Origin of the sequence: Hongsoonwoonella zoysiae (genome assembly GCF_013266695.1) — a bacterium.
Classification (GTDB): Bacteria; Pseudomonadota; Alphaproteobacteria; order Rhizobiales; family Stappiaceae; genus Hongsoonwoonella; species Hongsoonwoonella zoysiae.
In genome coordinates this window covers 1,591,505-1,705,778 of the sequence record NZ_JABRXF010000001.1, presented here as the reverse complement: position 1 = coordinate 1,705,778, position 114,274 = coordinate 1,591,505, and the positions used below count along the sequence as shown (strand labels likewise).

Annotated in this window: 106 protein-coding genes and 1 tRNA gene (2 of these 107 cut by a window edge); 56 read left to right on the top strand and 51 right to left on the bottom strand. The window is 60.8% G+C overall.

The genetic code is table 11. The features are described from left to right. Positions 1-142: the beginning of a CoA pyrophosphatase gene (locus HPQ64_RS07900; RefSeq protein ID WP_343035945.1), read on the bottom strand. It extends 527 nt beyond the left edge of the window; 142 of the gene's 669 nt are visible here — the first part of the coding sequence; it begins with the start codon at positions 140-142; the stop codon falls past the left edge of the window. Beyond that, complete coding sequence (locus HPQ64_RS07895) at positions 139-759, bottom strand: DUF1285 domain-containing protein (protein WP_172887811.1); 621 nt, start codon at positions 757-759, stop codon at positions 139-141. Before HPQ64_RS07895 ends, HPQ64_RS07900 begins: the two co-directional genes overlap by 4 nt. Positions 760-995: 236 nt before the next feature. Here HPQ64_RS07895 and HPQ64_RS07890 point away from each other — a divergent pair, with 236 nt between their 5' ends. Genes HPQ64_RS07890 through HPQ64_RS07875 form a run of 4 tightly spaced genes read left to right on the top strand, consistent with a single transcriptional unit; the run spans position 996 to position 7,872 of the window. Beyond that, positions 996-2,003, top strand: a complete 1,008-nt coding sequence (locus HPQ64_RS07890) for an AAA family ATPase (protein ID WP_172887810.1) — start codon at positions 996-998, stop codon at positions 2,001-2,003. Between the two features lie 20 nt (positions 2,004-2,023). Next, positions 2,024-2,962 (top strand): DUF58 domain-containing protein, encoded by a 939-nt coding sequence (locus HPQ64_RS07885; protein WP_172887809.1) that lies wholly within the window; start codon positions 2,024-2,026, stop codon positions 2,960-2,962. Then, positions 2,962-5,781, top strand: coding sequence for a DUF4159 domain-containing protein (locus HPQ64_RS07880; RefSeq protein ID WP_172887808.1), 2,820 nt, complete (start codon positions 2,962-2,964; stop codon positions 5,779-5,781). The genes HPQ64_RS07885 and HPQ64_RS07880 overlap by 1 nt, the downstream gene beginning before the upstream one ends. Before the next feature lie 12 nt (positions 5,782-5,793). Further along, entirely contained in the window at positions 5,794-7,872 is a 2,079-nt protein-coding gene (locus HPQ64_RS07875; protein ID WP_172887807.1) for a hypothetical protein, read from the top strand. A gap of 19 nt (positions 7,873-7,891) precedes the next feature. On the opposite strand, the gene HPQ64_RS07870 is transcribed toward HPQ64_RS07875, so the two are convergent. Continuing rightward, a complete protein-coding gene (locus tag HPQ64_RS07870) occupies positions 7,892-8,416 on the bottom strand; it encodes a GNAT family N-acetyltransferase (RefSeq protein WP_343035944.1) in 525 nt (174 codons plus the stop codon). Positions 8,417-8,794: 378 nt separating this feature from the next. Between HPQ64_RS07870 and HPQ64_RS07865 the strand changes: the two genes are divergently transcribed. Next, on the top strand, positions 8,795-9,763 hold the full coding sequence (locus tag HPQ64_RS07865; RefSeq protein WP_172887806.1) for a glutathione S-transferase family protein: 969 nt from the start codon (positions 8,795-8,797) through the stop codon (positions 9,761-9,763). Between the two features lie 22 nt (positions 9,764-9,785). Here HPQ64_RS07865 and HPQ64_RS07860 read toward each other — a convergent pair whose 3' ends face one another. Then, a complete protein-coding gene (locus HPQ64_RS07860; protein ID WP_172887805.1) occupies positions 9,786-10,271 on the bottom strand; it encodes an NUDIX domain-containing protein in 486 nt (161 codons plus the stop codon). Positions 10,272-10,718: 447 nt separating this feature from the next. Between HPQ64_RS07860 and HPQ64_RS07855 the strand changes: the two genes are divergently transcribed. Further along, positions 10,719-11,645 carry a metallophosphoesterase family protein gene (locus HPQ64_RS07855; protein WP_172887804.1) on the top strand — a complete coding sequence of 309 codons (927 nt, stop codon included), beginning with the start codon at positions 10,719-10,721 and terminating at the stop codon, positions 11,643-11,645. Here HPQ64_RS07855 and HPQ64_RS07850 read toward each other — a convergent pair. Continuing rightward, positions 11,638-12,243: a hypothetical protein gene (locus tag HPQ64_RS07850; protein WP_172887803.1), complete on the bottom strand. Its 606-nt coding sequence runs from the start codon at positions 12,241-12,243 to the stop codon at positions 11,638-11,640. The two genes, HPQ64_RS07855 and HPQ64_RS07850, sit on opposite strands and share 8 nt — an antisense overlap. Positions 12,244-12,636: 393 nt before the next feature. Here HPQ64_RS07850 and mtnA point away from each other — a divergent pair, with 393 nt between their 5' ends. Then, positions 12,637-13,743 carry an S-methyl-5-thioribose-1-phosphate isomerase gene (mtnA, locus tag HPQ64_RS07845; RefSeq protein WP_172887802.1) on the top strand — a complete coding sequence of 369 codons (1,107 nt, stop codon included), beginning with the start codon at positions 12,637-12,639 and terminating at the stop codon, positions 13,741-13,743. 6 nt (positions 13,744-13,749) lie between these two features. On the opposite strand, the gene HPQ64_RS07840 is transcribed toward mtnA, so the two are convergent. From HPQ64_RS07840 to HPQ64_RS07795, 10 genes are all read right to left on the bottom strand, one after another. Then, entirely contained in the window at positions 13,750-14,373 is a 624-nt protein-coding gene (locus tag HPQ64_RS07840) for a GNAT family N-acetyltransferase (RefSeq protein ID WP_172887801.1), read from the bottom strand. Between the two features lie 119 nt (positions 14,374-14,492). Next, complete coding sequence (gene flhA, locus HPQ64_RS07835) at positions 14,493-16,664, bottom strand: flagellar biosynthesis protein FlhA (protein WP_172887800.1); 2,172 nt, start codon at positions 16,662-16,664, stop codon at positions 14,493-14,495. 54 nt (positions 16,665-16,718) lie between these two features. Beyond that, the gene (gene flbD, locus HPQ64_RS07830; protein WP_172887799.1) at positions 16,719-18,080 is read right to left on the bottom strand and encodes a sigma-54-dependent transcriptional regulator FlbD; all 1,362 of its coding nucleotides are present in this window, start codon (positions 18,078-18,080) and stop codon (positions 16,719-16,721) included. Positions 18,081-18,101: 21 nt separating this feature from the next. Further along, the gene (gene fliN / locus HPQ64_RS07825; RefSeq protein ID WP_172887798.1) at positions 18,102-18,449 is read right to left on the bottom strand and encodes a flagellar motor switch protein FliN; all 348 of its coding nucleotides are present in this window, start codon (positions 18,447-18,449) and stop codon (positions 18,102-18,104) included. 7 nt (positions 18,450-18,456) lie between these two features. After that, positions 18,457-19,158, bottom strand: coding sequence for a FliH/SctL family protein (locus HPQ64_RS07820; RefSeq protein ID WP_210260128.1), 702 nt, complete (start codon positions 19,156-19,158; stop codon positions 18,457-18,459). A gap of 21 nt (positions 19,159-19,179) precedes the next feature. Beyond that, the gene (fliG, locus tag HPQ64_RS07815) at positions 19,180-20,229 is read right to left on the bottom strand and encodes a flagellar motor switch protein FliG (protein ID WP_172887797.1); all 1,050 of its coding nucleotides are present in this window, start codon (positions 20,227-20,229) and stop codon (positions 19,180-19,182) included. A 2-nt stretch (positions 20,230-20,231) separates the two neighbouring features. Beyond that, positions 20,232-21,863 carry a flagellar basal-body MS-ring/collar protein FliF gene (gene fliF, locus HPQ64_RS07810; RefSeq protein WP_172887796.1) on the bottom strand — a complete coding sequence of 544 codons (1,632 nt, stop codon included), beginning with the start codon at positions 21,861-21,863 and terminating at the stop codon, positions 20,232-20,234. 526 nt (positions 21,864-22,389) lie between these two features. Next, complete coding sequence (gene sciP, locus HPQ64_RS07805; RefSeq protein WP_160773556.1) at positions 22,390-22,665, bottom strand: CtrA inhibitor SciP; 276 nt, start codon at positions 22,663-22,665, stop codon at positions 22,390-22,392. Positions 22,666-22,927: 262 nt separating this feature from the next. After that, positions 22,928-23,602 (bottom strand): flagellar hook assembly protein FlgD, encoded by a 675-nt coding sequence (locus HPQ64_RS07800; protein ID WP_172887795.1) that lies wholly within the window; start codon positions 23,600-23,602, stop codon positions 22,928-22,930. Between the two features lie 47 nt (positions 23,603-23,649). Then, the gene (locus tag HPQ64_RS07795) at positions 23,650-25,545 is read right to left on the bottom strand and encodes a flagellar hook-length control protein FliK (protein WP_172887794.1); all 1,896 of its coding nucleotides are present in this window, start codon (positions 25,543-25,545) and stop codon (positions 23,650-23,652) included. Positions 25,546-26,046: 501 nt separating this feature from the next. Here HPQ64_RS07795 and mnmA point away from each other — a divergent pair. The 3 genes from mnmA to HPQ64_RS07780 all read left to right on the top strand — a co-directional run bounded on the left by mnmA (position 26,047) and on the right by HPQ64_RS07780 (position 28,139). Further along, positions 26,047-27,231 (top strand): tRNA 2-thiouridine(34) synthase MnmA, encoded by a 1,185-nt coding sequence (gene mnmA, locus HPQ64_RS07790; RefSeq protein WP_172887793.1) that lies wholly within the window; start codon positions 26,047-26,049, stop codon positions 27,229-27,231. Further along, positions 27,228-27,893 (top strand): class I SAM-dependent methyltransferase, encoded by a 666-nt coding sequence (locus tag HPQ64_RS07785; protein ID WP_172887792.1) that lies wholly within the window; start codon positions 27,228-27,230, stop codon positions 27,891-27,893. The genes mnmA and HPQ64_RS07785 overlap by 4 nt, the downstream gene beginning before the upstream one ends. A 169-nt stretch (positions 27,894-28,062) precedes the next feature. Next, positions 28,063-28,139 (top strand) — tRNA-Met (locus HPQ64_RS07780). 211 nt (positions 28,140-28,350) lie between these two features. Here the strand turns inward: HPQ64_RS07780 and HPQ64_RS07775 are convergent. From HPQ64_RS07775 to HPQ64_RS07765, 3 genes are all read right to left on the bottom strand, one after another. Further along, a protein-coding gene (locus HPQ64_RS07775; RefSeq protein ID WP_425483797.1) for an IS5 family transposase occupies positions 28,351-29,114 on the bottom strand; the annotation gives its coding sequence in 2 pieces (ribosomal slippage) (positions 28,351-28,790 and positions 28,790-29,114; 765 coding nt in all). A 132-nt stretch (positions 29,115-29,246) separates the two neighbouring features. Continuing rightward, positions 29,247-30,122 (bottom strand): hypothetical protein, encoded by an 876-nt coding sequence (locus HPQ64_RS07770; RefSeq protein ID WP_172887791.1) that lies wholly within the window; start codon positions 30,120-30,122, stop codon positions 29,247-29,249. 53 nt (positions 30,123-30,175) lie between these two features. Further along, entirely contained in the window at positions 30,176-31,279 is a 1,104-nt protein-coding gene (locus HPQ64_RS07765; protein ID WP_281358286.1) for a DNA cytosine methyltransferase, read from the bottom strand. A gap of 116 nt (positions 31,280-31,395) precedes the next feature. Between HPQ64_RS07765 and HPQ64_RS07760 the strand changes: the two genes are divergently transcribed. Continuing rightward, complete coding sequence (locus HPQ64_RS07760; protein WP_172887789.1) at positions 31,396-31,809, top strand: very short patch repair endonuclease; 414 nt, start codon at positions 31,396-31,398, stop codon at positions 31,807-31,809. 173 nt (positions 31,810-31,982) lie between these two features. Here the strand turns inward: HPQ64_RS07760 and HPQ64_RS07755 are convergent, their stop codons facing one another. Together HPQ64_RS07755 and HPQ64_RS07750 are read right to left on the bottom strand one after the other, a co-directional pair. Next, positions 31,983-32,186 (bottom strand): hypothetical protein, encoded by a 204-nt coding sequence (locus HPQ64_RS07755; RefSeq protein ID WP_172887788.1) that lies wholly within the window; start codon positions 32,184-32,186, stop codon positions 31,983-31,985. Positions 32,187-32,260: 74 nt separating this feature from the next. Further along, on the bottom strand, positions 32,261-32,590 hold the full coding sequence (locus tag HPQ64_RS07750) for a helix-turn-helix transcriptional regulator (protein ID WP_172887787.1): 330 nt from the start codon (positions 32,588-32,590) through the stop codon (positions 32,261-32,263). A gap of 104 nt (positions 32,591-32,694) precedes the next feature. Here HPQ64_RS07750 and HPQ64_RS07745 point away from each other — a divergent pair, with 104 nt between their 5' ends. Further along, on the top strand, positions 32,695-32,973 hold the full coding sequence (locus HPQ64_RS07745) for a hypothetical protein (RefSeq protein WP_172887786.1): 279 nt from the start codon (positions 32,695-32,697) through the stop codon (positions 32,971-32,973). Between the two features lie 394 nt (positions 32,974-33,367). Here the strand turns inward: HPQ64_RS07745 and HPQ64_RS07740 are convergent, their stop codons facing one another. From HPQ64_RS07740 to HPQ64_RS07705, 8 genes are all read right to left on the bottom strand, one after another. Continuing rightward, entirely contained in the window at positions 33,368-34,225 is an 858-nt protein-coding gene (locus HPQ64_RS07740; RefSeq protein ID WP_172887785.1) for a hypothetical protein, read from the bottom strand. Between the two features lie 12 nt (positions 34,226-34,237). Then, positions 34,238-34,552, bottom strand: coding sequence for a HigA family addiction module antitoxin (locus HPQ64_RS07735; protein WP_160773545.1), 315 nt, complete (start codon positions 34,550-34,552; stop codon positions 34,238-34,240). After that, positions 34,524-34,808, bottom strand: a complete 285-nt coding sequence (locus HPQ64_RS07730) for a type II toxin-antitoxin system RelE/ParE family toxin (RefSeq protein WP_160773544.1) — start codon at positions 34,806-34,808, stop codon at positions 34,524-34,526. Before HPQ64_RS07730 ends, HPQ64_RS07735 begins: the two co-directional genes overlap by 29 nt. A gap of 345 nt (positions 34,809-35,153) precedes the next feature. After that, the gene (locus tag HPQ64_RS07725) at positions 35,154-36,152 is read right to left on the bottom strand and encodes an AAA family ATPase (protein WP_172887784.1); all 999 of its coding nucleotides are present in this window, start codon (positions 36,150-36,152) and stop codon (positions 35,154-35,156) included. Further along, a complete protein-coding gene (locus tag HPQ64_RS07720; protein WP_172887783.1) occupies positions 36,149-37,126 on the bottom strand; it encodes a DNA-primase RepB domain-containing protein in 978 nt (325 codons plus the stop codon). Before HPQ64_RS07720 ends, HPQ64_RS07725 begins: the two co-directional genes overlap by 4 nt. 116 nt (positions 37,127-37,242) lie before the next feature. Then, positions 37,243-37,488, bottom strand: a complete 246-nt coding sequence (locus HPQ64_RS07715; RefSeq protein WP_210260125.1) for a helix-turn-helix transcriptional regulator — start codon at positions 37,486-37,488, stop codon at positions 37,243-37,245. Between the two features lie 133 nt (positions 37,489-37,621). Beyond that, entirely contained in the window at positions 37,622-38,137 is a 516-nt protein-coding gene (locus tag HPQ64_RS07710) for a hypothetical protein (RefSeq protein ID WP_172887782.1), read from the bottom strand. Between the two features lie 146 nt (positions 38,138-38,283). After that, positions 38,284-39,534, bottom strand: a complete 1,251-nt coding sequence (locus HPQ64_RS07705; RefSeq protein ID WP_172887781.1) for a tyrosine-type recombinase/integrase — start codon at positions 39,532-39,534, stop codon at positions 38,284-38,286. Positions 39,535-39,610: 76 nt separating this feature from the next. On the opposite strand from HPQ64_RS07705, the gene HPQ64_RS07700 reads away from it, so the two are divergent. Both HPQ64_RS07700 and HPQ64_RS07695 read left to right on the top strand, forming a co-directional pair. Next, positions 39,611-40,441 (top strand): AbiJ-NTD4 domain-containing protein, encoded by an 831-nt coding sequence (locus HPQ64_RS07700; protein ID WP_172887780.1) that lies wholly within the window; start codon positions 39,611-39,613, stop codon positions 40,439-40,441. Positions 40,442-40,765: 324 nt separating this feature from the next. Beyond that, positions 40,766-41,395 (top strand): hypothetical protein, encoded by a 630-nt coding sequence (locus tag HPQ64_RS07695; RefSeq protein WP_172887779.1) that lies wholly within the window; start codon positions 40,766-40,768, stop codon positions 41,393-41,395. Between the two features lie 859 nt (positions 41,396-42,254). On the opposite strand, the gene HPQ64_RS07690 is transcribed toward HPQ64_RS07695, so the two are convergent. From HPQ64_RS07690 to HPQ64_RS20700, 4 genes are all read right to left on the bottom strand, one after another. Further along, positions 42,255-43,358 carry a glycoside hydrolase 5 family protein gene (locus HPQ64_RS07690; RefSeq protein WP_172887778.1) on the bottom strand — a complete coding sequence of 368 codons (1,104 nt, stop codon included), beginning with the start codon at positions 43,356-43,358 and terminating at the stop codon, positions 42,255-42,257. A 65-nt stretch (positions 43,359-43,423) separates the two neighbouring features. After that, positions 43,424-44,698 (bottom strand): extracellular solute-binding protein, encoded by a 1,275-nt coding sequence (locus HPQ64_RS07685; RefSeq protein ID WP_172887777.1) that lies wholly within the window; start codon positions 44,696-44,698, stop codon positions 43,424-43,426. A 24-nt stretch (positions 44,699-44,722) separates the two neighbouring features. Then, positions 44,723-45,556, bottom strand: coding sequence for a carbohydrate ABC transporter permease (locus HPQ64_RS07680; protein ID WP_172887776.1), 834 nt, complete (start codon positions 45,554-45,556; stop codon positions 44,723-44,725). After that, positions 45,556-46,644, bottom strand: coding sequence for a carbohydrate ABC transporter permease (locus tag HPQ64_RS20700; protein WP_210260124.1), 1,089 nt, complete (start codon positions 46,642-46,644; stop codon positions 45,556-45,558). Before HPQ64_RS20700 ends, HPQ64_RS07680 begins: the two co-directional genes overlap by 1 nt. A 128-nt stretch (positions 46,645-46,772) precedes the next feature. Here HPQ64_RS20700 and HPQ64_RS07670 point away from each other — a divergent pair, with 128 nt between their 5' ends. The 9 genes from HPQ64_RS07670 to HPQ64_RS07630 all read left to right on the top strand — a co-directional run bounded on the left by HPQ64_RS07670 (position 46,773) and on the right by HPQ64_RS07630 (position 57,964). After that, complete coding sequence (locus HPQ64_RS07670) at positions 46,773-47,762, top strand: LacI family DNA-binding transcriptional regulator (protein ID WP_172887775.1); 990 nt, start codon at positions 46,773-46,775, stop codon at positions 47,760-47,762. Between the two features lie 542 nt (positions 47,763-48,304). Beyond that, a complete protein-coding gene (locus HPQ64_RS07665) occupies positions 48,305-49,513 on the top strand; it encodes a mandelate racemase/muconate lactonizing enzyme family protein (RefSeq protein WP_172887774.1) in 1,209 nt (402 codons plus the stop codon). Between the two features lie 437 nt (positions 49,514-49,950). Beyond that, positions 49,951-50,628 carry a FadR/GntR family transcriptional regulator gene (locus HPQ64_RS07660; RefSeq protein WP_246270366.1) on the top strand — a complete coding sequence of 226 codons (678 nt, stop codon included), beginning with the start codon at positions 49,951-49,953 and terminating at the stop codon, positions 50,626-50,628. Further along, positions 50,618-51,631: an ABC transporter ATP-binding protein gene (locus HPQ64_RS07655; RefSeq protein WP_172887772.1), complete on the top strand. Its 1,014-nt coding sequence runs from the start codon at positions 50,618-50,620 to the stop codon at positions 51,629-51,631. The genes HPQ64_RS07660 and HPQ64_RS07655 overlap by 11 nt, the downstream gene beginning before the upstream one ends. Continuing rightward, entirely contained in the window at positions 51,628-52,728 is a 1,101-nt protein-coding gene (locus HPQ64_RS07650; protein WP_172887771.1) for a dipeptide ABC transporter ATP-binding protein, read from the top strand. The genes HPQ64_RS07655 and HPQ64_RS07650 overlap by 4 nt, the downstream gene beginning before the upstream one ends. Positions 52,729-52,757: 29 nt before the next feature. Continuing rightward, positions 52,758-54,263, top strand: coding sequence for an ABC transporter substrate-binding protein (locus tag HPQ64_RS07645; RefSeq protein WP_172887770.1), 1,506 nt, complete (start codon positions 52,758-52,760; stop codon positions 54,261-54,263). Between the two features lie 61 nt (positions 54,264-54,324). Next, positions 54,325-55,272, top strand: a complete 948-nt coding sequence (locus HPQ64_RS07640; RefSeq protein ID WP_172887769.1) for an ABC transporter permease — start codon at positions 54,325-54,327, stop codon at positions 55,270-55,272. After that, a complete protein-coding gene (locus HPQ64_RS07635) occupies positions 55,269-56,147 on the top strand; it encodes an ABC transporter permease subunit (protein WP_172887768.1) in 879 nt (292 codons plus the stop codon). The genes HPQ64_RS07640 and HPQ64_RS07635 overlap by 4 nt, the downstream gene beginning before the upstream one ends. 29 nt (positions 56,148-56,176) lie before the next feature. Next, complete coding sequence (locus HPQ64_RS07630) at positions 56,177-57,964, top strand: gamma-glutamyltransferase family protein (RefSeq protein WP_172887767.1); 1,788 nt, start codon at positions 56,177-56,179, stop codon at positions 57,962-57,964. Positions 57,965-58,048: 84 nt separating this feature from the next. Here HPQ64_RS07630 and HPQ64_RS07625 read toward each other — a convergent pair whose 3' ends face one another. Beyond that, positions 58,049-58,624 carry a tautomerase family protein gene (locus tag HPQ64_RS07625; RefSeq protein ID WP_172887766.1) on the bottom strand — a complete coding sequence of 192 codons (576 nt, stop codon included), beginning with the start codon at positions 58,622-58,624 and terminating at the stop codon, positions 58,049-58,051. A 99-nt stretch (positions 58,625-58,723) separates the two neighbouring features. Between HPQ64_RS07625 and HPQ64_RS07620 the strand changes: the two genes are divergently transcribed. The 13 genes from HPQ64_RS07620 (at position 58,724) to HPQ64_RS07560 (ending at position 72,721) form a co-directional block, all read left to right on the top strand. Then, positions 58,724-59,575 (top strand): UTRA domain-containing protein, encoded by an 852-nt coding sequence (locus HPQ64_RS07620; RefSeq protein WP_172887765.1) that lies wholly within the window; start codon positions 58,724-58,726, stop codon positions 59,573-59,575. A gap of 55 nt (positions 59,576-59,630) precedes the next feature. Continuing rightward, a complete protein-coding gene (locus HPQ64_RS07615) occupies positions 59,631-60,863 on the top strand; it encodes an ABC transporter substrate-binding protein (protein WP_172887764.1) in 1,233 nt (410 codons plus the stop codon). Positions 60,864-60,952: 89 nt separating this feature from the next. Next, positions 60,953-61,825, top strand: a complete 873-nt coding sequence (locus HPQ64_RS07610; RefSeq protein WP_172887763.1) for a branched-chain amino acid ABC transporter permease — start codon at positions 60,953-60,955, stop codon at positions 61,823-61,825. 4 nt (positions 61,826-61,829) lie between these two features. Beyond that, complete coding sequence (locus tag HPQ64_RS07605; RefSeq protein ID WP_172887762.1) at positions 61,830-62,813, top strand: branched-chain amino acid ABC transporter permease; 984 nt, start codon at positions 61,830-61,832, stop codon at positions 62,811-62,813. Then, positions 62,806-63,552 (top strand): ABC transporter ATP-binding protein, encoded by a 747-nt coding sequence (locus tag HPQ64_RS07600; RefSeq protein ID WP_172887761.1) that lies wholly within the window; start codon positions 62,806-62,808, stop codon positions 63,550-63,552. Before HPQ64_RS07605 ends, HPQ64_RS07600 begins: the two co-directional genes overlap by 8 nt. After that, positions 63,545-64,249, top strand: a complete 705-nt coding sequence (locus HPQ64_RS07595; RefSeq protein ID WP_172887760.1) for an ABC transporter ATP-binding protein — start codon at positions 63,545-63,547, stop codon at positions 64,247-64,249. The genes HPQ64_RS07600 and HPQ64_RS07595 overlap by 8 nt, the downstream gene beginning before the upstream one ends. After that, on the top strand, positions 64,249-65,541 hold the full coding sequence (locus tag HPQ64_RS07590; protein WP_172887759.1) for a 3-isopropylmalate dehydratase large subunit: 1,293 nt from the start codon (positions 64,249-64,251) through the stop codon (positions 65,539-65,541). The genes HPQ64_RS07595 and HPQ64_RS07590 overlap by 1 nt, the downstream gene beginning before the upstream one ends. After that, positions 65,538-66,044, top strand: coding sequence for a LeuD/DmdB family oxidoreductase small subunit (locus tag HPQ64_RS07585; RefSeq protein ID WP_172887758.1), 507 nt, complete (start codon positions 65,538-65,540; stop codon positions 66,042-66,044). The genes HPQ64_RS07590 and HPQ64_RS07585 overlap by 4 nt, the downstream gene beginning before the upstream one ends. After that, a complete protein-coding gene (locus HPQ64_RS07580) occupies positions 66,041-66,907 on the top strand; it encodes an isocitrate lyase/PEP mutase family protein (RefSeq protein WP_172887757.1) in 867 nt (288 codons plus the stop codon). Before HPQ64_RS07585 ends, HPQ64_RS07580 begins: the two co-directional genes overlap by 4 nt. Further along, the gene (locus HPQ64_RS07575; RefSeq protein ID WP_210260221.1) at positions 66,904-68,643 is read left to right on the top strand and encodes a hydantoinase B/oxoprolinase family protein; all 1,740 of its coding nucleotides are present in this window, start codon (positions 66,904-66,906) and stop codon (positions 68,641-68,643) included. The genes HPQ64_RS07580 and HPQ64_RS07575 overlap by 4 nt, the downstream gene beginning before the upstream one ends. After that, positions 68,640-70,703: a hydantoinase/oxoprolinase family protein gene (locus tag HPQ64_RS07570; RefSeq protein ID WP_172887755.1), complete on the top strand. Its 2,064-nt coding sequence runs from the start codon at positions 68,640-68,642 to the stop codon at positions 70,701-70,703. Before HPQ64_RS07575 ends, HPQ64_RS07570 begins: the two co-directional genes overlap by 4 nt. After that, complete coding sequence (locus HPQ64_RS07565; RefSeq protein ID WP_172887754.1) at positions 70,696-71,310, top strand: cysteine hydrolase family protein; 615 nt, start codon at positions 70,696-70,698, stop codon at positions 71,308-71,310. Before HPQ64_RS07570 ends, HPQ64_RS07565 begins: the two co-directional genes overlap by 8 nt. 1 nt (position 71,311) lies before the next feature. Then, entirely contained in the window at positions 71,312-72,721 is a 1,410-nt protein-coding gene (locus HPQ64_RS07560) for an FAD-dependent oxidoreductase (RefSeq protein ID WP_172887753.1), read from the top strand. A gap of 1 nt (position 72,722) precedes the next feature. Here the strand turns inward: HPQ64_RS07560 and HPQ64_RS07555 are convergent, their stop codons facing one another. Then, positions 72,723-74,477, bottom strand: a complete 1,755-nt coding sequence (locus HPQ64_RS07555; protein WP_172887752.1) for a B12-binding domain-containing radical SAM protein — start codon at positions 74,475-74,477, stop codon at positions 72,723-72,725. A 403-nt stretch (positions 74,478-74,880) separates the two neighbouring features. Between HPQ64_RS07555 and minC the strand changes: the two genes are divergently transcribed. From minC to HPQ64_RS07530, 5 genes are all read left to right on the top strand, one after another. Then, positions 74,881-75,624, top strand: coding sequence for a septum site-determining protein MinC (minC, locus tag HPQ64_RS07550; protein ID WP_172887751.1), 744 nt, complete (start codon positions 74,881-74,883; stop codon positions 75,622-75,624). 22 nt (positions 75,625-75,646) lie between these two features. After that, the gene (gene minD / locus HPQ64_RS07545; protein ID WP_172887750.1) at positions 75,647-76,468 is read left to right on the top strand and encodes a septum site-determining protein MinD; all 822 of its coding nucleotides are present in this window, start codon (positions 75,647-75,649) and stop codon (positions 76,466-76,468) included. Beyond that, positions 76,465-76,731, top strand: coding sequence for a cell division topological specificity factor MinE (minE, locus tag HPQ64_RS07540; protein ID WP_172887749.1), 267 nt, complete (start codon positions 76,465-76,467; stop codon positions 76,729-76,731). The genes minD and minE overlap by 4 nt, the downstream gene beginning before the upstream one ends. A gap of 317 nt (positions 76,732-77,048) precedes the next feature. Beyond that, positions 77,049-78,473: an NfeD family protein gene (locus tag HPQ64_RS07535; protein WP_172887748.1), complete on the top strand. Its 1,425-nt coding sequence runs from the start codon at positions 77,049-77,051 to the stop codon at positions 78,471-78,473. Between the two features lie 3 nt (positions 78,474-78,476). Further along, a complete protein-coding gene (locus HPQ64_RS07530; protein WP_172887747.1) occupies positions 78,477-79,262 on the top strand; it encodes a slipin family protein in 786 nt (261 codons plus the stop codon). 207 nt (positions 79,263-79,469) lie between these two features. Here HPQ64_RS07530 and HPQ64_RS07525 read toward each other — a convergent pair whose 3' ends face one another. Both HPQ64_RS07525 and HPQ64_RS07520 read right to left on the bottom strand, forming a co-directional pair. Next, positions 79,470-80,192 (bottom strand): flavodoxin family protein, encoded by a 723-nt coding sequence (locus tag HPQ64_RS07525; protein ID WP_172887746.1) that lies wholly within the window; start codon positions 80,190-80,192, stop codon positions 79,470-79,472. A gap of 62 nt (positions 80,193-80,254) precedes the next feature. Continuing rightward, entirely contained in the window at positions 80,255-81,295 is a 1,041-nt protein-coding gene (locus tag HPQ64_RS07520) for a LacI family DNA-binding transcriptional regulator (protein ID WP_172887745.1), read from the bottom strand. A gap of 533 nt (positions 81,296-81,828) precedes the next feature. On the opposite strand from HPQ64_RS07520, the gene HPQ64_RS07515 reads away from it, so the two are divergent. The 10 genes from HPQ64_RS07515 (at position 81,829) to HPQ64_RS07475 (ending at position 93,873) form a co-directional block, all read left to right on the top strand. After that, the gene (locus tag HPQ64_RS07515) at positions 81,829-82,887 is read left to right on the top strand and encodes a sugar phosphate isomerase/epimerase family protein (protein WP_172887744.1); all 1,059 of its coding nucleotides are present in this window, start codon (positions 81,829-81,831) and stop codon (positions 82,885-82,887) included. Positions 82,888-82,891: 4 nt separating this feature from the next. Then, complete coding sequence (locus HPQ64_RS07510) at positions 82,892-84,061, top strand: Gfo/Idh/MocA family protein (protein ID WP_172887743.1); 1,170 nt, start codon at positions 82,892-82,894, stop codon at positions 84,059-84,061. A 10-nt stretch (positions 84,062-84,071) separates the two neighbouring features. Next, positions 84,072-85,625: a sugar ABC transporter ATP-binding protein gene (locus HPQ64_RS07505; protein WP_172887742.1), complete on the top strand. Its 1,554-nt coding sequence runs from the start codon at positions 84,072-84,074 to the stop codon at positions 85,623-85,625. After that, on the top strand, positions 85,618-86,628 hold the full coding sequence (locus HPQ64_RS07500) for an ABC transporter permease (RefSeq protein ID WP_172887741.1): 1,011 nt from the start codon (positions 85,618-85,620) through the stop codon (positions 86,626-86,628). The genes HPQ64_RS07505 and HPQ64_RS07500 overlap by 8 nt, the downstream gene beginning before the upstream one ends. A 71-nt stretch (positions 86,629-86,699) precedes the next feature. Then, entirely contained in the window at positions 86,700-87,653 is a 954-nt protein-coding gene (locus HPQ64_RS07495) for an ABC transporter substrate-binding protein (protein ID WP_172887740.1), read from the top strand. 154 nt (positions 87,654-87,807) lie between these two features. Next, on the top strand, positions 87,808-89,301 hold the full coding sequence (locus tag HPQ64_RS07490) for a BCCT family transporter (RefSeq protein ID WP_172887739.1): 1,494 nt from the start codon (positions 87,808-87,810) through the stop codon (positions 89,299-89,301). Next, on the top strand, positions 89,298-89,429 hold the full coding sequence (locus tag HPQ64_RS20580; RefSeq protein WP_281358253.1) for a hypothetical protein: 132 nt from the start codon (positions 89,298-89,300) through the stop codon (positions 89,427-89,429). Before HPQ64_RS07490 ends, HPQ64_RS20580 begins: the two co-directional genes overlap by 4 nt. A 119-nt stretch (positions 89,430-89,548) precedes the next feature. Next, positions 89,549-90,277 (top strand): ABC transporter ATP-binding protein, encoded by a 729-nt coding sequence (locus HPQ64_RS07485; RefSeq protein ID WP_172887738.1) that lies wholly within the window; start codon positions 89,549-89,551, stop codon positions 90,275-90,277. 2 nt (positions 90,278-90,279) lie between these two features. Next, positions 90,280-92,643, top strand: coding sequence for an ABC transporter permease (locus HPQ64_RS07480; protein WP_172887737.1), 2,364 nt, complete (start codon positions 90,280-90,282; stop codon positions 92,641-92,643). 18 nt (positions 92,644-92,661) lie between these two features. Then, positions 92,662-93,873: an efflux RND transporter periplasmic adaptor subunit gene (locus HPQ64_RS07475; protein WP_172887736.1), complete on the top strand. Its 1,212-nt coding sequence runs from the start codon at positions 92,662-92,664 to the stop codon at positions 93,871-93,873. Between the two features lie 266 nt (positions 93,874-94,139). On the opposite strand, the gene HPQ64_RS07470 is transcribed toward HPQ64_RS07475, so the two are convergent. From HPQ64_RS07470 to HPQ64_RS07425, 10 genes are all read right to left on the bottom strand, one after another. Beyond that, entirely contained in the window at positions 94,140-95,510 is a 1,371-nt protein-coding gene (locus HPQ64_RS07470; protein ID WP_172887735.1) for an aspartate aminotransferase family protein, read from the bottom strand. A 143-nt stretch (positions 95,511-95,653) separates the two neighbouring features. Then, on the bottom strand, positions 95,654-97,129 hold the full coding sequence (locus tag HPQ64_RS07465; RefSeq protein ID WP_172887734.1) for an NAD-dependent succinate-semialdehyde dehydrogenase: 1,476 nt from the start codon (positions 97,127-97,129) through the stop codon (positions 95,654-95,656). 130 nt (positions 97,130-97,259) lie between these two features. Further along, a complete protein-coding gene (locus HPQ64_RS07460; protein ID WP_172887733.1) occupies positions 97,260-97,754 on the bottom strand; it encodes an Lrp/AsnC family transcriptional regulator in 495 nt (164 codons plus the stop codon). Positions 97,755-97,784: 30 nt separating this feature from the next. After that, positions 97,785-98,999 carry a M24 family metallopeptidase gene (locus HPQ64_RS07455; RefSeq protein ID WP_172887732.1) on the bottom strand — a complete coding sequence of 405 codons (1,215 nt, stop codon included), beginning with the start codon at positions 98,997-98,999 and terminating at the stop codon, positions 97,785-97,787. Between the two features lie 32 nt (positions 99,000-99,031). After that, complete coding sequence (locus HPQ64_RS07450; RefSeq protein ID WP_172887731.1) at positions 99,032-100,024, bottom strand: cyclodeaminase; 993 nt, start codon at positions 100,022-100,024, stop codon at positions 99,032-99,034. Beyond that, positions 100,014-101,018 (bottom strand): hydroxyectoine utilization dehydratase EutB, encoded by a 1,005-nt coding sequence (eutB, locus tag HPQ64_RS07445; protein ID WP_172887730.1) that lies wholly within the window; start codon positions 101,016-101,018, stop codon positions 100,014-100,016. The genes HPQ64_RS07450 and eutB overlap by 11 nt, the downstream gene beginning before the upstream one ends. After that, positions 101,018-101,839 (bottom strand): ectoine/hydroxyectoine ABC transporter ATP-binding protein EhuA, encoded by an 822-nt coding sequence (ehuA, locus tag HPQ64_RS07440; protein ID WP_246270364.1) that lies wholly within the window; start codon positions 101,837-101,839, stop codon positions 101,018-101,020. Before ehuA ends, eutB begins: the two co-directional genes overlap by 1 nt. Further along, positions 101,839-102,507 (bottom strand): ectoine/hydroxyectoine ABC transporter permease subunit EhuD, encoded by a 669-nt coding sequence (gene ehuD, locus HPQ64_RS07435; RefSeq protein WP_172887729.1) that lies wholly within the window; start codon positions 102,505-102,507, stop codon positions 101,839-101,841. The genes ehuA and ehuD overlap by 1 nt, the downstream gene beginning before the upstream one ends. A gap of 3 nt (positions 102,508-102,510) precedes the next feature. Beyond that, positions 102,511-103,176 carry an ectoine/hydroxyectoine ABC transporter permease subunit EhuC gene (gene ehuC / locus HPQ64_RS07430; RefSeq protein WP_172887728.1) on the bottom strand — a complete coding sequence of 222 codons (666 nt, stop codon included), beginning with the start codon at positions 103,174-103,176 and terminating at the stop codon, positions 102,511-102,513. Between the two features lie 79 nt (positions 103,177-103,255). Next, entirely contained in the window at positions 103,256-104,104 is an 849-nt protein-coding gene (locus HPQ64_RS07425; RefSeq protein ID WP_172887727.1) for a transporter substrate-binding domain-containing protein, read from the bottom strand. A gap of 274 nt (positions 104,105-104,378) precedes the next feature. On the opposite strand from HPQ64_RS07425, the gene doeA reads away from it, so the two are divergent. The 3 genes from doeA to HPQ64_RS07410 are packed head-to-tail and all read left to right on the top strand — an operon-like array spanning position 104,379 to position 107,420. Next, the gene (gene doeA / locus HPQ64_RS07420; protein WP_172887726.1) at positions 104,379-105,563 is read left to right on the top strand and encodes an ectoine hydrolase DoeA; all 1,185 of its coding nucleotides are present in this window, start codon (positions 104,379-104,381) and stop codon (positions 105,561-105,563) included. A 9-nt stretch (positions 105,564-105,572) separates the two neighbouring features. Continuing rightward, positions 105,573-106,727: an acetylornithine deacetylase gene (gene argE / locus HPQ64_RS07415; protein ID WP_172887725.1), complete on the top strand. Its 1,155-nt coding sequence runs from the start codon at positions 105,573-105,575 to the stop codon at positions 106,725-106,727. Positions 106,728-106,763: 36 nt separating this feature from the next. Next, the gene (locus HPQ64_RS07410) at positions 106,764-107,420 is read left to right on the top strand and encodes a GntR family transcriptional regulator (RefSeq protein ID WP_343035942.1); all 657 of its coding nucleotides are present in this window, start codon (positions 106,764-106,766) and stop codon (positions 107,418-107,420) included. A 42-nt stretch (positions 107,421-107,462) separates the two neighbouring features. Here HPQ64_RS07410 and HPQ64_RS07405 read toward each other — a convergent pair whose 3' ends face one another. Further along, positions 107,463-107,984: a TlpA disulfide reductase family protein gene (locus HPQ64_RS07405; protein WP_172887723.1), complete on the bottom strand. Its 522-nt coding sequence runs from the start codon at positions 107,982-107,984 to the stop codon at positions 107,463-107,465. Between the two features lie 291 nt (positions 107,985-108,275). Between HPQ64_RS07405 and HPQ64_RS07400 the strand changes: the two genes are divergently transcribed. Both HPQ64_RS07400 and HPQ64_RS07395 read left to right on the top strand, forming a co-directional pair. After that, positions 108,276-108,953, top strand: coding sequence for an NnrU family protein (locus tag HPQ64_RS07400; RefSeq protein WP_172887722.1), 678 nt, complete (start codon positions 108,276-108,278; stop codon positions 108,951-108,953). 46 nt (positions 108,954-108,999) lie between these two features. Further along, positions 109,000-109,602: a DUF4202 domain-containing protein gene (locus HPQ64_RS07395; protein ID WP_172887721.1), complete on the top strand. Its 603-nt coding sequence runs from the start codon at positions 109,000-109,002 to the stop codon at positions 109,600-109,602. A 32-nt stretch (positions 109,603-109,634) separates the two neighbouring features. Here the strand turns inward: HPQ64_RS07395 and hemA are convergent, their stop codons facing one another. The 4 genes from hemA to HPQ64_RS07375 form a co-directional block, all read right to left on the bottom strand. Further along, positions 109,635-110,855: a 5-aminolevulinate synthase gene (gene hemA, locus HPQ64_RS07390; RefSeq protein ID WP_172888557.1), complete on the bottom strand. Its 1,221-nt coding sequence runs from the start codon at positions 110,853-110,855 to the stop codon at positions 109,635-109,637. 146 nt (positions 110,856-111,001) lie between these two features. Next, on the bottom strand, positions 111,002-111,934 hold the full coding sequence (locus HPQ64_RS07385; protein WP_172887720.1) for a homocysteine S-methyltransferase family protein: 933 nt from the start codon (positions 111,932-111,934) through the stop codon (positions 111,002-111,004). Positions 111,935-112,058: 124 nt separating this feature from the next. Continuing rightward, entirely contained in the window at positions 112,059-114,014 is a 1,956-nt protein-coding gene (locus HPQ64_RS07380; RefSeq protein ID WP_172887719.1) for a CHASE2 domain-containing protein, read from the bottom strand. Continuing rightward, positions 114,005-114,274, bottom strand: partial view of a FecR domain-containing protein gene (locus HPQ64_RS07375; RefSeq protein ID WP_172887718.1) — the 3' portion only. 372 nt of this gene lie beyond the right edge of the window; only the last 270 of its 642 coding nucleotides appear in the window; the start codon falls outside the window, past its right edge; it ends in the stop codon at positions 114,005-114,007. The genes HPQ64_RS07380 and HPQ64_RS07375 overlap by 10 nt, the downstream gene beginning before the upstream one ends.

Sequence of the window (114,274 nt, the reverse complement as noted above, 5' to 3'; positions counted from 1 at the left end):
GGTTGAGGATATGATCGCCCGCGTCGGCAACGGAAAGCGCGGACAACCGCTCGCGTGCGCGCGCCCGGAAAGCCTGGGCCGTCAGCTTCTTGCCGAGCCTCCCGCTCCCGTCGCCATGCCTGTCCATACCCTCGACGATCACGCCGTTTCCTCACTGGCAGAGAGTTCATCCACAGCGGCTGCGGGAAAGAAAAGGCCGCCGCTCCACACGCCGACCATCTTGCGGCCCCCTACGGTTTCTTCCTCGAAATGTTCGACAAGCTGATGGAGAAGGGGGCGAGAGAACAACGCCTCAAGTCGCCCGCGCACCAGCACGTAGGGCTTGAGCCCGCCCGTGCCGTCTTCCACCGCGAAGCGGAGCGGATTGTCCGGCCCCGCCTCAACGATATCACCAACATTTGTGCGCAACGTCATGCGTTGGGCTCTGCCCCTACCCTCCACATGCATCTCCACCGCGACGAAGGGCGCGTCCTCGACAGTGATCCCGACCTTTTCGACAGGCGTGACGAGATAATGGCGGCCATCTTCATCCTTGCGCAGAACGGAGGCGAAAAGACGCACCAGCGGCTCGCGCCCGATCGGCGAACCAAGGTAATACCAGCGCCCGTCGGAAGCGATGCGAATATCGAGATCGCCGCAAAAAGGCGGGTTCCATTTCTCGACAGGCGGCAAGCCGCGCCCCGGTTTTCCAGCCCTCCCGACAAGGGCCGAGAGCCCCGTAGGAAGTTTGCCGTCGCGCTTCATTTCGACATCCGACATCGCGATTTTCGCCCCGCCTCCATTGTTCTTGCCATGTTTTGGCCCATACCCTGTCATGAGATCGGGTTTTGCCGCAAAGATGCAAGACGCCATCTTTCGTGAGCGGCGGCTTATGCGCCGCCGCAGATGGTGTCAAACTGTGGGGTCGGCGGTATGAGTCGCCCGGACTGAAGAAACGGAACGGCGCGGGCGCCAGGCCGAACGGCCGGCCCCGGATAACAGGGGACGTAGAAACGATGAGCGCTGTAACCGGAACTGGCGAGAGCGACACCGAGACAATCGTGCAGGAAGCCGAAAGCGCGGTCGAGCGCATCATCGCCGCTCGCGAGGAAATCGGCCGCGTCATCTTCGGCCAGGAAAGCGTGGTCGAGCGAACGCTGGTCACGATCCTTTCCGGCGGACATGGCCTTCTCGTCGGCGTGCCGGGACTTGCCAAGACGAAGCTCGTCGAAACGCTGGGAACCGTGCTCGGCCTTGGCGAAAGCCGAATCCAGTTCACCCCCGACCTGATGCCCTCGGACATCCTGGGCGCGGAGGTGATGGACCAGGCGGCGGACGGCACGCGCTCCTTCCGTTTCATCAAGGGACCGATCTTTTCCCAACTTCTGATGGCCGACGAGATCAACCGCGCGAGCCCGCGCACCCAGTCGGCCCTGCTGCAGGCCATGCAGGAATATCATGTGACCATTGCCGGCCAGCGCCACGACCTGCCGCGCCCGTTCCACGTGCTTGCGACCCAGAACCCGCTGGAGCAGGAAGGCACCTATCCGCTTCCCGAAGCCCAGCTCGACCGCTTCCTGATGCAGATAGACGTCCACTATCCCGACCGCGAGGCGGAACGGCGCATTCTCGTTGAGACGACCGGTGCGCAGGACACGCGGGCAAGCCGGGTGATCGGCGCGGAGGAACTGGAGAAATACCAGCAACTGGTGCGCCGCATGCCCGTTGGCGAAAGCGTGGTGGAGGCGATCCTGGAACTCGTGCGGGCAGCGCGGCCGGAAATCGAGGACGACGAGGTGTCGAGACTGCTTGCATGGGGTGCCGGACCACGCGCGAGCCAGGCGCTGATGCTGACGGTTCGCGCCCGCGCCCTCGTCGACGGGCGCCTCGCCCCGTCGGTGGATGACGTGATCGCCCTTGCCGAGCCCGTGCTCCAGCATCGCATGGCCCTTTCCTTCGCCGCGCGCGCGGACGGCCACACGATCCGCGACCTCATCGGCCGCCTGAAAGGGCGGATCGGCTAACGCATTCGGGGAATTCGCGGATGGCAGCCAACGCCCAATCCGGTTTCGTCAATCAAGGGATCGACCAGCAGCAATGGCCGCAGGTGCTGGCGGATTCGCGCGAGCTTGCGGACGCGCTGCCCGACCTTCTGGTGGAAGCCAGGCAGGTGGCGAATTCGGTCGTCGTCGGCTGGCACGGGCGCAGGCGCGCCGGGCCCGGCGAAAGCTTCTGGCAGTTTCGCCCGTTCATCGCCGGGGAACCCATGAAGCGGATCGACTGGCGCCGCTCGGCACGCGACGACCACCTTTACGTCCGCGAACGGGAGTGGGAAGCGGCCCATACGGTGTGGCTATGGGCGGATCTTTCGCCCTCCATGGCCTTCCGCTCGCGGCTTTCGCCGGTTTCCAAGCGCGACCGGGCACTCGTGCTGCTTCTGGGCCTTGCGGACCTGCTGGCAGAGACGGGAGAGCGTATCGGTCTGCCCGGAATACGCCGCCCCACCTCCGACCGGCATGCGGCGGAGCGTATCGCAACCGCGCTCACGCACATCAGCCACCCCGTCTCCCTGCCTGAAACGGTCGATATCCGCCGGTTTTCGGAAGTCGTGCTGATCGGTGACCTTCTAGACCCGGTCGACAAGGTGAGCGACTGGATCCGCAATGTCGCGGCGACCGGCGCGCGCGGGCACCTCGTCATGGTGCTCGACCCTATCGAAGAAACCTTCCCCTTTACCGGGCGCACGGAATTCCGCGATCCGGAAAGCGGCACGCGGCTGACGACGGGGCGGGCGGAAGACTGGAAGCGCGAATATCACGAACGCCTTGAGGCGCACCGCGCCGCGATTTCCGATCTGGCGCGGCGCGCCGGCTGGACGTTCACCCTTCACCACACCGACCGTCCCGCATCGGAGCCGCTCCTTGCCCTCCACAGCAGCCTGAGCGGCAATCTGGAGACGCTCGGCGCCGGGAGGCCTGGATAATGCCGCTCGGATTCACAGCGCCCTTCGTCCTTTCCGCCCTGATCCTGCTGCCGGTGATCTGGTGGCTCCTGCGCCTCACCCCGCCGCGCCCAAGGCAGGTCGCCTTTCCGCCGACCCGACTTCTCCTGGAGATCGAAAAACGCGAGGAGACGCCGGAAAAAAGCCCCTGGTGGCTGACGCTTTTGCGGCTTCTGTTGGCAGCGGCTCTCATTTTCGCGCTTGCCGGGCCGGTGTGGAAACCCGCCGCCGACGTGGTACCCAAGGACGGCCCGTTGTGGTTGATCATGGACAACGGCTGGAGTTCGGCAAAAAGCTGGGAAGCGCAGAGCGAGCTTGCCGCGCGCCTGATCGAGACCGCCGGAACGCAAGGAACCGCAGTACTCCTCGCCGCGACCGCGGACGGGGCGAACCAGCCGCTCGTTCCCGATGCCGCCGGCGTGGCGGGAGAAAGGTTGAGGGCGTTTGAGCCTCGTGCATGGCCCACGGACCGCGCGTCCCTTTCCACCACATTGCGCGCGGCAGCAACGCAACAGCCGCCAGGCGCCGTTATCTGGCTGACCGACGATCTTTCGGACCAAAGCAGCGAAGCCTTCGTGCGCGATCTTGGCACCATGTCGGGCGATGCGCCGATAACCGTCTACGGCGGCCTGGATCTGCCGACCGCGCTCGCCGGGGCCCGCAACGATGCGGATGCGCTCACCACCACGGTCTTGCTCCGGGATGCCGCCGTGGGAAGCGAAATCGTGGATATTCGCGCGCTGGACCTGAAAGGGCGCGTGCTTTCCCAAACGCAAGCGCTCTTCGACCCGGGCACGACGGAGAGCGAGGCACGCTTCGAACTGCCGGTCGAGCTCAGGAACGATGTCGCCCGGATCGAGATCGCCAGCGAACAAAGTGCTGCCGGGACCCAGCTTCTGGACGACCGCTGGCGGCGGCGCACGGTCGGCCTGATCGCCGGCACCTCGTCGGACCTCGCCCAGCCGCTGCTTTCGCCGCTCTACTATCTTCGCAGGGCGCTCGAACCTTTCGCGGAACTGCGCATTCCGCGCGAAGGCGACCTGGCAAAGGCCATACCGGAACTGATCGACGCAGGCGTTTCGGTGCTGGTGCTGGCCGATGTGGGCCGCCTGCCGGCAACGGCGGAAGAAACGCTGGCAGACTGGACCGAAAACGGCGGCACGCTTTTGCGCTTCGCCGGGCCCAGAATGGCCGGCGGCACGGACGAACTCATCCCTACCAGGCTGAGGACCGGGGACAGGACGCTTGGAGGAAGCCTTTCCTGGGAAGAGCCGCAAACGCTGGCCGCATTCGGCGCAGGTTCACCGCTCGCGGGCCTGGACGTTCCCTCCGACGTGACGGTGAACCGACAGGTTCTGGCCGAACCCAGCCCGGATCTTTCCGAAAGAACCTGGGCGGTCCTTGCCGACGGAACGCCTCTTGTCACCGCCGCCGGACGCGGCAACGGCAGGGTGGTGCTGTTTCACGTGACGGCGGACACCAACTGGTCCAATCTTCCCCTGTCGGGATCATTCGTCGAAATGCTTCGGCGGATCATCGCGACATCGGACGTGGCGCGCGCGGGAAATACGGCGCAGGGCGCGGCTGCGGAAACCGCATCCACAAGCCCCATGCTTCCCCCCCTCAGGCTGCTTGACGGATACGGGCGCCTGACGCAACCGGGCAACGACGCACTTCCCATAGCGGCCGATGAGATTGGCGATGCCGCGCCGAGCAAGAAGCATCCGCCAGGTCTTTATGGCGCCGACGATGCATTTCGTGCTCTCAATCTGCTCGACAATGGGGATAAGCTTGAACCACTGGATCTGTCGCCGCTAGAGGCCCGCATGGAACGCCTTGCCTATCCGACCGCCGGACCGACCGACCTGATGCCCCTTTTCCTGCTGGTCGCGCTCGCGCTTCTTCTGGCCGACGCCATCGCTATGCTGGCATTGCGCGGGGAATACGACCGCATCAGGCAGGTGATGTCCGGCAGAACGGCCGCTTTGCTGATTGCCGGGGCTGTCGCGTTATCCGCATCGACCGACCTCAGGGCGCAGGAAAGCTCCGATGATCTCTTCGCCCTCGACGCCTCGCTCGATACGCGCCTTGCCTACGTCGTTACCGGCGACGTGGAAGTCGACGCCGCGAGCCAGGCCGGTCTCTACGGGCTTTCGCGCTATCTGACCCAGCGCACCGCGCTTGAGCCCGAAGCACCGATAGGCATCGACATCACCCGGGACGAGCTTGCGTTCTTCCCGTTGCTCTACTGGCCCGTCACCACCGCCATGCAAGCTCCTTCGAGCGAGACAATGGCCCGCATAGACGCCTATATGCGCAATGGCGGAACAATCCTTTTCGACACGCGTGACCAGCTTAACGCCGGTTTGCAGACCTTCGGTACGACCGAGAACGGCGCGCACCTGCGCCGCATGCTGGAGGATCTCGACCTGCCCCCGCTTGAGCCCGTCCCGCCGGATCACGTCCTCACGAAGGCTTTTTACCTGCTGGATTTCTTCCCCGGACGGTATGCGGGCAGCCCGCTCTGGGTCGAGGCGATAGAGCAGGGCGACCAGACCGGCGGGAGGCCCGTGGTCGCAGGCGACGGCGTATCGCCGATCATGATCACCGGCAATGATTTCGCCGGCGCCTGGGCGACCGACGAAACCGGCTCGTATCTTTATCCGACGGTTCCCGCCGACCCGCTGCAGCGCGAATATGCGTACCGGACGGGAGTGAACATCGTCATGTATGCGCTGACCGGAAACTACAAGGCCGATCAGGTACATATCCCGGCTCTTCTCGAACGCCTGGGACAATAGGAAAACGAACGCGTGCTCTGGTCCGTCTCCTTCGATCCTCTCATTCCGCTCGCGGCCCTGATTACGGCCAGCGCCGTCGCGCTCGTCGTGGCTGGGATATCAGCGCTCCTCGGCCTCAGGGCATGGTGGCTCAGGGCAATTGCGCTTGCGCTTCTTATCTTCGCGCTGGCCGGCCCGGCGATCGAACGGGAAGACCGGGAGCCTTTATCGAGCGTGGTCGCGCTGGTTGTCGACAACAGCCAGAGCCAGGATCTGGCCGAACGCAAGACAACCTCCGAGGAGGTCCGTGCGGCGTTGGAAAGCCGTCTCGAGCAGCTTTCAGGTTTCGAAATCAGGACGATCCGCGCCGGGCGGGGCGAAAGTTCGGCAACCGACGGCACCGCGCTATTCGGCGCGCTTTCCGAGGCGTTTGCCGATGTTCCCCCCGAACGCGTCGGCGGAGCGATCTTCATCACCGACGGCCAGGTCCACGATGTCCCCGAAAAGGCGGAATCTCTGGGCTTCGATGCCCCCGTTCACGGCCTGATCACAGGCAGGACCGACGAGATCGACCGCCGGCTCGCGCTTGGCAAGGCGCCGCGTTTCGGCCTTGTCGGGTCCGAGCAGGTCGTCACCCTTCAATTGCTCGATCGCGGTGTGGGCGTACCCCAAGGGCGCGCGCGCCTGACCGTGCGCCGCAACGGCGAAGTGGTGAGCGAGGAGCGGGTCGACCCGGGGCAGACGATCGACATCCCCGTGGAAATTTCGAGCGGCGGCGACAACATCTTCGAATTCGAGGCGGAGCCGCTGGCAGGCGAGCTTACCGAAGTCAACAACCGTGTCGTGGTGACGGTGGAGGGAATTCGCGAGAATTTGCGCGTCCTGCTCGTTTCCGGCAGCCCGCATGCGGGCGAACGCACATGGCGCAACCTTCTGAAATCCGACGCCTCCGTCGACCTTGTGCATTTCACGATCCTGCGCCCGCCGAGTAAGCAGGACGGCACGCCGATCAACCAGCTTTCGCTGATCGCCTTTCCCACGCGCGAGCTATTTTCGGTAAAGATCGACGAATTCGACCTGATCATCTTCGACCGATACGTGCGGCGCGGGGTACTGCCCCTGCTCTATTTCGACAATATCGCGCGCTACGTGAAGGAGGGCGGTGCGATCCTGATCGCGAGCGGACCGGATTATGCCGACAGTGGCAGCATCTATCGCACCCCGCTTTCCACCGTTCTGCCAGCGGAGCCCACGGGGCGGCTTTGGGAAGAACCCTACAAGGCGGCCATTTCGGGAATTGGCGAACGCCACCCTGTGACGCGCGGGCTGCCGGGCTCGGAAGCCGAGCCCGCCGCCTGGAGCCGGTGGTTCCGTCTTGTCGAAAGTTCCATCAAGGACGGCGAAACGCTGATGACGGGTCCGGGGGACCGGCCGCTCCTCGTTCTCGACCGGCAGGACGAAGGCCGCGTCGCAGTTCTTCTATCCGACCATGTATGGCTATGGGCGCGCGGCTATGAAGGCGGAGGCCCGCATGTGCCCCTTTTGCGCCGGCTTGCCCACTGGCTGATGAAGGAACCGGATCTGGAGGAAGAGGCGCTCAGGCTTTCCACACGGGGGGCGGAAGTTATCGTCGAAAGGCAGACGGTGGGCGAAACCGTGGGCGATATAGTTCTGACGCTCCCCAACGGCGAGACGCGCGTTCTGACACCCACGCAAGCGGAGCCCGGGCTTTGGCGCGCATCTTCCCCCGCCCCCGACCTTGGGCTTTATTCGGCTGACGACGGCACACACAAGGCGCTCGTGAATGTCGGCCCGCCGAACCCGCGCGAGTTTACCGACGTTCTTTCAACGACCGGCAAGCTTTCCGGTCTGGCAGAAGAAACAGGCGGCGGAGCGACGCGCCTTCGCGATGAAAACGGCAACCTCGTGATCCCGCGGATCGTCCCTCTCAGCAGGGCGAGCGATTTTGCCGGCAACGGCTGGATCGGACTCAAATCGACCGACGCCAGCGTCCTGAAAGGGATCGACCGCTACCGGCTCTTCAGCGGCTTCCTGGGGCTGGCGATCCTTCTCGGCGCTGTCTCCTTCCTGTGGTACCGCGAGGGCCGCTGAGAAGAACCGGCTCTGCCGATCAGCTTCGCGGACGCGCCCTTCCTTGCGGGATCGGGCCGCCGGCGAGCGGGGCGACGAGCACGCGTGCCGGATCGACGGGACCTGGAAAGGCGATCGAGCCGAATTCTACCTGCTTGAAGCCGAGAGGAGCATAATAAGGCGCATCCCCCACAAGGAGCGCATAGGCTTCACCGAGGTCTTTTGCCGCGAGAAGTGCAGCCTTCACCAGTGCGCGACCGATACCCTTGTTCTTGTAGCGTGGCGAAACCGCGAGAGGACCGAGCAAGAGAGCATCCGCCGCTCCGATCGCGATCGGTGTCAAGCGCACCGAACCGGCCACATCCCCACCGACCATGCCGACGAAACTGAGCCTCGGATCATGGGCAATACCCTCGCGAAGCCGAAATGCCGTCCGTGCGAAACGGCCGGGGCCGAAAGCCTCTTCATGAAGGGTGTCTATAATGGAAACGTCTTCCGGCTCTTCCAGCCGGATAAGGAAGGGTATCGGCTTCATGTCTTTCACGTCCAGTAGGTCGGATTTCATCGGGGAGACGCACCCGTCAAGACCGCCGGCAGTGAAAGGGAATCACAAAGGATCAGGCGATCGGATCAGGCAACGACAAAAGATGCGCTCGAGGAAATTCCTCGTCGCAGGCTTCGTCGTCGCTGTTCGAACGCTGAGGCCATCTTTGGCTCAATCCGTATCTTTGTGATTTACCAAGCCGAATTTCCCGGCTCCGGAAAGTCCGATAACACGGGTTGCCGAGACCGTAAAGTGACTTCGATCACGCCTCGCCGCCTGCCCGTGCGTTTCAGAACGGCGATTGTTCAACAATCCTGAACGGCGCTTTCACCCGGTTGATCGCGCCGACCACGCCCTTAGCTGATAAGGGTTAGTATGATTGCGCAACAGGAGACGGCTATGGGTTACCTGGCAAACGGCGAATGGTTCACCGACAAAGCGATGCCGAGTTCGTCGAGCGGCCGCTTCGTGCGCAAGGCTTCCGCCTTTCGCAACTGGGTAAGCGATGATGGTCAGCCGGGTCCGACAGGCCGCGGCGGCTTCAGGGCCGAGCCTGGCCGTTACCATCTCATCGTTTCCTACGCCTGCCCCTGGGCGCACCGGACAATCATCTTCCGCAAACTCAAGAAACTGGAAGACATCGTCTCTCTTAACGCGGTCGAGCCGCTCATGCTTGAAAACGGCTGGACCTTCGCCGAGCCGGACCCGGTGACAGGCGCCGAAACCGCATGGCAGGTATATGTCAAGGCCGATCCGGCCTATTCCGGCCGCGCGACGGTGCCCATCCTCTGGGACCGCGAGACCGGAACCATCGTTTCCAATGAATCCGCGGAAATCATCCGCATGTTCAATTCCGCATTCAATGCCTGGGGCGATGCCTCGCTCGATTTCTACCCCAAAAACCTTCGCCCGGAGATCGACGAGATCAACACGCTGATCTACGACACCGTCAATAACGGCGTCTACAAATCCGGCTTCGCAAAGTCGCAGGAAGCCTATGAAGAAGCCGCCACGGCGCTCTTCAACACCCTTGATTTCCTGGAAGATCGGCTATCGCAAAATCGCTACCTGATGGGGGACCGGCTGACGGAGGCGGATTGGCGCTTGTTCACCACCCTCGTGCGCTTCGACCCCGTCTATCACGGCCACTTCAAGTGCAACATCCGCAGGATCATCGACTACCCGAATCTTTACGGCTACCTGCGAGACCTCTATCAGGTTCCAGGCATTGCCGAGACGGTCGATTTCGATGTCATCAAGAGGCATTACTACGGTTCGCATGAAAGCGTGAATCCGAGCGGTGTCGTGCCCATCGGCCCCGACATCGACCTGACGGTCCCCCACCGGCGCCAGAAGCTGGCGGCGTAAACCCGCGATCTGGGGACGGCATTCACCAGATATCGGAAATCGGCGATTTGCCGGACAATTCATCCAGCCTTCGCAAGGTGGAGGGTGTGACGTTTTCCGGCAGGTCCGAAATATCGAAAAAAGCCGCTTCCGCGATCTCCAGATTGGGCCGGAAGGCGGATTGCGTTTCCTTGAATGCCGAAACGGTGAAGAGCGCCACGTGATCTCGCCGGCCGCTTATCCGGTTGTGATAAAGCGCGAATAGATCGAGCGGGGCCGTGGCTTCAAGGCCCGCTTCCTCGAAAAGCTCTCGCTTGCCGGCATCCGCCGCAGTTTCTCCAAGGTCCACGCCGCCGCCCGGCATATACCAGCCCGGCAGATAGGTATGGCGCACGAGAAGGACCCGCCCACGATCATCCCGGACCGCCAGACGAACGCCAAGCGTCACCGCCCGGCGCATCAGGCTTGCGGTCAGAAGGACCCTGCGCAGCAGCCGGCTTGAAAGCGACGTTACATCATCACCCTGCATTCACCATTTCTCCCGATCCAATTTCGAGACTACACCTCCCGGATAATGCAATCATTAGCTCACCATGCGGCTCACGCATGGGAGCCCCGCGAAAATAGCGCTGGTTGGCAAAAGAAAAATCCTTATCTAGAAGCACAGAAATTGAGCAATGAATGCTCAAACAGCGCGCAAACGCTGCATCCGATCCCAGAACACTGTAAAATCAAAGGAGGCTGCCATGTTCTCCAGCCTGTTCAACTCGCGCCGCAAGCGCCGCTTCAACTGGAAGCCCTCGATCGATCTTTCGAACCCGCGCGTCGCCGCAGCGCTCAATACCTTCGCGGCCAACTGAACCGCCGATTTCGGCAATTCGGAAGACTGTGACGAAAAGCACCGTTTCCCGCCCAGGGACGGTGCTTTTGTTTTTTTACTTGACGGTTGGTGCCTCGGCACAATGATGGGCTCGCGATGTTTACCCTTGCCCATCTCTCAGACCCTCACCTCGGGCCCATGCCCGACCCGCGCATCCGCGAGCTTTTGTCGAAGCGCGTGATCGGCTACGTAAACTGGCAGCGCAACCGCGGGCGCTCCATGCGCAGCACCTATCTGGAACAGTTGATCGACGATGTGCACCGGCACACCCCCGACCATATCGCCGTGACCGGCGATCTGGTGAATATCGCGCTCGACCGGGAGATAACAGCGGCGCGCGACTGGCTGGAACGCGTCGGCCCCAGCGAGGATGTCACCGTGGTTCCGGGCAATCACGATGCCTATGTGCCGGGCGCGATCCGCAAGGCCACCGATGCATGGGCAAGCTATATGACCGGCGACGGAGAAACCGATGTGGGCTTTCCGTTTGTCAGGCGAAGAGGCCCCGTCGCGCTGATCGGCGTTTCCACGGCGCGGGCGAGCGGGCCCTGGTTCGCCACGGGGCGCATCGGCACAATGCAGACCCGCAGGCTTCATGCGGTGCTCAAACGGCTTGGCGAAGAAGGCCTTTTCCGCATCCTGCTGATCCATCATCCGCCGGGTGTTAAAGCGACGGCTTGGGTGAAACGGCTTACCGACGCTTCACGCGTGCGGGCCGTCATCAAGGCCGGCGGCTGCGAGCTTGTGCTGCACGGCCACACTCATATGGCGACGCAAGCGGCGATCGAGGGCCCTCACGGCGATGTCCCGGTGATCTGCGTGCCTTCCGCCTCCAACGTGCCGGGAGGAAGGCGCCCGCCGTCGCGCTACAATCTTTTCAGGATTTCCGGCAAAGCCGATAGCTGGCGCTGCGAAATGGTCGAGCGCGGCTTTACCGAAAGGGACGGCACCATCGAAACGCTCGACGAAATAACGATCGGCGTGCCATCGGTGAATCTGTCGCGCGCCGAAAGCGTCAATTGATCGGATTTGCGTACCACGCGAACCCGACCAGCCCCACGATCCCGACCAGCAAGCCGATGGCGAAGGCGACGAACGGCCCCCAAACGCCGCGTACGTTCGGAACGGGCGACGGCATCGTTTCAGCCTGGGCGGAAGCGCCTACCGCCTCCGGCTTCGCCCGCAGGCGCTTGGCAAGCCAATCTCCTTCGACCACCTTTTCGCGTTCAAGCACCCGCTCGGCGATATACTCGGTTATGCAGTCGGCCATGTCGTCGAGGTCTTCCGTTTCCAGAATGACCGTACGCCCGATGCGCGTGTCCTTGATAAAGCGGTAGGTGCGCTTGTCCCGGCCCATGACCACATGGCCGGTCATGTCGATCCAAAGCCTCGGGGGCGTGCCGGGGACGATCTGAAAGGAGAACTGGTCATCATCCTCAGGCACTTCCTGGAAGACGTCCTGAAGTTCCTCGGCCAGAAGCTCAAGCCGCGCCTTTTCCGATTCCTGAAGTTCCACGACGACATCCGTGCGCTCGACTTCCGCCATTCTAACCTTACGGATCGCTTCTCGCAGGCTGCGCACCTTCGCATGCGGAACGACGTTGTCGCGGGAATTGGTCATGTCGGTCTCTGGCTCCAGCGCCCGAATCGATTCAGGTAAATAGACTCTTAATTATCAGGATTACCATAGTGCCTGCTCCTGTTAAGGCGGGGGAATCCATCACGAAGAGTCATCCACGAACAAAGCTCGATTCATGGTTAACAGAAATTAACGTTTTCCGGTGGGATTTTCATCATCATCGCGTTGAGTCGCACCCAATATTCCTCGATTGAGAAAACCGCTGCACTATCGGCACGATCACGGTTAAAGCATATTCCGTCAAAACGCAGCGGTTTCGACGGCAAAAATGGTCCAACGTATTGATCCCGGGGCGAATTCTTGTCACGAAAACGATCCTGTTTTCGTCAAAAGCACACTACGATCCATGATCGAAGACACGAGGGAGAGCGAGAGATGAAAGTCGACGGCAAGGCCTATCGCACCATCTGGCTCAACCCGGACGGCTGGTCGGTGGAGATCATCGACCAGACGAAATTTCCCTATGCGTTCGAAACCGCAACGCTGCGGACCCTTGAGGATGCGGCCCAGGCGATCAGGTCGATGCAGGTGCGAGGCGCGCCATTGATCGGCGCCACGGCCGCCTACGGTCTCTGTCTTGCGCTTCGCGATGACGCATCCGACCAGCGCCTCGCCGAGGCCTATGAAGTTCTGCACGCAACACGCCCAACGGCGATCAACCTGCGTTGGGCGCTTGAGCGCATGCGAAAGCTTCTCCTGTCGCTTCCTGAAGGTGACAGACTATCCGCCGGATATATCGAGGCGGCTGCGATCTGCGATGAGGATGTCGAGATCAACCGCGCGATCGGGACGCACGGGCTGGCGCTGATCGGGGAAATCGCAGCAAAGAAAAAGCCGGGCGAACCGGTCAATATCCTGACCCATTGCAATGCCGGCTGGCTGGCGACCGTCGACTGGGGGACGGCGACAGCACCTGTCTATATGGCGCACGCCAAGGGGATCGACGTTCATGTCTGGGTGGACGAGACGAGGCCGCGCAACCAGGGCGGCTTTCTTACGGCGTGGGAGCTTTTCCACCACGGGGTGCCTCATACGGTGGTCGTCGATAATGCGGGCGGCCACCTGATGCAGCGTGGACAGGTGGACCTCGTCATCACCGGTACGGACCGCACCACATTGCGCGGCGACGTCTGCAACAAGATCGGCACTTATCTGAAAGCGCTTTCGGCCAGCGACAACGGCGTGCCCTTCTACGTCGCCCTGCCCTCACCCACGATCGACTTTTCGATCGAGGACGGACTTTCGGAAATTCCCATCGAGGAGCGATCCGAACGCGAGGTCACGCATATTACCGGGCGAGGCGAGGATGGAGAAATCCGCACCATCGAGGTCGTATCCGGCGGTTCGCACGCCGCGAACCCCGCATTCGACGTTACGCCGGCACGCCTCGTGTCCGGACTGATTACCGAGCGCGGCGTGCTGCAGGCAAGCCGCGATGCGATCCTTTCGGCCTTTCCCGAGCGCATGAGCCCGGCCGCTTGAAATCGGTCAGTCCCGCGAGCGTTCCTCGATCAAGGGCAGATGCGGCGCCGATGCTTCGGGCAGCAAGCCTTTCAGGCGTGGATCATCGGCGATCTCTATCGCGCGCTTGTACGGCTTGAAGCCGACGCTGCGATAAAAACCGAGCGCTTGCTGACTGTCCGCCGTGCAGGTGTGAAGCCAGAAGCGCTCGGTTTCAGGCCGTGCCCATACAATGTCGAGCGCCTTTTTCATCAGCCATCTGCCGGCACCACCACCGATCGCCTCCGGCACCAGACCGAAATAGGCAAGCTCGGCGTTTTTCGGATCGGCGAAATTCAGTTCGAGAACGCCTATGGTATCGCGTCCCGACATCGGGAAATAAAGCTCGCGCGCAGGTTCGGCAAAAAGAGCCGAAAGCTCCGCGTCATCCATCACCAGGCGGCCGAACCAAAGCCAATCTTCACCGATGCGACGGAAAAGCTCGCGATATTCCGTCAGATCCGGCGAAACGACCTTTTTCAGGCGTAGGTCCGGACGGTCTTCCGCCCGCAGCAGCGGACGCGCCCGCATATCGAGATAGGTCACGATGCTCGCGACCTTGCCCTCGGGCAGGTCCGTATATCCATTGAGGTTGAAAAGCTGCGTTTCCATTCCTGACCCGTTTGAATACCCACCCGACGGAATTGCGCCCGGCTGCTACTGCCATGCCGCTTGATAGCCGACAAATTGCGAAAGAAAAAGACGGCCGGGGAATGCCCGGCCGACATCCGTTATACGGAGGCTATCGTTTTCAGACGAATTCGTGGGTGAACCTCGTTCTGGCTCATCACCGTGGTATGCGCCCTGAAACGCTCTACGATGGAGCGCACGAAACGGCGTGTTTGCGGCGAGGTCAGAAGTACCGGCACTTCGCCCTGCCTGGCCCCTTCTTCGAAAGCCTCGCGCACAGCCTGCACGAACTCCTGAAGCTTGGACGGCGCCATTGCGAGCGAGCGGTTGTCGCCTTCGCCGACAATTGATTCGAGGAACGCCTGCTCCCACTGCGGCGACATGGCAACGAGGGGCAGATATCCGGCAGGAGACATGTTTGCCGCGCAGATCTGACGGGCAAGACGGGTGCGCACTTGCTCGGCAATCGAAACCGGATCGCGCGTGTAACCGGTTGCCTCCGCGATACCTTCCAGAATCGTCGGCAAGTCGCGGATCGAAATGCGCTCGGCAAGCAGCGTCTGCAGCACGCGCTGGATGCCGGAAACGGTGATCTGCGAGGGCACGATATCTTCGATCAGCTTGGCCTGCTCGCCTTCGATCTCGTTCAGGAGCCTCTGGACGTCCGCATAGCTCAGGAGGTCGGCGACATTGGAGCGTATGGTCTCCGTCAGATGGGTAGCGAGCACCGTGGCGGGATCGACGACCGTATAGCCGCGCAGCGCCGCATCCTCGCGATACTGGCTTTCCACCCAGGTTGCCGGCAGCCCGAAAGTGGGCTCCGTCGTGTGAGTGCCCGGCAGCTTCACCTGCCCGCCCTGCGGGTCCATGACCATGTAGTGCTTGGCGAAGAGCTGACCCTTGCCCGATTCCACTTCCTTGACCTTGATGACGTAGTCGTTGGCGCCGAGCTGGATATTGTCGAGGATACGCACCGGCGGCATGACGAAGCCCATCTCGCTTGCGATCTGCCGGCGCAGCGCCTTGATCTGCTCGGTCAGCTGATCACCCTCCGGCCCCTCGCCCTTGATGAGCGGCAGAAGCGCGTAGCCAAGTTCCACCCTCAGTTCGTCCATCTTCAGCGTTTCGGAAATCGGCGGCTCGGCCGGCTTTTCGGGCGCGCCGGAGGCGGCGGCGATGCGCTGGGTCATCGCCTCTTCCTTCGCCGTTTCCTGCATCTGTCTGGTTGAACGGAAGGCAAGCCAGCCGGTGAGGCCTGCAAGACCCAGAAAGGGAATCATGGGAATTCCGGGCAGCACCGATAGGATGATCATGACGAAGGAGGACATGCCAAGCGCCTTCGGATAACCCGAAAGCTGGCTCGACAGGGCCTTGTCGGCCGCACCGCGCACGCCGGCCTTGGAAACCAGGAGGCCTGCGGCGGTGGAGACGATGAGCGCCGGGATCTGGGAGACGAGGCCGTCACCGATGGTCAACAGGGTGTATGTGTGCGCGGCGTCGGAGAACGAAAGCTCCTTTTGCACCACACCGATGATGATGCCTGCCACGATGTTGATGAAAGTGATCAAAAGGCCGGCGATGGCATCGCCGCGAACAAACTTCGAAGCACCGTCCATCGCGCCGAAGAACGAGCTTTCATCCTCCAGGTTCTTGCGCCGGGTACGCGCTTCCCCCTCGTCGATCAGGCCGGCGGAAAGATCGGCGTCGATCGCCATCTGCTTGCCTGGCATCGCATCCAGCGTAAAGCGGGCCGCAACCTCGGCGATACGGCCGGAACCCTTGGTGATCACGATAAAATTGACGATCACCAGAATGGCGAAGACGATGATGCCGATGACGAAATTGCCGCCCATGACGAAGCTGCCGAACGCTTCGATGACGTGGCCGGCAGCACCCGTTCCCTCATGGCCGTTGGCAAGGATAAGCCGCGTTGAGGCAAGGTTCAGCGCCAGGCGCAACATGGTCGCGATCAGGAGCACCGTGGGAAACGACGAAAATTCCAGCGGCTGCTGGATAAACAGGCCCGTCATCAGGACGAGAACGGAAAATACGATCGAAATCGCAAGGAAAATATCCAGCATCACCGGCGGCATCGGCAGGATCAGCAGGATGATGATCGTCATGACGCCGAGCGCGAGCGCGATGTCGCCATTGCGGACCGTGTGCCAGAGTTCCGTAAAACCCGGTATGGCCTGCAGCCCGCCGCCTGCCGGCTGAACCGCATTCGTCTGTCGCGGCACAGGTGCCGTTTCGCCCGCTGTCACGTCGCTCATTTCGTGGTCCTGTCAAAACGCCTTTGGAAATTTTTCTTGTCGTTGGGCAGCCGGTCAGTATCCCGCCATACGCGCCTCGCCAGGTGCCGGAATGGCCAGGCCCTCACCGGAATACTGGTTGAGCTTGTTGCGTAGCGTGCGGATGGAGATGCCGAGGATTTTTGCCGCATGCGTGCGATTGCCGAGGCAATGGTCGAGCGTGTCGAGGATCAGTTCGCGCTCGACCTCGGCCACGGTGCGCCCCACCATGGAACGGGCGACCGCTTCCGCCGTCTGCGCGGCCTGCGCAGCCGGGCCGGCGCTTGCGGCCATCGGCGCACCATCCGGAGTGATGATCGCTCCCACCCCGATCTCATCGCCGCTCGCCAGAAGCACGGCGCGATGCATGGTATTTTCCAGCTCGCGCACGTTCCCCGGCCACGGGTTCGTCAGGAGGGCGCGCCGCGCATCTTCGCTGATGCGGCGCATGGGCAATCCATTGACCTCGGAGTAATGAGCGGCGAAGTGGCTTGCGAGTTCCATGATGTCGGCATGACGCTCACGCAGGGGCGGGAGCTTGAGATTGACCACATTCAGGCGAAACAGCAGATCTTCGCGGAAGGTTCCGCTGCGGACCGCTTCTCCAAGATCGCGGTTGGACGTGGCCAGGATGCGAATATCGACCGGGACCGGGCGCGTGCCGCCAACGCGATCGATAACGCGCTCCTGGATTGCGCGCAGAAGCTTCGCCTGCAGGCGGACGTCCATCTCCGAGATCTCGTCGAGGAGCAGCGTACCGCCGTTCGCTTCTTCGAATTTGCCGATACGGCGGGCAACCGCCCCAGTGAAGGCACCTTTTTCGTGGCCGAAAAGCTCCGATTCCAGAAGTTGTTCAGGAATTGCGGCACAGTTGATGGACACGAACGGCTTTTCGGAGCGCGAGGAACGGCTGTGGACGTGGCGTGCGATGACCTCCTTGCCGGTTCCCGATTCGCCCGTGATCAGGACGGATGCGTCCGACGGGGCGATCTGCTCGGCAAGGCGGACAACGGCCGCCATGGCGTCGTCGCGGTAGATGATCGAGTTGCGTTCCTGCGCGACCGCGGCAAGAACCGCCGCGATCAATTCAGGGTCGGGCGGAAGGGGGATGTATTCCTTCGCGCCCGCGCGGATGGCGTTGACGGCGGCATTGGCATCCGTCTGGGTGCCGCAGGCAACTATGGGCAGGTGAATGCGCTCGCGCTGGAGGTGATCGACGAGTCGGGCGACGTCGAGCATGACATCGATCATCAGGAGATCGGCTCCGCGCCCGGCACGAAGGATCGTCAATGCCTCATCGACCGTCTGCGCATGGGTGACGCTCGCCCCCCGGTCCATCGCGATTTTCGATGCGGCCGTCAGCTGACCGCCAAGCGTTCCGACGATAAGCAGTCGCATGATCTTTCTCCAGCTTCCCGATCAGCGATCGGATTTGATGATTTCCGTCATGGTCACGCCGAGTTTGTCCTCGACCAGAACCACTTCACCACGCGCCACGAGCCGGTCGTTGACATAGATGTCGATCGCCTCGCCGACCTTTCTATCAAGCTCCAGCACCGTGCCGGAAGAAAGCTTCAAAAGGTCGGAAACATGCATGCGCGAGTGGCCCAGAACGGCCGAGATCTGCACCGGCACGTCGAAAACGGCCTCAAGGTCGGCTGCGCCCTTCGCCTGGGACTGCTCGTCCTCGCCGGTACCGGCCGGCATGGACGCGCCTTCGAACTCGTCGAGCGGGAAACCACTTTCCAAATTGTCGGTTTCGGCCATGGCCGGTTCACTCCTCGGTGTTGCGTTCGGTTGATCCGGCGGGATCGCCCGCCACTGTCATTCGCGCGGCGAAGTAGCGCTTCGCCGCCTGATCGATCTGCCGCTCGACGGCCTTGCGGTCACGCACGATACCGCCGTCCGCCCATTCGATGCGGCAATCTCCGCGCTCGATCTCGGGATCCCCCAGAATGACGAGGCGACCTTCGAAGCCCTTTTCATGGATGATCGGGTCGACCCAGGTCCTGAGATCGTCGACATCGCTGTCGCGCACCCGGATCACCAGGTGAGGCGCCTCGCGCAAGGGGCCCAGACACTCCGACACCAGCGCGATCACTTCCCCCAGCGGCTCACGAGCGATCAGATGTGCCGCCAGGCGGCGCGCGACCAGAAACGAAAGGGCGATCGCATCTTTCTCCTGCTCGCTCTTGATTCCGTCGATTCCGCCAAGGAGCTCCATGACCTGACTGGTAAGGTTCGTGACTTCCGCGCTCAGGCGGCTTTCGGTCGTGTCCGCCGCTTCCTTACGGCCTTCCTGGCGTCCTCGCTCGAAAGCCCTCTTCTCAGCCTTCGCCAGAAGCGCCTCGTGCTCGGGCACGGTGATCGTCGGGATTTCCGGCTCGACCGGCTCGACCGGTTCCGCCGGCGCCGCAGGCACGGCGAAATCATGGTCGAACAGGAAACGATTGGCTTTCATCTTCAGGTTCGTCACTCGACGTTTTCCTCAGCGGCGTCAGTAGATGAGCTCGTCATCGCCCTTGTTCTTGGAAAGCATGATGTCGCCTTTCGCGGCGAGGTCCTTCGCGGTGGAGACCATCATGGACTGCGCCTCGTCCACGTCACGCAACCGGGTCGGCCCCAACGCGTCCATATCGTCCTTCAGAAGGTTCGCCGCGCGAGACGACATGTTGGAGAAGAAGAACTCCCGCACCGCGTCGTTCGCACCTTTCAGCGCGATCGCCAGCCGATCCTTCTCAACGTTGCGAAGCAGCGTCTGGCATGAGGCGGCGTCAAGCTTCATCAGATCGTCGAAGGTGAACATCAGCGTCTTGATACGCTCCGCCGACTCCCTGTTCTCCTCCTCAAGCGAGGCGATGAACCTGGCTTCCGTCTGACGGTCGAAATTGTTGAAGATGTCCGCCATCATTTCGTGGCTGTCGCGGCGGCTGGTGTTGGTCAGGTTCGACATGAACTCCACGCGCAGCGTCTGCTCCACCTTTTCCAGAACCTCCTTCTGGATCGCCTCCATCTTCAGCATCCGGTTGACCACTTCGAGGGCCAGTTCCTCTGGCAGGATGGAAAGAACACGAGCGGCGTGGTCGGGATTGATCTTCGACAGCACAACGGCGACCGTCTGCGGGTATTCGTTCTTCAGGTAGTTGGCGAGGACGTTTTCCTGAACGTTGGAGAGCTTTTCCCACATGTTGCGGCCGGCAGGCCCGCGGATTTCCTCCATGATGTGGGCAACGCGATCGCCGGGCAGGAAAGTCGACAACAACCGTTCGGTTGCATCGACATTGCCGGTCAGCGCCCCGTTGCTCGAAAGCTTCTTCACGAAGTCGACGAAGAGCTTTTCAAGCATATTCGGCGTGACAGGACCGAGACGCGCCATGGCGGCGGAGATATCCCGAACCTCGATCTCATCCAGTTGTTCCCAGATGCGCCGCCCGTGCCTTTCGCCAAGCGCAAGCAGAAGAACCGCTGCACGTTCGGCGCCCGCAAGGCTGCGGTCCTTTTCCGTATCACTAACCGTAAGCTGATTGAGCTGGTTGCCATCCGCCATGATCAAGCCGCCTCGTTCAGCCAGCCGCGGATGATCGTCACGGCCTCACTTGGATATTCCTCGATCATGTCACCGACCTTCGAGATCGTCGCGACCTGGATGGCGCCTTCGGCCTGCGCCTGCTCAAGCCATTTGATCTGGGGTTCCTGATCCTGCGGCTCTTCTTCTTTTGCGACGTCGGATTGGGGCAGTGCGGTGGTTCCAAGTGGGCTGCCGTCCGCACCGAGCAGAGCGGGCGCGGGAGCAGGTTCTTCCTTGGTGAGGATGCGCTTGATCAGCGGCCTTACCGCAAAAAGCGTGAGAAGCAGCGCGACGACAAAGAGAACGCCGAGTTCGATGAAGCGCATGATATCGGCGCGCGTGAAGTCGAAGAGACCTTCCTCCGCAGCAGAAGCGATCTGGTTGGGCGCTTCGGCAAAACGCAAGTTCACAACCTCGATCGTGTCACCGCGCGTCTCATCATACCCCACTGCGGAGCGAACGAGAGCCGCGATCCTGTCGAGTTCTTCCTGAGTGCGGGGTTCATAGACCAGATCCCCCTGCTCATCCGGCGCATAGACGCCGTCTACGAGAACGGCGACAGAAAGCCGCTTGACGCTGCCGGCCTCGATGATCTCGGTCTTCGTCGACTTCGAAATCTCGTAGTTTACGATTTCTTCCGTGATATTGGCCGTGTCGCGATTGCCGGGGCCACCTTCCTCGCCGTTCGACTGCGGAAGCTGGTTCCCAGCCGTAACGCCGCCAAGCTGCGCCTGGGAAGATGAATTCTCTTCCTTGATCTGGGTGGAACGGACAACCTGGCTTTCCGGATCGTAGAGTTCCTGCGTTTCGGTGATGCGATTGAAATCAAGATCGACCGCAACCTGTACCCGCGAGCGGCCCGCACCGACGACGCTGTTCAGAATTTCCTCGACCTGCGCACGCAAGCGCCGCTCCTCGAGCTGGGTTCGCTCGTAAAGCGTGTTGGCCATGGCGCTTTGCGCGTCATCGCCGCTGCCGCTCGCAAGCAGCCGGCCCGTTTCGTCGACAATCGAAACATACTGCGGCGACAGACCCTCCACCGCTGTCGCGACCAGATGCTGGATCGCGCGCACCTGACCGTTGTCCAGCGAGCCGCGCACTTTGAGCACGATAGAGGCCGACGGCGGCTGCTGGTCGCGGCGGAAGAGCTGACGCTCCGGCATGACAAGGTGAACGCGAGCCGCCGCGATCCGGTCGATAGAGCGGATGGTTCGCGTCAACTCGCCTTCAAGCGCGCGCAGATGATTGATGTTCTGCACAAAGCTCGTCGCGCCGAGCGTATCCGTCTTGTCGAAGATCTCATAGCCGACGTTGCCTCCGGTCGGCAGACCTTCCTCAGCCAGCCTTATACGCAGGCGGAAAACCTGGTCGCGGGGCACCAGCACTGTTGCGCCTTCGTTGCGCAACTCATGCTGGACCCCCTGGCTTTCAAGGCGCGAGATAACCGCGGAAGAATCTTCCAGCGTCAGATCCGTATAAAGCGGCACCATCTGCGGCGCCGTGATACGAAAAATAATCAAGGCGAATACGCCGACCAGGATCGCGGCGACCGCGCCCATCGACGCTATTCGCGTGGGTCCAAGCGTCTTAATAAGTTCCGTGATACCGTTCACGATCAAACCCGCTCGTCATGCCTCAAACAAATGACCGGGCCGTTCGGGGACCAAGGGGATGAGGGGATGGTGATGGCCCCCGAACAGCCGGTAGGCAAAACTTGCCCGGGATATGGTAAACAAGGTGTTAACGCTTATTTACGTTTCACATCTCCATCCGCCGGAACTCGCGGAATTCCTCACTTTTCGAATTTCAAACCAGGAAATTTTTGCCGCCGACCCACGGCCCTAAGGATCGCAATGTGCGAGCAGGTCGAATGTGAGTCGCAAAGCGCCGCAACGGCATGAGATAACCGGTCGACATGACTCCGGCGCGGCCGCGTCGATGCACGAGCGGCAAAGCGGCGATGAAGCGTTATATCGTCGACGACCGACAATCCCGCGCTAAGCAGATTTACCCATCAGGCAGGCATGCGATCCCCGGCAAGAAATGCAATCCCGCCGCGACATCGCCTCCTCAACAGCGAGAAGCCGCCGGAAATTAAATTCCGGCGGCGCATAAATCTCGTCTGAATACTGGAAACGGTCAGTTGCGATACTGCTGAACGCGTGTCGCCCTTAGGCCGGCAAGGCCGTGCCGATCGATGGATTTCTGCCATGACAGAAATTCTTCCACCGTCAGCGTGTAACGTTGGCAGGCTTCATCGAGGGATAACAGGCCACCGCGCACAGCTGCGACCACTTCGGCTTTCCTGCGAATTACCCAACGACGCGTGTTCGTTGGCGGCAGATCCGATATGGTCAGGGGACTTCCGTCCGGCCCGATGACATATTTCACGCGAGAACTTGTCGGTTCGGTCATTATACTCTCACACTCACCATGACCAGGTCGAGAATGAGAATAGCGTGACGGTTTTAAGAATTGCCTAAACCGACGGCAACAATTCGGTAAGAATTTGAGCGACTCAGAAACGGCAGAGTTCCGCGAAAATCAGACTGCCAGAGCACATCCCTCGAAATCCGGATCGGATATCGCCACCAGGATATGCTCAAGATATCGAACCCAAAGCGATTTCTTATCACGAAAGCCGCCCCGCTTCCGTGGAAAGCGCTCTGGCAGCCGGTCAGCCACCGTTTCTCGTGACGGAAATGACCTGGGAGACGGGTATATTCGAACCATCCACCTGGAGAACGGCGCCTCCTGTCGAGAAGTCCACACCATCGACAACGCCGCGAACGCGGATGGGGACGGTGCGCAGAGGTTCGCCTTGCTCGTTTGTTTCGAAAATCGCGGCATGAAACGTGCCCGAAGTGTAAGGCGCTCCCGAATCGGTCTCGCCATTCCATTCAATGGTCTGTTCGCTTCCCGTAAGAGCCGCTTCCGTTTCGAATACAAGCTCGCCGTCATCGTTGAAGATCTGCACCAACCCCTGCGCCTCCCGTTGAGACGTGAACGTCCATGTCGCAGAGCCTTCTTCCAACCTGGCGCTGGAGCCCAGCGCTTCGATCTCCGTGCCGATATAGCTGACGAAACTCGATGCGCCGGCCGCCTCGATCGAGGCGAGCACCGCCTCCAGCTGATCGTTCGTCTTGATCTGCTGTTCCACGGAAGAATACTGAACGAGCTGTTCGGTAAACTGTGAAGCGTCCTGCGGGTCGAGCGGATCCTGGTTCTTGATCTGTGTCGTCAATATTGACAGGAAAAGTTCGTAATTGTTGTCGAGCGCGGCCTGACTGGCGGCGGATTCAGCGCTTCTTAGCCCGCCCACGCTGCTCAGGCTGGAAATCTGGTCAACCATTTCTGCTCCTCAGGGGCACTGCTTGCCCTGGATATAACGAGTTGGTCTCACACGCGTATGTCGAGAGAGCCGGTGCTGACGCCGACATACGCCCTCTTGATGTCCACGCTGTCGGAAGGTTCATGCTCCCCGTCAGCACCAGCCTGCCGCCCGCCACGGGCGTCGTCCCCCGCGCCTCCGTTACCCGAAGGGTCATGCCCGGCGAATCCCGGCGAACCTCCCTGGTCTTTCAGGGAGAACTGAACGGAACCGTTTTCAATTTTCAGGCCCGCGGCATCGAGCGCGCGCTCAAGGCCGCGCTGATCACGCATAAAGAGATCGAGCGTTTCGCTTCGTTCAACCGTCAGATGGGCCTGGACCGACCCGTCCGACTGGATCTTGAGCCGCACATCGACGCGTCCGAGTTCCGGCGGGTCGAGCCTGATCTGGAATCGATTCGTGCCCTGGGATGCGTGACGAGCCACCTCAACCGCCACCTGAGTCGCGAGATGCGCCGACTGGGCCGGGCTCTGCGCGATCTGGGCAGCGGCGCGCGCCGCACCCGCCCCGGTATCGCCTACCGCGAATTCCAGGGGCGCGGAGCCGTGTTGCTGCAACCCGGACAGGCTGAATTCCGGCTCATCCGTCCCTCCCTCACCCTTCAATGCCGCCGCAAAGGTAAGAGCGGCGGCGGATACGCCGGAGCGTAGCCCACGGTCGGTAACGGCCTTGGCCACCGCAGCCTCGCCTGGCGCGGAACTCTTGCCTTCAGCATTTTCAGTATCCGATGACGGTCGATCATAGCGGCTTTGGCCTTCCAAAGCTTCATCAACGACTGCCGGATCGACCAGCGAAGACACCGGTTGTGCGCTTGCCGGCCTATCGGTGGAGGTGTCGTCTCGCACCGTTGCCGATGCCGATGCCGCCGCGCGATTTTGAGCCTGGTTTTCGCCTGAAACCACCTGCACGGAGCCGCCTTGTCCGCTTTCGTTGCCCGTTCCGACGGCGACGGCATCCGGCGGGCCGGAGTCAAGGTCCGCCGGGCCAGCCGAAAGTGTGGTTTCCTCGGCGTCCGACGTCACTGCATCATTCGTCACCCCCGCCGTCCCGGCATCGATCTCCGGTGGAAGCTTCTCTGCGCCCGAGGATGGTTGGGTCTGCGCGGTAGCGGAAGCTGAGGCCGCTATCCTGTCACCTTCTTCCGGGGAACCGGCGCCGGCTGGCGGCGGGTCTTCCGCAAAGGCTGACTCAGAATTTGAAGAAGCGGCGGGTTTCGCCTCCGAAAACTCCCCTTCGGCAGGTGACGCGATTCCGGCCCCGCCATTTTCGCTACCGACCTCCGGACCCGCATCAATCGGCAAATCTTCAATCGGCAAATCCTCGCCAGTCAATACGCCGTCGATGCCCGCTGTTTGAGGCGCGACTCCCTCGACAGGCGGCACCTCACCCGGAGAGCCGACCGTCGGCAGGCCAAAGTCGCCTTCGACATTGGAGGCGATCACTTCGCCATCTTCTACCAGTGCAAGGCGCGGTTCGTCCGTCTTCGCGAGATATTGCTGAAATTCACCGCGCGCCCACGCGGGAGGCGAAAGCAGGGCGCTCGACCCGCCCTCTCCTTCACCTGTCTCCGCTGCCTGCTCAGCGTCACCGCGCTGCTCGATCGTCAGGAAAAAGCCGCCGAATTCCTCATTCCATGAAAAGGAAATCCTGGGAGGCTGCTCTCCGGGCTCATTCTGCAGCCGTTGTCTGATTTCCTGAACCAGGGAACTTTGCAGATCGCCCGTGAAAGGCGTCTCGGGTGTGGCCTTGCCCGTGCCGTTGCCCTGCGCATGGATGGACCTGATCAAATGCAGTCCGAATTCCGAACCCTCACCGGAAGCCGGACCCTTACCCGCTCCCGCGCTTTTCTGATCGCCCAGGAATGACGACGCGGCCGACGCTGAAATATTGCCTGCGCTGCTCAACGCACTCTCCGTTGCCAAAAACCGGCAGCGATATTCCGAAACTCGGACGCCGCCCCTGACCCGAACGCTTAACTGCAAGCCTCGGGCCAATTGGAAGAGTGTTTTAAGGCACTGATATATAACAATCTTTTTAAAATTAATTTGAGACGCTTCGCCTGTTCCCGGCAATGCTTGCCGAGTGACGGAAATCCTTGCCCGGTTCCGCTCCGGAGCCTTCTCATTTGAGGCGAAACGGAACCCTTGGCCAATCGGACGTCATTCCGATATAGTCCGGCGCAAATTCGCCTGGTTGCGGCAGGTATCGGGATTGCCTATTTCGACTGCTACAGTGTTCGGTCGATCTTTTGCGATTCCCTTTCGGGCAACCGGGCCAGAACCGAAGCATATATCCGGGCCAGGCAAGGCGCATCATGCTCGAAGCCGACAGGCAGAATTCGGAAGGCAGATGACGCCGGGCTTTCAGTTTGGGGATCGTTTCCCCAGCCCATAGAGGTAATTGCCATGTTGAACAGTCTCGACCTGCCGCGCCGCCCAGAGGACACGCGTGTCGTCGTGGCGATGTCAGGCGGTGTGGATTCTTCCGTCGTTGCAGGGCTGATGAAGCGCGAGGGCTATGACGTTATCGGCGTGACGCTGCAGCTTTACGATCACGGGGAAGCCGTACATCGCGCGGGCGCCTGCTGTGCGGGGCAGGACATTCACGACGCACGCCGCGTGGCCGAGCGTCTGGGCATTCCCCATTACGTTCTCGACTACGAAAAGCGCTTCAAGGAAGCCGTGATCGACCGGTTCGCCGAAAGCTATATTGCCGGCGAGACGCCGATCCCTTGTGTGTCCTGCAACCAGACGGTCAAGTTTTCCGACCTTCTTGAAACAGCAAAGACGCTTGGCGCCGATGTACTTGCAACCGGCCATTATGTGCGCACAAGGCTCGTCAACGGCCAGCGCGCCTTGTTCCGCCCCGCCGATCTTGACCGTGACCAGAGCTATTTCCTCTTTGCTACAACACAAGAGCAGCTTGATTTCCTGCGCTTTCCCCTTGGTGGCCTGACCAAGCCGGAAACCCGCGAACTTGCGCGTGAATTCGGTCTGTCGATTGCCGACAAGCAGGACAGCCAGGACATCTGCTTCGTACCAAAGGGCAAGTATTCCGACGTCATCGAACGGCTTAAGCCCGGCGCGGCGGAGCCGGGTGACATCGTTCATCTTGACGGGCGCGTACTCGGACGTCACGAGGGCATCATTCACTACACGATCGGCCAGCGTCGCGGGATCGGCGTGGCGACGGGCGAACCGCTCTATGTCGTGCATCTCGATGCCGATGGAAGCCGGGTTATCGTGGGCCCGCGCGAAGCTTTGGCTACGCGCCGAATCGCACTGCGCGATGTAAACTGGCTGGGCGACGGGGAACTTTCGGACATCCCGCCTGAAGGCATGGAACTTTTCGTGAAGGTGCGCTCCACGCGCCCGCCGCGCGCGGCGGTATTGACCGTCGGCAATGACGGCGTGATGGTGGAACTCGCCGATGGCGAGACCGGCATCGCACCGGGCCAGGCTTGCGTCTTCTTCGACAATGACGAAGAAGACGCTCGGGTGCTCGGAGGCGGATGGATCGACCGTACCGAGCGCGCGGCAACGGCCGAGGGTGCTGTTCGCGCAAGCGTCGCAAGCGCATTCAGCGGATGAAAGAAGGCACATCGGATCCACGGAATAACGGCAGCGGCAATAGCGCGGTCGATCTCGACAGCGTGAATGCCGCCTACTCCCGCTGGGCCCCCTTCTATGACGCCGTGTTTACGGGCCCGCTCTATTTCGGGCGTCGTGCAGCGGTACGCGAGGCCAACCATATTGGCGGCACCGTGCTTGAGGTTGGCGTCGGCACCGGCCTGTCGTTGCCCGATTATCGAGAAGACGTTCAGGTAACCGGCATCGACTTGTCGCGGGACATGTTAGCGCGGGCGGAAGAGCGGGTGCGCAGGAAGAAACTTTCGAACGTCGCGGCGCTTCGCGCCATGGATGCGGCAGATATGGACTTTCCGGATGGCGCGTTCGACGTCGCCGCCGTCATGTACGTGATGACGGTGGTGCCGGATCCGGCAGCCGTGTTCCGCGAACTCGAACGCATCGTGCGCCCGGGCGGCAAGGTTATCGTCGTCAACCATTTCGCAGCCAAGCACGGCATCCGCGCCTGGGGCGAAAGAAGGCTGGCACGCTGGGGTAAATATCTCGGGTGGGACCCGGCCTTTCCCAGGGAAAGGCTGCTTGCCGCAACGCGGATGAAGTGTGTCAGCGACGTTTCGCTGCCGCCCTTCGGGCTATTCTCCATGCTCGTGTTCGAACGCTCGTAACACGCGCCTTCCTAACGATAAAACCTCGGGAGACCCTCTCGGTTTCCTTGAAACACGCCGATTGGCAATCATGAGCGTGGAAACCTTCCGACCGCGCTTGACAGGACGCGCAAGGCTCTCCTATATGCTCGCCAATCTCGCAGTCGGCGCCATCGCCGGCATAGAAGGCGGCGGAGTAGCTCAGCTGGTTAGAGCAGCGGAATCATAATCCGCGTGTCGGGGGTTCAAGTCCCTCCTCCGCTACCAAAATTTCCTATATATTGCAGGCTATTAGACTGACTTCCCCGCTGAGAGTTCCGTGCGTAAAACGTCCGGGGTTCCATTTGGGTGAAAATTGCGTGGGCTTGAATGCGAAAGAGCGAGGCGACTTGCCCGGCCGAAGGCTTTTCGCCTAAAGCGACTCTTAACATCAGCGGCGTTCGATTACTCGCTTTCCAACTACGCAAGAAAAGCAAAACTAGGTCGTGTGGACAAACCTGATCCACTGTCTGATCGTAGCGAGTTGAACGAAGGCGAGGAAGCTGGAAGCGAGCTTGTCGTATCGCGTGGCGATGCGGCGTGAGTGCTTGAGGCGATTGAAGAGGCGCTCGATGCGATTGCGCAGCGCGTATTTGGGTTTTTCGATCGGGCGCTGAACCCTGCGGTTTGACTTTGTCGGGATCACCGAGTCTGCGCCACGCCGCTCAAGATCACCACGTATGGCGTCGCTGTCATACCCCTTGTCGGCCAGCATCGCGGTCGGATCTGGCGCCTCCTCCTGCATCAGTTTCTCGTAGGCGGCCATGTCCGAGGCCTGGCCGGGCGTCAGGCAGAAGCCGATGGCGAGGCCCTGCGCATCCGTTCGGGTATGAAGCTTGGTCGTAAGCCCACCGCGCGAACGGCCAATAGCATTTTTGTGGATCCCCCTTTTCCGCCGGCGGCGTGCTGGTGCGCCCTCACGATCGTGCTGTCGATCATCTGCATGGTGGTGTCGGCCGCGTCGCTTTCGGCAAGGGCGGCCAGCATCACGTCCCAGACGCCGGCTTCCGTCCAGCGGCGATACTGACGATGGATGGAGTTCCAGTTGCCGAACTCAGCCGGAAGATCACACCAAGGCGAGCCCGTCCGCGTGATCCAGAAAATGCCGTCCAGCACCTTGCGGTGATCCTGCGGCCGCCGGCCACCACGAGAGCGGCCCTCGATCAGAAACGGCGCGAAGAACGCCCATTCCGCATCGCTCATCAATCCTCGAATCAAAGCTACCCTCCTCAAAGAGCAGCGTTGAATCACACCTCAGGTGAAATGGGAATCCTGTTTGTCCACACGACCTAGAGGAAACCCAGAGCAGCTTCAAATTAAACCCAAAACGCGGCCTCAGAGCGTCTCAGGTGGGCCAACAATCTTATCCGCCTCATCAAAGAAATCGGCGAAATCGCGAACTTGGATGAAGGGGTATAGCTTTCCCAATTCGCGGTATTTGTCGGGTACGTCCAAATAATAAACGCGGAACATTCGGGCGATGAACATTTGATAGACGGCCCACTGCTTTGGCAGGCAAACTTCCACTACAGAATTATCTTTTCCTTGATAATTGGTCTCGGCGAGGATAACCAATACGCCTTTAAATCGCTCAGTCCCAAATACACCGTCTAACACGCGCTGATGAGCCCAGACCTGCACAACACGTTCGCGAGTCGATAGCTTGATCGGAAGGTGGATTTTGCTCTTCTCGGGACCGAGGTCAAATATGAAATCAGTTGGCAATTTACTATCGGCATCAAGGTTCAAGACCTGGATATGCTTCATAGGGTCAAGTTCGTATTTAGCGGAAAAGAGATGCCCCACAAAAATTTCAAAGAAAGTGCCGGGGCTCTTTTGATCCCCGGATTTCAAAATGTCATTGGCCGCACAAAAAGACATTACCATTGAATAGAGCAAGCACCCACGCTCGTCCGTTTTTAGATCCTCAATGTCAGCCAGCCCGCGGGTATCCAGGAATTCTTCTGCCAGTTTAGCATCGTACCTGTCGAGATTTATTGGCCTAGACCGTTTCCCATCAGCAGCACGACGAAGAACTCCATAACGCTTGCCAGAAACCTTTGAGTTCACCTCTTCGATGGTCAGCTCCTCGGCAAACTTGGCGGCCTCGGAGCAAAGGTGCGCAAGTTGGTCGGCAACAGCGGAACTCCGAAGTTCCGTTGTCTTCGCCAGTTCGGTTAGTGCTTTGTATTGCTTCTGGACTTCGTGCATCCTACCCCCCCAACTTGAGGTAGAAGGTACACTTAGCCTTTCAGGAGTCTAGGCTAAACTGACACGGACCTCGATTGCCGCTCATCTTTCTGAGGACAGTAAGCTGGTTCCTTCCGGCCGGCCGTTCGCGTAAGCGAGCGAATGATCGCATCGCCGGCTGCTTTGGCTAACGGCGGTGGTACTGCATTTCCGATCATTCGGCGGACATCCGCGCGATTACCTAAAAAACGGAAACTGTCTTCAAACCCCTGAAGACGCGCAGCTTCCCGAGGAGTAATTGACCGATCTTGATCCGGGTGAGCATAGCGCCCCCTTGAGAAGCTATCGAATCCCCCCGTGATCGTAGGGCACACACCATCCCAACTCAGGCGCCCATAAACATCGGGCCAGCCACCTTTGCTTGTATCCACTCGCTGGTGGCAAGGCAGACGTAAATCATAAGGAATTTCCCGCCAACCTCCTCCCGGAGGTACATGGGAAATCCTTAGCCTATTCATTTCAGTGATCTTGCACTGGATATGATTGGGCACTTCTGGGTGCTCTGTGTAGTCGGCGGGCGGCTCAGGGAGATCGCCAATTGCATCTTTCACCGTCATCCGCTCGTCTGACGTGGGTAATAGTGGTGGCGCAGCACTAAGGTCTTTTCGAAGTCCGATCATAAGAAAACGCCCTCTGGATTGGGCAATACCAAAATCGGAAGAGCACGCAAAGAAGTCATAAACTTCGTAGTCGGACAGCTTTTCGGAAAGCTCATCAATTAGCTTCCTGCCGCGCTTCTGCCCAAAAATCTGGACATTCTCGAAAAGGAACGCCTTTGGTGAAGTCTCTCCCACCAACCTAGCAAAATGGCCCACCAAGCCATTGCGTGGATCATCTAAAGCAGCCGCACCTCTACGTTGTTTAGAAAAGCCTTGGCACGGCGGCCCGCCTGAAAATAGGTCGAGATCGCCTGCGGAAAGGCCGGCTCGCTCCATCAACTCGGCCCCCGATACGGAACTGGCATCGAGTATTTCAACATGAGGAGCAATATTGTGGCGATAGGTCTCCACCGACATTTGGTCGTTATCGAAAGCAAATTTCACGTCAAAGCCCGCTTGCCGCAGACCTACTGACATCCCACCTGCTCCACAAAAACTCTCGATAGCTGTTAGTATCATCATGCTCCTGCCGCCACGCCACAAGCTTTCAGAGCCACAGAAGTGACTCGGCGCAATTTGATGTGTTCTCTATTTGTTTAACGTACGACGGGTGCATTGCGAATAGCAAAATCGGCATGGACATCTACGATCCAAAGAAACGTAGTCAGATCATGGCTAAAGTGCGAGGCAAGGACAGCAAGCCAGAGCTAGCTGTTCGCCGCTTCTTGCATCGTCGCGGTCTCCGTTATCACCTGCACCGGAGTGACTTTCCCGGCAAACCCGACCTGGTGTTCACATCTAGGCATGTCGCCGTGTTCGTGCACGGCTGCTTCTGGCACCAACATCCGGGATGCCGAAAGGCAAAGTTACCTGATAGTAGGAAGGAATTCTGGGCCAAGAAACTGGCAGCCAACGTATCGAGAGACCTAGGAGCACAAAAAGCTCTAAGGGACATCGGCTGGAAACCAATCATCATTTGGGAGTGTGAAATCATCCCAGAAAGACTGGAACAACTATACGAGGAAATCTTGACATCAACGCCGGCTTGAAATGCGAAGAAAGGTTCAGAGGAAAGACGATTTAGACACAACCAGAATATAGCCCCAAGCGACCCAAAATCGCTTGGGGCACTCAAGTTCGCCACGACCACAAGGACGTGTTTAGGGTTGCACTAACGCTCTCGAAAAAAGGCCATAATGCAGGCGATACGTTTTTTCGAATTTCACTTTCGCGTAAATAAAGCCCTCGCCTCCTTCTCCCCAGTCGATCCCTTGACCCAGCTCCACGGAGCGCGGGGCTTGTGCAGCTTCGCCAGTTCGGGGTGCTTCTTTGGATCACGTGCTGCCGAGCGCAGGCGTTCGCGGGCCTCGCGAGGATCGAGCTTCAGTTCGGTGCAGAGCTGCTTGAGGGTGATGATGTCGGCCATTGATCGTCTCCTTTGTGGCTGGACGATCTATCTAATAAGACGACCAAATCGGCCTTGTCAGGGAAAATCCTAGATTACTTCCGGCGCATGGCTAAGATGGCCTCGGCCTGCGCAATGGCGGCTTGCAGATCATCGTCGGTCATCACGGCGGCAACCGCGTTGAGGCGGTCAATGAGGATGTCTCGCGGCCCGTCCGCCTTCTCGCGATCAAGTCCCAACAACTCGTTCGGCGTCGACTGCAAAACCTCGGCAATTTTCAGCAACATCGCCAAGTCTGGTTCATTGCGGCCACTGACATAGTGCGCATACCTGCGTTCACTTAATCCAACCCTGCGAGCGACTTCGGCGTTGGATAGCCCCAGCTCATGTGCGCGGTCTTTCAGGTTATTTGCGAATATGTCCATGCGGAACAAAATGTTCCTGACGGCCTGACCGCGTCCATGTAGAATATGTTCTGTATATGCTGAACAAATCCTGTGGTTTCTGGATGCAAGCAATATTCGACTTCATGCGGTCCTACCCTGCCGTTCCGGCGTTTGTGCTGCTTTTCGGCGGAGTGGCGGTCTGGCACGCTTGGCAATTTCGCCTAAAGCCCCTCGCGATCCCAAAGGCGAAGATCAACGCTATCGTTGACGACCTGATAGCCCAGCATGGGCCCGATGCAGAAGATTGGGCACGCGGCTATGAGGAAGAGCAGTGGTACAGGTCGGATACCTACGAGCAGGGCAAGTGGCGCCGGGTCAGGCGCGAGTTGTGGCGACGGTATCACGCGGGCGAGTGGGAATAGCACCCGCAACTAACCGGCACTCTACACGGACAATTGCGCGCGCGGCAGCGTTACAATGAGCCAGCAGCGTCGGTAGCGCCATGTGCTGAGGGTGTATGCCTGCGCACATGCAAACGCCCAGCGCTGGCTCGCTCAGGCGCGTCGGTTGTTCGTTGTAGGGGTGAAGGTTCGATCAACTGGGCCACCGGCGTCGTGGGCATCACAAACACGCTCTGAAACCCAGTATTGGCACCCACATGTCACCCAGCGGAGATGGCCACAGGTAAGGGTGGAATCGGAGGTGTTGATTTCATTGGAGTTTGACGATCCAAAAGTCATCCGACAGTCTGATCAATCATCAGCGTGTCGGTCTGCATACATCGCTGCTGGGGTGCATGGACTATCGCAGGAATGCTCAGAAGGGATACGGTCCGTAGACGTCTTCCTCTATCTGCTCGACGAGCGATTTTATGAGGTCGGCTGTTTCTTGAACGTACGCCTTGGTGAATTTGGTCAGTTGAGCTCCATCTTTATCGAAACCGTTTCGGTGGATGCAGTCATGTCGATAGTTGATCGCCTTCATCAGTTTTGCCTTGTCGGCGTGGCTGCGCAGAACGGTGACTTCAAGTGCTGTTCGGTAAAGGAAGTCCACTTTCGGCAAATTGTGATAGAGGATCGACCGCAGGTATTGCGCTACAGCTTCGCTCACAATCTCGGGTTTGGCTGCTATTTCAGCGAGACCAAATCGCTGCTTCGCGAGTTCCTTGTCTGCCTCCAGTAGGCGCAACATGGCTTCGGGCTTTTCGTTGACGCGGTTTTTCAACGTGTCGCCCAAATAGGCTTCCATAGCGCCCACTTTCTGAGCAAATACCATGCGGTTTATCAAGTGAGACCCGTCGTCCCCACCGTGATCAGCCAGGATGTCGCCAGTGTGGTGATAGGATTGCATAAATACGTCGTAGGGGTTGGCCGGGATGTCCGTCTCAGTCCAGTCCTCGTCAGGGGGCGAGAAAAAGGCCATGTCCGCATCAACCACGGTGTCTGGGTGCTCATCGAGGGTCACGTCGCAACTGCTTGATGAGTTGTAGACATAAGCGGAGAAAGCGGTCTTGCAGTGGTTGCACACCACCTCGGTTTGATCCTCAGAGGTTAGGTCTGACATCTTCTCGGCGGCACCCCAATTGGGTTCAGGCACCTCTGCAGATGTTTCGGCGTACTTTCCGCACACCGGGCATTCAAAGCAAACGTCGGTTTCAAATCTCTGGATTTCCATCGTCTGTAGCTCTTAGGCCGCCCTCGGGGCGATCGTATCCAGATCACTCTCGATCACCCGGCGGCGTTCCATCAGGTCAAAGTCGGTTTGTAGCCCGAGGAAGAAGCCCTCGGACATGCCGAAGTAGCGCGCAAGGCGCAGGTCGGTGTCGGCAGTCAATGCGCGCTTACCCAAGACGATTTCATTGATACGACGCGGCGGCACATGCACGGCGCGGGCAAGAGCATTCTGGCTGATGCCCATCGGCTTGAGAAATTCCTCAAGTAGAATTTCGCCGGGATGTGGGTTGGGCAGAAGCTCAGTCATGATAGTCGACGATTTCGACATTGCTCGGTCCTCCATCCTGCCATTCGAAGCAGATGCGCCATTGATCATTGATCCGAATGCTGTGCTGCCCCTTGCGCCCGCCCTTGAGGGCTTCGAGTCGATTGCCGGGTGGTACGCGCATATCCTGCAATACGCGGGCCTGATTGAGCAGACGCAGCTTGCGCAATGCCACCGATTGAATATCGGGCGGCAACTTGCGGCTTCGCCGTCCTAACCAGATCAATTTCGTTTCGGGATCAGCGAAGCTTTGGATCATGAGGGAATATAACGCATCACGTTATATAACGCAATACGTCATGCTGGCCAGTCGACCACAGCGGATAGGAGAGGGTGTTTTTTAATAGGCGACCTCTTCGGGCGCGGACAAGCACGCATATCGACTGCTGAGGTTTTGGACCTGTAGCCGAATTTCGGCGAGGAGTCAGATCGCCATTTCTCGTGACTGACATTCTGGCAACCTGGCGATCTGAGTTCTGAGGTAGACATCTTCAGGCTGCCAGATTGCCAGAATTCCTCTGCACACAATTGGCGCTCTGACGCGCTCCAACAAAAACGCCCCGGCGAATAAACCGGGACGCTGTTGCACAAGGAGAACCTGTGGTCACCCATCGCTAGGCAATCGCCAAACCCATTTGCGCTTTTGCTGCTCGACGATCACATTCAGCTCTGACTTGGCGCGATCAAGCGTCCGCTTCTTGATGCCTTCATTCTCGGCCTTTTCGAGCAGGTATTTTGCGGGCATTGGGCCGTCTTTCAGCTCAGCCCGCAAAAACTCGACGGCATTCCTGCGAGGTGGTGGCCTTTCGTCGCTATCGTCACTGCCGAGGTCATCAATCGAGATGTCGGACTGTCCGCGCCATTGGATAATGGGCAGGTCTTCTCCGTCCTTTTTGACCACCTCGTAAACCCAGCTTTTACTCTGTGTCGTGAGGTTCCATTTTAAATGGACCATGAGACGCAAATCTGGATTGTCGGGGTGCTTTTCGATGCGAATTGCCGAGCGTGCGAAGCCAATCACATCAATGCCACCCGCGCCCTGATATATCTGCTTGTCGCGCTTGGTCTTGGTCAAATGCCGGATCAGCAGAACAGCCGCGTTGGACGACTCCCCGATTTCATTTAACTCGCCCATGATCGCGCGAATTTCATTCGGGCTGTAAGCGTTTCGGTCAGCCGGCATATAGTTGAACAGCGGGTCCAGAACAATAAGGCCGGGCTTGTGTCTTCGCACATGATGCCGCAGCGTCCGAAGACCATCATCATCAAAGGCCGAGTACTTGCCTTGCACCCAGATCTTATCGGGATTGCCACCGAGTGCTTTGATGCGCGGACTGAACGTGTAGCTGTACGAGTCCTCGGTTGTGCAATAGACAACGTCCCTCGGCCGCATGCGCTGCCCGGTGGGCAATGTGGCACCTCTCGTTAGCAGGGCTGCTAGGTGCATGAGCAGATACGACTTGCCCAAGCCGGGATCACCCTCAACCACCGTGGTCATGCCGAACGGGATAAGCTGATCCCAAAACCAATTGATCTTTTTTGGCTCGTATTCACTCAGACGTTTGAACGCAGGCTCGACTTTCTTCTGGGTAGGCCGCTTCATTTCCCACCTCCCAGCCTGCCGACGACACGACCGATTTCGTCATTTAGCTTGCCGATGTCGTAGCCATGCTTCTCGAAGAAGTAAGGGCTGTCCCAAAGCGCGGCTGCAATTTCATCATGCGATGCACCGGCCTCGTGAAGCCCTGCGATCATGTGAAAGATCTGGGCCGAGCGGTTGGGCTCGTATGCCTTCCGGTTGCGGATGAGTGTCCGAACCTTCGGGTGCAGCTCTTTCCAATATTTTTTGAGCACAGCCAGCCGGTCATGCTTGTTCGGATTGGCATCAACCTCCGCCATGCTGACGGGCCAGCTGTGGCGCCTACCCTTCAGCGGCATGGGACGAGACGCGATTTTGGTCCAATCGCAGTAGACGGTATGGACAAATGGCTCATCATATTCGGGTTTGTGGTTTACCGATCCGATAAGGCGTAGCATCTTGGTTGCGGACCAGCCGTTCTTGTCACCGCCGTGCCGATAGGCGAGAGCCTTTGAGAATTTCTCCGCTTCGCCGGCGCTGTGCGTTTTGTCCCACACCCAAAGTCCCTGATAACGGTCGGGCGAGGTTTCCCATACCAAGCTCGCCCAAGGGTCGTATTCCTCGGGATCGCTTTCATCCATGTCGCACCAGCCGAACCGAGTTGGCAGCGCATATTGCCGTTTGCGGCGCGGCTCGGAGAAAGGGTTCGGGCAGTAATACTGATCGTAATCCCAGCGAGGGTATTTGGTGAGCAACAGCGTGACTTCAGATAGGCCATCGCTAGCCTTGATGGCTTGTTCCACCCATTTCCCTGTGGTCACCTTCTTGAAGGCGAGGAAAGTGTAAACGGGATCGCCGATGTCGTCCCAAAAATCCCAAACGTCTTGAAGGAAGTGGAACTGGCTGCGAATGACATCTGCATCATCGTCCAAATTCTTGAATATGCGTGCCGTGTTTCTGGGGTGCTTGGTTGGCTTGTAGGGCTTTTTCGTTTTCATGATTTTTCCATTTCAATGACTGGCCAACCACTGGGCAAAAGGGTGCCGCTCGCACCGAATGGCGCTCTGCAATTGGCAAGTGTTGTGGTGGGGAGAGGGGCGCTTAGGCCCCTCGATTAGTAGGGGTCGGCGTAGTGGTGATTGGCGCGCTCGGTGGCGCGGTCACTCAGCCAAGTTTCGACCTCTGACTTGAGCCAGGCGACGCTTGTTCCGGCCATGCGGATGCGGCGCGGAAAACGGCCAGCATGTTCCCATCTGAGCAAGCTGCTGTTGCTTACTCGGATGCCGAGGCGTTTTAGGTCGGAACGGTTCAGCACGATCTGCTGATCGGCCATTGGATGGCCCGTGGTGGTGTTACTCATTGGATTTTCCTTTCATCGATTGATGAAGGAGCCGGCTCCAACGTCGCCAGTTGCGACAACCGTGTTATCCCAAATTATCGCTTTTAATTCCAATGCGTTACATGGATCAGAAAGGCGTAAAACCAGTCCTTTCTCATCCATCCCGCTCTGCCTCAAGCTGCTCTATTGTCAGCTGGACTGCCTGCCGCCATTCATCAACGTGCTTGCGAATAATGCCGTCAAATTTGACCTCAGAACCTCGCATCTGGCCCCATTTCAGGGGGCGTGCGAGGAGATAAACGCACTTCCCGAATTGGCTGTGGTCTTCGGTCCCATCGTCTATCGCTCGTTTGGGTTCAACATCGTGATTGAGGAATTCACACAGCCAATCAACATAAGTGACGAAACGATCCTTGAGATCGCTGTCCCAAGTTTTGCCTTTGCTGCCAGATTTTCTGATTTTGGCCATGTGGGTTTCGACAGTCGTTTTGAATGCTGAAACCTGCTCGACGATCTCTTGGCGCTCAGTCTCGTCTAGCGGTAGCAAATCTTGAAGATACTCGTGGGCCAATTCGTCGTTTTGTAAGGCATCCAAGAATTTCCCGGTAGGTGCAAGTAGCTTTCGATCAAGACGCTGCAAGCGTGCCTTGGACCCTTCCTCGCGCGTCACCAACATAACGCGCCCAATCAAGACCACTAATGCGTCGGTGTGCTCATGAAGCTTTGCGTCGGGCCATTCTTCTTCGGAGAGGGTGAGAGTGCGCCTTAGCTGAGATAGGTCCTGCGAACTGTAGGCGTGCCCATCGGACGGCTTTGTCACAAATCGAGCGATAAACTTGTCTCGGGTATCGCTGTAATCGTCGGCGTAGGCTTTTGCCCGTTCCCAATACCAAGGTTCGTTGTCTGGGTCGTCACAACCAATTCTTCCACTTTCTTCGCCCACAGCTCCAACGCCTCACGCTTTTCGTCCAGATATGCGTGGCGATTGTAGATCGCAGCGACGCCGGAGACGATACCGGATTTGTGGTTCAGGACGGCTTCGATGATGTGGGGCGCCACACGGAGCATGGCCATGTTGGTGGCCATCGTGCGGCGCAAGTCATGAAAACGCCAGTCCTCGGCATCTGCGAAGGCGGCATCGAGGCGTTCCTTGAGGCGGCCAAAACCAGATATCGGTGTCGTGCCGGTGGTCGTGAATACAAAGTCTGAGTTCTGGAAGCGTGGCACCGATTTGAGGATGTCGACGGCTAATGGTGCGAGGGGGACGATGTGCGCGGTGGAATTCTTGACCCGTGTTGACGGCAGACTCCATAGCCCGTTCTCGAGATTGAGTTCGGACCAGCGCATGCCGGAAACCTCACCACGGCGTTGCCCAGTGAGCATCATCAGCTGGACGCATTGGGCGAAGGGAAAGCCTTCAAGTTCGGCCATGCGCCAGCAGGTTTTCAGCTCGGCGTCGTTCAATACGCGTTCGCGCGCCGTTTCCTTCGTGGGAGGCTTCAGGTGAGCCACAGGCGATGTTTCGATCATGCCGCGATCAATGCACCAATTCATGAGCTTTTTGATCGCAGCCAGCGCCCGGTTCGCCCGTGTAGGCGCGCCACCGGCAATGATCGTGTCGAGCACACGCACCACGTCAGCACGCTTGATCTGGTCGATCGGGCGCGAGAAGAGGGAGGAGAATTTCAGGAGCACGCGTTCGCTGCCCTTCCAGTCCTTGGTGCGCTGCTTGGCGTAAAGCTCGATGAACTGCGGCAGGACCTCGCCCAGCGTCATCATGCGCTGTTCTTCTTCGTGTGGTGCCTTCTCGACATAGCGGCCAAGCTCGATGGAGCGGAGAATGCTGCGCGCCTTGTCGCGGGCCTCGTGCAGCGTCAGGATGGGCCAAGTGCCAATCTTGATGCGCTTCATGCGCCCGTTGATACGCGTGGAGATATAGAACACCTTCCCACCTGTGGCCGACACACGCAGGTGCAGGCCGGGCAGCAATTGGTCGTGCACCTCGTACCGCTTGTTGACGGCAGGTGGCAGCGCATCGATGGTCTTGGGCGTCAGGCGTCGTTTCATGACGCCGAAATTAAGATCGAAAAATCCGCGTGTCAGGGTATGGTTTGGGGCAAATTGATTTGAGGAAATTTCGGTGATGTTGGGCGAGCAGCAACCATTTTCTAGACGTCACGGATTTCAGCAGCCGGCGCCGGAAATTTCCGTACGAAATGATGCGCCGGCCAACCTCCGTTTTGCGCTCTTTGCTTTGGCCAAAAGGGGTGGTTTGGGTTCTTCAACGCTTGTCGATCTGATTTCTAGCGTTTTGCTTGTGGCTCCTGACGGTAATTGGTCGGCAGACTACCTAGACGAAGAGGCTCAGCGGCTGCTTCGAATGGCGGCATGGGAAAAAGTGTACGATTGTGCCGAAGCCATCTATTTGCGTCTCAATCGCTTGTATGAACAAACGTGGACCGATCCTCCCGCACATGAATGGTTCGAACGTGAGTTGAACGCATTTTTCATTGAGCAAGGTATCGGATGGCAAATGGTCGATGGCCACATTGAGTTCAGAGGGCCAAAGCCGCTCGAGGATGAAGTAAAGATAGCGGTGCAGCTGCTAGATGAGTCAGGGAGGCAAACTTCTACTAGAGAGCTGAATGAAGCGCGCATCGATCTTTCTAGGCGACCAAACCCCGACACAACTGGAGCGGTTCAACATGCGCTTGCCGCACTCGAGTGCTTAGCTCGCGATGTTACCGGAAATCAAAGTGCGACGTTAGGCGACCTAGTAAGGCGTGAGAAAGGCCTTTTCCCCAAGCCATTGGATGATGCAATGCAAAAGCTCTGGGGTTACTCATCAGAGTTTGGTCGGCACGTACGCGAAGGCCGAGAGCCGGATCTTGCTGAAGCCATGCTTGTGGTGGGACTGGCGGCATCCGCATCCGCTTTCCTGCTGGAACGAGAGCGTGAGGGACATATCCTCTAACGTAATTGGTAGCGACGCAGTATGAGAGAACCTCAAAGTATTCGACGGCGGGCTGGCTTTACTCAGCATCAACGGATTGATTGGCGTGAGCCCGGAGCGGAGTTCGCCAACAACATCGTATTACCTTCCGGGGATGGTGTGCCCAACTGGATCGCAGAGGCAACCGGAAAAATTGGAGAATGGCGAAGCGCACTTCGAGATGTGTACCTTCGTTGGGCCATAACCATAAACGCTATGCACTTAGCTCAAGAGCATTGGCGGGGCCGTCCCGAGGACGTTGCTCTGCAGACAATGTCAATGAGATCGGGCCCAGGTGGCGCTGCAATGCAAACCCCGATCGCAGTTTGGCCATCAAGAGAAGCAGCAGAAAACTATGAGCGTGCGACTCCGATCCTATCCGCCTATGGTGCCTCCGATATGTATGGGGCACTGGAAGAGGTAATTTTTGAGCTCTATTTGTGCTTTTTGAATGATGTTCCGATGACGCTAATGCGAGGCCAGGAATTTTCGCAGCTTCGTCGCCTTTACAGGGACAGAGAAGCGGGCGATCAAGCGCGGATGGCTTGGGAAGAAGCTTGGGCTAGTCGCCTTGAAAGTTGGAGGCGGAAAAAGCTCTACGATGGCTTGCACAATGTACTTAGAGCGTTCTTCGAACACGCCGCGTTGGTTCGGCCGAGTACCTATCGGGTAACGGATATCGATGACTGGTGTCGGACCGTTGAAGCTATTGGAGAGCTTAGAAATTGCGTTACGCACGGAGCCAGCCGAGTATCAGATCGATTGGCAAACCTTTCACACCAGCTGGTAGGTGACGCTTTTCGCTTCAATGAGGGCGACCCACTCGATGTTCGGCTTGAGCATCTAATGTTCATCGAATGCTTTTGCGACCAGCTGCTAACCGCAATCAATCTTTCACTTGTTGAGAAGGTAATGGGCCCCGTAGGACGACGTTGACTTCTGCGGGTCTGCTGCTGGGTTGCAATGGGGGTGCATTTGCCGGTTGACTTGAATGCAACGCTTTGAAATCTCTTGAGAAAATTTGGCGGCCCATTCATGAATGCGATCAAACGGTCCATGAAACAGCTTGGGTCAATATGAAGCTAAGTGACTGACTTTCAAGCCTAAATCATAATCCGCGTGTCGGGGGTTCAAGTCCCTCCTCCGCTACCATTATTCTCAATGATATCAGAGAGTTATAGAAGAGTACGTTATCAACCACGCGGTTGATTGCGTCCAATTGTCGATGTGTACCGGCTAAATGAATCCTCGCGCCCGTTCGCGGGCGAACCCTTGGCGGAAGGCATTGAGGCTCACCCACTTACTCGATCCGGCCCAGGCGAAGAACGACGATCTTGTCAGCGAACGGCATCGCCTCAACCTGATCGTGGGTGACGTAATTTATCGTCGCGCCGATTTTCCTTGGAGAACGGCTCATCGAACAGGAAGACGTTCGACCCGCGGACGATGCCGATACGTTCGCTCTGGTCGCCCGAATGCGCGGCGGGCTTTCGCTCCAGGTGCTCGCCCAACTTGAGGATGCGGCTGGCCTAATCCGTCTTCTTGTTGATTCAGCCTTTTGCCGCGCCGTTCATGCGCAGGTCAAAGTCCTTGTTCGTTTCGGTCGTCATGCGCGGGTAGAGCGCGTAGGTCTGGAAGACCATTGCGACGCCGCGCTCGGCGGGATACATCTTCGTGACGTTTCGGGGTGCCGATATTGTGCTGTCCCTCCTTCGGCGACCTCCAGGTCGACACCATGGATGATTTGCACATCGCCAATAGCGTTTGATCACTCTGTTCAGGGTGACGCCTGACATCAGCCGAATTCAATTCGCTTGGCGCGGTGAGAAAAACCGGTCAGAGCTCGGATCGTGTCGACCTCGCCTGGGTCGTAGGGCTGCCCGGTCTGGTCGAGCAGATCATGGAACCAAATACCACGGTCCACCTTGCCTCCATGGGCTCGAACGAGATCGTCGGGCCAAGGGAGCCATGTCTGGGTGCGGCCCTTCACGAGGCCCCACTGGAAACAGCCGACATTCCTTTGGCGGAACAACTCGAGCTGGTCGGAAATCCGGCTGTCGATCTGTCGTGCCATCCATTCCGTGCAGATCATCGGGCGGTCGAGCACTTCGAGATAGTCGATGAATTGCGCCACGCGCTTGCGGTTCCAGTAGGCATGGAATGTGATGATATCGGAATGAAGGAGTGCGCTACGGTCGATTTCAGTCCCGTAGGGGTGCACGTCGTCGCCCGGCACAGGCGTTGTCCAGGCGGCGACGGAGAGAGGGGCTTCCGGGCCGATGTCACGGGCGGCGGTAAAGCTCGCCTCCATCAGCGACAGGGCGTGCGCTTCCAACTCGGCACCGAACTCGGAATAGGCGGTCTTGTCGAAATCCATCCGGTTGCCGGGCTCGTTGTAGAGATCCCAGAAGAGGATTCGGCGGTCGGCGCGAAAGGCCCCGATGACATCACGCACATAGGCTTCGAGCGACGGGCGCAAGTCCTTGTCGATCACCGCGGCGCGACCTGGCGAGGCGACGGCACGGCTGTTATGGATGCCGGGGATCGGGTCGGGCTGTGGACCCCATAGGGGTTCTTTGCCACCAAAGCCGCAGTCGTCGAAAACGCAAGGCACCGTGTCGATACCGCAGCGCGAGGCTGCACCCATAAGGCAGTCGAGTCGGTCGAGAAGTCCTTCGCGGTCGTGTTTCCAACCGACGAAAGGAAGGTTCACGCGGATCGCGTTGAAGCCGATTTCGGACGCCCAGCCAAGCTCGCGTTCGATCGTTGGCATGTCGAACGTGGTCTCGTGCCACATCTCAATGAAATTGACTGCGGTCGATGGCAGGAAGTTGAAGCCGCAAACCCAGGGGCGCGCGTTCCACCAGTCTTTCGCGTCGCTTTCGCTCCAGCGATCCATAGTCCCCCCAGTGGAATTCTCTGCTTGTGAAAGCGGTCCCGCCGTTGATCGGCGGGGCCTGTGGATCAGCGGTCCAGCAGGTCCTGCACCTCAATCTCGGCATCGGAAAGTGCGTCGTCGACGGACTTCCCGGTCAGCCAGATCGCCTGCAGTTCGCGGTTAAGCACGTCCTGGATTGCGCCGTAGCGTTCGCTGGGCGGAGTGTCCCTGGCGATGGCCGCAGTGCCCGCGTACTCGTCGCGGTGGGGCAGTGATTTGTAGGCATCGCTTTCCACGACCGAAGTGCAGACGGCCATGTGGCCTGTGCGCGCCCAATCGATGTTGTGGTCGTTGATGAACGCAAGCACCTTGAGCGCAGCCATTTTTTTATCACCCTCAAGCGTCGAGGGGATTGCCCACATATGGCTGTCGGCCCAGGTTGCGCCGGTCTCGAACAGGGTTGGGAAGTCGGCTACGTAGTAGTTGTCGAGGCCAACCTCGGATTTGGCGGCTTCAGCCGTGTAGAAATCCACGACCCAGGTGCCGTTCACAAGGATCGCCGCTTCGCCGTTCAGAAAGGCTTGCTGACTGTCGGCGTAGTTTAGCCGAGGGTTGGCGAGCCCGGCGTCGAAGAGCTGGGTGATCGCCGTGACTGCATTCTTCGCGGCGTCATTGTTGATGGTCGCGGTGCCGTCATCGGTGAAGATGTTGGCGTTCTGTTGCCACATAAGCGCAAGCACCAGCCGAACGCCGATGGGGAATTGCGCAAAATCGGCGGCGAGGTAATCCTTGCCGGTCGCCTCCTTCACCTTTTGTGCGTGTTCCAGAAGTTCCTCGGGCGAGGAGGGCAGAACCGGCTTCCCGTCTGCAACCAGCCCGGCTTCGGCCATGATGTCCATATTGACGTGCCAGAGGTTTGCGTGGAAATCCATCGGCACGCCATAGATGCCGCCGTTATAGCTTACGGCGGCCAGGGCGTTCTCGCTCCAGTCGTTCGGGTCGATGCCGACGCTTTCGAGATCATCGGAGATCTCGGCCAGCGCGCCGATCCCGGCGAATTCGGGGATACGGTGACGGTGCATAACGTGCACGTCCGGCGGCGTTCCGCCAGCATAAGCCGCCTTGATCTGGTCGTAGTAGTTGCCCCAATCGGTGGGGAGCGTGTTGATGCTGACGCCGTCGATTTCAGCATCTGCCGCGTTGATGATCGACTGGATGATGCAAGCCTCGCCCACGCTGGCGGTCGTGTCGGTGCCTGCGTCCTCGCAAGCGCCGAAAAAACGGCCCAGCGTTATCTCCTGCGCGAAGGCGCTGGTGGCAAGCGTTGCGACGGCCGCCGCGGTCAGAAGCGCATGTTTCATTTGTATCCTCCCATATGTGCGTGTTCACCCCTTCGATCCGCCCAGGGTCATGGCTTGCACCACGTAGCGCTGGAAGATGAGGAACAGGATGACAACCGGAAGCGAGGCGACAACGCCCGAGGCCATGACACGGCCCAACCCCTCCGATTGCGCGAAATTCGATTGGATGGACGCAAGGCCCAGGGTAATCGTGAAATAGTCCCGCTGCTGGGCGCTGACGAGCGGCCAGAGATAGTCGTTCCACGCATAGAGGAACGTCAGAATCGCCAGCGTCATCATCGCAGGCCGCGCGAGCGGCAGCATCACGTACCAGAAGATCTTCAGCCAACCGACTCCGTCGAGCCGCGCGGCCTCTTCGATATCCTTGGGAATTGCCCGGAAGAATTGCATCATCAGGAAAACGCCGATCGGTACGGCCATCCGCGGCAGGATCAGCGCGTGATAGGAATTGTGCCAACCGAAGTCAGCGAACATCGTGTAGAGCGGGATGAACGCGGCTTGCTCGGGCACCATCAGTCCGATCAGGCAGATGACCGTGATCGCGGTCTTGCCCGGGAAATCGAGCCTGGCCAACGCATAGCCTGCCGTCGTCGAGACGGCGAGAATGCCCAGCGTCATCCCGAGCGAGACGATCACCGAGTTCAGGAACCACCAAGGTGTCTGGCCGAAGCTGAATAAGGCGGAGTAGTTCTCAACCGTGAATGGGAACGGGATCAGGCCAAAGAAGGTTGTGGACGTGGATCGTGCCAGCACATCATTGGGCTGGAACGAGAGCGACACCATCCAGAGCGTCGGCACCAGCCAGAGGAAGGCCGGGATCGAAAGGCCGAGGACGAGCCAGTAGTAACCGCGTTTCATCAGGTCTTCTCCCGGCCAGCAATGAACTGGATCACCGAGAAGGTGCCCATGATGAGAAACAGGAAAACGGCCATTGCACTGGCGCGCCCGAGCTCGCTGTCGCGGAAGCCGGTCTGGTAGATGTAGCGGACCAGAACCTGCGTCGTGTCGTTCGGCCCGCCCTGCGTCATCAGGTGCGCTTGTCCGAAGACTTGAAAATGCAGGATGATCTGCAGGACGACGACAAGCGTTATCGTGCGTTTCAGGTTGGGTAACGTAACGTACCAGAACGCCTTCACCCCTCGCGCGTTGTCGAGCGCCGCTGCCTCGTAAATTTCCCGGCTGATGTCCTGAAGCCCGGCGAGAAACAGGATCATCGCGACCCCGAGAGACCACCAAATGGTCGCGATCACGATGGCCGCCATTGCGAATTGTTCATCGGTCAGCCAGTTGATCGGTGTACCGCCCAAAACCTCTGTGATATTGGCGATGAGGCCCTGGCGCGGTGAGAACATGATCTGCCAGATCAGGGTGACGACGGTGACGGACAGGACCTGACTGAGAAAGAAGAGCGTCCGAAGCGCCCCCATTGCTTTGGTTTCGCGGTTGAGCGCGGCGGCGAGAACCATTGCGGAAATGGTGACGCCCGGCACGGCAAGCCCGACAAACACCAGCGTGTTGCCGACCGTCGGCCAGAACCGCCGGTCGTACCAACGACCTTCTTCCCCGGGATGAAAACCGGGGAGGACGACCAAGAGCAGCGACGCCACACCGAGGGCGATGGCATTGAAGCGGCTCAGTCGGTCCGCCCGGCGAAGAAAGACCGACAGGGCGAGGCCGACGAACCCGAGGCCTTGCCAGAACGGGGCGGTGAAAAGGCCCCATTCGATGTTCCGGCCCCACATGACACGCTCGTAGTTGCGAAAGCCCACGAACGTCTTGGCGTCGGGGTTGAATGCGACTTCGAGAAGGTTCCAGTCGTGGAGACTTATCCAGATGCCTTGGAAGAAGGGATAGACGAGGAACAGCAGGTAGGTGATGAGGAAGGGTGCCAGCAGGAGCCACGCGGCCTGCGCCTGACTCAGACGATTTCCGGACTTCCCGACCACTGTCACCTCCCCGATCCAATGGTTATTCCGCTTGCGCTAAAATTATTAGCAATATTTATTAGCACATAGCAAGCAGCAAGTTCGATCTCGTATAACCCATGAAAGACACAGCAAATTCCCGAATAACGATGAAGGACGTTGCGCTCAGGGCGGGCGTTTCTCAGTCGACTGTATCTTTCGTGCTGAACGATCTCGAGGACATGCGCATCAGCCGCGAGACGCGCAAACGCGTCATGCAGGCGGTCGAAGAGCTTGGCTATCGCCCGCGCGCCGCGGGTCGCCCGCCCAAGGCATTGGGCGCGGGGGTGATCGGGCTGATGTTCGACGAGATCGCGACCAGCCCGTTTGCCGCTATTTCCATCGAAGGCGTGCAAGAAGAAGCTTGGAAGGCGAACGTCATCGTCGAGGTCGTCATGACGGGCGGGGATCCCGAGTATGAGGCTGAAGTTCTGAAGAAGTGGTCCGGGGATAACGCGATCGGCGTGATTTATGGGTCAATCCTCACCCGCGAAATCGCTCCGCCCGCTGGATTGGCCCGGCATCGAACGGTCCTGCTGAACTGCCATGACGGGGAGGCACGCTATACCAGCGTGGTCCCGGCCGAAAGGAGAGGAGGCGAAGTCGCCACCGCTGCTCTCATCAGGGAGGGACATCGACGCATCGCCTTCATATCCGGTGAACCCTGGATGGAAGCGTCGGATCAACGGATGGAAGGCTACGAGCGCGCACTCCGAGCGACCCGCATTCCCGTCGATCCTTCGCTAATCGTCGAAGGTAATTTCCTGCCATCCGGCGGACGAACCGCCACACTAAAGCTCATGAGGGAGAACCTTCGCCCGGACGCGATCTTCTGCGCCAACGACCTGATGGCCGTCGGCTGCTACGAAGCGCTCAAGGAGCTGGGCGAACGACCGGGCGAGACGATTGCCGTAATGGGCTACGACGACCAGGAAATCGCACAACACCTGTCGCCTGCCTTATCGACCGTGCTTTTGCCACACCGGGAGATGGGTCAGTGGTGCGTGGAATGGCTCTTGAGCGGAGGTAACGATCTGAAGGCAAATCGCATGGAATGTCCCCTGGTGATGCGCCAGTCGCACAGGAAATCCGCTCTCTGATTGCTTGAGACCGCGTGGCAGCGGCGTCATGCACAGCATCGGATACGGCAGCGTATTGCTAGCCAGCGTGCGGTCTGCCCGAAACGCACCTCCACTACCAAATTTCCTCAAAAGTCCTTGAATCAAATAAAAGAATTAAACGTCAAACCAGCGCCCAGGAATTGCTCCGGGTCGAACGACCCTTAAATTGGCCTGAAAAACCCAACGACTGCTGATGAAGAGGCAAATGCTCTCCGGCCTTCCATGTGGAGCATGGAGCATTCGCTAGACATGTTCGCTTTCCATCCACTAACGTAGCGCCGATGACGAACCTGTAATGGCGGGATGCGAATGATACTTACAGGCGGTGGCCTGAAGCAACGGGTCAATGGTTCAGAAAATCGGCGTTCCCGAATGTAGGCACGTTCCGCTTTGTGTCCTGGATGCCTCTCGACCGTCCCGCACATCACTTCGCGCGACACCAATGGCATGACCAGCAAGCCCTCCACCCGCATTATCGGGTTTGAACGTGTAAGGTGCCCGACGGGAAAAGGGCGAATTCCATGAAACTTGAAAAGATCGAAACCTTTATCGCCGGCAATCCACCGCCGCGCCATGGCGGGCGTTATTTCATCTTCGTGCGGCTGACCACGGCCTGCGGGATCAGCGGTGTAGGCGAAATCTACAACGCCACCTTCGGGCCGGATCTTTGCGCTCAAATGGCGGTGGAGGTCTTCACCCGCCAGTTCGAAGGCGAAGACCCGCACCACATCGAAAAGCTTTGGCGCAAGACCTATGGCGCGGGCTTCACCATGCGCCCGGATGTGACGGTGATGGGCGTTCTTTCCGGGCTGGAAGTGGCGTGCTGGGATATCATCGGCAAGGCTGCCGGCCAGCCGGTTTACCAGCTTCTGGGCGGAAAGGTGCATGAGCGGTTGCGCAGCTATACATACCTCTACCCGCCCTCGGGCGATGTCTACCCCGACCCGGAGGCGCCCAACGTCTACAATGACCCGGACCTTGCGGCGGAAGCGGCTGTGAAGGCGGTGCAACAGGGCTTCACCGCGGTAAAGTTCGACCCTGCGGGCGCCTATTCGATCTATGACGGCCGCCAGCCCCTCCTGACCGATCTTGATCGCTCCGAGCGGTTTTGCCAGCGCATCCGCGAGGCGGTCGGCACCCGCGCCGACCTTTTGTTCGGAACGCACGGGCAGTTCACCGTTTCGGGCGCGAAGCGCATGGTGCGGCGGCTCGAAGCCTATGATCCCCTGTGGTTCGAAGAGCCGATCCCTCCGGAAAATCCAGCAGACATGGCCAAGGTCGCGTGCTACACCTCAATTCCCATTGCGACGGGGGAACGGCTGACGACCAAACATGAATTCGCCCGGCTCCTGGAGGCGGGCGCCGCCTCTATACTACAAATGAACCTTGGGCGCGTCGGCGGCATTCTGGAAGCCAAGAAGATCGCCTCGATGGCAGAAACCCGCGCGGCCCAGATCGCACCGCATCTCTACTGCGGGCCGGTTGTGGCGGCGGCGAATATCCAGATCGCCACCTGCAGCCCGAATTTTCTGATCCTCGAATCCATCGGGCGGTTCGACGGGCCGTTCATGCAGTTCCTGACGACTTCGATCAGATGGGAAGACGGCTATGTCATCCCGCCCGCCGCGCCGGGGCTCGGGGTGGAGCTGAACGACGAGGCGATTGCCGCCCATCCCTACACCGGCGACGAATTGCACCTGAATCTTGCCACCGACCCGGTCATGCCGTGACCCGTTCCCCATCTGCCAATCTGAAGATATCGGGTACCTCGGAAGCAAAACCCGAGGACCTCTGCGACGGGAAGTTAAATCCACGGAGAACCATAAGGATACGAGGATTAAACTCAACCAATGGGGAACCGATTAAAATTTGTTCCCTTACATAGATTTCGAACACCACCGCGAGAGCCCATTCAGCGGGCACGAGGCACCACATCCAACCGGGCAAATTGAATATTTAAATCAATCTCTTGAAGAAAATCAGGTTTTAAAGCACCAGCAAATGACCTGACACTTACAGCCAAGTTGGACCTCGGTGCGCTTTCAGAAACCGCAGGGCAAGGGCTTGCGCATCAAAAATTCTGCGGCCAATAATGAAACCAATTCGAATTGGTTCATTTTGGTGAGTCATGAAAGATTTGGACAGGCCGGCCCAGCGAAATTCGAGCATGGCGCTCGAACGGCTCCGGATCATCGTGGATCAGCTTACCGCGGAAGGCGTCGAGCAGCTTCCCACCGAACGCGAGCTGTCGGAGACCATCGGCGTCGGCCGCAGGGCCGTCCGGCGCGCTCTGGAAGTTCTTGAAACGGAGGGCAAGATCTGGCGCCGGCAGGGAGCGGGAACGTTTATCGGCAGCGAGCCCGCCTGTCCGGAAAAGCAAATACTTGCCTTGCATGAAAACTCCAACATGCTCGAGGTGATGGAAGTCCGGCTCCAGATCGAACCCGTTCTGGCGCGCCTTGCGGCGCTACGCGCCAATCCGGCCGATATCGCCGCCATGCGGAACCTTGCGGACCGCGTCGGCAAGGCCGACGACATGGACAGCCGCGAACTCTGGGACAGCGCCCTGCACCGGGCCATCGCGCGCGCGGCGAACAACACACTTTTCCTGGCGCTTTTCGATGTGGTCGACAGGGTTCGCCAGGATTCGTCGTGGCGGCATGTGCGTGAAGCGCTCAGGACCGAGGACGCCATGACGCTCTATAAATTCCAGCACTTCGACATCATCAAGGGCATAGAGGAGCGAGACCCGATCAAGGCTGAAAAGGCCATGCGGGGCCACCTTCTCGCGTTACAGGAACGCCTGCTGTTCCAAAGCGCGACCGAGGTTAGCGATGCTGAATAGCGCTCCGGCGGCAACGGCGCCTGTTCTGGACGTGCGGAACCTGGCTCTCCGGTTCAAGGACACCCCGGCGAATATCGTCGATGGAATTTCCTTTTCCGTTCGCGAAGGCGAAACGCTTTGCATCGTCGGCGAGAGCGGATGCGGCAAATCGGTCACCGCGCTCGCCCTTATGGGCTTGCTGCCCCGGTCGGTCGCGCGGGTAACCTCCGGCACGGCCATGTTCGGCGGTAGCGATCTTCTGACTCTGCCTCAGCGCGCGATGGCTGATATTCGCGGCAATACGATCTCGATGATCTTTCAGGAGCCCATGACCTCGCTGAACCCTTCCTACAGGATCGGCGAGCAGATCGGCGAAGTCGTCCTGCGCCACAAGCGGGTGACGAGGGCGCAGGCGCGCCAACGCGCCCTGGAGATGCTGGATCGGGTCAGGATACCGGCGGCCGCCAGCCGGCTGGACGATTACCCGCACGAGCTTTCCGGGGGGATGCGCCAGCGGGTGATGATCGCCATGGCGCTCGCAAACGATCCGGCGCTCCTGATCGCCGATGAGCCGACGACCGCGCTGGACGTCACAATCCAGGCCCAAATCGTCGACCTGATCGAAGAGCTTCAAAAGGAAACCGGCACGGCGCTCATCATGATTACCCATGACCTCGGGGTGGTGGCTGAAATCGCCGACAGGGTGTCCGTCATGTATGCAGGTCATATCGTCGAGGAAGGCCCGGTCGAGGCGATTTTCGATGACCCACAACACCCCTACACGATCGGCCTGATGAGTTCCGTACCCTCGATCGGCCCGCGCTCCGGCAGGTTGGCAACGATCGGCGGCCTGGTGCCGACCATCGATCGCATGCCCTCCGGATGCCGGTTCTCACCCCGCTGCCCCTTTGTCCAGGCCGATTGTCTGAAGGCGCATGCACCCCTGTCGACCTTTGGCCCGGAACACCGGGCAGCATGTTATTTCGCACCGCTTGAGACCGTATTTGCGGAGGCGGCATCGTGAGCCTTCGGACGCCGGAAACCATTATTGAGACGCAAGCGGTTACAAAGCGCTTTTCGGGCAGTAGGGGCCTGTTCAGGCCCGCCACCTTTGTCAGCGCCGTCAACGCCGTGTCTCTCAAGATCAGGCGGGGCGAGACATTCTCCATCGTGGGAGAAAGCGGCTGCGGCAAGTCCACGCTTGCTCGTCTCCTGGTTCGCTTGCTGCACCCCTCCGAGGGCGCGGTTCTTTATCAGGGCACCGATATTTCCTCCCTGTCGGAAACGGACATGCGCCGCTTGCGCAAGGATCTTCAGTTCGTCTTCCAGGATCCGTTTTCCTCTCTCAACCCACGCATGACAGTTGGGGCGTTGATAGAGGAACCCATGAAGGTTCACACCTCCCTTTCCCGGCCGGAGAGACGTCAGAACGTGGCGGAACTCTTGCGGAAAGTCGGCCTTCGCCCGGCCTTTTCCAACCGTTACCCGCATGAATTCTCCGGCGGCCAGCGTCAGCGCATCGGCATTGCAAGAGCCCTTGCCAGCGGTCCGAAGGTGATTGTCGGCGACGAGCCCGTATCCGCTCTTGACGTTTCCGTGCAAGCCCAGGTCATAAACCTCCTGGAAGACCTGAAAGCCGAATTCGACCTGACGCTGGTCCTGATCGCGCATGACCTTGCCGTGATCCGGCATATGAGCGACCGGATCGCGGTAATGTATCTGGGCGAAGTCGTCGAACTCGCGCCGAACGAGGCGCTCTATAATGAGCCGCTCCATCCGTACACCCAAGCCCTGATGCAGGCGATCCCGATCGCCTCGCCGCACGGCCGATCCATGGACGCTGCGCTGACCGGTGATGTGCCCTCCCCCCTTGCGCCGCCCGCCGGCTGCCGGTTCCACCCCCGCTGTCCACATGCAAGCAGCCTTTGCAGCACGGAAAAGCCGGAACTGACCGAGACCGGCACGGACCGGATGATCGCCTGCCATCACTGGGAGAAATTCGCCGGAAATGCGCAAACCCACCTACGGGAACCACCAAGGAGCGCAAACGCTGAGAAGCGCTTCACGCTGTTCCGTGAGCGATGTCAACAACAAGAGCCGACGACGGCCGACAACCCCTGAATCGAACCTTTCCAAGGGAGAGATATAATATGCGTAAGGAATTTCTTGCCGCGCTGTTGTTGAGCGCAACGACCCTTGTATCGACGGCCCATGCCGCCGACCTGCGTATCGGCCTGCAGGACGACGCGGATGTTCTTGATCCCGACCAGTCCCGGACCTTCGTTGGCCGCATCGTCTATACTTCCCTGTGCGACAAGCTTGTGGACATCACCCCGGACCTTGAAATCATTCCGCAACTTGCAACCGGCTGGAGCTGGTCGGACGATGGCAGGGTCCTGACCATGGACCTGCGCGAAGGCGTGACGTTCCACGACGGCACTCCCTTTAACGCCGAAGCCGTGAAAGCCAATATCGAACGCTCGAAGAACCTTCCGGAAAGCCGCCGCAAGAGTGAGGTCAAATCCATCGAAAGCGTGGAGGTTTCCGGTCCGCTTCAGGTCAGGATCAACCTGGCGGCGCCGGATGCAACGCTGCTGGCGCAGTTCGCAGACCGTGCCGGAATGATGGTTTCGCCGGCAGCAGCCGAGGCCGCCGGCGCTGACTTCGGTGCGAACCCCGTATGCTCCGGCCCGTTCAAATTCGTCGAGCGCGTTCAGCAGGACCGCATCGTCCTGAGCAAATTCGACGGCTACTGGAACGCCGGTGCCATCCATTTCGACACCGTCACATTCCTGCCGATTCCGGACACGACCGTCCGTCTCGCCAATTTGCGCTCCGGTGATATCGACATGCTGGAAAGGCTTGCGGCTACCGATGTGGCATCGGTGAAAGGCGATGCAAACCTGGGCTACGCCGAAGCGGTTAGCCTGGGATATCAGGGCATTACAGTGAATATCGGCAACGGAGAGAAAGGCGACAATCCATTCGGCAACGACGCCAGGCTCCGCCAGGCCTTCAGCCTGTCGCTTGACCGGGATGCGATCAACCAGGTGGTTTTCGAAGGCGCCTTCGCCCCCGGCAATCAGCCCTTCCCGCCAACCAGCCCCTGGTATGACAAGGACCATCCGGTTCCAGCCCGCGACGTGGAAAAGGCCAAGGCGCTTTTGAAGGAGGCAGGATACGACAGCTTCGACGTCGAGGTGCAGGTCGCCAACAACCCGGTCCAGACCCAGATGATGCAGGTCGTTCAGGCCATGGCCGCGGAAGCCGGGTTCAACGTCAAGCTGAAATCGATGGAGTTTGCCAGCCTTCTTGCGGACCAGTCGGCAGGCAACTACCAGGCGAGCCAGGTCGGCTGGTCGGGCCGTGTCGATCCGGATGGCAACATCCACCAGTTCATGACCTGCAAGGGCGGTATCAACGATAGCAAATATTGCAATCCGGAGGTCGACGCGCTTCTGGACGCGGCCCGCACGAGCAACGAACTTGCCACGCGCAAGGCTAAATACGATGAGGCCCGCGATATCCTGAACAACGATCTGCCGATCATCTATCTCTATCACCCGACATGGATATGGGCGCTTTCCGGCAAGCTGGAAGGCTTCACCCCCTATCCGGACGGCATGATCCGCCTCGAAAACGTGAAGTTCAATTAAGTCAGACCTGTCAAGGAACCCGGCACACGGCCGGGTTCCCGCTCAACCCGGTTAGGTCCGAATGCTGTCCTACATCGCGCGCCGGCTGGTGATTGCCGTCCCGACGCTCATTCTCGTGTCGGTCTTCGTCTTCGTGCTGCAGAAGCTGCTGCCCGGAGACCCGGCCCTCGTTCTTGCCGGCGAAGAACGGGATCCGGAGGTTCTGGAATTTATCCGTGAAAAATACCGGCTGAACGACCCGGTCATCTACCAGTACTTCCACTGGATGAAGGCCATGCTGCAGGGTGATCTCGGGATATCCCTGCGCACGCAGCAGCCTGTTGCGACCCTGATCGCGGACAAGCTTCCCGTCACCATCCAGCTTGCCATCATGGCCATGGTGATCGCCTTTGCCATTGGAATACCCGCAGGCATCCTGTCCGCGGTCCACAAGGGCACCGCCGTCGATTACATCGCCAATTTCATTGCCCTTTCCGGCCTCTCGATCCCGAATTTCTGGCTCGGCATCATGCTGATCTTGCTGGTTTCGGTCCAACTGGGCTGGCTGCCGGCCTCCGGTTACGAATCTCCCTTTACTGATCCGGTCAAATCGCTCCAGACGATGATAATGCCGGGCTTCGTGCTCGGCACCGCCCTGGCCGCCACGCTGATGCGCCATACCCGCTCCGCCATGCTTGGCGTCATGAAGGCGGATTACATACGCACGGCGCGGGCTAAGGGCGTTTTGGAAAACGCCGTCATCATCAAGCACGCCTTCCGCAATGCCTTGCTGCCGATCGTCACGCTCAGCGCGCTCCTTTTCGGCGAATTGCTCGCCGGCGCCGTGCTGACAGAGCAGATTTTCACCATTCCCGGCTTCGGCAAGCTGATTGTGGATGCCGTCTTCACCCGGGACTACGCGGTCGTGCAGGGCATAGTCATGTGCACGGCCGCCGGGTTCATTTTGATGAACCTGATCGCCGATGTTCTCTATTTTCTTCTCAACCCTCGCATGAGGAGCAGCCTGTGAGTGCCGTGATCTCCACAGTCGAGCCTGCGGAAGAGACCGTCCGGCCGGAAAGCCGGGCCTGGAAGAAGCTTAAAGCCAGCAAGAGCGCCTTGCTCGGCTTCGCCATCGTCGCTTTCTTCATAGGCATCGCCGTCGCGGCGCCTATCCTGCCGATCGCGGATCCGGCCGCGACCAGTTGGAGCGTAGTCAGGAAGGCACCATCCGCAGTCCATTGGCTCGGGACCGACGAGATCGGGCGGGACATTCTCTCACGCATGATCTGGGGTGCACAGGCATCACTGATGGCCGGTGTTGTGTCCGTCCTAATCGCCGTCCTGGTCGGCGTGCCCTTCGGCCTGATTTCGGGCTATTTCGGTGGCTGGATCGATCAGGTGATTTCGCGCATCACCGATGCCCTTCTTGCAACGCCGTTTCTGATCCTGGCCATCGCCCTTGCTGCCTTTCTCGGACCGAGCCTGACGAACGCGATGATCGCCATCGGGCTCTCCGCAATGCCGATCTTTGTCCGGCTCACGCGTGGGCAGGTGCTTTCGGTGAAGACGGAAGACTACGTGGAAGGCGCACGCGCCGTCGGCCTTGCCCACTTTGCCATCATGGCCCGCTACATCCTCCCGAATGTCTTCGCGCCAGTCCTGGTCCAGGCAACCCTGACGGTGGCAACCGCCATCATCGCCGAGGCCAGCCTCTCATTCCTGGGTCTCGGCCAGCAACCGCCGGCGCCAAGCTGGGGGTCGATGTTGAATGTCGCCAAGAATTTCATGACCCAGGCACCGTGGATGGCCTGGTGGCCGGGAGCGGCGATCTTCCTCGTCGTGCTCGGCTTCAACCTGCTCGGCGACGGTTTGCGCGACGCTCTCGACCCGCGCGAAACCTGAACCTTTTCATGTGAACAAACGAGTAGCTCATGTCACGCTTCACCACCCGCCCCGAAATCACAGGTTCCTTCGGTGTAGTTGCTTCCACCCACTGGATTGCCAGTGCCGTCGGCATGAGCATTCTGGAAAAAGGCGGTAATGCCTTCGACGCCGCGGTTGCCACCGGGCTCGTCCTGCAGGTCCTAGAACCGCATCTGAACGGCCCCGCCGGCGACCTGCCGGTCATCTTTCACGATGCACGGCGAAATGAAACCAAGGTCATCTGCGCTCAGGGACCGGCTCCCGCCGGAGCGACCATCGCGCACTACAAGGGCGAAGGCCTGGATCTCATCCCGGGCAACGGCCTGCTGGCGACGGTAATCCCGGGCGCCTTCGACGGCTGGATGCTGATGCTGCGCGACCGCGGCACCTTAAGCCTGCGCGACGTTCTGGAGCCTGCGATCCATTACGCCCGGCAGGGCCAGCCCATGCTGCGCGGCGCGGCATCGACGATCGAAGGACTGAAGGACTTCTTCAAAACCGAATGGCCGACATCCCATGAAACCTGGGTGCCCGGCGGCGAGGTGCCACAGGCTGGCGAAATGTTCCGCAATCCGGTGCTGGCAGAGACCTGGACGCGCCTGCTTGAGGAAGCCGAAGGCAAAAGCAGCCGCGACCAGCAAATCGATGCGGCGCGGGACTGTTTCTACCGGGGCTTCATCGCCGAGGAGATCGGCAATTTTCTCGAAACGGCCGAAGTCATGGACGGATCCGGAAGCAGGCACAAGGGTGTTCTGACCGCCGATGACCTGGCTTCGTGGAGCGCAACCTACGAAGATCCCTTGCAGGATGACTATCACGACTGGACAGTCGCCAAGACCGGCCCTTGGGGTCAGGGGCCGGTTCTCCTCCAGTCGCTTGCGCTTTTGCGTGGATTCGAAATCAGCAAGATGGAGCCCGACGGCCCGGATTTCGCACATCATGTAACCGAAGCCATGAAACTCGCCTACGCGGACCGCGAGGTTTACTACGGCGATCCGAACTTCATCGACGTTCCGATGGGCCACCTCCTGTCCGAGGAGTACAATTCCGCCCGTCGCAGCCTGATTTCGGACAAGGCCTCCTTCGACCTGCGCCCCGGCACCTTGCCGGGTTTCGAGGATCAGGTCGCCAGAAGCATGGCGATGATCGAGCGGGCGGGAATTGCCGATACGGGGCTTTACGAACCGACCATGGCTCATCTTTCCGAGCGCCGCGGCGACACGGTTCATCTCGACATCATCGACCGCTGGGGCAACATGGTTGCCGCGACCCCGTCGGGAGGTTGGCTGCAATCGTCACCGGTCATTCCCGCGCTCGGCTTCTGCCTCAACTCGCGAGCGCAAATGTTCTGGCTGGAAGAAGGCCTTGCCACGAGCCTTGAGCCGGGCAAGCGGCCGCGCACGACCTTGACGCCCAGCCTTGCATTTCATGAAGGCCGCCCGATCCTTGCCTTCGGCACACCCGGCGGCGACCAGCAGGACCAGTGGCAGCTTTCGTTGTTCCTCCGGCTCGTCCATCACGGCCTGAACCTGCAAGAAGCCATCGACATGCCGCTGTTTCACACAACCCATTTCCCGACGTCGTTCCACCCGAGGCAACGCCAGCCGGGCCATCTGATGGCGGAAGGAAATTTCAGCGCCGAAACAATCGAAGGGTTAAGGGCGCGCGGTCACTCGGTCGAGGTCTCCGACCTTTGGACCATCGGCCGCCTGACCGCTGCAAAGCGCGAAGCAGACGGAACGCTGAAGGCCGGCGCCACACCGCGCCTCATGCAGGCCTACGCCGTCGGTCGCTAGAACAAAACCCGTCAAATCCAACCCTGATTTGGCGGGCTTTGCCCCCGCATCTCTTAGCCTTTCACGGCGCCAATTCAGTCTGGTTTACGAAGGCGGAACCTGCCTCCTTGCGCTCTCCGCCAAGTCGTTCCAGACCATCTGTCGGCCGATCAGATCGCCGCTGAGTTCAAAACGGTCAATGAAACGTATGCCTGAAAATGGGGTGCCGTCGGGCCATTCACCGGACAGGGTGCCCGTGCAGTAAACGACGGAGCCACTGTCGCCGGCCGTAGTATCGAAACGCTCATAAGTTTTGCGCACGAAGCGATAGCGCGGCTTTGCCCATTCGATCAGTTCCTCCAGCGTCGTGAATTCGACCGCGCCGGGGAATGTCATCTTGAAGTCCGGCGCAAGGAAGGTCTTCGCTTTCGCGAGATCGCGTGCTTCCATCGTCTCCAGGAATTCACGGACGCGACCTTCCGGATCGGCGAGGACCCGGCCCGGCGCGCGCGACTGGCCGCCGCGCATATAGTTGGCCGGCTTCAACTCCTCGATTGTGACGGTGATGCCCTCGAGAGGCGCGGCGACGATGGCGCAAACCGTATCGGTGAGTGCTTTCGCAAGTCGCCGGCGGGTTTCGTCCGGATATCCCTCGATCAGCGTGACTCGAATGACTGGCATGGCCGCTCCCCGTTAAATGGTTTGCCTCAATATCAAATCGGATTGACATAATGATATAATGACATACCATTTAATGAAACCAACTTGTCGGAGGGAGCCGTGACCGCCAAACTCAGGCAGATAGACAAGGGACAGGAGCCGGAACGGCGCTCCCACGGTCGCCTCGATCCGTCCGGTCACGTGCCGCTTTATCACCAGATCTTCCTGATCCTGCGCAACCGTATCTACGGCGGCGAATTGTCCGAAGGCGACCTTGTGCCGAGCGAGCAGGATCTCACCAATGAATTCGGCGTTTCCCGCATCACCGCGAAACGCGCCCTTAACGAGTTGGCGGAGGCCGGCCTCGTCGTGCGCGAACGTGGCCGCGGGACACGTGTGGTCAAACGTCCCCCTGCGCCTGCCGTAACCTCTTCGATAGACGGTTGGCTGGAAAACATTTCCCTCATGGGCCTGTCCACCAGGGCGCAAGTGCATGACTTCAGCTATGTGTCGGCGGGCGAGGAAATCGCCCAGGCGCTGGAGCTCGAAGCAGGTGCGGAAGTTCAGCGGGCCGTGCGCGTGCGCTGGCTGGACGAGAAACCGATGTCCTATCTGGTCACCTATGTGCCGGCGGAGATAGGCCGCCAGTTCGAGCGCGCGGACCTGAACGCCAAGCCCTTGCTTCATCTACTTGAACGCGCAGGAATCGACGTCAGCTCGGCCCGGCAAACGATTTCGGCAACGCTCGCGGACTCGGAGGTTGCCCGGGCTTTGTCGATCCACGCCGGAGCTCCACTGATCGAGGTACGCCGGGTCGTGCGCGACCGCATCGAGCGGCCGGTCGAATACATTCGGGTGCTGTACCGCCCCGATCTCTATCACTTCGAAATGTCCATGCGGCGGGTGCGTGAGGAAAGTGGCCCCCGCTGGACGGCGACGACGGCGCCGACGGTCCCGGCCGACGGCGGATAACAATCCAGATGGGAAACCGGGAAACGACGACCTGAGGTTCTAAAGGGAGGAACAAATGACAGACGAGAAGAAGCCGGCAGGGATTGTCCGCCGCGATTTTCTGCAAACCGCCGGTACGGCGGCTCTGGGGTTGGGAATAACGGGACTTCCGACCGTCCTGCGGGCGCAGCCGGCATCCGTCAAGATCGGCCTGATCCACCCGGTATCCGGCTTTATCGCCTTCTCAGGCAACCAATGCCGCGAAGGCGCCCTGATGGCGATTGCAGATATCAATGCCGCGGGCGGCATCAAGTCCATGGGCGGCGTGAAGCTCGAAGCCGTGCTCGGCGACAGTCAGGGCAAACCCGACATCGGCGCGGCTGAAGTCGCCAAGATGGCTGAAGCCGGCATCAATGGCATCGTCGCCGGATACGCTTCGTCGATTTCGCTCGCCACCTCCCAGGAAGCGGCGAAGACCAACACCCCGCATGTGGTCGACGTGGGTGTGTCCGACCAGATCGTCAGCCGCGGCCTGACGAATACGTTCCGCTTTTCACCGGGTTACGGGAAGATCGCGGATTTCGCCGTCGCCAATCTCGACGCCATTAACAAGGCCGCCGGCTCGCCCGCGAAAACGGCGATGATCATTCACGAGGAATCGCTCTTCGGTACCGGCACAGCGGACCTGTTATCGAAGAAGCTGCCGGAAAACGGCATCGAGGTCATCGAGGTTATCAAGCACGCCAACCCGACGCGCGACTTCACCAATATCGTCCTGCAGATCAAGGCGAAGAAACCCGACCTGATCATACCGGCCAATTACTACAACGAATATGTGCTGCTTGCCCGCACCATGCGCCAGCAGCGCATCGAGGCCATGGGCATCTATTCGGTGCTTGGCGGGGCGGCCTCGAACTACAAGTTCGTCAAGGAGTTCCCGGAAGCCGCCGAAAACATCATGGATTGCAACCACTGGTTCAATCCGAAGTCGGAAGTGGCCTTGGCCCGCAAGGCGGCTGCGGAAGCCAAGGGGCTCGTCTACACCTACGAGGTGTTTCTTGCCTACAACGCCGTTCTCGGCCTGGCGGATGCGATCGAGCGCGCCGGTTCGACCGACAAGGAAGCGGTCAACGCTGCACTGTCGTCTTCGAACATGGACATGTCGTTCATGCCCTACGGCCCGACCCGGATGGTCGATGGGCAGAATGAAGGCGCGCAGCCTGTGAATACGCAGGTTCTCAAGGGCGATATTGAGGTGATCGCCCCGAAGGAGTTCGCCTCCGCCGAGGCGGTGTTCCCCGTCAAGTAGAAACGACGGGAAACACGCCAGGTTCCATCAAGGTCGCGCCGGGCACCCATCAGCCCGGCGCCTCTACAGCGCTGGACAGTCGAACGACCATGCCTGACCTTGCCATAATCATTCCCTCCGTCCTGAACGGATTGACGACCGGGGCTCTCTACGCTCTGGTCGCGCTTGGATTGACGCTTATTTACGGCGTGCTGCACATCATCAATTTCGCCCATGGCGCATTGTTGATGGTCGGGCTCTATGCCGTCTATTTCCTCAATGTACAGTTAGGCATCGACCCGTATGTCGCGCTTTTCATCGTACCTCCGCTGATGTTCGCGCTCGGCTACGCCTTGCAGCGCGGTATTATCGGCAAGGCGAGCCACGGCCGCGACGAGAATATCCTGCTCGTTACGCTTGGCCTGTCGATCGTTATCGAGAACCTGTCGCTTTTCGTCTTCAAATCCGACACCCGGGCGATCGACACACCATACTCCTTCGAGGTCGTCGAATTCCTGGGAGCCTTCCTGCCCCTGCCCAAGGTCATTGCCTTCGCCGGTGCGCTGGTGACCGCGGCCCTTCTCTGGCTGCTTATGTCCCGCACCGATCTCGGCAAGGCGATCCGCGCGCTTGCCAAGGAACCTAAGGGCGCCAAGCTGGTCGGCATCAATGCGGAGCATGTCTTCGCCATGAGTTTCGGACTCGGAATCGCCTGCCTTGGCGTCGCCGCATGCCTGCTCCTGCCGAGTTATTACGTTAGCCCCCAGGTCGGCCACGGCTTCGTCCTCATCGCCTTCACCATCGTCGTCCTGGGCGGCATGGGCTCCTTCGTCGGGGCCTTGATCGGCGGGCTGATCATAGGCGTCGTCGAGGCTCTCGGTGGGCTGTTCCTCGGAGAAAGCCTCGGTCAGATCGGCATTTTCCTGATCTTCATCCTGGTTCTTATTTCACGGCCGACCGGCCTGCTCGGGCACAAGGTGTAGGATCATGCGCCAACTCGCCCTGCTCGGCCTAGTCTTCGCGATCATCGGCCTTGCGCCCTTCGTGATTTCCTCCGATTTCACGCTCAACGCCGTGATCATGATCCTCTATGCCGCCCTGGTCGGCCAGGCCTGGAACATCCTGGGCGGCTATGGCGGCCAGTTTTCCTTCGGCCACGCCGCCTATTTCGGGACAGGAGCGTATACGGTCGCCGTTCTTCAGGTTCAGCTTGGCATCAATCCCTGGCTGGGGCTAATTGCCGGCGGGGCGATGGCCGTGCTTGTCGCGGCGATCATCGGTTTTTCCACCTTTCGCTACGGGTTGCGTGGTTCCTATTTCGCGCTGGTAACGCTTGCCTTTGCCGAAGTGTTGCGGATCCTGTCCAACTCGGTGCCGTTTACCGGCGCCGGGGTCGGGATCCTGATCCCGCTGGACCAGGGCCCGGCCAATCTCCAGTTCGTTACCAAGCAGGGTTTTTTCTGGGTCATCTGGCTGATCACCCTTGCCGCATTCGTCACCGTCTGGTGGATCGGCCAGTCCCGCTTTGGCGCTCAACTCATGGCGGTGCGCGACAACGAGGATGCCGCCCGCGCCCTTGGCGTCGAGGCATTCAGGGTCAAGATGGGCGCGATCATGCTTTCGGGCCTGTTTTCCGGTCTGGCAGGTGTCTTTTACGCCCAGTATTTCCTCTATCTGGACCCCTACATCGCTTATGGCCCTGCTGTTTCCGTGGAAAGCCTGCTGGTGCCGATCATCGGCGGTCTCGGGACGCTGTTCGGGCCGCTTCTGGGCGCGCTCGGCCTCCATGTGATCTCGGAACTGACGCGCGAATTCATCGGCGAATTTCCGGGCATCAGCCTGGTCATCTACGGAATTATTCTCATTGCCATGGTTCTGTTCATGCCGCGCGGACTTGCCGGACTTGCGAGCCGGCTGCGCGCAAGGCCGTTCGGCACCCGGGCGAAAGCCGCGGAAGGCAGCCATGCTTGAGATTCGCGCCCTCCGGAAATTCTTTGGCGGCGTGAAGGCCTGCAACAATGTCAGCCTGACGGTTCCGGAGGGAAAGATTGCTTCGCTGATCGGCCCGAACGGCGCCGGCAAAACAACGCTGTTCGCCCTGATTACCGGCTTCCACCGGCCGGATGCCGGCAGCGTGTGTTTCCTCGGCGAAGACATCACGGCGCTAGCGCCGGAGGAAATTGCCCGTCGAGGCATGGTCCGCACTTTCCAGATCGTCCAGCCTTTTGCCGGGCAGACGGTGCGCGAAAATATCGCCGTCGGCGCGCATTTGCGCATCCGCTCGCGCGCTGAGGCCCTGGCCAAGGCGGAAGCCGTCGCTCACCGGGTCGGCCTTTCAGACCGGCTCGACCTGGACGCGGCTTCGCTGACCGTCGCCGGCCGAAAGCGTCTGGAGGTTGCACGCGCACTTGCGACCGATCCCAAGCTGATACTGTTCGACGAGGTGCTTGCCGGTCTAAATCCATCCGAAATCCGGGATGTCATACCGGTTATCCGCGCCGTACGCGAGGAAGGCGTCACCATCCTTCTGATCGAACACGTCATGCAGGCGGTGATGAGCCTGTCCGAATACACCTGGGTGCTCAACCAGGGCGAATTGATCGCCGAGGGTGCGCCCGCCGATGTGGTCAGCGACCCGCTCGTGGTCGAGGCCTATCTTGGCAAGGGCATGGCCGAGCGCATCGCCAGGCGGGAGGTGCGACATGCTTGAAGTGAAGGGCCTGCGCAGCGGCTACGGCTCCGTCGAGGTCTTGCGCGGCATCGACCTGGACATCCAGGCGGGCGAAATCGTCGCGTTGCTCGGCTCAAACGGCGTCGGCAAGACAACGTTTGCCTCTGTCGTCTCCGGCCTCATCAAGGCCTGGAGCGGCACGATCCGCTTCAAGGACGAGGAGATACGGGGGTTGTCGGAACAGGCGATCGTCGATCGCGGACTTATCCATGTGCCGGAGGGCCGCCACATTTTCCCGAACCTTTCGGTGCGTGAAAACCTCGAACTCGGTGCCTACCGGCGGGGCAAGGCGAACCGGACCCGCAATCTCGATCACGTTTTCGGCGTCTTCCCGCGCCTGCGCGAGCGCTTCGCCCAGAAGGCAGGCACGCTCTCGGGCGGCGAGCAGCAGATGCTGGCGATCGGGCGCGGCATGATGGCCGAACCGCAGCTGCTGATCCTGGACGAGCCGTCGATCGGCCTGTCGCCCTTGCTGGTGGAAGAGATGTTCGAGCTGATCGAGCAGCTCAACCGCGACGGCCTGACCATTCTTCTGGTCGAGCAGAACGTACTGCAGTCGATGGAGATAGCCTCTCGCGCATTCGTCATGGAAAACGGCGAGATCCGCCTGTCCGGGCAGGCGTCGGTGCTGATAGACGATCCGGAGCTGCAGCGCTCCTATCTGGGGTTGGCGTGATGGCGGCAACACTTGCACAGAAGATCATTGCCCGGGCGGCGGGCCGCGAGACGGTGACGCCGGGCGTAGTCGTAACCGCGAAGGTGGACCTCGCCATGATCCACGACAGCGGCGGGCCGCGCCGGATCGAGCCGATCCTTCGGGATCTGGGCGTGAGCCTGTGGGACAGGGACAAGGTGGTGCTGATTTCCGACCACTTCGTTCCCGGCGACACGGACGAGGGCGCACGCATTCTCGAACTTACCCGCCAGTGGGCCGCGGAACGCAAGGTCGCCTTCCACGACGGCCAGGGCATCTGCCATGTGGTGCTTCCCGAACGCGGCCACCTGAAGCCCGGCATGTTCGTCGTCGGCGGGGACAGCCATTCGCCGACAGGCGGAGCCTTCGGCGCGTATATGTTCGGCATCGGCGCCACGGAAATGGCAGGTGTACTCGCAACCGGCGAAATCTGGATCAAGGTGCCGGAGACCATCCTGATCGAATGGCAAAACCGATTGTCCGACGCCGTCACCGCCAAGGACATGATGCTCGCGCTCTGCGGCCGGCTCGGCATGGACGGCGGACAGTACCAGGCGGTCGAATATACCGGAGAAGCCATCGCGGCCTTGTCCATGCAGGAGCGGATGACGCTTTCCAACATGGCCGCCGAACTCGGTGCACAGGCCGGCCTTATCGCACCCGACGCCACCACCGCCTCTTATCTGGAGCAAACTGGCGCCAACATCGGTCCCAGCGTCGATGAGTGGCAGGGCCTGCGCACCGATCCGGAAGCGACGCTGCTCGCCCATCACGTTTTCGACGCGGCGGCGCTCGAACCGCAGGTGGCCGCCCCCCATTCCCCGGCCAATTCCGCCCCCGTCGGGGAAGTGCCGGAAACGCGGGTGGATGTCGCCTATATCGGCGCCTGTACCGGAGCCAAGTACGAGGACCTGAAGCGGGCCGCCGCGATCCTGCGCGGACGCAGGCTCGCTTCCGGCGTCGAGCTGCAGGTGGCTCCGGCCTCCCGGCGGGATCAGGACCGCGCCACAGCCGAAGGCATCATGAAGGTGTTCGAGGATGCCGGTGCGAAGATCCTCGCCAACGCCTGCGGCATCTGCGCCGGCTATGGCGCCAATCGCCTCGGCGAAAACGTTACCTGTATTTCCTCGACGGCGCGCAACTTCAAGGGCCGCATGGGCGCACCATCCTCCAAGGTGTGGCTGGCCTCGCCGCTCACCGTGGCCGCATCGGCCGTCGCCGGGCGGATCGCCGATCCGCGCGAGTTCCTGAGCGACAGGGGAAATTCGGCATGAGCGGACGCGTCTTTCTGTTCGGCGACGATATCGATACGGACCAGCTTGCCCCGGGGCAGTACATGAAGGGCGGGATCGAGATGCTCAGCCAGCATTGCCTGGAACCGGTGCGGCCGGATTTCGCCGCTTCCGTGCGTCCCGGCGACATTGTGGTGGCGGGCAGGAATTTCGGCATGGGCTCGTCACGGGAGCAGGCCGCCGAAGCGCTCAGGCACCTCGGAGTTGCCGCCGTGGTGGCACGCTCCTTCGCCGGCATCTTCTATCGAAATGCCATCAATCTCGGCTTGCCGGCACTGATCGCCGAAGACATTGCCGGCATCTGCGACGGAGACGCCGTCGAGATCGATCTCGAAGCCGGCGAACTGCGTTTGCAGGCGAAAAGGAAAATCGTGAAACTTGAACCGCTGCCCGACAATCTGAAGCGGATGCTCGCCGATGGCGGGCTGGTTGCGCATCTGAAAAAACGCTTCACGGCGGAGCGGAATGGGGAGACAGGCCAATGAGCCTGAAACAAAGACTGGCCGAGAAACGCATTCTGCTTGCGCCCGGGGTCTACGATGGGCTTTCCGGCCTGATTGCAGAACAATCCGGGGCGGAAGCCGTTTACCTGTCCGGGGCCTCAATCGCCTATACCCGCTTCGGCAGCCCGGACATCGGGCTTGTGTCGATGAGTGAAGTCGCCGACACGATCGCCGTCCTTCGGGACCGGATCGGCCTGCCCATCGTGGTGGATGCCGACAACGGTTTCGGCAACGCGCTGAACGTCCAGCGAACCGTGCGTGTGTTCGAGCGCATGGGCGCCAACGCCCTGCAACTGGAAGACCAGACACTGCCCAAGCGCTGCGGTCACCTTGAGGGCAAATCGCTGGTGTCCAGGGCGGAGATGGCCGGCAAAATCCGCGCGGCATGCGATGCGCGAACCTCCGACGAGACGCTGATCATAGGGCGCACAGACGCCATCGCGGTCGAGGGCTTCGAAGCGGCGCTTGAGCGCGCCGAAGCCTATATCGAGGCCGGTGTCGATGTCCTTTTTGTCGAGGCGCCGCATTCGCTGGAGCAGATGCGCGAAATCGTCGCCCGGTTCGCCCACCGCGTGCCGCTGATGGCCAACATGGTCGAGGGCGGCAAAACGCCGATAGTCGACACCGCCGGTCTCGAAGAACTCGGCTTCAGCCTCGTGATCTTTCCCGGCGGCATCGTGCGCGCGACCGCCGCGACCGCCCGAGATTACTACGCCAATCTCATCGCCAACGGTTCGAACGAGGCCTTCCGCAGCCGCATGTTCGACTTTGCCGGACTGAATGACCTGATCGGCACGCCGGGCATTCTGGAAGAAGGCAGGAAATACGACGAGGAAGCCAACTGATGGCAATAGATTCGGTGACGCTTGCGATCCTGAAAGGCCGGCTGGAGCAAATCGCCGACGAGATGGATGCGACCCTGTTCCGCTCCGCCTTCAATCCGATCATCGCGGAGGCTCATGACGCCTCCCACGGCATCTATGACGCCGTCACAGGTGAAACCCTGGTGCAAGGCAAGTCCGGCTTGCCGATCTTCGTCGGCGTCATGGCGTTCGCCGTGAAGGCGGTTATCGACAAGGCCGCCCGGCAGGGCGGGGTCCACGAAGGCGACGTCTGGATTTTCAACGACCCTTACGACGGCGGCACGCACCTGTCGGACTTTCGCCTGGTCAAGCCTGTATTCCGAGATGGCAAGGTGTTTTGCTACCTGGCTTCCGTCGGCCACTGGCACGATGTCGGCGGCAACGTGCCGGGCAATTACAATCCGGCTGCGACCGAATGCTTCCAGGAAGGCATGTTGATCCCGCCGGTCAAGCTTTATGACCGGGGCGAGTTCCGTCAGGACGTGGTCGATATCCTGTCGGCCAATTCGCGCTTGCCGATGTCGCTCTATGGCGACCTCAACGGCCAGATCAACGCGCTGGAGTTGGGGGAGAAGCGCATGAGTTCGTTGCTCGACGAATATTCCGACGCAACCGTCGGCGAGTGCCTGGTCGAGCTGAAGGCGCGCGCGGCGCAGATGATGCGCGCCCGGATCGCCGAATTGCCGTCGGGCACTGTCTCGGCCGAGGATTTCCTCGACAATGACGGCATCATTGACGATCCGCTGAAGATCGCCCTCGATCTGACGATCGAGAACGACCGCATGGTGCTTGATTTCACCCGCTCGTCGCCCGCTTGCGTAGGCCCGGTGAACATTTCCCGCTCGACAGCGATTGCCGCCTGCTACGTCGCGCTGAAACACATTTTTGGCGACGTGCCGGCAAACGCCGGCGTGCTGGAACCTGTGGAGTTCCGCATCGCCGAGGATTCGCTTCTGTCGGTCAAGGCGCCGAAGCCGGTCGGCGGCTATACGGAGACGATCCTGCGTCTGATCGATGTGGTCTTCCAGGCGGTCGCGCAGATCGCCCCGAAGGAGGCCATGGCCTGCGCCTATGGCACCATCAACGCACTGTCGCTCGCCGGCCACCGCGAAAACGGCCAGCGCTGGGTGATGTTCTCCTTCTTCGGCGGTGGCCATGGCGCGCATGCCGGTGGCGACGGCCTCAATCATGGCAATGCGCCGATCTCGACCGCAACCATCCCGCCGCTCGAAATCCTCGAAGCCGCATACCCTGTCCGGTTCACGCAATGGGCGCTGCGGCCGGACTCCGGCGGCCCGGGCGAATTCCGCGGAGGGCTCGGCGCCGTCTACGAGATCGAACTCCTGGAAAAGCGGGCGGATGTGTTCCTCTTCGGCGAGCGCGGCAAATTCGCCCCGGCCGGGGTCGTCGGCGGCCGCAAGGCGGCGGCGAACCGTTTTTGGTTCGAACAGGCCGACGGCTTTCACGAACCGCCGATGGCCTCGAAAATCGTCGGCATACATATCGACCGTGGCCAGAAGTTGCGTCTGGAAACCCCGGGCGGCGGCGGCTACGGCGACCCGTTCGTCCGCGAGCCGGAATTTGTCGCACGTGACGTACGCCTGGGCTTCGTCAGCCCGGAAGCCGCAAGATGCGAGTATGGCGTCGTGCTGACCGACGACGGCGCGGTCGACAGTGCTGAAACCGATAACCTGCGTTCGATCGAGGCTGCGGAATGATGAAACCTGCCTACGTCATCGGCGTCGATGTCGGCGGAACCTTCACAGACGTGTTCATTCTGGATGAAGCGAATGGAACGGTGACCACCGCCAAGGTACCCTCGACCCGCGGCGACCAGTCGAAAGGCTTTGTCGAGGGCATCGCCCGCAATGTCGCCGACTTCGGCCTGATCTCAACCGTGGTCCACGGCACCACTGTCGGCACGAATGCGCTGCTGGAGCGCAATGGCGCCCGCACCGGCATCATCACCACGCAAGGCTTCCGCGACGTGCTGGAAATGCGCCGTCGCGACCGGCCCACCACCTGGGGCCTCAAGGGCAGCTTCACGCCGGTTGTCGAACGTCCGGATCGGGTCGAGGTCGAAGAGCGCGTCCTTTCCGACGGCTCCGTCCTTCAGGCAGTGAAGGAAGAAGACGTAAAGGCGCAGGCCAGGGCATTGGCCGATGCCGGCTGCGAGGCGGTCTGCGTGTTCTTCATCAATGGCTATGCCAACAACGACAACGAGAAAACTGCGGTCGAGGCCGTACGCTCGGTCTGGCCGAATGCCTATGTCACCGCAGCGACCGAGATACTGCCCGAGATCCGCGAATTCGAACGCCTGTCGACCGCCACGCTCAACGCCTATCTGCAGCCTGTGGTGTCGTCCTATCTGGACCGGCTCGAAACAGGTCTCGCCGAAAAGGGCTTCTCCGGGGACATCCTGATCGTGCAGTCGAACGGCGGCGTCATGTCCATCGACACGGCCAAGCGCTATCCGGTGCGCACGGCGCTCTCCGGCCCGGCGGCCGGTGTCATCGCGGCAACTCAAATCGCCAGGGCCGCCGGCTTCGACAACATCATCAGTTGCGACATGGGCGGCACCTCCTTCGACGTTTCGCTTGTCGCGGACGGCACGGCGGCGCTCGCCGCCCAGACGGCAATCGATTTCGGCATGGTCGTTCGCACGCCGATGATCGAGATCACCACAATCGGCGCCGGCGGCGGATCCATCGCCTCGGTGGACAAATCCGGCCTCCTGCAGGTCGGGCCGGAGTCGGCGGGCTCGGACCCCGGGCCGGTCTCATACGGTCTCGGCAACGACCGGCCAACCGTGACCGACGCCAACGTGGTGCTTGGCCGCATCAATCCCGACCGGCCGATCGGCGGCAAACTTGCCCGTCTTGTCATTGAAGACGCGCGTCGGGCGATCGAGATCCATATCGCCGACCCACTGGGCCTTTCGATAGAGGACGCCGCGGAAGCGATCCTGAAGCTCGCGAACGCCAAGATGGCCGGAGCGATCCGCCTTGTCTCCATCGAAAAAGGCCACGATCCGGCGAAATTCGCCGCCATGCCCTTCGGCGGCGGCGGTGCCTTGCACACCGGCGCGCTGATCAAGGAAGTCGGCCTGGGTTCGGCTCTGGTCCCGCGTTTTCCGGGGGTCACTTCGGCGCTCGGCTGCGTCGTGGCCGACATGCGTCACGACCGGGTGCAGACGATCAACCACCTTCTCGACCAGATCGATGCCGCCGAACTCGGCCGCGAGATGGAAGGTGTCGCCGACGACACCGAGAAGTTGCTTGCAGGCACCGGTGTCGCCTTTGCCGCCGTCGACCGGATCTACGAGTTCGACATGCTCTACCTCGGTCAGACCCATACGGTCAGCGTGCCGGTCACCATCGCGCGGTCCGGATTGACCCGCGAGGCGATTCGGAGCGCCTTCGAGGCCGCCTACAAGGAAGCCTATGGCCGCCTGCTCGAAGGCATTCCGATGCGCGTGATGAACTACCGCATCGCGGTGATCGGCCGCCGGCCGCAGCTCGACATGGCCGTATTCGCGCCAACCGCCGGCAAGCCGGAGCAGGATTGCCGGATCGGCCGGCGCTCTATCTTCTGCGACGGCACGTGGCACGAGGCGGTTGTCTATGAGCGGCTCGAACTGGAGGTTGGCGCCGAAATCTCCGGTCCGGCGCTCCTTGAACAGTCCGACACGACAATCTTCATCGATCCGGGGCTTATGGGGCGCGTCGATGCCTTCGGCAATCTGGTGATCGAGCGAAGGAACACCGCCAATGGCTGAATTGAGTATCGATCCCGCCCGCACCGGCCTCCTCATCGTCGACCTGCAGAACGATTTCCTGCATCCTGACGGAGCCTATGCGCGCGGCAACCAGAAGAGCGCGGAAATAGCGGCCCTGCCCGCCCGCGTTCTGCCGCTTGCCAATGAACTGAGATCGAAAGGCGGCTGGATCGTCTCCACGCATTTCACCCTGGTGCCGGGCAAGGGGGGCGAGCCATTCATTTCGCCGCACCTGAAGGCAATGCGCCCGTTCCTGGGCAAGGGCGATTTTGCGCCGGGAAGCTGGGGCCACGCCCTGGTCGACGAATTGCAGCCCGCCGATCTCTCGGTAGAAAAAGTCGCCTATTCCGCCTTCTACATGACAAGGCTCGAATGGGTGCTGAAGAAAGCCGGCATCGACACGCTGATCTTCTGCGGCATCGTCACCAATGGCGGGGTCGCCTCGACGGTGCGCGACGCCCATGTCCGCGATTTCAGCACCATCGTGCTTTCCGACGGTTGCGCGGCCTTTTCCAGAGAAACACATGAGCGCTCGATCGGCGATCTTGGCACCGTCTCGAAGGTCATGACCTGTGCCGAAGCGACGGCGCTGATCGCGCAGGCCTGACATGGGTGCGGGCACGGTCTTGCGGGAAGCACCGCCGCGCATCGATGCCGAGGCGCAGGTCGTCGTCATCGGTGCCGGTGCCTGCGGCCTCACCGCTGCCTTGCGCGCGAAAGCTGGCGGAGCCGATGTCCTCGTGCTGGAACGCGACGCCTCGCCTTCAGGCTCGACCTCGATGTCCTCCGGCTTCGTGCCGGCGGCTTCAACGCGCTTTCAGCGCGCCATCGGCGTCGACGACGACACCTCGCAACTGTTCGAGGCCGATATCCTCGCCAAATCCGGCGGCAAATCCGACAGGCATCTCACCCACCTCGCAAGCCGCACCATCGGCGAAGCGCTGGAATGGCTTGCCGATGCGCATGGGATCGAATGGATCGTCCTCGACGACTTCCTCTATCCCGGCCATTCGCGTCACCGCATGCATGCCGTACCGGAGAAAACCGGGGCAGCACTGCTTGCCCGTCTGCTGGCCGCGACCGAGCGGGCGGACATCCCGGTGGTTACAGAAGCGCGGGTTTCCAGGCTTTATGCGGATGCCAACAACCGCATCACCGCCGTTGAAATCTCCCGCCCGAAGGGAAACAGCGAAATCCTCGCCTGCGAGAACCTGATCCTTGCCTGCAACGGCTATGGCGGCAATCGCGAGCTTGTCGCAAGGCACATCCCGGAAATCGCCAGAGCTACGTATTACGGGCATGAGGGCAACAAGGGCGATGCGCTGTATTGGGGCGAGGCTCTCGGCTGCGAACTGAAGCATCTGTCCGGCTACCAGGGACACGGCTCGCTTGCGCATCCGCACGGCATCCTGATTTCCTGGGCGCTGATGATGGAGGGCGCTATCCAGGTGAACGTGCGAGGCGAGCGCTTTTCCAACGAAAACGGCGGCTATTCGGAGCAGGCGGTAAATGTCCTGCGCCAGCCGGAGGGCATCGCCTGGAACATATACGACGAGCGCATCCACGAATTCGCCCTTAACTTCCCGGACTACCGGGAGGCCGTCGAGGCCAGCGCGATCCGACATGCCGCCGATCCGACGGAGCTGGCAGCGATTACCCGCTTGCCGGCGTCGACGCTTGAGAAGACATTCGAGGAAATCGCAAAATACCGTGCGGGCACCGCGAAGGACCCCTTCGGGCGCGATTTCACGGCCAGGCCCGGGCTCAACCCGCCGTATCACGCAGTCAGGGTAACCGGAGCCCTGTTCCATACGCAGGGCGGCGCGAAGATCGACGATCATGCCCGCGTACTCGATCGGACGGGCAAGCCGCTTCCAAACCTCTTCGCCGGCGGAGGCTCCGCTTGCGGCGTGTCCGGTCCGGACGTCTCCGGCTATCTCTCCGGCAACGGCCTGCTTACCGCAATCGCCTTCGGATTCCTCGCCGGGACGTTCAGTGCCCAGCGGGCCGGTCGTTGACCTAAACCGCGCTTTGGCGTTCGGCCTTAACGTGGTCCATGCGTTCCCGGTCTTTTCGCATTTTCGTAAGTGCCGCTGCGCCACCTCGCGTTTGGGAGATGAGGTCCAGGCCCTCAAGGTCCGAAGCCTGAATGGGCGCAATGGCGAGGTCGGAATATTCGCGACGGTTCGGGTCACGCTTCAGGCGTCGGTATTCGGGGTAGACGGATGACAGAATCCGAAGCCATTTCATGTGCTTGACGACAGTTTCCAGCGCATAGGCCGGGTAAAACCGCCAGGCGGGTTCTATGGGCAGCCCAGGCCTGCGGTCCCTTCGGCTCTTGCGCCTAATGAAGCCGGCCTCGAGCGGGTGAACGCCCTCGATCTTCACCGAGCCCTTGAACAAGAGCATGAGCATCATGATGTTGCTGACCGATCTGCCGTTCGCCGCCATCCGCCGCATGACGGTTTTCATGTGCTCAGGCGAATAGTAGCGGTCCCAGGCATCCCGGTAGGCACGTTCCCAATCTTCATCGCTCATCGTCGGATGATGGGAAACACGGTGATTGAGATCGTATTTGTTCATATCGGGGTCCATCCAGGCGCCGTTTTCATGCAGCGTCTTGTGGTCCTCGGAGCCTGGAAGAGGAGTCAGGTAGAAAAACTCCAGCAGATCGAGAGGCAATTCGCGTTTGACGATCTCGATATCACGCATGATCGATTCATAGGTATCGCCCGGAAAACCCAGGATATATCCGGCATAGGTCGTGGCGCCGACGGCCTTCCAGGCTTGTAGCATCTCCCGATATTCAACGACCCGGTTCTGCTTCTTCTTTGCCGCTGTCAGATTATCGGGATTGACATTCTCAAGTCCGATGAATACCCGCGTAACGCCGGCCGCTCCGGCCTTCTCGATGAAATTCTTTATTCTGTGACAAAGGGTATCGACCTGAATGGTGAACTTGATGTTCAGTTTTTTTACTCTTCTCAGGTATATCAGCCTGTCGAAAAAGCTCTCCCAATCCCGGTTTCGCGCGAAATTATCATCCGTTATGAAGAAACGGTTGATGCCCTGCGCGTAGTTTTCCCGAATGATCTTTTCCAGGTCGTCCACCGAGCGAAAGCGGGATTTGCGCCCCTGAACGTTGATGATCGTGCAAAACGAGCACTGGAAAGGGCACCCGCGGCCAAGGTCGAAAGAAGTATGGTGGCCCGCCGTTCTCTGGATATGCCTCGCCGGCAGCAAGGGGGTCGGCTGCCCGGACATATCCGGAAGGTCGGACATGTAGTTATAGATCGGTTTCAACGCTCCGCGGGAGGCGTCCCGCAGCACCTCGTCGAGCCTGTTGTCTTCCGCTTCGCCCGCGAAGATCGAAACGCCCAGATCGATCGCTTCCTGCACATCAGGCTGGATGTCCTTGAGCATCGAGATCGTGCCGGAGGTATGAAAGCCTCCGATCGCGACCTGGCAGCCATGCCCCCTGAAACGCCTTGCGATATCGAGAGCACGGGGAAACTGGTTGCTCTGAACGCCCACCACGGCGATGAGAGAATTGGCGCGATCATCGGGCAATTCGCGCAAGATCCGCGCGATGTCGACCCGCGCATTGGTCTCATCGTAGGTCGAAAGCAGGATTTCGGTATTTTCGCCCAGGATTTTCCGGGTCCGGCAATCCTGCGCAAGACCGTGCAGGGACGCCAGCGTGTTGGATGGAATGTAGGATCGATACCATTGGATGACGTAACCATCATCATCGTAGTGGGACGGCTTTATCATTACCAAGTGGAATTGGCGCATAAACTTGCCCCTTTTCGCAAGGCGAACGTTAAGCAGGCGCTTTGCAACAGAAAATTTGGCGTATTTTATGTTTGAAAAGGAACTTTCCCAAGTTTGCGGCAATCTCGACACATGAAATTACGTATAGTTATAAATGTAAAGACAGATATTATCATATTTTACAATGCTTTAACGCCTGATACACAGCGGGCAATCATCGCCACACAAACATCATTCCTGTCACGAAACCCAGACACGCCGCCAAAAAACGGCCATTTCCCTTGCATTCCCCTGGCCGGATATCGGTGGAAAAGACTTTCGCCGCCCAAATGTGACGCCACGTCGATGGTAAACGGATCAGCTAACGAAACAATACTGATTCGGTTGTGCCGCGAGACGGGAAATGAGGTTCAAGGGAAAGTCATTCATAGCGATCGTGCTTACGCCGGAACGGCCGTTCGAGGCGTGGTTCGACGAAGTCGACCGCATCATTTCACGTTCGCCGGGCTTTTTCCTCAACAGGCCGATCATTCTCGATGCGCGCGGCAGTTCCATGTCGATCGACGAGTTGGAGCAGGTTCTTGCCGGCGTGAAGGCACGCTCGATCCAGGTGATGGGCATCGAGGGCATATCGTCAAACAAGCTCAGGGACGGGATGCCGCCAAGCATTTCCGGCGGCAAGGCGACCAAGGACGTCGAGGGGCCCGATGAAAGCGCGGATCCTCAAGCGGGTGAGAAACCGTCGGCAGGCGACAAGGAGCCCGTAGCGGGCACGCAGGCGGTGGCCGAAGCCGTAGAGGAAAATACATCCGGCAACGGCAAATCGATGCTGATCACCGAACCGGTACGCTCCGGGCAGAGCATCATGAACGCCGACGGCGACGTGACGGTGGTGGGCTCCGTAGGCTCGGGCGCGGAAGTCATTGCCGGCGGTTCGATCCACATTTACGGGGCTTTGCGCGGGCGCGCGCTTGCCGGCGTTTCGGGCAACGAGCAGGCGCGGATTTTCTGCTCGAAACTCGACGCCGAACTGGTCGCGATCAACGGAATGTACAAGGTGGCCGACGATTTCGACCGAAATCACCTGCACGCGGCGATGCAGATTCGCCTGGAGCGGGACAGCTTGATCTTCGAGAAATTGGCCTGACCTCAACGACGGGACAAAATCCATGACGGACGGCAAGGTAATCGTGGTTACTTCCGGCAAGGGAGGCGTCGGCAAGACAACCTCCACGGCGGCAATCGCCTCGGCGCTGGCGAAAGACGGCGAGCGTGTTTGCGCGATCGATTTCGACGTCGGACTCAGAAACCTCGATCTCATAATGGGCGCGGAACGACGGGTCGTTTTCGACCTCGTCAACGTCGTGCGCGGCGAGGCTTCCATCAAGCAGGCGCTGGTGCGCGACAAGAAGCTGGACTCCTTGTTCCTGCTTCCCGCCTCGCAAACGCGCGACAAGGACGCGCTGACCGAAGAAGGCGTTTCGAGCGTCATAAACGAGCTCAAGATGTCCTTCGACTGGATAATCTGCGACAGCCCGGCCGGCATCGAGCGCGGGGCGACGCTTGCCATGCGTTACGCCGATGCGGCGATCGTCGTCTCCAACCCGGAAGTCTCCTCGGTGCGCGACTGCGACCGGATCATCGGGCTTCTGGACGCAAAGACCATCGTTGCAGAAAACGGCGGGCGAATGCCCAAACATCTTCTGGTCACACGCTTCGATACGGAACGCGCCAAGACGGGCGAAATGCTGGCAATCGACGACATGGTCGACATCCTGTCGATCCCGCTGCTCGGCGTCGTTCCGGAGAGCAAGGATGTTCTGAAGGCCTCGAACGTAGGCTCGCCAATCACGATCGCCAACGAAAACAGCGCCCCGGCCAGGGCCTATATGGAAGCGGTGCGGCGTCTGCGCGGGGAAGACATTCCGGTGACGATCCCGGAGGACCGCAAGGGCATTTTCGGAAAGCTCTTCCGCGGGAGGGCCGCATGAACCTCCTGAGCCTTTTTTCGAAGAAAGACAAAAGCGCTTCCGTCGCCAAGAACCGCCTGCAGATCCTGCTCGCGCACGAACGCACCGGAAGCGGGCCGGACGCCATGCTCGTCTCAAGGCTTCGCGAAGACATTCTCGAGGTCATCAAGAAGCACATAGAAATAGACCCGGAAGCCGTGAAGATCGAAATGGACCGGGACGAGGAAGTAACGACGCTCGGCATCGACATCGAGCTTCCGGTAAAGGCGTCGGAACAAGCCTGAAGGCGACTGACGATCGGGACCGCCAGCAGCGCCGGTTATCCCGTCGTTCATGCGGCCGGCAACAATCTTCGCGTGGGCTCATGCTTGTGAACCTCAAGCCATAAGTGCGATCGCCCGCGTTCCTTCCTCGATGCGAAGGCGCGAAACCCGGCTGAAATCGGCAAAAGAACCGGAATCCACCCCCTTTGGCGCTTCATCCGCCCAAAGGCCGCGCCCGCCTGCCCGAACCGCAATTGTCCACGCAGCCGCCCAAGCGTGATATGATTGAATTTTAATGCGGTTTGCATGCGCGCAGCGCGCCCGACCGGGAGGGATGAATGGCCGCCGGCCTTCACATTCGCCTGTCCGCTCTCTGCCTGATGATTTCCGGGCTTGCCATCGGTGCGGCCATGGGCCAGGGGCGGGAGGATACGGGCGAGCGGCCGCTTGCCATCGTCGCGGCGATAGAAGGCGCGATCGGCCCTTCCACGACCCGCCACGTTACCAATGCGATAAAAACCGCGAAAGAACGCGAAGCGGACGTTCTCGTTCTGCGGCTCGACACGCCCGGCGGCCTTGCGACCAGCATGCGCGAGATCATCTCCGAAATCCTGTCTTCCAACATCCCCGTCGCCGGCTTCGTCGCACCGCCCGGCGCGCATGCCGCAAGTGCGGGCACCTACATCCTTTACGCGACAAGCGTTGCCGCGATGGCGCCGGGAACGAACCTTGGCGCGGCGACACCGGTCCAGATCGGCGGCGGATTGCCGAAACTGCCGGGATCGGACGACCAAACGGAGGAAGACGGCGAGAAGCCGCAAAAGCAGAACACGGACCCGAAATCGGCCAAGGCCGTCAACGATGCGGCCGCCCTCATCCGCAGCCTTGCGGAAATGCACGGGCGCAACGTCGAATGGGCGGAAAAGGCCGTGCGCGAGGCCGCAAGCCTGACGGCGGCCGAAGCGCTCGAAATAAAGGTCATCGACCTTGTGGCCGAAGACATTCCGATGCTTCTCAACGCGATTGACGGACGTGAGGTAACGGCCAACGGCAAAAAGGTTACGCTGAAAACACGCGACGCCACAACAGAGGTTTTCGAACCCGGCACACTGACGCGTCTTCTGGCGATCCTTTCGAACCCCAATGTCGCGCTCGTACTCATGATGATCGGCATCTACGGCCTGATCTTCGAATTCGCCAATCCCGGCAGCATCGGCCCCGGCGTGATCGGCATCATCTGCCTCGTTCTCGGCCTTTATGCGCTTAACCAGCTTCCGCTCGACTATACGGGCCTGGCGCTTGTCGGACTTGGCATCGCCTTCATGGTCGCCGAAGCCGTGACACCCACATTCGGCGTGCTGGGCGTCGGCGGCTTAACGTCTTTCGTCATCGGTGCGGCGATCCTCGTCGATACGGACATTCCGGCCTATCAGGTCTCCTGGTGGGTGATCGCCGCAATGGGCGCCCTTTCCGCAGCGGTTCTCATCGTGCTGATCGGTTATCTCTGGAGGGCGCAGAAAAAAGGTTTTGTCGACAACGTCTCGCAACTGGTGGGAATGGACGCGGAAGTCCTGGACTGGTCGGGCGGCGAAGGCCACGTCCGGGCGGAGGGCGAGCGGTGGCACGCAAGGGCAGGGCGCGAATTCAGGACTGGTGAGACGGTGCGCGTCGCGAAACTCGACGGCCTGACGCTGATCGTCGACCCGATCACTCAAGATAACGCTGCGTCTGCAACGACATCCCCGAAACGTCAAGGAGCCTGAACCATGCTTTTCGACTGGATCGGCTACGCCCTGATCGGCGTCCTCGTCATCATGTTTTTCGCCTCGGCGATCCGCATTTTCCGAGAGTACGAGCGCGGCGTCGTCTTTACGCTGGGCCGCTTCTCAAGGGTTTGCGGGCCGGGGTTCGTGATCATCATCCCGGTGGTCCAGCAGGTCGTACGAACGGACCTGCGCATGTTCGTGGAGGATGTGCCGAGCCAGGACGTGATTTCCCGCGACAATGTCTCTGTCAAAGTAAACGCGGTCATATACTACCGAATTATCGACCCGCAGCGCGCAATCATAAATGTCGAAAACTATACTTCAGCGACAAGCCAACTGGCGCAGACGACCTTACGCTCCGTCCTTGGAAAGCATGAGCTGGACGAAATGCTGGCGGAACGCGACAAGCTGAATGCGGATATTCAGGAAATACTGGATCGGCAGACGGATAACTGGGGCATCAAGGTTTCCAACGTCGAGATAAAGCATGTCGACATCGACGAGAGCATGATCCGCGCGATCGCCAAACAGGCGGAGGCCGAACGGGTGCGCCGCGCCAAGATCATCAATGCGGAAGGCGAGCAGCAGGCGGCGCAAAAGCTGGCAGAAGCGGGTGAAATCCTTGCAAAACAGCCGAATGCCATGCAGTTGCGCTTCTTCGGCGCGCTGCATGATATCGCGGGCGACAAAAGCTCGACGATCGTCTTTCCGCTACCGATCGAGCTGATGAAGGCTTTGGAAGGGATCGCCGGAAAACCGGATGGCGATGCGCCGAAGGGCGGCTGATCCCGGCTGCCAACAGCGGCGAGGAAAATTCCCCAACCGCCCAACTGAATTCCAGGCAGCACCAAAAAGGTGAATCTGAAATCCCTCGAACGCCGTGCGCGCACCTGGCGCATCTTTACAAGTCGCCCGACCGGGACCCGGACGGCAAGGCAGGCGGCCAAACCCATAACGAAACTTATCCCCGCCCCTCGCGACCAGCGGATCAGGTCATGAAACGCTGCCAGGTTCGGGGTGATCGAAGCGCTCGCCCTTCTCCCAGGCGACCGGCTGATTGCCATGGGCGGGAAAGCCGCCGTTGCGGCGAAGCAGATCCGCCATATGCATCAGGTTCCAGGTCATGAAGGTGGTGTTGCGTTTCGTGAAATCATTGTCCAGCCCCACGCCGTCGTCGCCGTAGGATGGGCCGGGCCCGGCTTCGCCGATCCAGCCGCAATCGGCCTGCGGGGGGATGGTCAGCCCGATGTGCTGGAGCGCGTAGAGCACGGTCATCGAACAATGTTTGATGCCGTCCTCGTTTCCCGTCACCACGCAACCGCCGACCTTGCCGTAATAGACATATTGGCCCTTGTCGTTGCGCTCGGCGCTGTGGGCGTAAAGACGTTCGATGATCACGCGGCAGATCGAAGATTCCTCGCCGAGCCAGATCGGCGTGCCGATGACGAGGATGTCGCTTGCCGAAATCTTCGGCCAGACCTTTTCCGGCCAGTCATCCACCTTCGCGCCGTGTTCGCGCATGTCCGGATATATGCCGAAGGCGATGTCATGGTCCGCCGCGCGGATGTAATCGACCGTGACGGCGTTTTTTTCCATGATCGCCATGCTGTTGCGCATCAGCCGCTCGGTATGGCTCTCGCCCTGCCCGCTCGATTTCAGGGTGGTGTTGATGAAGCAGGCCCTGAGGCCGGAAAAATCGCGATCTCGATTGTTCATCGAAGTTCCTCCACGGCAGGGACGTTCCAGGCAAGAACGTAACTAACCAAAGTGGCGGAAATTCAGGCGCGGGCTTTGCTCGTGCTTTCGCGAACGACGAGTTCGATCGGCAGGATTTCGGGCGCGGCGGTGCGCGCCCTTCGCCGGTCCTCGTCATCTCCATCGATAACGTCAAGCAACAGGCGCGCCGCCTTCCGCCCGATGCGCGCGCGCGGCTGATGGATGGTGGTGAGCGAGGGGACGAAGCGTTTCGAAATCTCGATATCGTCAAAGCCGACGACGGAAACGGCATCGGGCACTTCGAGCCCGTTGCGGTGAAGCTCGGATATGAAGCCGAAGGCCATCTCGTCACTGGAACAGAAGATTGCCGTCGGCCTGTCCTTCAAGGAGAACCATGCGCGCGCGGCCTCGGCACCCGAACCCATGGTGAAGTCACCCGGGAAGAACCAGTCTTCGCGGATTTCAAGGCCGGCTTTAGCAATCGCCTCGCGCGCGCCGCGCCGACGCTCCACCGTCAGGACGTTTTCCGGCGGTCCCGCAACATGACCGATCCGCGTGTGGCCGAGGTCGACGAGATGGCGAATGGCGAGGCGCGCGCCTTCGGCATTGTCGATCCTGACCGAGGGAAAGCCGTCTTCGGAAATCCATTCGCAGGCGAAGATGAGCGGCGGCAGACCGACCGACAGTTCCCTCCCCCGCTCGATCACGCCCTTGAGCGCACCGTCCAGCAGGATGAGGCCGTCGGCCCGGTTGTTGTTCAGATATTCGAGAATGCGCTGCTCGCTGTGCGGCGGCTGGGCGGTATCGGCGATCAGCACGTTATAGCCGGCGGGCGCGATTTCGGAGGCTATCGCCGACAGGATGGCCGAAAAGAACGGATTGGCAAGGTTGGGCACGAGAACGACGATGGAGCCCGTGCGGCGGCGGCGCAGGTTCCGCGCGGCATAATTTATCGTGTAGCCGGTCTTTTCGACGGCGGCGAGGACGCGCTCCCGCGTCTCCTTCGACACCCTTTCGGGATGCGACAGGGCGCGGCTGACGGTGGCCGTAGATACGCCGGCGGCCAATGCCACATCGCGGATTCTCGGAAGGGGTTTGATCATGCGCCGAAGCCTTGCCGATTAGAGCGCGTCTTATTTAATCGGAATCACCGGACGCGCTCTATCTATTTGATATTGCGCATGTCCTTATCCCAAAACCGGTGCCCACTTTTGGGGGACATGCTCTAGTGGCGGCGCGACGGCTGCACGAGCCTGAAGCCACCGGAGAGCTTTCTTTTGCGCGGCTTTTCCCGGAAGTTCAAACCGGATAGCCATAACGCTACGTAAAACTCTCTTGTAATCGATTACATGATAGTGTAGGACAATATGTAATCGATTACAAAGATATTTACGGACCGCGTCCCAAGGCCCTGAAACGGGGTGCGAATCGGGACCGCGAGCCGAACAAGAAAGAGAATGCCGGCCGGAAATTCCGGCAAGACGCATTCCGAATTCCAGATCGATGAACGGCACACAGAGTTCGCGAAACAAGCGGGCCGCGCGCCACAGAGATATGCTCTGGAAGATTAAATGCGATCAACTTTTCTGCGTTCAGGCGAATGCACCTGAACGCAGGTTGATCTAGGGAGGAACAGATGAAGACGATCAAGGGCCCTGCGCTCTTCCTCGCCCAGTTCGCGGGCGACGACGCCCCCTTCAACTCATGGGATGCCATTACCCGCTGGGCGGCCGACTGCGGCTATGCCGGGGTGCAGGTGCCGAGTTGGGACGCACGTCTGATCGACCTCGACAAGGCCGCCTCCTCCAAGGACTATTGCGACGAATTCAAGGGCAAGGCGCGCGAAAACGGCGTGGAGGTGACCGACCTTTCAACGCACCTTCAGGGCCAGCTCGTCGCCGTTCACCCGGCCTATGACGAAGCCTTCGACGGCTTCACGACGCCGGAAAACCGCGGCAACCCCAAGGCCCGTCAGGAATGGGCCGTCGATCAGGTGAAGAAGGCGCTTTCCGCCTCGAAGAACATGGGGCTCAATACCCTCGCCTCCTTCTCCGGCGCGCTGGCCTGGCCCTATGTCTACCCCTGGCCGCAGCGCCCGGCGGGCCTGATCGAAACCGCCTTCGACGAACTGGCGCGGCGGTGGAGGCCGATCCTCGACCATGCCGAGGAGTGCGGCGTCGACATCTGCTATGAAATCCACCCGGGTGAGGACCTGCACGACGGCATTACCTACGAGATGTTCCTTGAGCGCGTGGACAATCACGCGCGGGCGAACATGCTCTACGACCCGTCGCACTACGTGCTCCAGTGCCTCGACTATCTCGACAATATCGACATCTACCGCGACCGCATCCGGATGTTCCATGTCAAGGACGCGGAATTCAACCCGACCGGGCGGCAGGGCGTCTACTCCGGTTACCAGAGCTGGGTGAACCGGGCGGGGCGTTTCCGCTCGCTCGGCGACGGGCAGGTCGATTTCGGTGCGGTGTTTTCCAAGATGGCGGCGAACGACTTCGACGGCTGGGCGGTCGTGGAATGGGAATGCTGCCTGAAGCGCCCGGAAGACGGCGCGCGCGAGGGAGCGGAATTCGTCCGCGCCCACATCATCCGCGTGACGGAAAAGGCCTTCGACGATTTCGCGGGCGGCGGAGCGGATGAAGCCGCGAACCGCCGCATGCTCGGGCTGGAGGGGTGAGGCCATGACGATCAAGGGATCGAGCGAAGCCCGCCCTGCCCGCATCCGCCTTGGCATGGTGGGCGGCGGCAAGGACGCCTTCATCGGCGCGGTGCACCGCATTGCTGCCCGCCTCGACGACCAGTTCGAGCTGGTTGCGGGCGCGCTTTCCTCCACACCGGAGAAGGCTGAAGAATCCGGCAGGATGCTGGGCCTTGCCGAAGACCGCATCTATGCAAATTTCCGCGACATGGCGATCCGCGAAAACCGGATCAAGGACGGGATCGAGGCGGTTGCCATCGTCACCCCGAACCACATGCACTATCAGGCCGCGCGCGAATTCCTGAAGCGCGGCATTCATGTGATCTGCGACAAGCCGCTGACCTCCACGCTGGCTGACGCCAAAAAGCTTGCCGCTTTGACTGAGAAATCCGGCGCGCTGTTCGTGCTCACGCACAATTACACCGGCTACCCGATGATCCGCCACGCGCGCGAGATGGTGCGAAAGGGAGAGCTTGGCGACATCCGCGTCGTGCAGGCCGAATACGCGCAGGACTGGCTGGCCGAACCGCTGGAACGTTCCGGCCTGAAACAGGCGGAATGGCGCACCGACCCGGAACGCTCGGGCGCGGGCGGCTGTGTCGGCGATATCGGCACGCATGCCTTCAATCTCGCGTCTTTCGTGACCGGACTTCAGCTTGAAAGCCTGTGTGCCGATCTCGACACCTTCGTGGAAGGCCGTTCGCTTGACGACAATGTTCACGTGATGATGCGCTTTGCCGGCGGGGCGAAGGGCATGCTCTGGTCGAGCCAGGTTGCGACCGGCAACGAGAACGCGCTGACACTGCGTGTTTATGGCTCGCGAGGCGGGATCGAGTGGGCCCAGGAAGAGCCGAACAAGCTGTGGTTTACCCCGCTGGGTGAGCCGAAGCGGCTGATTACCCGGGGCGGCGCAGGCGCGGGCGAAGCGGCGGCGCGCGTGAGCCGCGTGCCTGCGGGCCACCCGGAAGGTTACCTCGAAGGGTTCGCCAATATCTACGCCGAAGCCGCGCGCGCGATCATCGCGAAGCGCAACGGCGAGACGACGCCGAGCGACGTGATTTTCCCGACCGTCGAGGACGGGGTGGCGGGTGTCGCCTTCGTGGATGCCTGCGTCAGATCCTCCAGGCGCAATGCAGCCTGGGTCAGCCTGTGAGGGCAATGCCATGCAACCGGCCCCGCAGACGACAGCCAGACCCTCAGCCGCCGCCGGGCATGCGCCGGTCCTTGCGCTTGCCAAGGTCTCACGCTCCTTCGGCCCGGTGCAGGTGCTCTTCGACGTGGACTTCGACCTTTATCCCGGCGAGGTGCATGCGCTGATCGGCGAGAACGGCGCCGGCAAGTCGACCATGATGAAGATCCTGTCCGGCTATCTGGAGCCGACCTCCGGCGAGGTGACGCTGGATGGAGCACCCGTGAGTTTCGCCTCCAGCGAGGACGCGGAAGACCGGGGCGTCGTGCTGATCCACCAGGAATTCAACCTCGCCGACCAGCTTTCGGTGGAGCAAAACATCTTTCTCGGGCGGGAGATCAAACGCGGGTTCTTGCTCGACCACAAGGCGATGCGCGCCACCACCAACGAGCTTCTGGAGCGGCTTGAGACGAAGACGCCCGCATGGGCGACCGTCTCGAAGATATCCGTGCCCGAAAAGCAGATGGTGGAAATCGCCAAGGCGCTGTCGCGCGAGGCACGCGTTCTCATCATGGACGAGCCGACGGCAGTGCTGACGCGCAACGAAGCCGAAATCCTGTTCCGGCAGATCGAGCGGCTGAAGGCGCAAGGCACCGCGATCCTCTATACCTCGCACAAGCTGGATGAGGTGGCGCGGATCGCCGACCGGGTGACGGTGCTGCGCGACGGACGCCACGTGCTGACCGCGCCGGCTAACGAGCTTACCGAAGACGCCATGGCCGAGGCGATGGTGGGACGCGAGCTATCCAACCTCTTTCCCGAGAAGACAAAGACAAGCGCGGCCGAAGCCGTGCTTTCCGTCAAAGATTTTTCGATCCCCGGCATCGTGGAAAACGCAAGCTTCGAGCTGCGCAAGGGCGAGATCCTGGGTTTCGCCGGCCTTGTCGGCTCGGGCCGCACGGAGCTGATGGAGGGGCTGATCGGCATCCGCCCGGCGACAGGCGAAATCCGCGTCAACGGCAAGGCGCGGCAGATCCGCTCCGTCGACGACGCCAGAAAGGCGGGGATCGCCTATCTGACGGAAGACCGCAAGGAACGCGGCCTCCTGCTGAACCAGGGCATGCGGGCGAACCTGACGCTGCTGGCGCTCAAGAAATTCAGCCGAGTTCTCATTGACAGGGACGCGGAGGAAAAGGCGCTCGACCGCTCGATCCGCGAGTTCGACATCCGCGCGCCATCGCGCGAGATCAGGGTCGCCAACCTTTCCGGCGGCAACCAGCAGAAGCTCCTGCTCGCCAAGACCATGCTGGCGGAACCAGAGATCGTCATCATCGATGAGCCGACGCGCGGCATCGACATCGGCACCAAGCAGCAGATCTACCAGTTCGTCCGCCGCCTCACCGACGAAGGCAAGAGCGTCATCATCATTTCCTCCGAGATGGCGGAGGTGATCGGCCTTGCGACGCGCGTGGCGGTGATGCGCAGGGGCCGCATCGCGGGAACGCTGGAAGGCGAAGACATCAACGAAGACGCGATCGTGCGCCTTGCCATGGGACTGGAAGGCAGGAAGGCGGAAGGCAATGGCTAATGCGACCACAGCGGGAAAAGCGGCGGTGAAGAACGGCAGGCCGGCAATCGACCTTCACGTCATCGGGCCGATCGTGGCGCTGATCGTGCTGATCATCATCGGCGCGCTGATGAACCCGAATTTCCTGAGCTACGGCAACGTGACGAACGTACTCGCCCGCTCCGCATTCATCGGCATCATCGCCGTGGGCATGACGTTCGTCATCACGGCAGGCGGGCTCGACCTTTCCGTCGGCTCCATGGCCGCCTTCATCGCAGGGCTGATGATCATCGTCATGAACGCGCTGGTGCCAACGCTGGGGACCGGATGGCCGACGATCCTCGCCGGCATGGCGGCCGCGCTCGCCATCGGCTTCGCCGCCGGCCTCTTCAACGGGCTCCTGATCACGCAGGCGCGAATAGAAGCCTTCATCGTCACGCTCGGCAGCATGGGCATCTTCCGCTCGCTCGTCACCTGGCTTGCCGACGGGGGCACGCTTTCGCTCAATTTCAGCGTCCGCGAGGTTTACCGCCCCGTCTATTACGACGGCATCTTCGGCATCGCCTGGCCGATCATCGTGTTCCTGGCGATTGCGGCGCTCGGTGAGATCGTCATGCGGCATACGGCCTTCGGGCGGCACTGCGCGGCGATCGGCTCCAACGAACAAGTGGCGCGCTATTCCGCCGTCCACGTCGACCGTGCACGGCTTGCCGGCTATGTGCTTCTCGGCGTGCTCGTGGGCGTTGCCACGATCATGTATGTGCCGCGCCTCGGCTCCGCCTCAAGCTCGACCGGCGTGCTGTGGGAGCTTGAAGCGATCGCGGCGGTGATCATCGGCGGTACGGTGCTGAAAGGCGGCTTCGGGCGCGTGTGGGGCACCGTTATCGGCGTGCTGATCCTCAACCTGATCGAAAACATCCTCAATCTCACGGACCTCGTCAGCCCCTACCTCAACGGGGCGATCCAGGGCGTGATCATCATTTTGGCCGTCGTTCTGCAACGCCAGAAGAAGGCGACACGATAGGTGACGGACCCGTCACCTGATGGCCAAACCGCCTGTTCGAAACGGGACAGGGCAACAGAGGGAGAAACGCGATGGGAGTGACAAACGCATTCAAGGCCCTGGCGGTCGTGACGGCACTCGCCTTGCCGGCATCGGCGGCGGCGCAGGAAACCTCGGTGATCGGGGTGTCGATCCCGGCGGCGACGCACGGCTGGGCGGGCGGCATGAACTACCACGCGCAGGAAGCGGTGAACCGGCTGGAAGAAGCCTATCCGCAGCTCGACTTCGTTCTGGCGACCGCCAGCGACCCCGGCAAGCAGGTGAGCGACATCGAGGACATGATGGCCACCCGCGACATCGACGCGCTCGTCGTGCTGCCGTTCGAATCCGACCCGCTGACAGGGCCGGTGAAACGCGTGGCGGAAGCCGGCAAATGGGTGACCGTCGTCGACCGCGGACTGTCCGAAGACGGCATCGAGGACCTTTATGTCGCCGGCGACAACCCGGGCTTCGGCCGGGTGGCGGGCGAATATTTCAGGCAGCAATTGCCGGACGGCGGCAAGATCGTGGTTTTGCGCGGCATTCCCACCACCATCGACAACGAACGCGTGGAAGCCTTTCAGGCAGCACTCGAGGGTAGCGGCATCGAGATCCTCGGCATGGAGCACGGCAACTGGAACCGTGACGACGCCTTTACCGTGATGCAGGATTTCCTGTCGAAATATCCCGAGATCGACGCGGTCTGGGCGTCCGACGACGACATGGCCGTGGGCGTGCTGGAAGCCATCAACCAGGCCGACCGCGCCGAGGAGATGTGGGTGCTGGGCGGCGCCGGCATGAAGGAAATGATCAAGCGCGTCATGGACGGCGACAGGATGATCCCGGTGAATGTCACCTATCCGCCGGCTATGATCGCCTCGGCGATCGAGATGACGGCGCTGAAGTTCGTTTCAAACGCGCCCGTTTCCGGCCGGTTCATCATCGGCTCGGTGCTGATCACGCCGGAAAACGCCGAAAGCTATTACTTCCCCGACAGCCCGTTCTGATCGGAACCTTCCGGAACGTCCCGGGACGGCCCCCTTCGCGGGGGCCGTTTTTTTTCGCGTTCCAGCTTGCGGTGGCGCCGATTGATCGGGAACAATCCTTCCGTAGCGGAAATATATTGGATTCTCAGGAATTCGATCCGGCGGGGGCAAGGCCTTGTTCAATAATCCGAAGCTGCTTGCGGCCCTTGCCCTGACGGGTGCAATCGCGGTGTGGGGGATCGCCGACACGCAAGGGCTGGCGGAATTCGCCAATAATCTCGTCACCATCCAGTTCACGAGCCGGGCATGGTTCATCATGCTGACGGTGAGCTTCATGCTGTTCGTGTGCCTGGGACTTGCGCTGTCGAAATACGGCAGGGTGAAGCTGGGCGAAGACACGGACGAGCCGGAATTTTCAACCGTCTCGTGGCTGACCATGCTTTTCGCCGCCGGAATGGGCGTCGGCCTGCTCTACTGGGGGACGGCGGAACCGCTCACGCATTACTCCCTCATCGCCGAATATGAAGACCCGCGCAAGGCGGCAAGCACGGCGCTTTTCGTCACCAATTTTCACTGGGGCCTGCACGCCTGGGCGATCTACGGACTGACGGGGCTGGTGATCGCATATTTCGGCTTCCGGCGAGGATGCCCGAGCCTTGTCGGCTCGCCGATCGTCCATGCGCTTGGGCAAAACAAGATCACGTCAGCCGTCGCCTGGGTTTGCGATCTTCTGGCGATCGCGGCAATCGCCATCGGCGTCGGCGGGTCTATCGCCATGGGCGTCTTTCAGGTGAAGGAAGGGGTGGATGCGCTTTTCGGCCTGAGCGGGACGGGCCTCGGGCTGACGCTTGCGATTTTCGTGGTGCTTTGCCTTGCCTACGCCCTGCCGCTGGTAGTCGATCTGTCGAAGGGCATGGCGGTTCTTTCCAACACGGCGATGGGAGTGGCGGGGGGTCTGCTCGTTTTCGTGCTGCTGGCCGGGCCCACGCACTTCCTGATGGGCGGCGTGCTGCAATCCATCGCCGACTATGCGAGCAACGTCCTGCAGCAGGGATTCAGGACCTACACCTTCATGGACGAGAACATCGGCGGATGGTTTCAGGCCTGGACGCTGACCTACATGGTCTGGTGGCTCGCCTGGGCGCCCTTCGTCGGCGTCTTCATCGCCCGCATTTCCAGAGGCCGCACGATCCGGGAGTTCATCGTCGGCGTGATCTTCGTGCCGACGGGCTTTTCGATCCTGTGGTTCGGTGTTTTCGGCGGGATCGGATTTTACGGCGTGTTGAATACCGACGCACCGGTCATGGAACTGGTGCGCGACAACGTGAGCGCCGTGGCCTTCGTCCTGCTCCAGCACCTGCCGTTTTCCACGCTGACGATTTTCGCCGTCGTCGCCGCCGCATTCCTCTTCATCGTCACGAGCGTCGTCAGCGCCGCCTTCGTGCTCGGCATGTTCTCGACCGGCGGCGATCTGAACCCGAGCGCACGCGTCAAGCTGAGCTGGGGCGTGGTGCTGGGCGCGCTCGGCCTGGTCATGATCCTGTCAGGCAGCATCGACGCGGTGAAGTCCATCATCGCGCTCGGCGCACTGCCCTTCGTCTTCATCGTCATGCTGCTCGTGGTCTGTTTCCTGAAGGTCCTCAAACACGAGGAGATACCCGCGCAATGAGCAATTTCACCGACACGATCCTGAATATTGAGGTCTTCGCCTTCATCGCGCTGCTTGCGTGGCTATACCTCGCGCCGATCGGCGTGGATGCGCCGAGGGGTAGCGGCGACGATGCGCCCGGCGGTTGATTCATGCCGGCCCGCGGTTTCAACCCCGAACCCGACCGGGAAGGCGACAATCCCGCTTTGTATCTCCGGCTTGAGGGATATCAACGCAGCGTCAGGCTTCGGCTATAGTCTGACCCATCATGCAACCCGCACCCGAGCCTGCGCCGCAAATCGTTTTCGACGTCAAGGACGTGACCAAGGTCTATCACACCGGGGAAGTGGACGTGCGCGCGCTGAACGGGGTGAGCCTGAAGCTCTACGAGGCGGAGATGGCCGTGCTGCTTGGCCCGTCGGGGAGCGGCAAGTCCACCCTTCTCAACATCCTGGGCGGGCTCGACCAGGCGACGAGCGGCACGGTGCATTTCCGCGGGCAAAACCTGACCGCCTTTTCCGAACGCCAGTTGACGCGATACCGGCGGGAAAACGTCGGCTTCGTGTTCCAGTTCTACAACCTTATCCCGAGCCTGACGGCCTGGGAAAACGTGGCGCTGGTCACGGAAGTCGCCAAGAACCCGATGCCGCCCGACGAAGCGCTTGCCATGGTCGACCTGAGCGACCGGATGACGCATTTCCCGGCCCAGCTTTCCGGCGGCGAACAGCAGCGCGTCGCGATTGCACGCGCCATCGCCAAGCGCCCGGAAGTGCTCTTGTGCGACGAACCGACGGGCGCGCTCGATTCCAGGACCGGCGTTCTGGTGCTGGAGGCGCTGACCCGCATCAACGAGGAACTGGGCACGACGACGGCGATCATCACCCATAACGCCGGCATCCAGGCGATTGCCCACCGTGTCATCAGCTTCATCGACGGCAAGATCGCGGCCACACATGAAAACGAAAGCCGCATCGCCCCATCGCAGGTGACCTGGTAGCCATGCGCATGCTCGACCGCAAACTTACCCGCGATCTCCTGCGCCTTTGGGCGCAGGCACTGGCGGTCGCCATGGTCATGGCCTGCGGGGTGATGACGATCATCATCGCCGTCGGCGCTTGGCGCTCGCTGGAGGAAACGCGCTCCGCCTTTTACGACCGCTACCGCTTCGCTTCCGTATTCGCCACCGCCACACGCGCACCGCGAACGCTGAAGGCGCGCATTGAGAACATTCCGGGCGTTGCCGCAGCCGAGTTGCGCACCGTCCACTACACGCTCCTGGACGTGGAGGGCATGCCGGAGCCGGCAACCGGCATCGCGGTCTCCCTGCCCGAATTCGGCGAGCCGGAGGCAAACCGCGTCTACATCCGCAAAGGGCGGCTGCCGGAACCCGCACGCACCAGCGAAGTGGCGGTGACCGAAACATTCGCCAACGCTCACGGGCTTGTGCCGGGCAACAGCTTTTCGGCGCTGCTCAACGGCCGCAAGCGCGAACTCACGATTACCGGCATCGTGCTTTCGCCGGAATATATCTACGCCATCGGCCCGGGCGACATGGTGCCCGATCCGCGCCGCTTCGGCGTGCTTTACATGCCGGGCAAGGTGCTGGAAGGCATCTTCGACATGGAAGGCGCCTTCAACGACGTGGCGATCACCACGCTGAGGCACGCCAATACCGACCGGATCATCGAGCAGCTCGACGACATCCTGAAACCCTACGGCGGAACCGGCGCCTACGACCGCGAAGACCAGATGTCGCACGCGTTCCTGGATAGCGAACTGACGTCGCTGAAAGCCATGGCGATGGTGATCCCGCCGATCTTCCTGTTCATCTCCGCCTTTCTCGTGAACATGATCCTTTCACGCCTGATCGCGCTGGAGCGAGAGCAGATCGGCCTTCTGAAAGCGGTCGGTTACGGCAATCTCGACGTCGGCTGGCACTACGCGAAGCTCGTCATCGTGATATCGATGGTCGGGCTTGCCATAGGCTCGATCTTCGGGACATGGCTCGGACGCGGCCTGACCGAGCTTTACGCCAGGTTCTATTCCTTCCCCTTCCTGATATTCCGTCAGACGCTGGACCTCTACCTTATCGCGGGCGGCATTACGGCGGGTGCAGCCCTTTCAGGAGCCGCGAAGGCGATATGGGCGACAGTATCCCTTCCGCCGGCTGTGGCGATGCGCCCGCCAGCGCCGACGCGCTACCGCAGCATTTTTCTTGCTCGCCTGCAGGAGGTGCGCATTTTCTCCCAGCTTACCGTCATGGCGCTGCGCCATCTGATCCGCTGGCCCGTGCGCTCGGCGCTGACAACGCTTGGCACCGCGCTTTCCGTGGCGCTGCTTGTGACGGCGCTTTTTTCCTACGATTCAATCGATTTCATGATCGATGCGATCTTCTTCCGCGCCGACCGGCAGGACGCAACGCTGACCTTCAACAACGAGCAGGGACCATCGGCGCTGCAAAGCGTTGCCGCCCTGCCCGGCGTGCTGAAAGCGGAGGGCTTTCGCACCACTCCGGTGATGCTGAGGAACGGGCACCGCGAGCGGCGAGCGGCGATTACGGGACTTCCCGACAGCCCCGACCTTTCACGCATTCTCGACCTCGACCTCAACCCCGTGCCGCCCGTACCCGTCGGCCTGCTTCTTTCCGAACGCGTCGCGGATATTTTGCACGTTCGCGTCGGCGACATGCTGGAAGTGGAACTGCAGGAAAAGGACGACCGCGTGGTGGAACTGCCCGTGACCGGCGTCATCCAGAGCTATGTGGGGCTTTCCGTCTTCATGAGCCTTGAGGCGCTGAACCGGGTGATGATGGACGGGGAACGGATTTCCGGCGCGCGCGTTCTCATCGATAACAACCGCCTCGACGAGCTTTACGCGCAGATCAAGGCGACGCCGGAACTGGGCTCCATCGCGCTGCAGGGCGTGTCGCGCAAGCTGTTTCGCGAAACCGTGGAAGAAAACATCACCATCATGACGACGCTTTATGTGGCGCTTGCGGTCATCATAACCTTCGGCGTCATCTATAATTCCGCCCGTATACAGCTTTCGGAACGCGCACGCGAACTCGCGAGCCTGCGTGTCTTCGGCTTCACCCGGGCCGAGGTTTCGGGCGTGCTTCTGATCGAACTCGGTGTCATCGTGTTCGTGGCGCAGCCGCTTGGCTGGGGGCTCGGCTACGGGTTTTCCTGGTCCGTCGTCCAGGGGTTCGAAAGCGATCTCTTCCGGATACCGCTGATCGTCTCTTCCGAAACATTCGCCGTCTCAAGCCTTGTCGTGCTGGGGGCGGCCGTAATCTCCGCCCTGATCGTCCGCCGCCGCGTCGACAGGCTCGACCTTGTGCGGGTTTTGAAGACCCGCGAGTAGTTGATTGGGGAATGAACGATGCGCCTTTGGCTGAAACGCCTCTTCTTCACGGCACTCGCGCTCGTCATCGCGGGTGGATTTTACGTCGCGCTCAAGGAAAAGCCAATTCTCGTCGACGTCGCACGGGTTACCGCCGGGCCGATGCGGGTGACCATCGACGAGGAAGGCGAAACGCGCGTGCGCGACGTCTACACCGTTTCCTCTCCCATGGACGGACATCTGGAACGCATCGAACTGGAAGAAGGCGATGGCGTGAAGGCGAACGACACGATCATCGCCTCGATCCGCCCGCTCGACCCGCCGTTTATCGACGAACGCACGCGCACCGAGCTTCTCGCGGCGCTCGAGGCCGCACGCTCCGCCGTCAAGGTCGCCGAAGTGGAACTGACGCGAGCCGAAGTCGCGCTTTCGCTGGCGAAATCGGAATACCAGCGGGCCTCAAAGCTCGCCAATACCAACATCATCTCCCAAAGCCAGCTCGAGAAGGCCTATAACGCCGTGCAACTGCAGGAAGCCCAGGTGGAAAGCGCAAAGGCGAACATTCGCCTGAGGAACGCCGAACTGGACAGCGCGCGGGCGCGCATCACGCAAACACGCGAACTGCAGGCGCATCATTCCGGCGAGGATTGCTGCATGGACATCACCGCGCCGGTGAACGGCGTGGTTCTGGACGTGATCGCCGAGAGCGAACAGGCCGTTACCTCGGGCACGAAGCTTGTCGACATCGGTGATCCGCAAGACCTCGAGATCGCCGTAGATCTTCTTTCAAGCGACGCGGTGAAGATAAAACCCGGAACGAAGGTCGCGATCACCGAATGGGGTGGCGACGAAGACCTGCAAGCGACCGTGCGGCGCATAGATCCGGCGGCATTTACCAAGGTTTCCGCGCTCGGCATCGAGGAGCAGCGCGTCAATGTGATCCTCGACCTCGACGAGGTGCCGGAAGGACTTGGCCACGGCTACCGCGTGTTCGCGCGGCTTACCATATGGTCGGGCGAGAACGTGCTGCAGGTGCCCATCGGCGCGATCTTCCGTGCCAACGGCAACTGGTCGGTCTTCGCGGTGGCGGATGGCAAGGCGGATTTGCGCCGGATTCGCCTCGGCCACATGAACGCGTCGAATGCCGAGGTTCTGGAAGGGCTTTCCGACGGCGATAGCGTGATCCTTTACCCCAACGACCTGTTGAGCGACGGCAGCCTGGTGGAGGACCGGGAGGCGGAGGGAGGTTGAGGAGCCGAAGGGGCGCGCGATATGAGGGGTGTCATCCCGGACAAGGGAAGCAAAGCTGACCGCTGATCCGGGATCCAGAAATCGGCTGCGGGCGACGCCCGCACAAAATTCAAGACGCGCTATCGCGCGATATACGCGCTGGATCCCGGCTCTCGCGATGCGCTGAAGCGCACACGGGCCGGGATGACGTTCTTCGTGAAGCTAAAGCTTTTCATTGCAGGTAAGTGCCGGAGACGGATGCCGCCGGCACTTTCCAAAGCAATCCGTCAACCGAGAACGTTCGAAACCGCCCTGACCGTCTTGTCGACGATTTCGTCGGCTTCGGCCCTGGAGAGCGTGAGAGGCGGAGCGAAGCCCAGGATATCGCCCTGCGGCATGGCGCGGCCGATAACGCCTTCCTTCAGGAGCGCGCCGGCAACCGCCGGACCGACCTTCTTCGAGGGATCGAAGAAGGTACGCGAAGCCTTGTCCTCGACGAATTCCACTGCGGCCAGCATGCCTTCGCCACGCACTTCGGCGACGTTTTTGTGCGCCGACAATGCATCGCGCAATTTGCCCAAGAAATAAGCTCCGGTTTCACCGGCGTTCTTCACGAGGCCAAGCTCGTCGATCAGCTTCAGGTTGGCCACACCCGCAGCCGCCCCTATCGGGTGGGCCGAATAGGTCCAGCCGTGGCCGATTGCGCCAAGCTCGTCCGTGCCCTGCTCCAGCACCTTCCAGACGCGGTCCGACACGATGGAGCCCGAAAGGGGCGCATAGGCCGAGGTGAGGCCCTTGGCGATGGTGATGAAATCCGCCTCGATGCCGTAATGAGCGGAGCCGAACATGGAGCCGAGACGGCCGAAGCCGGTCACGACCTCATCGGCGATGAGAAGAATATCGTGCTTCTTCAGCACCTTCTGGATCGCCTCCCAGTAACCGGCGGGCGGAGGAACGATGCCGCCCGTGCCAAGCACAGGCTCGCCGATGAAGGCGGCGATGGTGTCCGCCCCTTCCCGCTCGATCAGCGCCTCAAGCTCGGACACGCAATAGGCGACGAAATCCGCCTCGCTCATGGAAAGGTCCGGGCGGTGCAGGTAATGCGGCGCGACGGTGTGAAGAACCGTCGAAAACGGCAGGTCGAACTTCTTGTGGAAGAGCTCAAGCCCGGTGAGCGAGCCTGTCATCAGGCCAGAGCCGTGATAGCCGCGCCAGCGGGAAATGATCTTCTTCTTCTCCGGCCGACCAAGCACGTTGTTGTAATACCAGACAAGCTTGATGTTGGTCTCGTTCGCATCCGATCCGCCGAGGCCGAAATAAACCTTCGACATGTTCTCAGGCGCGCGCTCCATGACCATCTTCGCGAGGGTGATCGAGGTTTCCGTGCCGTGGCCGACATAGGCGTGATAATAGGCAAGCTCCTTCGCCTGTTTGGCGATGGCCTCGGCGATTTCATGACGGCCGTAACCGACGTTCACGCAGTAAAGGCCGGCGAAACCATCCAGCAGGCGGGTTCCGTCACGGTCCTCGATGTAGACGCCCTTGCCGCCGGTGACGATCCGGTTCGGGCTTTCGCCGCGCGCATGCTGGGCGAGATGCGTGGAGGGGTGGAAGAAGTTCTCCCGGTCCCACTGGTCGAGCTGATCGTTCTTGAGCATTTTGTTTTTCTCCCGTTTCAGAAACTTAGAGCATATCCCGCGAAATCTGGATCGGATGTCGCGATAAGGATATGCTCAAGACATTGAATCTGGAGCGATTTCTTATCGACCGGACGATCCCGTCCGGCAGGAAAGCGCTCTAGTCACGCCCAGTCGCGGCAAACGTATTTCACTTCCGTGAAAGCCTCCAGACCGAGGCGCGCGCCTTCTCGCCCCAGGCCCGACTGCTTGAACCCGCCGAAGGGGATCGGCGCGCCGGTAACTTTCGTGCGGTTGACGGCGACCATGCCGAACTGCAAGGCGCGGCTTGCGCGGTAGATGCGGCGCGGATCCTGCGTGTGCAGATAGGCGATCAGGCCGTATTCGGTGTCATTGGCGCGCTTGAGCACCTCTTCTTCCGTGTCAAAAGGGGCGACTGCCGCGACGGGGCCGAAGGTTTCCTCATGCATGATGAGGGCATCCGAGGGAACATCGCCGATCACCGTCGGCTCGAAGAAGAGATCGCCTGCGTGATGGCGCTTGCCGCCGGCGAGCAGCTTCGCACCGCGCTGGATGGCATCCGCGACATGCTCCTCCTGCTTTTTCACCGCCTTTTCGTTGATGAGCGGGCCGATGTCCGGATCCTCAAGGCCGTTTGCCACCGAAAGCTCGGCCGTGCGCTCGGCGAAACGCTCGCAGAATTCGTCATATACGCTACGCTCCACGAAAAAGCGGTTGGCACCAAGGCAATCCTGACCGGAGGTGGCGAATTTCGCCTTGACCGCTTCCTCCACCGCAAGATCGAGATCGGCATCGGCGAAGACGATGAATGGCGCATGGCCGCCAAGCTCCAGCACCAGATGTTTCACCGTTTCCGCGCACTGGCGATAGAGAAGCTTGCCGACCGGTGTCGACCCGGTGAAAGAAAAGGCGCGCACGCGGGCGTCCTTCGTCCAGGGCTCGACGACGGTTGCGGCGTTGCCCGTGACGACGTTGAAGACGCCCTTCGGGATGCCCGCACGCTCCGCCAGTTCGGCAAGTGCAAGCCCTGAAAACGGCGTTTCATGCGAGGGATGCACCACGACGGTGCAGCCGGCGGCAAGGGCCGCGGCGGCTTTTCGGGTGATCATGGCGGAGGGGAAATTCCACGGACAGACGAGAGCCGCGACGCCGACAGGCTCGCGCCAGAGCTCAACCTCGGCATCGGGCAGATGCGAAGTCACGCCCTCGATATTCGGGCGCTTGGCTTCTTCCGCATAGAATTCGATGAAAGAGGCGGCGTAGTCGATTTCGCCGCGCGCCTCGGAAATCGGCTTGCCCTGCTCAAGCGTCATGAGGACGGCAAGATCCTCGCGATTTTCGATCAGATGCTCATACCAGCGGCGAAGGATCGCGGAGCGCTGCTGCGGCAGGAGGGCCGCCCATTCGGGAAACGCCGCTTGCGCCGCATCGACGGCGGCGGAGCTTTCTTGCGCCGACAAGCTCACCACCTCACCGACCCAACCGCCGTCGGCAGGGTTGGTGACGCGGATCGACGCGCCGCTCTCCGAGGCCGTCCACTTGCCGTCGATATAGGAAAACTGGCGGAAAAGCCGCGGATCGGCGATCCGCGAGGCTGCGGTCATCTGCGCAACGGACATGGTCCCCGCTCCCTTATTGTCGAGTTGGCGGGAAGGTAAGCGGTTTTCCGCAGACGGTTTTTTCGAAGTTCGGGCCTCTGGCCGAAGGATCGGCTTTATTGATCGGGCGAAAGAGTGGTTTGTTCTGCGCTCACCCCGCTCCTCCGATGTCCGGCAGAAGCGTTTCGAACGGCATGACGTTTCCGCTCTTCACCGGCTTCGTAACGATATAGGTGAAGTAGCGCACGAGCCCGAGGTTTGCGTCCAGCAACTGGTCGATCAGGCGCTGATAGCTGTCGATATCGCGGGCGACGATCTGCAACAGATAGTCGAAGCCGCCGCCAAGCGCCCAGCAGGCGACGATTTCCTCATGTTTTTGGACCGCACGCTCAAACGCCTGGAAATTTTCCGAGCGATGGCTTTCAAGCTCGGCCGCGACGAAAACGACCACATGCGGGGCGACCTTCTTGAGCGACACTTCCGCATGATAGCCGACGATGACGCCCGCTTCCTCAAGCCGCTTCAGCCGCTCCCAGCAAGGGCTGGGACTGAGGTTCACCCGGCGCGCGAGATCGGCCTTGGAAATCCGCCCCTCGGCGGATAGCACCTTCAATATCTGAATATCGCGGTCGTCGAGCCTCAGCATCGCGCCTTTCCGAACGGATCATGCTTGCGTTCAGACACCTGTAGGCCCCGGCGGCGTCTTTGTCAGCACCTCAGCACCTTCCGGGGCGAGGAGAACGGTGTTGGAGACGAAGAAATTTCCCCGCCCGGTCTCGGTGAACCAGGACATGGCGTGAAAGGTCATGCCTTCCTTGATCTCAAGATCGCTGTCGTGGCGAAGCCCCGTTACACGGTTACCCCCGGTCCACGACGGCGGAAAGCCGATGCCGACCAGATACCCGCAGTGGTGGCGCCGGTAATGCGGCATGCCGGCGTCATTCACCACATGCTGCCAGGCGGCATAAACATCGCGCGCCCTGACGCCGGGGCGAAGCCCGTCAAGGATCGCCTGAAACGCCGACTTCGCGATCTCCGCCATTTCGGCATCCGCGTCAGGCACCCCGCCGATATGGACGAGACGGCCTTGCGGGGCGTTGTAACGGGCGACACAACCCGCGATTTCCAGAAACACGCGTTCTCCGGCGCGGTAAACGCCCTGACCCCAAGTCGTATGCTCTTCGGCCATGCGCGCGTCCGGACGAATGAACGGGCCGAAGCCGGGCGGCGTGCCGCCGGCGCGCGTCATCGCGGCAAGACATTCCGCCGCCACGTCCATTTCGGACGCGCCGTCATGAATGGCGGCGATAGCGGCCTGCGTGCCTGCATCGCCAGCAAGCGCCGCGCGGCGCATCATCTCCTGCTCTTCTGAAGATTTCACGAGCCGCAACTCATCGACAAGACCGGTCACATCGACCCATTCGATATCCTCCAGGCTGTCGCGCAAGGCGCGGCCGAAACCGTAGGAATGGCCGGCGGACCATGTTTCCATGCCGATGCGCCGGGCGCGGCCCGGCAGGGCGGCGATCACATCTTCCGCCTGCTCCAGTGTTTCGCGCTGGCGGCGCTGTGCCGTTGGCCGGTTCTGGAGATGCCGCACGGCCATGTCGGCCGCCGTCTCGCTGTCGGAATGGCCCTCGAAGAGAGCGTTCCTGACCTGATGGGCGATGGTGACCCGCTCCATGGCGCGGGTGATGAGCACCATCTGATCGTCCGCCGGGACGATCAACAGATGGGGCGCGAAGTAGCCCCAATGGTCGAGGCCGGTGAGATAAAAGATATTTTCCGGCGTCGACAGCATGATGAGATCGAGGTCGCGCGCCTGAATTCGCTCACGCACGGCGGCGTGCCTGCGGGCAAGCTCCTCATCGGAAAACGGGTTGGCATACATCGTTGAGCCCTCAACACCGCAAGCCCCTGCCCTCAGGCGCGTATGGTCGTACCCGCGCCGACGGAGGCCACGCATTGCAGCGCATGAGTGGCGATCGCCGTATCCTGCGCGCCCGTGCCCGTCAGGTCGCAAATCGTGATGTCTTCAGCCGAGCGCCGCGCGGGAACCGCGCCGGTAACGACGGCCCCGAGTTCGGCAGGCATGTCGCCGCTCCACAGCCCGGCGGCAATCGCCGTGCGAAGCTCGCCCAGCGCCTCGCACTGGCTGACCCGGTCACAGATATAGGCGCTCGCATCGACAAGGGCGCGCGGCTCGATCTCGTTCTTCTCGCCCTGGTCGGACCCCATCGCCGTGACGTGAAGGCCCGGATGCAGCCAATCCGCCTTGAAGACAGGCTCACGCGAGGGCGTCGTCGTCACGACAAGCTGGCTTTCGGCCACAAGGCGGGCGGGATCGGCCTCCGCCCGCGCTTCGATGCCGAGCGTTTCGGCAATGTCTCTGGCGCAGGCTTCCGCTTTCGCCATGTCACGCCCCCAGACGAGCACGCGCGAGAAGCGACGGACGAGATGGGCGGCCTCCATCTGCAGGCGCGCCTGCACGCCCGTACCGATGACGCCTGCCGTTTCCACATTTTCGGGCGCCATGTGACGCGCGGCGACGGCCCCGGCGGCGGCCGTGCGAACATCCGTCAGGTAGCCGTTGTCGAGAAAGAGCGCTTCCACGAGGCCGGTTTTCGCCGAAAACAGGATCATCAGCCCGTTGAGGCTTGGGAGACCCAGCTTCGGATTGTCGAAAAAGCCGGGGCTGACCTTGATCGCAAAACCGTCAAACCCCGGAATATAGGCCGTCTTGACGTCGACCTCGCCATTCGCCTCCTCGATCGCCATGGAAAGGATCGGCGGCATGACGACCTTGCCGGTGGCGAGCGCGGCAAAGGCATGCTCCACCACGTCGATGGCCGCAAGGTCGAGTTTCACCGCCTCGCGAAGTTCGGTTTCCGTCAGGATCTTGATGTCATGCGCCATAGCGCCGTCCCTTGATGGTAAGATCGCCCAGGGTCACGTCCTGCCCCGTGACGACACGCGTGAAGACTTCCATATCGACATTGCGGCCGGTGACGATGGTGGCGACAGGGCCTTTCGGCTTCGGCAGCTTGCCCGACTGCATGGCGGCGATGCCGACGACGCAAGCACCTTCCGCCACGATCCTGTCCTCGTAGTAAAGCGTCTGCATGGCGCGGTAGATCTCTTCTTCCGTAACCAGCACGACATCGTCGAGGTAATCCCGGCAAAGGGCGAAGGACAGGCGGTTTTCCAGGCCGATGCCGCCGCCGAGCGAATCCGCAAGGCTTGCCACTTCCTGCACCTCCACCGGATGGCCGGCAAGAAGCGAGGCGTGCATGGCAGCCCCCCGGTCCATCGAAATGCCGATGACCTTCACATCCGGCCTGATGGCTTTGGCCGCGCGCGCGACACCGCCGGCAAGCCCGCCGCCCGAAAGGGGCACGAGGATGGTGTCGAGATCCGGCCGATCCTCGAAAAGTTCAAGCCCGATGGTGCCCTGCCCTGCGATCACGTAAGGATCGTCGAACGGCGAGATTTCGGTAAGGCCTTCGGCCTCGCAAAGCCTGAGGCTTTCGGCAAGCGCATCGTCCTGGCTTCTGCCGGTAATGCGCACATCCGCGCCCAGCGCCCGGATGCCGTCGACCTTTGTTTGCGGCACGAGCGAGGACATGCATATGACCGCCGGAATGCCCTTGGCGCGCGCAGCATAAGCCACGCCGCGCCCGTGGTTGCCGGTGGAACAGCAGGTTACGCCCCTGGCCCCCTCGCCAAGGTTGAAGACGGCGTTGACCGCGCCGCGCAGCTTGAAAGCCCCAATGGGCTGCGTGTTCTCTAGCTTAAGAAGAAAGTCCTGCCCGGCGACGGAACTCATGTGAAGCGATGGCACGAGGGGCGTACGCGCGACCGTGCCGGAAATCGTATTGCGGGCGGCAAGAATATCGGCGAGGTCAAGCATCAGGAGGCTTCCTTCACCGCGCTCAGGAACTGCTGCGTGCGCTCCCTTTGCGGATTGCCGAAAAGATCTTCCGGTTTGCCCTGCTCCTCGATCCGGCCACCGAAGAAGAAACACACGCGATCCGAAATATCCTTCGCGAAGCCCATCTGGTGCGTGACCATGAGCATCGTCAGGTTATGCTCGGCCACAAGCCTGCGGATGACGTTCGTCACCTCGCCTATCACCTCCGGATCGAGAGCCGACGTCACCTCGTCGAAGAGCATCACCTTGGGCCGCATTGCGAGCGCGCGCGCGATCGCCACGCGCTGCTGCTGGCCGCCGGAAAGGCGCGAGGGATGCTGGTCACGCTTGTCGGCCATGCCGACCATCTCCAGAAGCTCCTCGGAGCGTTCGCGCGCTTCCCGCTTCGGCAGACCCAGAACATGTACCGGGCCTTCCATGCAGTTCTCGATCGCCGTCATATGCGGGAACAGGTTGAAATGCTGGAAACACATGCCGATATTGGCGCGCATTTTCCGCAAATAGCGATTGTCGGCAGGCACGAGCCCGCCGTTGCCCGGCATGTGGGTGAGCGGCTTTCCATCCACATAGATGACGCCCTCGTTGATCGTTTCAAGCGTCATCAGCATGCGAAGCACGGTCGTCTTGCCGGAGCCGGATGGCCCGATGATCGTCACCATCTCGCCCTCGGCGACATCAAGATCGAGCGAATCGAGCACTGTGAGGTCGCCGTAGCGCTTTGTGACCTTGCTGAAGCGGACCATGGGCACATCCGCACCCTCAAGCTCCAGCGGAAAATCGGACAGGGTTTCCTTTGTCATCAGCTCATTCCGAGTTGTCTGCGCACCCAGGCCTCGAAGACCCTGATGAGGGCGGCGGTCGGCAGGGAGATCGCAAGGAATATTACGCCAACGAGCGTATAGGGCTCGAGGAAACGGTAACTTTCGGAGCCGATCGCATTGGCGGTGTGCATGAGCTCGGCGACACCGATCACCGACAGCATCGGTGTATCCTTGAAGATGCCGACGAGATAATTGCCCATGCCGGCAAGCGACGGCGGCAGCGCCTGCGGGATGATGATGCGAAAATAGGTGCGCGCGGGGCTGAGGTTGAGCGCAAGCGAGGCTTCCCACTGGCCCTTGGGCACGCTTTCAAGCCCGCCGCGGTAAACCTCCGAAAGGTAGGCCGCGTAATGCAGGCCGATGGCGATCATGCCCGCCGTCCAGGGCGCAAGCCGAATGCCGAACTGCGGCCCGACATAGAAGACGAAGAAGATCTGCAGCACCAGCGGCGTGGAGCGGATGAACTCCACGAGTTCGCGCACCGCATAGGTAAGTGCGCGGTAGGGCGTGCGCTGCGCGAGCGCAAGCACGAGGCCGAGCACGACGGCTATCGCATAGCCGGCGCCGGCGGCCATGAGCGTGTTGACGGTCGCCAACAACAGGCGGGGCAATATTTCGAAGGTGAAGTCCCATCGCCAGTCGAACATTTGTCACGCCCTCCCCATCTTGCGCGCCATGACGCGCTCAAGCCAGCGCATGAACGGCGTGATGACGAAGCGCGACATCACGTAATAAATGACGAGCGCCGTGCCGAACGCCTGAGCGGACAGGAAGGTGGTGGAATTGATCTGCTTGGATTCGAACATTAGGTCGGCGACGGAAATCAGCGAGACGAGCGCCGTGCCTTTCAAAAGCTCGATCAGGAGGTTTCCCCAAGGAGGAAGCATGTTGAGGAACGCCTGGGGGAAGATGACCCTGATCATCCTCTTGGCGGGCGACATGTTGAGCGCCAGCGCCGCCTCCCACTGGCCCTTGGGCACGGAGAGGATCGCGCCGCGCACAAGCTCCGCGCCATAGGCGCCGAGGTTCATGCCCACCGCCACGAAACCGGCGGTGAACTTTTCCAGCGAGATGCCGAAGAGCGGCAGCACGAAGAAGATCCAGTAAAGCTGAACCAGAAGGGACGTTCCGCGAAAGATCTCGATATAGACCGTCGCGAACCATCTGACGGGCACACTCCTGGAAAGCCGCATCAGCCCCATCGCCACGGCGATCGCTATCGCAAGCGCAGCGGCCAGCACCGTCTGCATGGCGGTAACGACCGAGCCATCGACGAAACGGGGACCGAACTCGGCGAGGAACTCAAGGTAGCTCATGCCGGGGTTCCGAAGATTGATTTTCAGGAAAGAAGACCGGGCGGGCTACGTCCGCAGCCCGCCCGCGAAACCGCCAGCGTCAGCGATTGGAGCAGACCCACTCGGTCGTCACGTCGCCCGGAAGCTGGGATTCGGTGTAGCCGTATTCCGCCACCGTGCCGAGCATGTCGGCAGACCCCAGATATTCCTTCTGGGCGGCGTTGAACTTGTCGAGGAAGTCCTGATCGGCGTCGCGGAAGGCGATACCGACCCAGTTCAGCGTCCAGTCGGGCAATGCGCCGGGATCGGTCACGTCAACCTCGTCTTCCGATTCCTTGGCAAGATTGAGCGCCGTGAAATAGGTCACGCCGCCGGCATCCGCGCGGCCCGCCTTGACCGCGGCGAGAATTTCGGTCGGTCCGGGAACGGTCAGGATATTCCCCTCCGGAACGCCTTCCTTCTTGGCGGCCTCGACGGTGTTGTACCCCGCGCCCGTGACGAAGAGCGCGTCCTTTTCCTTCAGATCCTGATAGTTCTCGATGCCCTTGGGATTGCCCTCGGCGACGATGAAGGCATCGCCGAACCGGCCCATCGGCTCGGAAAACGCGACGTTCTCGCAGCGGCTTTCAAGGATGTACATGCCGCCGGTGATGAGGTCGAAACGATTGGCCTTGAGCCCCGGAATGAGCCCTCCCCATTCGGTCACGACCGGCTCAATATTGTCATAGCCCATCTGCTTCAGGACGCCGATGGTATAGGCGTTGACGAAGCCGAGCGGCTTGTTGTTCTCGCCCGGATAGGCCCAGGGAACCTCGTTGGCAAAGCCCAGACGGATTGTTTCGCCGCTTTCGATCCGCTCCATCAGCGGACCGGCCTGAACCGATACCGCACCAAAGGTGACGGCTGCGACACCGGCGGCGAGAATGCCTTTCAAGAACGTACGCCTCATGTGCTTATCCCCTTTTTTATGGTGATGGAAAACCCGCGCCATCAGCGCGGTTGTGTACAGCATTGCGTTAAATGACGATATGTCAACGCATGCGACCTTGGAATGTCGCTTTTAAGCTATTGGCTTGCCGCATAGATGTATACAAATAGAGCGGTAAGCCGATTTTTCCGGCCAGGACTTGGCAAGAGCCGGCAAAAGCGCTCACATCCATCGAAAATCAGGGCCGCTTGAAAGAGTCGGTCACGGCGCGTCCCGTTTCATGTCAGGAGGATCAATGCCCGCGTCGCAGCTTCCCTTTTCGCAAGCCGAGTATGAACGCCGCCTCGCCAAGGTGCGCGAGGCCATGGCCGCACAGGAAATAGACCTGCTGTTCATAGAAGACCCGGCCAACATGGCGTGGCTGACCGGCTACGACGGCTGGTCGTTCTACGTCCACCAGGGCGTCCTGGTGTTCCACGACGAAGAACCGATCTGGTGGGGCCGGCGCCAGGACGCGAACGGCGCCGTGCGCACCGTGTGGATGCAGGACGAGCGCGTGTCCTGGTATCCCGACCACTACGTCCAGTCGACGCTCTGCCACCCGATGGAGATGCTGGCCGCCCACATCCGCGACAAGGGATACGGGGGAAGCCGCATCGGGCTTGAGCTTGAGAACTACTACTTCTCGGCCAAGGCGTATCTCACGCTTCAGGAAGAATTGCCCGATGCCTATTTCGTCGACGCCACAGCGATGGTGAATTGGCAGCGGGCGGTGAAATCCGACGAGGAAATCGTCTTCATGCGCCAGGCGGCGCGCATCTCCGAAAAGGTGTTCGACGGGGTGCTCGAGCGCATCGAACCGGGCATGAAGAAGAACGACCTCGTTGCCGAGATCTATGCCGATGCGATACGAGGCGTGGGCGACGGTTGGGGCGACTACCCCTCCATCGTGCCGCTTCTGCCGAGCGGATCGGACGCGGCCGCCCCGCACCTCACATGGGACGGGCGCACGTTCCAGAAGGACGCCGGAACGTTCTTCGAACTGGCCGGCTGCTACCGGCGCTATCACGCGCCGCTCTGCCGCACGATCTACCTCGGCAAGCCGCCGCAACATATTCTCGACGCCGAAAAGGCGCTGATCGAGGGACTGGAAGCCGGCCTTGAAGCCGCGCGCGCCGGCAACATGGCCGCAGATGTCGCCCGTGCGCTGGCGATCCCGCTGGAGCGCGCCGGCATCGACAGGGCGGCGCGCGCCGGCTATCCGATCGGCCTGTCCTATCCGCCCGACTGGGGTGAGAGGACGATCTCCATCCGCCTTGAGGACGAAACGGTTCTGGAGCCTGGAATGACCTTCCATTTCATGCCGGGCCTTTGGATGGAGGACTGGGGGCTTGAGATTACCGAGAGCATCCTCATCACGCCGGACGGACCGGCCGAGTGCCTTTGCGACCGGCCGCGCCAGCTTTTCGTCAAGGACTAGGACTAGGCCATGATCGAGGAGACGAAGGCGATCCTGGGCGACCTGATCGCCTTTCCGACCGTATCGGCGGACAGCAACCTGGAACTTATCGCCTATGCCGCCGACCGGCTGGCCCATTGCGGTGCGCGCATCACGATGTCGCGCGACGAGACGGGCCACAAGGCGAACATCTTCGCCACCCTCGGCCCGGAGGAGGACGGGGGCATCGTGCTGTCCGGCCACTCGGACGTCGTGCCGGTGGAAGGCCAGAACTGGACGAGCGACCCTTTCGCAATGACGGAAGCGGACGGAAAGCTTTACGGGCGTGGCGCCTGCGACATGAAGGGCTTCATCGCGGCAACGCTCGCGATGGCGCCGCACTATGCCGGGCTTGAGCTGAAACGCCCGGTCCACTTCGCCTTCACCTATGACGAGGAAGTCGGTTGCCTCGGCGCGCGCAAGCTGGTGGACGAACTGAAGGGGATGGATATCCGGCCCTCCATTGCCATCATCGGCGAACCGACGGACATGCGCATCATCGAGGGGCACAAGGGCTGTTACGAATATACCACCCAGTTCACCGGGCTTGCCGGACATGGATCGGGACCCGACAGGGGTGTCAACGCGGTGGAATATGCCGTGCGTTACATCTCGCGCATGATGGCGCTCCAGGACGAACTGAAAAAACGCGCGCCCGCCGGCAGCCGTTTCGATCCGCCATGGTCGACGCTGCAGGTGGGCCTGATGGAGGGCGGACAGGCGCGCAACGTCATCCCCAGCCACTGCACTGTGGAATGGGAAATGCGCCCTGTCGTGACCGGTGACGCGGATTTCGTGAAGGCGCACTTGCGCGAATACTGCGAAGACGTTCTTTTGCCGACCATGCGCGCGGTTTCCAAGGATGCGGATATCGTGACCCATGTCATCGGCGAGGTGGAAGGACTGGAGCCCGCTGGCGACAACGAGGCCCGGCGGATCGTTTCCGAACTGACCGGGGCGAACAGCGCCGATGTGGTTGCCTTCGGCACTGAAGCCGGCCTCTTCCAGGCGCAGGGAATTTCGGCCGTGGTCTGCGGCCCGGGCTCAATCGAGCAGGCGCACAAGCCGGACGAATACGTGAGCGTCAAGCAGATGGAAGCCTGCCTCGACATGTTGCGCAAGCTCGGCGGCAAACTCACGTCCTGAGCCATGGAGGAAACCGTCGGCAAGGCAGGAGATGAAGTGAAACAAAGCGCGGCGCGGGCCCGGTTCAAGCGGCTTCACGACACGCTTCGCACGCGCATTTGCCTGCTCGACTATGCTCCGGGAACGCGGCTCGGCGAGGAGGCGCTGGCTGAAGAATTCGGCGTCAGCCGGACGCCGCTGAGGCGCGTGCTGGCCCAGCTTGAAGCCGAAGGCCTTGTCCAGTCCTTGCAAGGGGTTGGCACCATCGTCACCGATGTGGAAATCGCCGCGCTGACGCAGGTTTATCAATTGCGCATGGAACTTGCCGAGCTTTTCGGCAAGCTTTCGCCCGTCGAACCGGATGACAACCTCATCGCGGAGTTCCGCTCCCTGCTCGCAAGAGGAGGCGAACTGCAGTCGCAACCCGACCCACGGGCGTTTGCGGAGCTGAACATGGAAGTCTTCAACGCACTTTTGCAACTGACGGAGAACGAACCGCTTCGAGAAATTTCGGAACGTCTCTACTACCAGACCACGCGTATCTGGCTGAAATCCATTTCAAGACTCGACCTTGCCTACGAAATCGCCATCTTCACGCGCGAGGTGGCGGATATTCTTGCCGCCATCGAGATCGGCGATCTTTCCGCCGTCGGCCACATCCGCCGCTCGCATATTTCCATGAGCTTCACCCGCCTGAAGCAATACGCCGGATAGCGGACGCTACCCGGCGTGTCCGCGTTAGGGTTTCAGGAAACCTCAGCCCTGCGCGTCGATGATACCCTGGAAAAAAGCGATGAACTCGGGGCTGTCCCAATCGGCCTCGCCGATGTAGCTGCCGATCTGGCGGCCTTCGGCATCGAGAAAGAACGTCGCCGGCAGACCGAACATGAAGAACGACTTCGCCACATTGTTTGAAGGGTCTGTCAGAACCGGCAACGACTTGATGCCGAATTCCTCGAAGAAGGCGTCGACCTTCGGCTTGCCGCCGCGATCCACCGACAGCGCCAGAACCTGGAACTTGTCGCTGCCGAGCTTGGCCTGGAGATTGTCCAGAAGCGGCATTTCCCGGCGGCAGGGGCTGCACCAGGTCGCCCAAACGTTAAGGAGAACAACCTTGCCCTTGTAGTCGGCAAGGGTCTTTTCCTTGCCCTCGCCATCCATGAAGACGAACTGCTTCACGTCCTTGGGTTGGTCAAAGAGCGGAATATTCACCGCCTCGACGGCGTGGGCGCTTGCAACGCCGAACAGAAAAATCACCGCGGCAAAAAGCTGTCTCATGCCAAACCTACTCCGTTCATGCCGTTCCGCATTTGCGAATACGCTGCAAATCCGTAAAAGGATCGCAGGCCTTCGGGGAACGGCGAATTCAAACCATGCGCGGGCAAGCCGACGGCCTGCCCCGCCCTTTCGGCGGCGATAATCTCCCGCAACGGCCTCTTGAGACGAATGAGAATCGCGTGAACGTTCGTGAGCTTCACCGTGAGGCGCTTGACGCCGTCCGTCGAACGCGCTCACGTCCGCTGCGAGGTTTTTGAGGATCAGCGGGTTAAACTCCCCCGGAGCCAATTCATGATATCCTTCCTTGCCGCAATCGCCGCATTCTTCGCCGCCCACTCGATCCCGGCGATCAAGCCGGTTCGCGCAGCCCTTGTCGGCGCGATGGGCCTGCGCGGATATCTCGCCGCTTATAGCGCGCTTTCGCTTTCGCTCCTGGCCTGGGTGATATGGGCCGCCCTCAACGCGCCTTATGTGGAGCTTTGGGGCCAGCCGCAATGGGCCTGGCATCCCGCCCTTTTCCTTGCCTCGCTCGGCATTCTCATCGCCACCTTCGGCCTCATTCGCCCGAATCCGCTGTCGATCTCGCTCAATTCAGCGCGCTTCGACCCTGCCCGGCCCGGCCTCACCGCCTATCTGCGCCATCCCGTCCTGACCGGCTTCCTGCTCTGGGGAACCGGGCATCTGCTCATCAACGGTGATGTCGTGCTCGTGGTGCTCTTCGGCGCGATGACGCTCTTCGCAGCACTCGGCCCGGCGATCGTCAACCGCCGCATTGCAAGGCGCTTGGGCGCGGAGGAGCGCGGTCAACTGATCGAAAACATTACAAGAGCACGCAAAACGCGGCCCTTCCTCTCGCTTTTCGGTATCTGGGATGCCCTGGGCCTGATTGCGGGCCTTGCCGCGGTGGCGGCGCTTCTCGGCGGCCTGCATCTCGTCCTTTTCGGAGCCGATCCGCTTGCAGGAGTGTGACAGGCGCGGCATGACAGGCAGAGCGATTTATCCGGAAAGGCGGATCATGAACGAGCGGCTGGAGAAAACATTCGCGGCGATAGACGCGGCGAATGGGCAAGACCCGCACCATATCGACGTGAACGGCGAGAGGCGACCGGCGGAGGTAGTCTACGGCGAGCGCATGTCGGAATGGCTTAACCGATTCGCGCCGGGAGCGAACGAACTGGTGAAGATCGCCGTGCGCGCCCAGCATCTGGAGCGCTTCAAACTGCCCAGATCTGAATTTCCGATGGGCAAGCAGGGCTATCACAACTGGCGCAACGAACAAAAACGCCGCCACGCGGCGCGCGTCGGCGAGATCATGCGCGCTTCGGGCTATACGGACGAGGATGCTGAACGCGTCGGCGCGATCGTGCGGAAAGAGCGGCTGAAGCGCGATCCGGACGCGCAACTGCTGGAAGATATCGCCTGCCTCGTCTTCATGGAGCACTATTTCGCCGATTTCGCGAAGGACCACGAGGCGGAAAAAATCGTCGGCATCATTGCCCGCACATGGGTGAAGATGTCGGACAAGGCGCGGGAAACGGCGCTTTCCCTGCCGCTTCCGCAAGACCTTGCGCCGCTCGTGGAAAAAGGCATAGCCGAGGCCGAAGCCCGCAGGGGCTGATTCCTCACGCAGCACAGCCGCCCGTTTGATATTCACGCCGCCCGGCGGTATTCCCGATGGAGCCCGACCTTGCTCCAGACGTCCACGATGGCCTTCACGAAGTCGTCCATCAGTGCGTTGTCATGGAACGGCGTCGGCGTCAGGCGAAGGCGCTCGGTCCCGCGCGGCACTGTGGGGAAATTGATCGGCTGAACGTAGATACCGTGCTCTTCCATCAGCATGTCCGTCAAGTGCTTGGCCTTAACCGGGCAACCTACGAGGAGCGGCACGATGTGCGTTTCGCTTTCCATGACGGGCAGGCCGGCGCGGGCAAGCCGCCTTTTCATTTCCGCAGCGCGTTCCTGATGCTTGATGCGGAGCTCGTGATGGGTCTTGAGATAGCGCACGCTTGCCAGGGCGGCGGCCATCGTCGCAGGCGGCTGCGAGGACGTGAAGATGAAGCCGGAGGCATGGCTGCGGATCGCATCCACGAGGGCTGAGGAACCGGCGATATAACCGCCCATGCAGCCGAACGCCTTTGCAAGCGTACCCTCGATCACCGTCAGGCGATGGGCAACGCCGTCCCGTTCCGAAATGCCACCGCCATGCGCACCGTAAAGGCCGACGGCATGTACCTCGTCGAGATAGGTCATGGCGCCGTATTTGTCGGCGAGATCGCAAATCCCGGCGATGGGCGCGATATCGCCATCCATGGAATAGACGCTCTCAAAGGCGATGATCTTCGGCCGGTCCGGCTCGGCGTATTTCAGCAGCGTTTCCAGATGCCCCAGATCGTTATGGCGGAAGATGCGCTTTTCGCATCTGGAAAAACGGATCCCCTCGATCATGGATGCGTGGTTCAACTCGTCGGTGAAGATCAGCGCATTCGGCAGGATCTTGCCGAGTGTCGAAAGGGTCGCGGAATTGGAGACATAGCCGGATGTGAAGACAAGCGCCGCCTCCTTTCCATGAAGGTCGGCAAGCTCGGCCTCCAGTTCGCCGTGCAGGCGATGCGTGCCGGAAATGTTTCGCGTGCCGCCGGAGCCCGCCCCCATCTCGCGAAGCGCGCAGACGCCCGCCTCGACCACGAGCGGGTTCTGGCTCTGGCCCAGATAATCGTTCGAGCACCAGACGACGACATCGCGCTTGCCCGGCCCGTGGTTGATTGCATGGGGAAAGCGGCCCGCAATCCGCTCCAGATTGGCAAAGACGCGGTAGCGGCCTTCGTCCCTGACGGCGGCGACCGCCTGCTCGAAACGGGCTTCGTAGTCCATGATCTTCCCCATGCGAATATCCTGACCTGAACCGCAAGATAGCCGCACGGGAACGCGGGTGATTTGACCATGGTCAAATGATGCCGACGAATACGCCCGCGCCGGATGGCGCGGGCTTTTCGTCTTCCCAAGGGTCGCCGCCCGTTTCAGGTGCAGGAAAGGCAGATTTCCTCGATATGCCGGTGGTCCGTCCCGCAGCAGCCGCCCAAAACGTTCATATTGGGCAGGCTCTTCCTGAGATCGCGGTACTGCCGGCCAAGTTCAACCGGGTCGCCATCGTCGAGATCGGGCGCGGCATCGAGTTCTTCATGGCTGCGCCTGGAGGCATTCGCCCTCAGGCCGCCGATCCGCTTCAGCCAGTCGCCACCTTCCGCGACGACCCTGTCGAAATGGGCCGGGTGAGCGCAGTTGATCATGAAATAGGCCGCTGCGCCGTCCGTTGCGTCATCCACATCGCGAACCGCCTGCTCCAGCGTTTCGCCGGTGGGCAGCTTGCCGTCCGTTTCCAGCGTGAAGGAGATGGAAACCGGCATGCCGACCCTGGCCGCCGCACGAGTGACGCCAACCGCCTCCGGCACATTGGTCATCGTGATCGCCGAGATCATGTCCGCCTCGGTTTTCGCGAAGGTTCCGACCTGGAAGGAATGATAATCCTCCGCCTCGTCGGCCGTCATCGCCTCGCCCGGGTCGTAGCCCTCGCCGCGCGGCCCGACGCATCCGCTGACGACCATCGGCTTTGCGTGACGGGCTTCCCGGCCAAGCTCGACCAGGAGCGCGACCGCGTCGCGATTGGCTTTGGCGAGGCTTTCACCCGTGTAACCGAGTTTCGCCCCCCAGTCGGGACTTGCACGCCAGGTGGCGCTTTCCAGAATGAAGCCGACCCCGCGCTTCCTCGCTATATCGATATAGCGGCGATAGTAGCGGCGAAGCGCCTCGCGCCCTTCTTCATTCCTCAAAAGGTCGAAGGCCGCGAAATACGGCAGGTCGATCCCGTCGAGGAATATCAGGCTTGTCTCAATACCGCCATCGGTCAAAAAAACCTCTTCAAGCTGCGGCAGATTGTTTCTGTACGTCGTCATTTCGGGCGTCTCCAGTCGAACTCCATCGCCGCTTTTCTACGCGGCGTGCGTAGGAGATCATGTAGAGAATTGGGCAATGCACCGCTGTGAAGCGTTTCACAGGCGGCTGGACCGTTCGCAATCGTCAGGCGCCCGACACCCATACGTCTATCAGCCCCTGGCGGCCGCGCACGGAAAGGCCCGGCAGAGGTTCAAGCCCGGACAGCAGATCTTCCCGACCGGCATCGATCACCGCCTTGCGCACCGCATCGGAAACGATGAACGCGGCCTTGTGCTCCTTGGCGATTTCCTGCAGGCGGCTTGAGACGTTGACGGTGTCGCCAGCAACCGTGGCATGCCCCTGCGTGCTGCCGCCAAGGACCGCGGCAACGACATCGCCGAAGTGAACGCTCACCCGAATTTGCACCGGAAGCGGCGCTTCCCCCTCACCCGCTGCGTTGAAGCCTTGAAGCCCGTCAAGAAGCTCGCGCGCACAAATCATCGCCGCAACGCTGTCGGCGGGGCCGGGTTCGGGCAGGCCGAAGACGATCATCGCCCCGTCGCCCATGAACTGCTCTATCACGCCACCGTTGTGAAGCGCGCAAGCCTCGAACACACGGTGAATGCGGCGCAGGAACCCGACCGTACCGGCGGGGCCCAGCGTCTCGCTCAAGCTGGTGAAACCCGCCACGTCGACGAAGACGACGGCAGCGGCCTGCGCCCTGTCATCGAAACTGGGCTTCTCGTCCCGGGCAAGCGATTCCGCCAGAAACGGGGAATGATAACGCGCAAGGTTGTCACGCTCGAAAACGAGCCGGTTCGAAATGCGCTTCTGCAGGAAAATACGCGCGAAAAACGTGCCGAAGGTGGAGGCCGCCAGAGCGAGAAAGACGGTCGTGGCGTCGATCCAGAAATCGCCCAGCGTGAAGGCGAACTGGATCAGCGCCGCAAGCGCACTCCACAGGGCAAGGGTCGCGACGCATGCGGCAAGAAGGTTCGGCCGGTTGGCCGCGAGAAAAGCGAAAACCGCACCGAGCAAGGCGAACAGAAGATCCAGCGCGCGGGCCTGGCCGCCGCGTCGCAACTCGGTGCCTGAGAGGATGTTTCCAGCGACACTGGCAAGCACTTCAACCCCCGGAAGCGCATCGGAATAGGGCGTTGCAAAGGTATCTCCCGTGCCGAGCCCCGTTGCGCCGATGAAGACGAGCTTTCCTTCGATCGCTCCAGCGGGAACCCTTCCCTCGATCACGTCTATCAGGGAGTGAGTTGGAACGGTGCCGGCAGGGCCGCGAAAGTTCACCGCAAGCGCGCCGAAGCGATCCGTCGCCACGCGCCTCTCGCCGAAAACGATCCTGCCTGGCCTCTCATAAACCAGTTCTCCGCGCGCCAGATCCGCATATGCACGTGCCGCGGCGAGCGGAAGCGCAGGCAACGCGAGATCATCGCCCAGATTGAGCGCAAGCGGCATGCGCCGAAGCGCACCATCACTTTCGCCCGCGATATTGACATGCCCGAGATGCGCGACGGCCGAAAAATCGGCCAGCGGAAGAAGCAGACGCGAGGGCGGCGCCATATCCCGCCCGCCGCTGGAAACGACGATGTCGAATGCGCTTGTCGCCAGCGCCTGGCGCGCGGCGGCATCAAGGTCGGCAAGCGGATCGCCGCCGGCTTGCGTCTCCCAAGTGCCGGTCATGGCAAGCAGCACATTTCCCGCAGCCCCGATCGCGGAGGCAAGGGCCGCATCGCCCGCCGCCGCCCCTTCGCCAGGCTGGAGGAGGAGGAGATCGACGGCAATCGCCCTCGCGCCCGCGTGCGTCACGTGTTCGACGGCCCTCGCGATATCTTCCCGAGGAACCGGAAACCGGTTCAGACGATCGATCGTCGCATCGTCTATCGCCACGATGACAACGTCGCCGCCGGGTGGCAGGGGCCCGCGAATGTGATAGCGCAAATCGAGAAGCCGGCCTTCCACGCCGCTCAAAGCCGAACCGGCAACGCCTGGATGCCACCAGGCGATCAAAAGCGCGCCCATCAGAACCGGCACCAGCGCAAGCAGTGTCAGCCGACCGGGAGATCTGCGCGAATTACGCTTTACCGCCAATTCAGACCAAGCCTTGCCCTTGTTTCGGAAATCCGCGCGGCGCCCCACTGGCGTACGCCGGGCGTCTGGCCGGCATCACCGACATCGATGCCGTCGCCGGGGCCCAGCGAATAGCCGGCCCCGGGATTGGTCGTTACCGCAACCCGGCCCTCGCGAACGAAACAACTGCTTCGCGAGGGTGCGGCCTCGACCAGCCAGGTCGTCGAGCGGACGGAAGCAATGAGGTTGGGCGCACGTACGCCGAAACTCGACCACGTCCG

What these genes read in the sequence shown, in the direction of transcription:
- HPQ64_RS07735 (WP_160773545.1), bottom strand. Translation starts at nt 34,552, where the DNA reads ATGTCGAAATCGTCGACTATCATGACTGAGCTTCTGCCCAACCCACAT.
- HPQ64_RS07765 (WP_281358286.1), bottom strand. Translation starts at nt 31,279, where the DNA reads ATGATACTAACAGCTATCGAGAGTTTTTGTGGAGCAGGTGGGATGTCA.
- HPQ64_RS07700 (WP_172887780.1), top strand. Translation starts at nt 39,611, where the DNA reads ATGTTGGGCGAGCAGCAACCATTTTCTAGACGTCACGGATTTCAGCAG.
- HPQ64_RS07730 (WP_160773544.1), bottom strand. Translation starts at nt 34,808, where the DNA reads ATGATCCAAAGCTTCGCTGATCCCGAAACGAAATTGATCTGGTTAGGA.
- mnmA (WP_172887793.1), top strand. Translation starts at nt 26,047, where the DNA reads ATGTTGAACAGTCTCGACCTGCCGCGCCGCCCAGAGGACACGCGTGTC.
- HPQ64_RS07395 (WP_172887721.1), top strand. Translation starts at nt 109,000, where the DNA reads ATGAACGAGCGGCTGGAGAAAACATTCGCGGCGATAGACGCGGCGAAT.
- HPQ64_RS07500 (WP_172887741.1), top strand. Translation starts at nt 85,618, where the DNA reads ATGGCTAATGCGACCACAGCGGGAAAAGCGGCGGTGAAGAACGGCAGG.
- HPQ64_RS07660 (WP_246270366.1), top strand. Translation starts at nt 49,951, where the DNA reads ATGGCGCTCGAACGGCTCCGGATCATCGTGGATCAGCTTACCGCGGAA.
- HPQ64_RS07565 (WP_172887754.1), top strand. Translation starts at nt 70,696, where the DNA reads ATGGCTGAATTGAGTATCGATCCCGCCCGCACCGGCCTCCTCATCGTC.
- HPQ64_RS07785 (WP_172887792.1), top strand. Translation starts at nt 27,228, where the DNA reads ATGAAAGAAGGCACATCGGATCCACGGAATAACGGCAGCGGCAATAGC.
- mtnA (WP_172887802.1), top strand. Translation starts at nt 12,637, where the DNA reads ATGAAAGTCGACGGCAAGGCCTATCGCACCATCTGGCTCAACCCGGAC.
- ehuD (WP_172887729.1), bottom strand. Translation starts at nt 102,507, where the DNA reads ATGTTCGACTGGCGATGGGACTTCACCTTCGAAATATTGCCCCGCCTG.
- HPQ64_RS07455 (WP_172887732.1), bottom strand. Translation starts at nt 98,999, where the DNA reads ATGTATGCCAACCCGTTTTCCGATGAGGAGCTTGCCCGCAGGCACGCC.
- HPQ64_RS07600 (WP_172887761.1), top strand. Translation starts at nt 62,806, where the DNA reads ATGCTTGAGATTCGCGCCCTCCGGAAATTCTTTGGCGGCGTGAAGGCC.
- sciP (WP_160773556.1), bottom strand. Translation starts at nt 22,665, where the DNA reads ATGACCGAACCGACAAGTTCTCGCGTGAAATATGTCATCGGGCCGGAC.
- HPQ64_RS07470 (WP_172887735.1), bottom strand. Translation starts at nt 95,510, where the DNA reads ATGCTCAAGAACGATCAGCTCGACCAGTGGGACCGGGAGAACTTCTTC.
- HPQ64_RS07505 (WP_172887742.1), top strand. Translation starts at nt 84,072, where the DNA reads ATGCAACCGGCCCCGCAGACGACAGCCAGACCCTCAGCCGCCGCCGGG.
- HPQ64_RS07460 (WP_172887733.1), bottom strand. Translation starts at nt 97,754, where the DNA reads ATGCTGAGGCTCGACGACCGCGATATTCAGATATTGAAGGTGCTATCC.
- HPQ64_RS07495 (WP_172887740.1), top strand. Translation starts at nt 86,700, where the DNA reads ATGGGAGTGACAAACGCATTCAAGGCCCTGGCGGTCGTGACGGCACTC.
- HPQ64_RS20580 (WP_281358253.1), top strand. Translation starts at nt 89,298, where the DNA reads ATGAGCAATTTCACCGACACGATCCTGAATATTGAGGTCTTCGCCTTC.
- HPQ64_RS07560 (WP_172887753.1), top strand. Translation starts at nt 71,312, where the DNA reads ATGGGTGCGGGCACGGTCTTGCGGGAAGCACCGCCGCGCATCGATGCC.
- HPQ64_RS07685 (WP_172887777.1), bottom strand. Translation starts at nt 44,698, where the DNA reads ATGAAACATGCGCTTCTGACCGCGGCGGCCGTCGCAACGCTTGCCACC.
- HPQ64_RS07880 (WP_172887808.1), top strand. Translation starts at nt 2,962, where the DNA reads ATGCCGCTCGGATTCACAGCGCCCTTCGTCCTTTCCGCCCTGATCCTG.
- HPQ64_RS07840 (WP_172887801.1), bottom strand. Translation starts at nt 14,373, where the DNA reads ATGGAAACGCAGCTTTTCAACCTCAATGGATATACGGACCTGCCCGAG.
- HPQ64_RS07645 (WP_172887770.1), top strand. Translation starts at nt 52,758, where the DNA reads ATGCGTAAGGAATTTCTTGCCGCGCTGTTGTTGAGCGCAACGACCCTT.
- HPQ64_RS07610 (WP_172887763.1), top strand. Translation starts at nt 60,953, where the DNA reads ATGCCTGACCTTGCCATAATCATTCCCTCCGTCCTGAACGGATTGACG.
- fliN (WP_172887798.1), bottom strand. Translation starts at nt 18,449, where the DNA reads ATGGCCGAAACCGACAATTTGGAAAGTGGTTTCCCGCTCGACGAGTTC.
- HPQ64_RS07855 (WP_172887804.1), top strand. Translation starts at nt 10,719, where the DNA reads ATGTTTACCCTTGCCCATCTCTCAGACCCTCACCTCGGGCCCATGCCC.
- HPQ64_RS07485 (WP_172887738.1), top strand. Translation starts at nt 89,549, where the DNA reads ATGCAACCCGCACCCGAGCCTGCGCCGCAAATCGTTTTCGACGTCAAG.
- ehuC (WP_172887728.1), bottom strand. Translation starts at nt 103,176, where the DNA reads ATGAGCTACCTTGAGTTCCTCGCCGAGTTCGGTCCCCGTTTCGTCGAT.
- argE (WP_172887725.1), top strand. Translation starts at nt 105,573, where the DNA reads ATGATCGAGGAGACGAAGGCGATCCTGGGCGACCTGATCGCCTTTCCG.
- HPQ64_RS07715 (WP_210260125.1), bottom strand. Translation starts at nt 37,488, where the DNA reads ATGAGTAACACCACCACGGGCCATCCAATGGCCGATCAGCAGATCGTG.
- HPQ64_RS07615 (WP_172887764.1), top strand. Translation starts at nt 59,631, where the DNA reads ATGACAGACGAGAAGAAGCCGGCAGGGATTGTCCGCCGCGATTTTCTG.
- HPQ64_RS07405 (WP_172887723.1), bottom strand. Translation starts at nt 107,984, where the DNA reads ATGAGACAGCTTTTTGCCGCGGTGATTTTTCTGTTCGGCGTTGCAAGC.
- HPQ64_RS07555 (WP_172887752.1), bottom strand. Translation starts at nt 74,477, where the DNA reads ATGATAAAGCCGTCCCACTACGATGATGATGGTTACGTCATCCAATGG.
- HPQ64_RS07515 (WP_172887744.1), top strand. Translation starts at nt 81,829, where the DNA reads ATGAAGACGATCAAGGGCCCTGCGCTCTTCCTCGCCCAGTTCGCGGGC.
- HPQ64_RS07570 (WP_172887755.1), top strand. Translation starts at nt 68,640, where the DNA reads ATGATGAAACCTGCCTACGTCATCGGCGTCGATGTCGGCGGAACCTTC.
- HPQ64_RS07630 (WP_172887767.1), top strand. Translation starts at nt 56,177, where the DNA reads ATGTCACGCTTCACCACCCGCCCCGAAATCACAGGTTCCTTCGGTGTA.
- flhA (WP_172887800.1), bottom strand. Translation starts at nt 16,664, where the DNA reads ATGAGCGACGTGACAGCGGGCGAAACGGCACCTGTGCCGCGACAGACG.
- HPQ64_RS07510 (WP_172887743.1), top strand. Translation starts at nt 82,892, where the DNA reads ATGACGATCAAGGGATCGAGCGAAGCCCGCCCTGCCCGCATCCGCCTT.
- HPQ64_RS07450 (WP_172887731.1), bottom strand. Translation starts at nt 100,024, where the DNA reads ATGGCGCATGACATCAAGATCCTGACGGAAACCGAACTTCGCGAGGCG.
- HPQ64_RS07885 (WP_172887809.1), top strand. Translation starts at nt 2,024, where the DNA reads ATGGCAGCCAACGCCCAATCCGGTTTCGTCAATCAAGGGATCGACCAG.
- HPQ64_RS07385 (WP_172887720.1), bottom strand. Translation starts at nt 111,934, where the DNA reads ATGACGACGTACAGAAACAATCTGCCGCAGCTTGAAGAGGTTTTTTTG.
- HPQ64_RS07665 (WP_172887774.1), top strand. Translation starts at nt 48,305, where the DNA reads ATGAAACTTGAAAAGATCGAAACCTTTATCGCCGGCAATCCACCGCCG.
- HPQ64_RS07725 (WP_172887784.1), bottom strand. Translation starts at nt 36,152, where the DNA reads ATGAAGCGGCCTACCCAGAAGAAAGTCGAGCCTGCGTTCAAACGTCTG.
- flbD (WP_172887799.1), bottom strand. Translation starts at nt 18,080, where the DNA reads ATGCGACTGCTTATCGTCGGAACGCTTGGCGGTCAGCTGACGGCCGCA.
- HPQ64_RS07800 (WP_172887795.1), bottom strand. Translation starts at nt 23,602, where the DNA reads ATGGTTGACCAGATTTCCAGCCTGAGCAGCGTGGGCGGGCTAAGAAGC.
- minE (WP_172887749.1), top strand. Translation starts at nt 76,465, where the DNA reads ATGAACCTCCTGAGCCTTTTTTCGAAGAAAGACAAAAGCGCTTCCGTC.
- HPQ64_RS07695 (WP_172887779.1), top strand. Translation starts at nt 40,766, where the DNA reads ATGCAAACCCCGATCGCAGTTTGGCCATCAAGAGAAGCAGCAGAAAAC.
- hemA (WP_172888557.1), bottom strand. Translation starts at nt 110,855, where the DNA reads ATGGACTACGAAGCCCGTTTCGAGCAGGCGGTCGCCGCCGTCAGGGAC.
- HPQ64_RS07475 (WP_172887736.1), top strand. Translation starts at nt 92,662, where the DNA reads ATGCGCCTTTGGCTGAAACGCCTCTTCTTCACGGCACTCGCGCTCGTC.
- HPQ64_RS07465 (WP_172887734.1), bottom strand. Translation starts at nt 97,129, where the DNA reads ATGTCCGTTGCGCAGATGACCGCAGCCTCGCGGATCGCCGATCCGCGG.
- HPQ64_RS07865 (WP_172887806.1), top strand. Translation starts at nt 8,795, where the DNA reads ATGGGTTACCTGGCAAACGGCGAATGGTTCACCGACAAAGCGATGCCG.
- HPQ64_RS07535 (WP_172887748.1), top strand. Translation starts at nt 77,049, where the DNA reads ATGGCCGCCGGCCTTCACATTCGCCTGTCCGCTCTCTGCCTGATGATT.
- HPQ64_RS07580 (WP_172887757.1), top strand. Translation starts at nt 66,041, where the DNA reads ATGAGCCTGAAACAAAGACTGGCCGAGAAACGCATTCTGCTTGCGCCC.
- HPQ64_RS07680 (WP_172887776.1), bottom strand. Translation starts at nt 45,556, where the DNA reads ATGAAACGCGGTTACTACTGGCTCGTCCTCGGCCTTTCGATCCCGGCC.
- HPQ64_RS07625 (WP_172887766.1), bottom strand. Translation starts at nt 58,624, where the DNA reads ATGCCAGTCATTCGAGTCACGCTGATCGAGGGATATCCGGACGAAACC.
- HPQ64_RS07590 (WP_172887759.1), top strand. Translation starts at nt 64,249, where the DNA reads ATGGCGGCAACACTTGCACAGAAGATCATTGCCCGGGCGGCGGGCCGC.
- HPQ64_RS07690 (WP_172887778.1), bottom strand. Translation starts at nt 43,358, where the DNA reads ATGGATCGCTGGAGCGAAAGCGACGCGAAAGACTGGTGGAACGCGCGC.
- HPQ64_RS07425 (WP_172887727.1), bottom strand. Translation starts at nt 104,104, where the DNA reads ATGAGGCGTACGTTCTTGAAAGGCATTCTCGCCGCCGGTGTCGCAGCC.
- HPQ64_RS07525 (WP_172887746.1), bottom strand. Translation starts at nt 80,192, where the DNA reads ATGAACAATCGAGATCGCGATTTTTCCGGCCTCAGGGCCTGCTTCATC.
- HPQ64_RS07585 (WP_172887758.1), top strand. Translation starts at nt 65,538, where the DNA reads ATGAGCGGACGCGTCTTTCTGTTCGGCGACGATATCGATACGGACCAG.
- ehuA (WP_246270364.1), bottom strand. Translation starts at nt 101,839, where the DNA reads ATGACAAAGGAAACCCTGTCCGATTTTCCGCTGGAGCTTGAGGGTGCG.
- HPQ64_RS07595 (WP_172887760.1), top strand. Translation starts at nt 63,545, where the DNA reads ATGCTTGAAGTGAAGGGCCTGCGCAGCGGCTACGGCTCCGTCGAGGTC.
- minD (WP_172887750.1), top strand. Translation starts at nt 75,647, where the DNA reads ATGACGGACGGCAAGGTAATCGTGGTTACTTCCGGCAAGGGAGGCGTC.
- HPQ64_RS07890 (WP_172887810.1), top strand. Translation starts at nt 996, where the DNA reads ATGAGCGCTGTAACCGGAACTGGCGAGAGCGACACCGAGACAATCGTG.
- eutB (WP_172887730.1), bottom strand. Translation starts at nt 101,018, where the DNA reads ATGCTTGACCTCGCCGATATTCTTGCCGCCCGCAATACGATTTCCGGC.
- minC (WP_172887751.1), top strand. Translation starts at nt 74,881, where the DNA reads ATGAGGTTCAAGGGAAAGTCATTCATAGCGATCGTGCTTACGCCGGAA.
- HPQ64_RS07530 (WP_172887747.1), top strand. Translation starts at nt 78,477, where the DNA reads ATGCTTTTCGACTGGATCGGCTACGCCCTGATCGGCGTCCTCGTCATC.
- HPQ64_RS07770 (WP_172887791.1), bottom strand. Translation starts at nt 30,122, where the DNA reads ATGCACGAAGTCCAGAAGCAATACAAAGCACTAACCGAACTGGCGAAG.
- HPQ64_RS07750 (WP_172887787.1), bottom strand. Translation starts at nt 32,590, where the DNA reads ATGGACATATTCGCAAATAACCTGAAAGACCGCGCACATGAGCTGGGG.
- HPQ64_RS07655 (WP_172887772.1), top strand. Translation starts at nt 50,618, where the DNA reads ATGCTGAATAGCGCTCCGGCGGCAACGGCGCCTGTTCTGGACGTGCGG.
- fliG (WP_172887797.1), bottom strand. Translation starts at nt 20,229, where the DNA reads ATGGCGGATGGCAACCAGCTCAATCAGCTTACGGTTAGTGATACGGAA.
- HPQ64_RS07605 (WP_172887762.1), top strand. Translation starts at nt 61,830, where the DNA reads ATGCGCCAACTCGCCCTGCTCGGCCTAGTCTTCGCGATCATCGGCCTT.
- HPQ64_RS07860 (WP_172887805.1), bottom strand. Translation starts at nt 10,271, where the DNA reads ATGCAGGGTGATGATGTAACGTCGCTTTCAAGCCGGCTGCTGCGCAGG.
- HPQ64_RS07640 (WP_172887769.1), top strand. Translation starts at nt 54,325, where the DNA reads ATGCTGTCCTACATCGCGCGCCGGCTGGTGATTGCCGTCCCGACGCTC.
- HPQ64_RS07740 (WP_172887785.1), bottom strand. Translation starts at nt 34,225, where the DNA reads ATGGAAATCCAGAGATTTGAAACCGACGTTTGCTTTGAATGCCCGGTG.
- doeA (WP_172887726.1), top strand. Translation starts at nt 104,379, where the DNA reads ATGCCCGCGTCGCAGCTTCCCTTTTCGCAAGCCGAGTATGAACGCCGC.
- HPQ64_RS07895 (WP_172887811.1), bottom strand. Translation starts at nt 759, where the DNA reads ATGTCGGATGTCGAAATGAAGCGCGACGGCAAACTTCCTACGGGGCTC.
- HPQ64_RS07670 (WP_172887775.1), top strand. Translation starts at nt 46,773, where the DNA reads ATGAAGGACGTTGCGCTCAGGGCGGGCGTTTCTCAGTCGACTGTATCT.
- HPQ64_RS07850 (WP_172887803.1), bottom strand. Translation starts at nt 12,243, where the DNA reads ATGACCAATTCCCGCGACAACGTCGTTCCGCATGCGAAGGTGCGCAGC.
- HPQ64_RS07400 (WP_172887722.1), top strand. Translation starts at nt 108,276, where the DNA reads ATGATATCCTTCCTTGCCGCAATCGCCGCATTCTTCGCCGCCCACTCG.
- HPQ64_RS07745 (WP_172887786.1), top strand. Translation starts at nt 32,695, where the DNA reads ATGCGGTCCTACCCTGCCGTTCCGGCGTTTGTGCTGCTTTTCGGCGGA.
- HPQ64_RS07480 (WP_172887737.1), top strand. Translation starts at nt 90,280, where the DNA reads ATGCGCATGCTCGACCGCAAACTTACCCGCGATCTCCTGCGCCTTTGG.
- HPQ64_RS07720 (WP_172887783.1), bottom strand. Translation starts at nt 37,126, where the DNA reads ATGAAAACGAAAAAGCCCTACAAGCCAACCAAGCACCCCAGAAACACG.
- HPQ64_RS07870 (WP_343035944.1), bottom strand. Translation starts at nt 8,416, where the DNA reads ATGAAATCCGACCTACTGGACGTGAAAGACATGAAGCCGATACCCTTC.
- HPQ64_RS07760 (WP_172887789.1), top strand. Translation starts at nt 31,396, where the DNA reads ATGGACATCTACGATCCAAAGAAACGTAGTCAGATCATGGCTAAAGTG.
- HPQ64_RS07755 (WP_172887788.1), bottom strand. Translation starts at nt 32,186, where the DNA reads ATGGCCGACATCATCACCCTCAAGCAGCTCTGCACCGAACTGAAGCTC.
- HPQ64_RS07520 (WP_172887745.1), bottom strand. Translation starts at nt 81,295, where the DNA reads ATGATCAAACCCCTTCCGAGAATCCGCGATGTGGCATTGGCCGCCGGC.
- HPQ64_RS07705 (WP_172887781.1), bottom strand. Translation starts at nt 39,534, where the DNA reads ATGAAACGACGCCTGACGCCCAAGACCATCGATGCGCTGCCACCTGCC.